This window comes from Streptomyces sp. NPDC052101 (genome assembly GCF_040680235.1).
In the GTDB taxonomy this organism is placed as follows: domain Bacteria; phylum Actinomycetota; class Actinomycetes; order Streptomycetales; family Streptomycetaceae; genus Streptomyces.
Window position 1 is genome coordinate 1 of the sequence record NZ_JBFAWH010000003.1, and the last position, 109,836, is coordinate 109,836.

A 109,836-nucleotide genomic window follows, 5' to 3' on the forward strand; every position below is an offset into this window, starting at 1 on the left:
ACCAGGAGGTTGGCTTAGAAGCAGCCACCCTTGAAAGAGTGCGTAATAGCTCACTGGTCTAGTGATTCCGCGCCGACAATGTAGCGGGGCTCAAGCGTACCGCCGAAGTCGTGTCATTGCAGCATATAGCCCCAACGGGTGCTGTGATGGGTAGGGGAGCGTCGTCTGCCGGGTGAAGCGGCACTGGAAGGTAGTCGTGGACGGTTGACGAGTGAGAATGCAGGCATGAGTAGCGATTCACACGTGAGAAACGTGTGCGCCGATTGACTAAGGGTTCCTGGGTCAAGCTGATCTGCCCAGGGTAAGTCGGGACCTAAGGCGAGGCCGACAGGCGTAGTCGATGGATAACCGGTTGATATTCCGGTACCCGCTGTGAAGCGTCAAACATTGAATCCAGTGATGCTAAGCCCGTGAAGCCGTTCCGGACCCTTCGGGGAATGGAAAGTGGTGGAGCCGGTGACCCGAGCTGGTAGTAGGTGAGTGATGGGGTGACGCAGGAAGGTAGTCCATCCCGGGCGGTGGTTGTCCCGGGGTAAGGGTGTAGGACGAGTGGTAGGCAAATCCGCCGCTCATGTGTCTGAGACCTGATGCCGAGCCGATTGTGGTGAAGTGGATGATCCTATGCTGTCGAGAAAAGCCTCTAGCGAGTTTCATGGCGGCCCGTACCCTAAACCGACTCAGGTGGTCAGGTAGAGAATACCGAGGCGTTCGGGTGAACTATGGTTAAGGAACTCGGCAAAATGCCCCCGTAACTTCGGGAGAAGGGGGGCCATTCCTGGTGAGGGGTTTTACATCCTGAGCTGGGGGTGGCCGCAGAGACCAGCGAGAAGCGACTGTTTACTAAAAACACAGGTCCGTGCGAAGCCGTAAGGCGATGTATACGGACTGACGCCTGCCCGGTGCTGGAACGTTAAGGGGACCGGTTAGCTCCATTTCGGTGGGGCGAAGCTGAGAACTTAAGCGCCAGTAAACGGCGGTGGTAACTATAACCATCCTAAGGTAGCGAAATTCCTTGTCGGGTAAGTTCCGACCTGCACGAATGGCGTAACGACTTCTCGACTGTCTCAACCATAGGCCCGGTGAAATTGCACTACGAGTAAAGATGCTCGTTTCGCGCAGCAGGACGGAAAGACCCCGGGACCTTTACTACAGTTTGATATTGGTGTTCGGTTCGGCTTGTGTAGGATAGCTGGGAGACTTTGAAGCAGGCACGCCAGTGTTTGTGGAGTCGTCGTTGAAATACCAGTCTGGTCGTGCTGGATGTCTAACCTGGGTCCGTGATCCGGATCAGGGACAGTGTCTGATGGGTAGTTTAACTGGGGCGGTTGCCTCCTAAAGAGTAACGGAGGCGCCCAAAGGTTCCCTCAGCCTGGTTGGCAATCAGGTGTTGAGTGTAAGTGCACAAGGGAGCTTGACTGTGAGACCGACGGGTCGAGCAGGGACGAAAGTCGGGACTAGTGATCCGGCGGTGGCTTGTGGAAGCGCCGTCGCTCAACGGATAAAAGGTACCCCGGGGATAACAGGCTGATCTTCCCCAAGAGTCCATATCGACGGGATGGTTTGGCACCTCGATGTCGGCTCGTCGCATCCTGGGGCTGGAGTCGGTCCCAAGGGTTGGGCTGTTCGCCCATTAAAGCGGTACGCGAGCTGGGTTTAGAACGTCGTGAGACAGTTCGGTCCCTATCCGCTGTGCGCGTAGGAGTCTTGAGAAGGGCTGTCCCTAGTACGAGAGGACCGGGACGGACGAACCTCTGGTGTGCCAGTTGTTCTGCCAAGGGCATGGCTGGTTGGCTACGTTCGGGAGGGATAACCGCTGAAAGCATCTAAGCGGGAAGCCTGCTTCGAGATGAGGACTCCCACCCACTTGATGGGGTAAGGCTCCCAGTAGACGACTGGGTTGATAGGCCGGATCTGGAAGCCAGGTAACTGGTGGAGGTGACCGGTACTAATAGGCCGAGGGCTTGTCCTCAGTTGCTCGCGTCCACTGTGTTGGTTCTGAAACCACGAACAGCCCCACGTTTCACAGAGCGTGGTGCGGCAAAGGTTCGACAGTTTCATAGTGTTTCGGTGGTCATAGCGTGAGGGAAACGCCCGGTTACATTCCGAACCCGGAAGCTAAGCCTCACAGCGCCGATGGTACTGCAGGGGGGACCCTGTGGGAGAGTAGGACGCCGCCGAACAAATTTTAAGAAAACCCCCGCACAGGGAACGGTGCGGGGGTTTTCTGCGTTCAGAAGAGTTTCAGGGTTTTAGCAGTCTTAGAAAGTGACGTCCGCCGTGTTCATCGTGCCGCCCCGCCTGCCGGGTGCGCGCTGGCCGCTCCAGTAGAGGTTGGTGTGGGCGACGACCTGCTCGGGGGCCGGTGCGCCGTGCTCGGTGAGATCCTCCGTCGTGTGGGCGTCGGCCACCAGCGTCGCGTCGTAGCCGCGTACCAGGGCGCCGTGCAGGGTCGAGCGGATGCAGAAGTCGGTCTGGGAGCCCGTGACGACGAGCCGGCCCACGCCAAGCTCGGCCAGGACGGATTCCAGGTCGGTGTCCTCGAAGGAGTCCCCGTAGCTCTTGGCGACGAGGGGCTCGGAGTCGAGTCGCTTCAGCTCAGGGACGTACTCCCATGCCTCGGTGCCGGCCACCAGCTCCTCGTCCTGGTGCTGTACCCAGACCACCGGCACGTCCGCCGCACGGGCCTTGTCGATCAGGGTGTTGATATTGGCGATGACGCCGTCGCGGTTCGCGGAACTCGGCACCACCACGCCCTTCTGTACGTCGATGACGAGGACAGCGGTGTTCGGCCGTTCTGGCAGATTTGTCATGGCGTCCACAATATGGGATGCCGCTGACCACAGTGAGCACTACGGTGACCCCATGAGTGAGCCCGTGAGCGCCCCGACCAGCGGTGACTACGTCATCCGCGCCATACGACCCGAGGACTGGCCCCGCGTGAAGCAGCTGCGGCTGGACGCGCTGCGGGATCCGGTCGCGCACCTCGCCTTCCTGGAGACGTACGAGGAGGCCGCGGCCCGGGTGGACGCCTTCTGGCAGGACCGGGCCGTCGGATCCGGTGAGGGGTCCATGGCGGCCCGGCAGTTCATCGCCGAGGCGCCCGACGGCAGCTGGGCCGGCTCGGTCACCGTACTCATCGAGGAGGCCGGGACGAAGGACTGGGCGGGGTATCCCGTCGAGGGCAGGCAGGGGCATGTGGTGGGGGTGTTCGTCCGGCCTGAGCACCGCGGGAACGGGCTGCTGAAGTCGCTGTTCGACGCCGGTGTGGCGTGGGCGCGGGAACGGGGCGCGCAGCGGGTGCGGCTGCTGGTGCACGAGGACAACGCGCGGGCCCGGGGGGCGTACATCAAGGCGGGGTTCGTGCCGAGCGGAGTGGTCGTGCCGTTCATCAAGGACGAGGCGGAGAACGAGCTGGAGTTCGTGCTGGAGTGGCTCTCCTAGACCGGCAGTTCCTGGTGGGGCCAGCGGGAGCGGGCCTGTTCGCGGGAGCGGAGCAGGGCGAGGGTGTGCAGGCCCTGGTCGTAGCCGGTGGTGAGGAGGTCCGGGAGCTGGGGGAACGGGGCCACGGCCGCGATGTCGTCCAGGATCAGGGTCAGTGGTGGGTCGAGCCGACCGGAGGATGACCGTTCGGCCATGCGCCGGCCGCGCTCGACCACGCTTGAGACGAGGGCCGTCAGCAGGGGCATCGCGCCGGGATTGCTCTTGGGGTCCTCGTTGGATTCACCGACCACATAAAGCGTGCCCCCTTCATGGACGAAGGAATCCAGGCTGAGCGCATCAGTTCGGTTTGGGGTGCAGGCCTCGCGGATGTTGACCGTGGACAGGGCGGACAGCGCACGGCCGGTCAGTTCCTGGGCGATGTCCCGGCGTTCGGGGTGTGCGGTGAGCGCGGCCTCTAGTTCGCCGGCGGCGCCGGGGGCCGCCTTGGGGTGGGTGCGGAGGGTGCGTACGGCGTCCTGGACCTGGGTGCCCTGGGACCAGCGGTGGACGTGGCGGATGGTGCGGTTGTCCAGGGCGGCGGCGTGCAGGTAGCTGCGCAGGAGCGTCAATGCGGTGTCCGCCACGGCTTGGTCGAGCTTGGCCGTGGGCCGAACGGGGGCGAGGAGAGCGGTGGCCCTGCTCAGTGCGGTCTGTTTGTCCTCGCAGTCGATCGTGGGGGACCAGTGGAGGCGGGCCGGGGTGTCGCAGAGGTGGGTGGGGTCGTAGAGGTGGGTGGGGCCGAGTTTGGCTCTGGCGTCCTTGGTTTCCGCCCAGAGGGCGGGGTTCGAGGTGACGACGAGGGTGGGGCCCTCCGCGTCGCGGATCGCCTGGGTCGCGCTTGTCCGGCGGCCTTCCCTGGGCGCGATGAGGATTCTCTCCCGGCTGCCCACCCGCTCACCGTCGGCGGGAAGGCTGGGCAACGGCACCTGCGGGACCGCCTCCTGGAAGGTTTCCGTGGGCTCCGGCTCCGACTCTGGCTGGGGTTCCGGCTCCCGTCGCGGCAGCGGCACCTCGTACCGCTGTTCGGCCGGCGACGTCGGTGAAGTCGGCTGTGCCGGTGAAGTCGGCTGCATCGCACCCTGGGCGTACGGTGCCCGCTTGGCCCTCTCCGCCCGCCAGCGCGCCGCCGCTCCCATCACGAACACGGTGAGGACGAACAGGACCATCAGCTGGCCGATGAACAGGCCCCAGACCAGGCCCCAGCCGGACAGTTGGGACGCGGGGGTGTCCGGCCAGGCGCCGGTGATGTCATGTGGCTTGCCGATCAGATGACGTATGGCCAGCGGGGCGTGGGGGAGGGTGACGGCGTCGGGCCAGGCGCCCTTGGCGAACAGGGCCGCGAGGCCCGTGGCCGTCCACACCAGCACGGTCACGCTGATGAGGAGCGCGACGATGCCGATCAGGAGGCCGTCGGGGATGCCGCCCTGGCCGTCCCGGCGGTCCCTGTGGCGCTCGCGAGCGTCCGGTCTCACCCGTTCCTCCCCTGACCCCTACGCCACCGTCGACTCGGAGTCGCCCAGATGCTGTTCCACGAAGGCCGCCGCCCGCTGCTCGGCCTCCAGCTCGGCGGCGCGCAGGGCGTCGTCGGCCGTCAGGTCGCTGGAGGACTCGGTCATCGCGCGGTCGGTGAAGACCAGTGGGCGTTCCGTCTCCGTGACCAGGTGTTTGACCACCTGGACATTGCCGTTGACGTCCCAGACGGCGATGCCGGGCGTCAGCGTCGGGATGATTTCCACCGCCCACCTCGGCAAACCCAGCACCCGGCCGGTGGCCCGTGCCTCGTCCGCCTTCTGGGCGTAGATCGTCCGTGTGGACGCCATCTTGAGGATCGCGGCCGCTTCCTTCGCCGCGGCGCCGTCGACCACGTCGGAGAGGTGGTGGACGACCGCGACGAAGGACAGGCCGAGCCGGCGGCCGAACTTGAGCAGGCGCTGGAACAGCTGGGCCACGAAGGGGCTGTTGATGATGTGCCAGGCCTCCTCGACCAGGAAGATGCGCTTCTTCCGGTCGGGGCGGATCCAGGTGTGCTCCAGCCACACGCCGACGATCGCCATGAGGATGGGCATGGCGATGGAGTTGCGGTCGATGTGGGACAGGTCGAAGACGATGAGGGGGGCGTCGAGGTCGATGCCGACCGTGGTCGGGCCGTCGAACATGCCGCGCAGGTCACCGTCGACCAGCCGGTCCAGTACGAGCGCGACATCGAGTCCCCAGGCGCGTACGTCGTCTATGGCGACGTTCATCGCCTCGGCCGACTCCGGCTCGGGGTGCCGTAGCTGCTCGACGATGTCGGAGAGGACCGGCTGGCGGTCCAGGATCGACTCGTTGACGTAGGAGTGGGCGACCTTCAGGGCGAAGCCGGAGCGTTCGTCGAGGCCGTGGCCCATCGCGACCTCGATGATCGTGCGCAGCAGCGCGAGCTGGCCCGTGGTCGTGATGGCCGGGTCCAGCGGGTTCAGGCGGATCCCGTGGTCCAGGGCGGCCGTCGGGTCCAGCCGGATGGGTGTTATCCCCAGCTCCTGCGCGATGAGGTTCCATTCGCCGACGCCGTCCTCGCCCTGGGCGTCCAGGACGACGACCTGGCGGTCCTTGAAGCGCAGCTGGCGCAGGACGTACGTCTTCTCCAGCGCCGACTTGCCGTTGCCGGACTCGCCGAGGACGAGCCAGTGCGGGGCCGGGAGCTGCTGGCCGTACAGCTGGAAGGGGTCGTAGATGTAGCCCTTTCCGGAGTACACCTCGCGGCCGATGATGACGCCGGAGTCGCCGAGGCCGGGCGCGGCCGTGGGTAGGTAGACCGCCTGGGCCTGGCCCGTGGAGGTGCGGACCGGCAGCCTGGTCGTCTCGACCTTCCCGAACAGGAAGGAGGTGAAGGCGTCGGTGAGGACGGACAGCGGATCCCGCATCGGTGAATCAGCCCCTACCGTCGGATGCCGGTGGCGAAGGGAAGTGTGTTCACGAAGGCGCGGTGGTGCTCTCGGTCGCACCATTCCAGCTTGAGGTACGACTTGCCGGCGGAGGCCCTTATCGTGCGCTTGTCGCGGGCGAGGGCCTCCGGGGTGCGGGAGGAGACGGTGATGTAGCCGACGAGGTTGACGCCGGCGGCGCCGCTGGCGAGGTCCTCGCCGCGCTGGTCGAGGCGGTGGTGCGCGGCGACGTCGCGGGGGTCGACGGTCCGGTTCATCTTGGCGGCGCGGGAGGCCTCGGCCTCGTCGTTGGTCTTCTCGGTCAACATGCGTTCGATGGCTACCTCGGTGGGTTCGAGATCCATCGTCACGGCGACCGTTCGGATGACGTCGGGGGTGTGGACGAGGAGGGGCGCCAGGAAGTTCACGCCCACCGGGGTCATCGGCCACTCCTTCACCCAGGCCGTGGCGTGGCACCAGGGGGCGCGGGTGTAGGACTCGCGGGTCTTGGCCTGGAGGTAGGTGGGCTCCATGGCGTCCAGCTCGGCCGGCCAGGCGTTGCGCTGGGTCATCGCCTGGATGTGGTCGATGGGGTGGTCGGGGTCGTACATGGAGTGGATGAGGGAGGCGAGCCGGCCCTGGCCGAGCGGCTGCCGTACCCGGATGTCGGCTTCCTGGAGCCGCGAGCAGATGTCGGTCAGCTCGCGGGCCATGACGACGGCGAGCCCGGCGTCCCGGTCGACCTTGCTGCCCTGGGCGCGGACGGCACGGGCCATGGCATTGGCCTCGGCGGCCAGCTCGCGCGTGTAGGGCATACAGGCGACGAGGTAGGCGCGGTGCTGCTCGCTGCTGGTGGACACCATGGACTGGAGCTGGTCGTAGGACCGCTGGAGCCACTCGAGGGAGCGGCCGTCGCCGCGCAGGGCGACGTCCTTGGCGTGTGCGTCGGGGTCGGCGGGCAGGGTGCGGGCGAGCATCTGCAGCCGGGTGACGAAGCCGTCGCCGTTGGCGACATGCTTGAGCAGGGTGCCGAACCGGTCGACCAGGGCCTCCTGGTCCTCGGAGTCGCGCAGGCCGACGCCGGGGCCCTCGATCTCGATGGCGGCGGTGACGGTCTTGCGGTCGGCGTGCAGCAGTACGGCGATCTCGTCCGGGCCGAACGGTGCGGCGAGCCAGGTGATGCGCCCGATCCCGGGCGGCGGCCCGATTTCGACCTCCCGTCCGTCGAGCCTCGTCCCGGCCTCCATGACGTCGGACCGGTAGACGGCGCTGCCGCCCTTGACGGTCCGTTTGTAGCTGCGGTTGATCTCGAACCACTTGTAGAACGTCCGGTGCTTGTACGGCACGTAGACCGCGCCGAGCGCGAGCAGCGGGAAGCCCATCAGCAGAACGATCCGTGCGGAGAGGACCGGGACGAGGAGGCCGCACATCATGCCGAGGAACGCGCCGGCGATGATCAGCGCGATCTCGCCGGACTCGCGGTTCCGGCCGACGATCGCGTTCGGCCGGGCGCGGCCGATGAGATATGTACGGCGGGGCGTGACCGGATGGGACAGGTGGGACTCGGTCGTCAACGCCCTTCACCTCCCGTGCGGTTGATGTTGCGGGTGTTGCTGGCGTGCGGGGTGTTGGCGGGGCTGGGCGCGCGGGGTGCGGGCGTCGCGGAGGGGACGGCTCCGCCGCCCCCGGCGGGGGTGCGGCTGCTGTGGGCGGCGACGCCGCCGGTGGCGGGGTTGGCCGGGCGGGGCGTGCTGCTGCTCTGTCCCCCTGCTCCTCCGCCTCCGTTGCTGCCGGCGCGGGAGCTGTGGGTCTTGATGCCCTGGGCGACGAGGGTGGCGGGGGAGCTGATGACGGCGGCGGCCTTGCGTTCGGCGCCCTGCATGATGCGGTTGTTGCGGCCGTTCGCGATCTCGTCGCCGAAGCCGGGGACGAAGCGGTAGATCATCGCGCTGGCGAAGATGGCGAGCAGGATGATGGCGAGGCCGGAGACGACGGCGGAGAAGGAGTCGGGGCCCTTGCCGGAGGACAGGGCGCCGGCGAGCCCGAGCACGATCACGATCACGGGTTTCACGAGGATGACCGCGATCATGATGCCGGCCCAGCGCCGGACGTGTCCCCACAGGTTCTTGTCGACTAGTCCCGCGTAGACGACGGTGCCGAGGAGGGCACCGACGTAGAGGAGCGCGGCGCGGATGACCAGCTCCAGCCAGAGGACGCCGGCGGCGAGGATGCTGACCAGGGAGACGACGATCAGCATGATCGGGCCGCCGCCGACGTCGGTGCCCTTGGCGAGGGCGCCGGAGAAGGTGCCGAAGAACGTGTCGGCCTGGTCGCCGGTGGCCTTGGCGAGGACGTCGGTGATGCTGTCCGTCGCGGAGACGACGGTGTACAGGATCAGGGGGGTGAAGGCGGAGGCGAGCACGGTGAGCCACAGGAAGGCGACGGCTTCCGAGATGGCGGTCGTGAGCGGCACGCCGCGTACGGCTCGCTTGGCCACGGCCAGCAGCCACAGCAGCAGCGTGAGGACCGTGGACGCCGCGAACACGACGGCGTACTGCTGCAGGAACCTGGGGTTGGTGAAGTCGACGTTGGCAGTCTCCTTCACGGCTTTGCTGAGCTTGTCGATGGTCCAGGAGGCGGCTTCGGCGCAGCCTTTGGCCAGGGAGGAGAGCGGATCCTGGGTGGAGGTGTCCGGGGTGTTGGCACCGCCCGGTCCGCTGGAGGTGTTGCCGCGTTCGCAGTACTTCTTGGCTTCGCCGGAGATGACGTCGCAGTTGTACCTGCTCTTCGACGGTGAGGGCGACGGGCTGCCGGTGGGGGTGGGTGAGGGCGCGGCGAAGGCGCGCGTGGCCAGCAGCACGGCCGTGGTCTGGACGGCCGTCACGACTCCGGCGAGCTTGAGTGCACGTTGCGGGTTACCGGGCATACGTGAACCCTCCGTACTCTTCGGTGGCCTTGCTGATCTCGTCGGAGGTGGCGGCCTTGTCGTCACCGGGTACCGGTGCGGGGCCGTTCTGCTGTGTGTCGGAGACGATCTTCCAGTCGCTGCCGGACCACTGCAGATCGAACGTCCACGTCTTCCAGGACGAGGTGACCGGGTCGGTCGAGGTGCTGCCTGCCATGCCGATGAGCCCGACGTACCAGACGGCTACCTTGGCGTCGGTGTCCGTGTAGCTCTGCACCGTCGTGCCGGCCGGGACCACGCGGGAGACGAACGTACTGCCCTTCGGCGGGTTTCCCGCGGTGTCGAGGCCCATCTTCGCGAGGAAGCCGGCCGAGTAGGCCTGGTCCATCGGGCCCTGGAGACGGTCTGCCGCCTCGGAGGTGTAGAGGAGGTGCAGGAGGCTGTCGCGGCTGTCCTTCTGGAACATGCCGGTGGACCCCAGCGCCACCGCGTAGTTCGAGGCCGCCGACTGCGCCCCCTGCTCCGTATGGGCGAAGCCGGAGGGGATGGTGCCGTTTTTGGTTTGCACCGGGCGGGTGCCTGTGGGGGCTGTTGCGGAGGTCTGGGGGGCGGAGTCCTTGGCGGTGGACCCGTTGTCGGTGGTGTGGTCTGTTCTGTTGGCGAATGCGATGGCTGCGATGAGGAGGACCACTACGCCGACCACTGTGACCAGGCTGCGGGAGGAGGAGCGGCGGGGCGTGCGGCGGGGGGCGCCGCCGTAGGGGTCGCTCTCGGGGAGGCGGGTGCGGGTGTGGCCCGTGTCGCCGTAGTCGGTGTAGGGCTGTTCGTCTCCGGGATTCATGCCGTGTGCGCTCCCTCACCCTCGTAGGCATACGACGGTAGCCGCGCTGGTTCCCGCGCGGGCGCGGTGTGGTGACTCGACATCAGCATCAGGGAGACGCAACCTCAGCCGGGGGTGGGCGGGGGGAGGGGGAGCTAGACCGCCATGCCGTACACGATCGTGAACAGGGTGCCGAGGGAGCCGATGATGAAGACGCCCGTCAGGCCGGCGATGATGAGGCCCTTGCCCTGTTCCGCGCTGAAGGTGTCGCGCAGGGCCGTGGCGCCGATGCGTTGCTTCGCCGCGCCCCAGACCGCGATGCCGAGGCAGAGGAGGATGGCTACGGCCATGACCACCTCGATCATCACCTTGGCCTCGTTGCCCAGGCTGCCGAAGGGGCCCCAGTCCGGAGCGATCCCGCCGATGATGGTGTTGATGTTTCCCTTGTCGGCCGCAAAGAGCATGTAAGTCACCGCCCCTGGTGGGTAGTTCTGTTTGGGCCCCCTGCGGTGTGCAGAGGTCAGGCCTCATTGTCGCCGACAACGTGGCCAACGCATGTCGACTTGACGTCATTGACTGGCGGGTTTCGTACGAATAGCTCGTACGGTCACTCTGTGTATCACGGCAGGTCACCCCGGGCAACGAGGTCCGACCGGAACCTTTCGTGTGGTTCCGTCGTTGTCCTCCTTTACGACCTGGCACGGTTTCTGACGGCCGGTCGGGTGAGGTGTCGTCACGATGTTCTCATGGTAGGGGCGCGGAAAATGGCCAAGGACCCCGGCGGCGGGTGCCGTCGAGGCCCTGGGCGTGCTATGTGAGGGGCGGTCAGCCGGTGAAGGCCGCGGTGCCCTCGGGGGTCCCCCAGTCGGTCGGCCCGTCGTAGCCCGACCGGGCGGTGCACAGGTAGCTGGTGGTGCAGGAGCCGTTGTTGCCGCTGGTGACGTCGTTGAGGGCGGAGGTGCCGGCCGCGGTGTAGGGGAACTGGGCAGGGTGGCTGCCGTTCGACGGGGTGCCGGCGAGGGCGTAGACGCCGGCGATGATGGGCGAGCTGGCGCTGGTGCCGCCGAAGGTGTACCAGCCGGCCGTCACTCCGTAGGAGTCGTAGACGGAGACGCCGGTGGCGGGGTCGCCGACGGCGGACACGTCGGCGATCGTGCGCTTGGCGCAGCCGGTGTCCGTCTGCCAGCTGGGCTTGGTGGGCGCAACTCACAGACTCTCAAGGGAGTTGAACAGGGAAAACGGGCCGCGGCCGGCTGCCGTGGCCCGTCTTCCTCTCCATGCCGCCGAGGGAACCCCACGTCCCCCTCATTCGGCGGCTCCCCGTGACCCGACGGGGTGGATCCTCAAGGGGCGGTAAGGGTCAGTAAGGGGTCAGCTCGCGCTGAAGGCGCTGGTGCCCTCGGGGGTGCCCCAGCCGGTCGGGCCGTCGTAGCCGGACGTGGCGGTGCAGAAGTACGAGGTGGAGCAGGTGCCGTTGCTGCCGCTGGTCACGTCGTTGAGCGCGGAGGTGCCGGCCGCGTTGTACGGGTACTGGGCCGGGTAGTCGCTGCTGCCCGGGGTGCCGGCGAGGGCGTAGACCGAGGCGATGATCGGGGAGGAGGCGCTGGTGCCGCCGTAGGTGTTCCAGCCGGTGCCGTCGGAGCCGTAGGTGTCGTAGACGGAGACGCCGGTGGCGGGGTCGGCGACGGCGGACACGTCGGCGATCATGCGCTTGGCGCAGCCGCTGTCGGTCTGCCAGCTGGGCTTGGCGTCGTAGGCGGAGCAGCCGGAGCCGGTGCCCTCGGTGCTGGAGGTGTTCCAGACGGTCTCGGTCCAGCCGCGGCTGTTGGAGGAGGTCTTCAGGGCGGTGCCGCCGACGGCGGTCACGTACTTGGAGGCGGCCGGGTACTCGGCGCCGTAGCCCTCGTCGCCCGCGCTGGCGGTGATGGCGACGCCCGGGTGCTTGTAGTACGAGGAGTCGTACGTGGTGTCGGAGGAGGACTCGGACCCGCCGTAGGAGTTGGAGACGAACTTGGCGCCCAGCTTGACCGCCTCGTTCACCGCGGTGCCCAGGTTGGCGTCGCTCGCCGACTTCGCCTCGACCAGCAGGATGTTGCAGTTCGGGCAGGTCGCGCTGACCATGTCGAGGTCGAGGGAGATCTCACCGGCCCAGCCGCTGTCGGCGGAGGGCAGCGAGGTGGTGGAGCCGGTCTGGCCGACCTTGGTGAAGCAGCCGTTGTCGGTGGTGCAGTCCGACAGGCCGTAGTACGACCGGTAGGCCGCGAGGTCGGCCTCGGCGTTCGGGTCGTCGTAGGCGTCGACGATGGCGACGGTCTCGCCCGAGCCGTTCGAGGACGCGGCGCCGGTCAGGCCGTACGCCGACTGGATGTCGCTCGGGCCGTAGCCGGTCGGGGAGTCGGAGGAGGCCTTCGGCGAGACGGTCTTCGGCGCGATGCCCTTCAGGGCGGCCTGCTTCTCCATGAAGGCGGTGGTGCCGCCGGTGACGCGCAGGGCGTCGCAGGCGGTGTAGCCCTTCTTCGGGGTGGCGCCGCATGCCTTCTCGTACCGCACATGGGCCTTGGCGACCTGGGCGGCGACGGCCTTGGCGCTCACCTGGTGGCTCGCGCCGGCGGTGTCCGCGCTGGCGTGGGCGGCGGTGCCGAGTCCGGCGGCGACGAGCGCGGCGGTTCCGATGGCGGCCGAGCCGATCCGGGCCCATCTACCGCGTATATGGGGGGAGTTGGGGGTGGTCGTACGCAAGGTACAGCCTCCTGGAAGTGGTGGACAGAGGCCTGCGGGTGTGGGGGTTCCACCGATGGGTGACCGGTGGGGGCGGCGGCCCGCGACGACCATCGCTTGTTGAGTACGCGACAACAAGGGGCTTTCGGAATTCTGACTTCCGCGTTACTCAAGGGGGTCGGCGGCTTACTGATCAATGGCACTGTGCTGGCGCTGTGCTGGGGGCCGCTTGACCGGCTGCACAGGTTTCTCGCGGCGGGCCGGAGGGTCCGTGGGCCCGGCGGGGCTCAGCGGCGGGGCTTGAGGCCGTGCAGCAGGAGATGCACGTGTTCGTCCAGGCCGCTCATGGCGTCCTCGGCGTCCAGGGCGCAGCCGGCGATGAGGGCGGCGAGGCCGTGCAGGCTCGCGGCGGCGACCATCGTGATCCGCTCGGGATCGCCCTGGATGATCTCGCCCCGCTCCTGGGCGTCCGCGATCATCCGCGTGATGGAGCCGAGGGACTCGTCGACGGCCGCGGCGAGCTGGGCGGAGCTGTCCGAGTCCTCGGGGGCGTGCTTGCGCGCGAACATCAGCTCCAGCAGCTCCGGATTCTCGACGGCGAAGCCGAGATAGGCCCGCGCGAGCGCCGCCATCCGCCCCTCGAAGCTGAGGCCGGGGTCGAGGGCGGCGGCGCCCAGGGCGCGGTTCAGACGCTCGTATCCGTCCAGCGCGAGGGCGTCGAGCAGGGCCTGCTTGTCCTTGAAGTGCCGGCCGGGGGCGGCGTGGCTCACGCCGGTGTCACGGGCCAGCTCGCGCAGCGAGAGGGCGCCGGCCCCCTTCTCGCGCAGGGTGCGCTCGGCGCTCTTGAGCAGGGCGGCGCGCAGGTCTCCGTGGTGGTAGGGGCGATTCGCGGGGGCGGAGGACAGGCGCGGCATGCGCACCATCGTATCGGCATGTTGTCGTTGACAGCTTTGTTGTCGATGCCTACATTCGAGGTATGGCTGATACGAAATGGAACGCGACCCACCTCCCCGACCTGACCGGCCGTACGGCCGTGGTCACCGGCGCCAACAGCGGCCTCGGCCTCGTCACGGCCGGGGCGCTCGCCCGGGCCGGAGCGCATGTGGTGCTCGCCGTACGGGACCTCGCGCGCGGCGGCGCCGCCGCGGCGAAGGTGGCCGGCAGCACCGAGGTGCGCCGTCTGGACCTGGCCGACCTGGACTCGGTGCGGGAGTTCGCGGCCGCCTGGGACCGCCCGCTGGACCTGCTGATCAACAACGCGGGCGTGATGATGCTGCCGGAGCAGCGCACCAAGCAGGGCTTCGAGATGCAGTTCGGCACGAACCACCTCGGGCACTTCGCGCTGACCAACCTGCTGCTGCCGCACGTCACCGACCGGGTGGTGACGGTCGCCTCCGGCCTCCACCGCGGTGGCGACGGAGTGATCCACTTCGAGGACGTGAACCTGCGCGGCCGCTACACCCCGACCCGCGCCTACGCCCAGTCCAAGCTGGCGAACCTCCTGTTCACCCTGGAACTCCAGCGCCGCCTCACCGAGGCCGGATCCCCCGTCCGCGCTCTCGCCGCTCACCCCGGCTACGCGGCCACCAACCTCCAGAGCCACCACGGGAGCGCCCTGATGAGGGGCCTCATGTCGGTCGCCAACAAGCTGGTCGCGCAGAGCGACACGGCCGGCGCCCAGCCCACCCTCTACGCCGCGAGCCAGGACCTCCCCGGCGCGTCCTACGTCGGCCCCGCCGGCCTCGGCGAGATGCGCGGTGCCCCGACCCTGGTCGGCCGCAGCGCGGCGGCCAGCGACCCGGCCTCGGCCCGCCGGCTGTGGACGCTGTCGGAGGAGATGACGGGCGTGACATGGGGGCTGAAGCCGGTCAGCCGACCGTGATGTGCTGGTCCATGCCGAGCTGCTTGTGGTTGTCGACCGGGCAGTACAGGTCGTAGGAGCCCTTCTTGAGGGTCACCGTCAGCGTGGCCTCCTGGCCGCCCTGGATGTTCTTGGTCCTGGCGTCCTCCACGCCGGGGCCGTCGACCGACAGGGCGTGGGTGGTCTTGCCGTGATTGCCGGTGACGAAGGTGTAGGTGCCCGGTGTGAAGGACGACCGGGACAGCTTCAGTGCGTACTCGGTCTCGGTGACGGTCACGCGGGTGCCTGTCGCTCCGCCCTTCGGCGCGCTGCTCGCGTGACTACCGCCGGCTCCGCCTGAACAGGCGGCCAGGACGAGGGTGGCGGTGAGGGCGAGTGCCGCCGGGCGGAGGGCCGTACGGATGGTGTGGGCCAGGGGTGCCATGCGGCTCATCCCCTTTCACATGGTTCGGCTTGCTCAGCCGCTGCAACGGATTCAGCCCGAAGAATCCATCTATGAGGGATACGCGGGAACGCGCTTTGGAGTTCATCGCGGGCTCTCGCTCTTCTCCCAGAAGCGGGCCAGTGCGCCTTGCTTGTACGGCTGCGGGCTCACGCTCACGTCCCCGGAGAACGGGCGGTCGAGCACGATGACCAGAAGCAGGCAGAGCGCGATCAGAGCGGCCACCGATGTGACGAAGAACGACTGGATGACCCGTTGCCGGATGCCGTACAGATAGGTCAACGGGATGATGACCAGTGCGCCGCCGTAGGCCAGGATCTGCAGCAGCAACGGCAGCTGCTCCGCAGCCTTGTCCAGCCGGTCCCGGCGTTGTGCGGCCACGTCGTTCAGCCTGGTGACCACCTCCCCGTAGAACGTCTGCTGGGACTGGGTGGTGGGCTCGTACCCCTGCACCGCCGTGAAGAAATTGTCGATCCGGGCCTGGGTGACGCCATACCCCGCGTGCCCCTCGCGCATCAGCGGCCACTGCCTGTCCACCACGCCGTGCAGGTAGTCGTGGACGACCGCGTCCAGCCGCGCCCGTGCGGGGGCCGGGAAGGCGTTCGCGTCGCGCACGATCAACGCCATGTCGGTGGCCTCCGCGGCAACCGTCGTCTCGGCCGCCTCCAGCTGGTCCCACAGCGTCACGATGACGAAGGCGAGGATGATCCCGTAGATCGCGCCGAACACGCCGAGCACCACGCCCACCATGTCGTTGTGCTCACCGCTGGTCGCCGCCGGGAACCTCCGGCGGACCAGCGTGTTTCCCGCCAGGGACACCAGGACGACGCCTCCGACCACCACCAGCGTGAGAACCGGCGTGCTGAGATGATTGAGCAACCACAGAGCCACGCTCTCTCCCCCGCGCGAGGTGCAGGCCGGACCGGTCGGCCGACAACCTAGGCAGCCAGGGGCGCACACGATCACGGTGGTCGTCGACACGCGGAAATGATCACTCGCACAGGGGCGGACGCTCCCCCGGTCAGGCGTGCGCGAGGCGGGGGGCGGGAGACTTCACGGACACCCACCTGATCTTTACCCGGGCTTGATGTAGCTCGCAGTCGTGAAGGGTGCATGGACGGCTAATGTCGAACATCCGGGCGGTCGACGGAAGGGCAGGACTCAAGTCATGGGTAACAGTGGCGAGATACTCGACATCAAGATCGCAGACCTCAAGGCGACAGCGCCCCACTTCCATCATGAGAGCGTTGCTCTCGCACACGCTCTCACCAAACTGAAACGCGGGCTCGCCGCGGCCGGGTCGTCGTGGGGTGACGACGAGCAGGGCGAGAAGTTCCACAGGGCGTACGGCCCGCACGTCAAGCAGATCGAGAGCGCCACCCAGATCCTGGTCGACGGCCTGGCCAGCATCCGTGAGGCCATGGTCGACATGGCGGACGGTCACATCGACAACGAAGAGCTGGTCCGCAGCATGTTCAGCCGTATCCACGTCGACCAGGGCACCAAGGGCGACGGCCGGTGAGTGTCGCCGACAAGGCCCGCAAGATCGTCCAGGACATGACCGGCATGTGGTGGCCGGATGCGGACGAGGGCGGGTTGCGGCATGCCGCGAAGGCGTGGCGGGACTTCGCAGACGACGTCGACGATGTCACCTCTGGTGCCAACAAGGCGGCCCGCTCCATCATCGAGCACAACAAGGGCGAGGCCATCTCCGCCTTCGACGACCCTTTCTGGCGTCGCTACTACTACGACAAGCGCGGCTGGCTGAAGGACATGGCGGACGCCGCCCGGGACATGGCCAAGGCGCTGGACGCGTACGCGGACGCCGTGCACGGGGCGAAGAAGAAGCTGGAACACGAACTGGAGATCGTCGGCGCCACGCTCGTCGTCGGCGGGGCACTTTCCATCGTCACCTTCAGTCTTTCCGCGGACGCCGCCGCGGCCGCAGCGGCCACGGTCGCGGACATCGCCGCCGGTCTGGGCGTCGCGGTGTCGGAGGAGATCGCCGCCATTGCGGGCACGACCCTGGCGACCGCGGCGTTCGCCGGCGTCGAATCCATCGCCGTGAACCTCGCCCTCACCTAGCCCCTCTCCATCGCGCTCGGCGAGCAGAAGGGCGGTCTCAGCATCGATGAGGCGCGCGAGGCGGGTGTGGATGGCGCCATCACTGGCGGACTCCTCGGAGGGGCCGGTTCAGCGATCCGCGCTGTGGGCAACGCGGGTGGGTGGACAGAGCTGTTGGGTGGAGTACGGGTGCCGGGTATGGCGCCGCAGGTAGCGCTGCCCGGTGGGTTGGCCGCCAGTACCGATGACCTGGGCATGGCGCTCCGTACGGGGCAGGGAGGCTACGGAGCGGTACGTCAGCCGCCGCCGTACTGTAAGCCGCTCGATTCCCTCGGCCGGGCCCAGGGCGTCGAGACGACGATCACCAAAACGATGCTCAACACGGGGAGTAAGGCCAGCAGGCGAGTCAAGCCGCCGGGTTGGCTGGGAGACGGCGCCGACCACACGCGAGGCCACCTGCTTGCCAGGTCCTTGGGCGGTGATGGGGCTGCCCCGGAAAACATCGTGATCATGTACGACAAGGCAAACAACGAGGTCATGAAGGACTTGGAGCAGGAGATCTATAGGGTGGTCGACGCCGGTCACGACGTGCAGTACTCGGCGACGCCTGTCTACAGGAACCCCACAGACCTGATCCCCTCCGGCGTTCACGTGACTGCCAAGGGCGGTGGCCTCGACATTGACCAAACCATCATCAACAAGTAGGCAGCTCATGACGGATCTGGAACTGCTGGCGGCACTCCCGGCGACCGGCGAGGCGGGCATGGTCGTCAACGATTGGGAACGGACCGAGGCTGCACTGGGAGTCACTTTCCCGTCTGCTTTCATGCGCTTCCTGGACGTGTTCGGCGGCGCGAAGTTCGACGACTTCCTGCGTGTATACCGGGCGGGCGCCGACAACGAGAACGTCGATCTTGTGTCCCGGACGAAAGAAATCGGGGAAAAGTTCTTTGAAATCCGTCCGCACATTCGCGAACTCCTCGAACAACGTGGCGCACATACGGCCCAGTTGGTCCGCTGGGGCGGAACGGACAATGCAGACGCCTGCTTCCTGATCCCCCACCCCGACCCCAGAAGGTGGGCCGTTCTCATCGTGGAAGGTCGCGGCAACGACTACGACCTCTTCGAGGGCCCGGTCGAGTCCTACCTCCTGCAGGTCCTCCGCGGCGACCTGGTCAGCGACGTCTTCCCGGACGACTTCCCCGATGAGCACCCTTCCTACGAGCGCAATCCCCGTATCTGAACCGCGCCTGCCTCAGTGGGTAGGCACAGGTGGTCGGTCGATTCCAGGGTCGCCTGGTCTCCCCGATGCCCTCACGCAATGGTCGAACTCGCCTGCCCGTACGCCGAGTACGAAGGCGTTCCACTTGCGGAGGGTCGTTGTGACGACGGTGTCCTTGGAGCGGAGGCGGAAGGGGGCGTCGTCGTTGTCGCCCCGGCCCGTGGGGGCCGGTTCCTTCTTGAGGGCGGTGAGCAGGGCGCCGAAGGTGGCGGGAGTGGTGGTGAGGATCGCGCCGGTGGGGTCGGAGGATTCGGTGAGGTGGATAGTGCCGGGGGTGGTGGCTATGTGGATGCAGGAGTCACCCTCGGAGCAGTAGGACGACTTCTGCCAGTTCTGCGGGTTCATGAGCGCTCCTTCACAGCTCGCGCATCACGTTGTGGACAAGGTCTCGGGTCTTCTCGGGGGCGAGCGCCACGGCATCGATTCGCTCGAAGAGGGTGCGGTATTTGTGCAATTGGGCCTCGGCATCGAGGAACGCGAGACCGTGGGCTTGGTCCAGATGGACGGTGTCCAGCTGCGGTACTGGGCCGTGCGCATAAAAGATCGACTGACCGGATCCCGGGTAGGCGCCGGCCGCGAAGGTGATGGCCCGCAGCGTGATGTGGTCACGGTCACTCGTGTCGAGCAGGTGTTGCAGCTGCTGCCGGGTAATCGCCCCGCCGCCGACCTGCATGCGGAGGGCTGCCTCGTGGACGATCGCCTCGTACGGGGTGGGGGCGTCCTCGTCGTAGAGGATCGCCTGTCGCTTGATGCGGAACGAGAGGCGGTGCTCAATATCGGGCGGCGAGAGTTCGGTGACCGCCTGGCGGAAGATTTCGAGGGCGTACTCGCGCGTCTGGAGCAATCCAGGGATACGGGCCGTGGTGCTGGCGCGTAGCGACTGGGCATGGTGCTCCAGTTCGGCCAGATCCAGGAGTGAGTTCGGGAGCAACTCGCGGTATTGCTCCCACCAGCCGCGTTTGCGTTCGGAGGTCATGGCCGCGAGTGCCTGGATGAGGGGCTTGTCGGAGCAGTCGTAGTGGCAGGCAATGGCGTGCACCCGCTCGGGACTTACGCCTACGCGGCCGGCCTCCATGTTGCTGACCTGCGTCTGCCTGATGCCGAGAAGTTGACCCGCCTCAGTGGCGCTCAGGCCCGCGCGCTCGCGCAGTTTGCGCAGCTCGGTCCCGAAGCGTAGTTGGCGACCAGTGGGGTTCCGCACCGGCGTGTCGCCTCCTTGCTGTCACTCACATGGGTGGTAGTGAACCTGATCCCGGAGAAATGGTGAACAGGTTTACCGAGTGTCGCTACTTTACAACTGGGCCCCTCGCTCAGAAGCGCACCGCCCGACGGGGTGGCAGGCCACTGGGCAATCGAACAACCGCACCTCAACCCCCCTTCCGCAACGGAGACTTCGATGCCCACCGTATCCAAGCCCTGGACCTACACCCTCCACCTTCCCCGTGATCCACGCGCACCGGGGATCGCCCGGGCGACCCTCCGCACCGTCCTCGCCGCACACGGCCTCTCCTCGCTCACCCCCACCGCCGAACTCGTGGCCGCAGAGCTGCTCGCCAACGCGCACCTGCACACCACCGGCCCCTACGCCCTGCGCCTCCTCGGGCGGGAATCGGGTCGGCTGACGGTGGGCGTCTGGGACGGGGACCCGCGCGTGCCGTCCGGCTTCACCGCCGACGCCGCGCCGATGGCCGTATCGGAGGAGGCGGAAAGCGGGCGAGGGCTTCACCTCGTGCGGGCCTGCGCCGACTCCTGGGGTGTGTCCGTACTGCGCGAGCTGGGCGCGTCGCGGGGCGGGAAGCTGCTGTGGGCGGATTGTCAGAGCGGTGACGTAATGTAATCCTACCTGTTCGAAAGGTGAGGGAGGGTGTCGTGGCGACGATGAGCGTGCACGAGGCGGGGGCAGGGCAGGAGGCTGCCCAGTACCGTGGGTGCGAAGCCGAGCGGGACGTCGGACCTCCCACCGAACCCGCTCGCCCGGCTGAGAACGCCACCGAGGCGGAAGGACGGAGGCAGCGAGCCATGTCCGTGTCGTCCGGCACCTGGAACGGCCCGCGTCCCCGGCGGGGGAATCTGCGCGAGGTCGCGGAGAAGATCGAGGAAGCGACGGGTCTGCGGGTGCAGATCGTGGGAGGGAAGCTCGTGATGTCCCCGACTCCGCGTGGCAAGCACGCGGGTGTGGTGAAGAGGTTGCGGCGGCAGCTGGAAGGTGCGTCCCTGCCTGATGGGCTGGGTGTGTACGAGGTGTCATCGATCGCCCTCCCCGACGACCCGGACGACTATGTGACGCCGGACCTGATCGTTCTCCCCGAGGAATGGGAAGAGGACGACAGCTGGCTTGCCGCCTCTGAGGACGCCGCGCTCGCCGTCGAGGTCATCTCTTCCTCCGAGAAGTCCCGGGACATCCGCGACAAGGCCGACTGGTACGCCGTGGCGCGTGTCCCGCTGCTGCTCGTCATCGACCCGCGCAACGCCACGTGGGCCTTGCACAGCGGGCCCGACAACGGCGCCTACCAGGACGTACTACCGGGGAAGTTCGGTGAGCCGGTGCCTCTGCCCGAGCCCTTGCGCGTCGACGTCGCGACCGGTGACTTTCCCGCGTACGGCGAAGCCCGGCGGCCGTAGGGAGGTTTCACAGGAAAATCTCAGCTAAGTCGCAGCGGGATTCTCACGTTCGTGGGGGACAGTGAGCACTGATGAAGCGCATCTCACGCATCACCGTCACCTCGCGTCCCGCGTTGCTCGGAGTGGTGGTGATGCTCGCCCTGACCTCGGCGTCCGTGGCGGCCGCCGACGACGGGCCGGGGCCGCTCGGGGTCACCGCCGACGTCGTCGTGAACCGGCAGACGGCGCGGGTCGGCGCGCTGTTCGACGCGGACCGGGCCGATCACCTGGCCGGCGGGCACTTCTGCACGGCCTCGGTCGTGCACAGCCGCCAGGGCGACCTCCTCGTCACCGCCGCGCACTGTGTGAGCAACCCCCAGAACAAGCTGGTGTTCGTGCCGGGCTACCGGGACGGGAAGGCGCCGTTCGGGGTGTGGCAGGTGGGGAAGCGGTACCTGCCCGACGGATGGTCCAAGGACGAGGACGAGGACAGCGACCTGGCCTTCGTCACCGTCGACGACCTGGATGACAGACCGATCGAGGACGTGGTCGGAGCCAACGGCTTCGCGACCGGCACGGCCACCGGCGCCACCGCGGTGACCCTCATCGGCTACCCCGACTCCCGCGAGACGCCCATCCGCTGCACCAACAAGCCGACCGCGCACAGCAGGACCCAGCAGCGCATCGACTGCCCGGCCTTCACCGCCGGCACCAGCGGCAGCCCCTGGATCAACGGCGACGACCAGGTCGTCGGCGTCCTCGGCGGCCACGAGGAGGGCGGCGACACCGACGACGTGTCGTACAGCGTGGCGCTGGGCGGCGCGGCGGCGGAGCTCTACCGGGACGCGAACAGCGAGCGGTGACCGGACCCGCCCAACTGATCTTTGTGGCAAGGTCTGTGCCGTGGACGCACTCAGACCTCAGGATCCTTCGCACATAGGCATGCACGCGCTGGTCGCCCGTCTCGGAGCCGGCGGAATGGGGCAGGTCTATCTCGGGCGGTCGCCGGGCGGACGGCTGGTCGCCATCAAGGTGATCCGGGACGAGATCACCGACCACCCCGACGCGCTGGCCCGTTTCCGGCGCGAGGTGGAGACCGCGCGGACGGTGCGGAGTGCCTACACCGCCAACCTGATTGACGCCTCGTTGGACGCGGCGCCCTATTGGCTGGCCACCGAGTACGTCGCCGGGCCCACCCTCGCCCAAGCCGTCGCGGAGCGCGGGGCGCCGCCCGCCGAGACCTGCCGGGCGCTGTTCGCCGCGCTCGCCGAGGGCCTCGCCGCCGTCCACGCCCACGGCGTCACCCACCGGGACCTGAAGCCGCAGAACGTCATCCTCGCGGCGCAGGGGCCCCAGCTCATCGACTTCGGCATCGCCCGCGGCGTGGGGCAGACCGCGCTGACCGAGGCGGGGTTCACGGCCGGCACGCCCGGCTTCACCGCCCCCGAAGTGCTGATGCGCAACGAGGTCGGACCGGCGGCCGATGTCTTCGCGCTGGGCGCCACCGTCGCGTACGCCGCCACCGGGCGGGCGCCCTTCGGGAACGGCGACCCCGCCGGGGTCAGCTACCGCGCTGTACACGAACCCATCGATCTCGCGGGTGTGGAACCGGGACTGGCGGCGCTCATCGGGGCGTGCGTGGACAAGGACCCGGCCGCCCGGCCCGGGCTCACCGACGTCATCGCGCGATGCGGGGTGCGTACAGCACTCGTCGAGGACACGTTCTACCGGGGGCTCGCGCCGCTGGGGGAGGCGGTGCCCCAGACACCGCCCTCGGCACCACCCCTCGGGCCGCACGATCTGCCTACGGCCTCTTCTCCGCACGGCGGTTACGGCTATACGCCCACCCAATGGGCCGCCCCGTCGACAGCTCAGCCCGCGCGGCGGCGCCCGGCGCCCTGGATGATCGCGGTCGCCGTGGGCCTCGTGGTGGGGGTCGGGACGGCCACGACTCTGCTGCTTCTTCCGGGCGGCGGAGGGGACGGGGGCGGCAGGAAGACGGGCGGGGCCGCGCGGCCGGGCGCCACCTCGGCGGCGCCCATCGCTTCGGGATCCTCCGCGGCGGGTGGCGGAGGTTCCGGTACCGGAACACCGGGATACGTGCAGCCCACGAACCCGTCCCATGACCACTGGGCGAACGGCGCCTGCAACCTGGCGCCCGATGAGCGCAATCAGTTCTTGCAGTACTCCGTCACGCCGATGGACGGCGGTGAGTCGTACTTGTCGGGCCGGTTGAAGCTGAACGTGCGTCTGAAGTTCGCGACCCCGAAGCCCGGTGAGGCCTACTACGTCTCGGTGGCCGTGAAGCCGCCGCACCCCATCGACCCGGACACCGGCGCGGCCTTGGAGAACTCCGCCGAGGGAAACGTGGATCTGGGGTTCACGAGCCGGCCGATCGACATGTACAAGCTCTACTCCGACGGCAAGAGCAACGGCGCCACGTCCCTGACGTATCCGGACGACTTCCACGCGTACGCGAACGGCACGAAGTACCAGGACGCGTTCCCGGTGGCCAAGGCCCTCGGCAACTGGACCGTCATCTTTCTCCACGTCACGAAGCCGAAGGAGTACGCGACCATAGGGTGCGACGGGTTCCTCGCCAAGTGAGCTACATCGCGCCAACATGACCGGAACAGACAGATGAACGGCGCCGTGGTGGGGGAAGGTTGAGCCATGCGGAAGGTGTGGGTTGCCGTCGGTGCCGCGGTCGCGGCGGGCCTGGGCTTTGTGATGCTGCTGGTCGTCGGCGTGTACATGGTCGCGGGGAACCTCGTGAACGGGGTCGGCCAGGGCAGCGTGGCCCTCGCCAAGGGCACCGTGCCGGTGGCGTACACGGCACTCGTGCAGAAGTGGGGCAATCTCTGTCCGGCGATCAACCCGGCCCTGCTGGCCGCTCAGCTCTACCAGGAGAGCAAGTGGCAGCCGGACGCCCTCAGTCACGCGAATGCCCAGGGGATCGCCCAGTTCATCCCCGGCACCTGGGCCGAGTACGGCGTCGACGGGGACGGCGACGGCCGCCGTGACGTCTGGAACCCGAAGGACGCGATCCCGTCGGCCGCGCACTACGACTGCGCCCTCGCGAAGTATGTGAAGGACGTTCCCGGAGACACCACGAACAACATGCTTGCCGCCTACAACGCGGGCGCGTACCGGGTCATAGACGCACAGGGGATCCCCCAACTGGCCGAGACGCAGGACTACGTGAAGAGCATCCGCGCCCTGGAACGGACCTTCGCCGCGCCCGTCAGCCGGATCAACCCCACCCAGCAGGCCGCCGGTGCCATCGGGTTCGCTCAGGGCAAGCTCGGGACGCCGTACCTGTGGGGCGGGGAGGGGACCGCCGCGCAGGGTGGGCGGTTCGACTGCTCGGGGTTGACGCAGGCCGCGTACGGGCAGGTCGGGATCACGCTGCCGCGGGTGGCGAACGACCAGTACAACGCCGGGCCGCATCCCTCGCGGGATCAACTGCTGCCGGGTGACCTGGTGTTCTTCTCCACCGACCTCAACGATTCGCGGGCCATCCATCACGTGGGTATCTATGTGGGTGGCGGGTACATGATCGACGCGCCGCGCACCGGGGCCGTCATCCGGTTCGACCCCATCGACACCCCTGAGTACTTCGGCGCCACCCGAGTCACCGCGGATGGCGCGAAAGCGCTCCCCACGACGGTTTGAGCGGGTGTGCACCGTGCGTGAACCACCCACCTGAGCTGCGATGATGAGTCTCTCTTCGATAACGTCTGAGTGATCATTCAGTAGAGAGTGGAACGCATGGATGGGGGTCGTGCGTTCCTGTTGACGTACGCACACGAGGTGCGTCCGGTAGACGACGAAGGGGCCGCAGCACCATGGCTGTACTCGCCGAATCCGGATCGAACCCCGACGTCGACCTGCTCTACGACATCAACGGCCTGGCCAAGGACGCCCCGCACTGGTTCGACCGGGTCATGGAGTTCGTGGGTGAGTACGGCCTGGTGCTCGCCATGGTCCTGCTGGTGCTGTGGTGCTGGTGGTCCGTGCGGCGCCGGGGCGGCGAGGACGCCGCGTCCTCCGTCGCCGCGCTGGTGTGGGCCCCGCTCGCGGCCGGCATCGCCGTGCTGGTCAACGTTCCCATCCGGGGCTTCGTGCAACGCCCCCGCCCCTTCGTCGATCACCAGGGGCTGGACGTCCTCGTCCCCGGCAAGACCGACTTCTCCTTCGTCAGCGACCACGCGACCATCACGATGGCGCTCGGGGTGGGACTCTTCATCGCCAACCGCCGCTTCGGCATCGCGGGGATCGGTCTCGCGCTGCTGGAGGGGTTCTGCCGGGTCTACATGGGTGTGCACTATCCGACGGACGTCGTCGGCGGCTTCGCGCTCGGCACGGCCGTCGCGCTGCTGCTGTCCCCGCTGGCCATGGCCCTGCTCACGCCGCTGACGAGAGCGGTGGAGCGGTCGCCGAGGGCGGGGTGGATCGTACGACGCCGATCCACGCCGGACGTCCCGATCGTCCCCGGCACCCGCCGCCCGGTGGAGTCCGAGGAACGGGACCTGGCGGCCTAGAGGCCCACCGCACCGCAGCTCCCCAAGGGGAGCAGGGCCCCCTACAGCCCCTGCGCGTAGGAGAAGAAGCGCTGCGGGTCGTACTGCTGCTTCACCTTGGTGAGGCGGTTCGCCGCGTCGCCGTAGTACGCCGCCCGCCAGTTCTTCAGCGTCGGGTCGGTGTAGTTCTGGTACGCCGCCCCGGAGGCGTACGGCTTCATCGCGTCGTGCGCCGACGTCAGCCAGGACTGGGCCGAACCGCCGGAGGCCCCCGCGCCCCAGGACGCGATGTACTGGGCCAGCATGCGGGAGCGGCGGTGCACGAAGGCCGTCGCCGTCGGGTTGACGCGGTTGACCGCGCCGCCGAGAGCCGTGAACGCGATGCTGCCGGCGCCGCCCCGCACCGAGGCGATCTGCCGCAGCACCGTCTGGATGCCGGCCGCCGACAGCGAGCGGTCGAAGAAGTCCGAGCGCGCCGCGTACGTCTCCCGGCCGAGCTTGCCCTGCGGGGAGCGGCCCGGGGTGGAGCCGGGCAGGTGGCACTGGGCGTCCGTCGAGAAGGAGGAACAGCCGGCGTAGATCTCCATCGCCTCCTCGTAGCCGCGGCGGCGCAGGGTGACGGAGGTGGCGCCCGCGCCGGCCGCGTGGGCGAGGCGGTCCACGGCGTTCTGCAGTTCGCCGTAGGTGCCGAGGGAGAAGCAGGCCACGGAGATCGAGGGGGTGCCGCCGGGGGAGCAGGACAGGTGGAGGGAGGACCAGATCTCGTCGGGCTGGGTCGGGCCCCACTCCTGCCAGGCCTTCAGCACCGCGGCCGCTTTCGCCCACGGCCATGTCATGTACGCCGTCACGGCCTGCGGCGCCGCGTGGGTCTTGAACTGCAGCTCGGTGACCACACCGAAGTTGCCGTTGCCGGCGCCGCGCAGCGCCCAGAAGAGGTCGGCGTGGGACGAGGCATTGGCGGTGACCTGGGTGCCGTCGGCCGTGATCAGGGTCGCCTGGGTGAGGCTGTCGCAGGTCAGGCCGTAGGCGCGGGAGGCGACGCCGTGGCCGCCGCCGAGCACCAGGCCGGAGACGCCGACGCTGGGGCAGGAGCCGGCGGGTATGGTCACGCCCTTCGCGGCCAGCGCCCGGTAGACGTCGATCAGCTTGGAGCCCGCGCCGACCACCGCCGCTCCGCCGCTGACCCGTATGCGGTTCAGCCGGCCGACGTCGAGTATGAGGCGGCTGTCGCCGGAGGAGTAGCCCGCGTAGGAGTGGCCGCCGTTGCGTATGGAGACCCGGATGCTGTGCGCGTGGGCGTAGGAGAGGGCCGTCCGGATGTCGTCGGCGTGCGCCACATAGGCCACGGCGGCGGGCTTCAGGCCGTCGAAGCGGGTGTTGTACAGCTGGTGGGCCGTCGTCCAGTCCGCGTCGCCGGGCCGGACCAGGGTGCCGTCCAGGTCATGGGCGAGGTCGGTCCAGTTCGCGGCGGCGTTCACGCTGGTGGTCTTGAGCGACGTGAGCGACGATGAGCCGGTGGCGGCCGACGTGGTGGACCTGCCGGAGCCCGAGCTGCACCCGGTCAGCGCGGTCGCGGCCAGTGCGGCCGTGCCGCCAGCGATGAACGTACGGCGTTCCATGCCCATCGTCGTCTGTCACCTCTCCCCAGGCCCCCTTGGCCTTTCCTGGGGTGAGATGGCACCGAAGGGCACATTGGTTCGCGCCCGGTTCGCAACAGTTCGCACACAGGAAAGCGAACGTCGAAGACGTGTGCGCTTAACCCTGCCGTCGGAACCTCCGTGTGCTCTCCCTGTAAGCATTCCGTGACCTAACCAGGCCGACGGCAGGGGTTCACCCGCCGTTCACTTCCGGCCATCGGCGGCTTCACCTGTTCTGCCTAATTTCGGCCGTGCACGGTGCGGAGCGCGGCCATTCATGCGCTCGGCTCGGCCGTATGAGCGCTCACAACCCTCGATACTTCGCACGCCGCCCCTCGCGGCGGCTCCTGGAAGGAACTCCCGAAAGTGAAGCTTCAGCGCAAGAACCGGCTGCGCGCCATCTCCCTCGGTGCGATCGCCGTCTCCGGCGCCCTGGCCCTGACGGCGTGCGGCTCCGACGACAACGGTGGCGGTTCCAAGGCGTCGGGCAACCCGTCCGGTGCCACCAACGCCTCCTCGATCAAGTGCGACGGCGCCAAGGGGCAGCTGCTGTCGGACGGCTCTTCCGCGCAGAAGAACGCGATCGACGCCTGGGTGAAGAACTTCTCCCAGGCCTGCAGCGTGCAGATCAACTACAAGGCCGGTGGTTCCGGCGCCGGCGTGACCTCCTTCACGCAGGGCCAGATCCCGTGGGCCGGTTCCGACTCCGCGCTGAAGCCCGACGCGGTCGCCGCCTCCAAGAAGGTCTGCTCCGGCGGCCAGGGCATCGACCTCCCGATGGTCGGCGGCCCGATCGCCCTCGGTTACAACCTGAACGGCGTGGACAACCTGGTCCTGGACGCCCCCACCGTTGCCAAGATCTTCGACGGCAAGATCAAGAACTGGAACGACCCGGCGATCGCGAAGCTGAACCCGAAGGCGAAGCTTCCCGACCTGAAGATCCAGGCCTTCCACCGCTCGGACGACTCCGGCACCACGGACAACTTCACCAAGTACCTGAAGGCCGCCACCCCGGAGAACTGGAAGTACACGGGCGGCAAGACCTGGCAGGCGCAGGGTGGCCAGTCCGCCGCCCAGTCCTCCGGTGTGGCCCAGCAGGTCAAGCAGACCAACGGCGCCATCGGCTACTTCGAGCTGTCCTACGTCGGTGACGGCGTCAAGGCCGCGAGCATCAGCACCGGTGCCGCCCAGCCGGTCGCCCCCAGCACCGACAGCGCCACCAAGGCCATCGCGGACGCCAAGGTCGTCGGCGTCGGCAAGGACCTGTCCCTCCAGCTGAACTACAACACCAAGGCTGACGGCGCCTACCCGATCACCCTGGTGACCTACGAGATCGTCTGCGACAAGGGCAACAAGGCCGACACCCTGCCCACCGTCAAGTCCTTCCTCAACTACATCGCCTCCGAGGACGGCCAGAAGATCCTGAGCGGCATCAGCTACGCGCCGATGCCCGACGAGATCATCAGCAAGGTCCGCACCACCATCGCGGGCCTCAGCTGACCTGATCCGAGAGTGCGGCCCGGTTCCCACGGCCTTTCCGCGGGCCGGGCCGCACCGTCCGGTGCACCGCCGCCAAGAGCTGCCCGCCCCACCGGGTGAGCGGCTCAGCAGACCGGAGAATCCCTGATGGACATATCGACTAAAACAACTGACGCATCTCCCCCCACCCCCCAGCCGGCCGCCGCCGGGAAGCAGGGTGCCGCGCGCACCAAGACCCGCCCCGGCGACCGCATATTCCTGGGCCTCTCCCGAGGCTCGGGCATCCTGCTGCTGGTGATCATGGCCGCGATCGCGGTCTTCCTCACCTACCGCGCGTCCATCGCGATCGGCAAGGACCACGGGAACTTCCTGACCACCTTCGAGTGGAACACCAACGTCATCCCGCCGTCCTTCGGCATCGCCGTCCTGGCCTTCGGCACGGTGGTCTCCTCGGTCATCGCCATGGCCCTGGCCGTGCCGATCGCGGTCGCCATCGCGCTGTTCCTCACCCACTACGCCCCGCGCAGGCTGAGCGGTCCCGTCGCGTATGTGATCGACCTGCTCGCCGCCGTGCCGTCCATCGTCTACGGCCTCTGGGGCGCGCTGATCCTCGTACCGCACATGAACGGCCTGTTCGGCTGGCTGAACGACTACTTCGGCTGGACCGGCATCTTCTCCTGGGACGGCGGCGCCCCCCGCTCGATGCTGACCGTCGGCATCCTGCTCGCGATCATGATCCTGCCGATCATCACCAACGTGAGCCGTGAGGTCTTCCGCCAGGTCCCGCAGATGCACGAGGAGGCCGCTCTCGCCCTCGGCGCCACGCGCTGGGAGGTGATCCGCATGGCCGTACTGCCCTTCGGCCGCTCCGGCGTGATCTCCGCCTCCATGCTCGGCCTCGGCCGCGCCCTCGGCGAGACGATGGCCGTCGCCACCGTGCTCTCCCCGGACTTCGTCATCCACGCCAGCCTGCTCAACCCGGGTGGCGGCACCTTCGCCCAGAACATCGCCAGCAAGTTCGGCGAGGCGACGCAGGACGGCCGTGACGCGCTCATCGCCTCCGGTCTGATCCTGTTCGTCATCACCCTGCTGGTCAACGGCGCGGCCCGCGCGATCATCGCCCGCCGCAAGGAGTACTCGGGGGCCAACGCATGAGCACCGCAGCCGTCACCGAAAAGCGTCCCAGCACGCTGCGCAGCGCCAGCCTGCCGAAGTGGTCGCCGTGGGCGATCGCCGCCGGCTCCGTCGTGGTCGCCGTGGGTATCGGCCTGGGCGCCGGCCTCAGCAGCAAGGTCGAGTGGGGCCTGATCGCCGCACTGCTCTTCATCTTCGGCACCTTCGCCGTCGCGGCGCGGGTGGAGGGCAAGCGGCAGGCCAAGGACCGCGTCGCCACCGCCCTGGTCTGGGTGGCCTTCCTGATCGCGCTCATCCCGCTGGTCTCCCTGATCTGGACCACCGTCAAGCGCGGTGTGAAGGTCCTCGACCCCTACTTCCTCACCCACTCCATGGGCATCGTCGCCGACTCCGAGCCGGGCGGCGGCATCTACCACGCCATCATCGGCAGCCTGGAGCAGGTCGGCCTCGCCACCCTGATCGGCGCGCCGATCGGCGTGCTCACGGCGGTCTACCTGGTGGAGTACGGGCGCGGCAAGCTCGCCCGCGCGGTCACCTTCTTCGTCGACGTGATGACCGGTATCCCCTCCATCGTCGCGGGTCTGTTCATCCTCAGCCTCATGCTGATGTCCGACATGCAGCCCTTCGGCTTCGCCGGCTCGCTGGCCCTGGCCATCCTGATGATGCCGGTCGTGGTCCGCTCCACGGAGGAGATGCTCAAGCTCGTCCCGAACGAGCTGCGTGAGGCGTCCCTGGCGCTCGGCGTGCCCAAGTGGCGCACCATCCTGAAGGTGGTCCTGCCGACCTCCATCGGCGGCATCACCACGGGCATCATGCTGGCGATCGCCCGCATCGCGGGCGAGACGGCGCCGATCCTGCTGCTGGTGTGGGGCAACAGCTTCATCAACAACAACCCGTTCTCGGGTGCCCAGCAGGCGCTGCCGCTGTACATCTACCAGCAGTACGCGAACAGCTCGGGCTCCACGGCGGCCTACGACCGTGCCTGGGCGGCGTCCCTCACGCTGATCGCCTTCGTGATGATCCTCAACCTGGTGGCTCGCGGCATCGCCCGCTGGAAGGCCCCGAAGACCGGTCGCTGACGCGGCCTACAGCGACCGACTGTTTGGAAGTGAAGTAGTAATGGCCAAGCGAATCGACGTAAGCGGTCTGACCGCCTACTACGGCTCCCACAAGGCGATCGAGGACATCTCGATGACCGTCGAGCCGCGTTCGGTGACGGCGTTCATCGGCCCCTCCGGCTGCGGCAAGTCGACGTTCCTGCGCACGCTGAACCGTATGCACGAGGTCACCCCCGGTGGCCGCGTCGAGGGCAAGGTGCTGCTGGACGACGAGGACCTGTACGGCACGGGCGTCGACCCGGTGTCCGTCCGCCGCGAGGTGGGCATGGTGTTCCAGCGCCCGAACCCGTTCCCCACGATGTCGATCTTCGACAACGTGGCGGCGGGTCTGCGCCTGAACGGCAAGTTCAAGAAGAGCGAGCTGAACGACATCGTCGAGAAGTCGCTCAAGGGCGCGAACCTCTGGAACGAGGTCAAGGACCGCCTGAACAAGCCGGGCTCCGGCCTCTCCGGCGGCCAGCAGCAGCGCCTCTGCATCGCACGGGCGATAGCGGTGGAGCCCAAGGTCCTCCTGATGGACGAGCCCTGCTCCGCCCTGGACCCGATCTCCACGCTCGCCATCGAGGACCTGATCGGCGAGCTGAAGGAGCGCTTCACGATCGTCATCGTGACGCACAACATGCAGCAGGCCGCGCGTGTCTCGGACCGTACGGCGTTCTTCAACCTGGCGGCGGTCGGCCAGCCGGGGCGCCTGATCGAGATCGACGACACCGAGCGCATCTTCTCCAACCCGTCCGTCCAGGCGACGGAGGACTACATCTCCGGCCGCTTCGGCTAAGCCGACGCCGGTCGGTGTCATAGACCCCTCGCGGTGCTGCATGGCGGTGCCACCGCGAGGACGCAAGAGGGCCCGCCCCTGGCTCCCGGGGGCGGGCCCATTGCATTCGGCTTCAGCAGCGGTTCCGGGGGCTCGGTCGGCAGTGAGCCGCTGTCAGGCAATGGCCGTCCGCGCTCCTCCGACCCGCTGCCCGCCCACCTCGAACCACAGCAGCTTCCCGGCTCCTCGGTCCAGCGGGTTGTCCCCGAGGGCCAGGCCGCCCCACGAGTCGGCGTATTCCTGTACGAGGTGCAGCCCGCGCCCCTCCTCGACGTCAACCGGGGCAGGCGGAACCCGGTTGGAGCACCACGCCTCCGCGCTGCGTGTGGCACTTCTGATCCACATCCCGGCGCTGTTGCAGACAACCGACCACGCCCGTGCTCTCTTCCGGTCGGTTGTGCCGCCGATGCGCCAGTACGAGATCGAGTACTGCCTCACGCACCGCATCAAGCGCCAAGGCGTCCTGCACCGGGCTGATCCGCCTCCGTACACGGCGATCATTCACGAGACGGCACTCCGCATGGGCTTCGGCGGTCCTGCCGTCGCCCATGGCCAGCTCAAGCACCTTCTCGACATGAGCGAGCTGCCCCATGTCACGGTCCGGGTGGTCCCGTTCGGGACGGATCACTTCCCGACGACGGGCCAGTCCTTCGACTACGTAGAGGGGCTTGTTCCCCAGCTCGACACCGTTCAGTTGGACTCACATCACGGTGCCTGTGAGTTCCTCGACGCCGAAGCCCAGTTGGGCAAGTACCGGGCGGTGGTGGACCGTATGGAGTCCTGCGCGCTCACGCCAGCCAAAACACGCGATTTCATTCACCAACGTATCCAGGACTTGTGAGGGCCCACCATGCACATACTCCACTGGCAGAAGTCCACCTACAGCGGCGACGGCTCGAACTGCGTCGAAATAGCCCCCACCCCCACCACGATCCACATCCGAGACTCCAAGACCCCCAATGCCCCCCACCTCACCATCACACCCTCCACCTGGACGGATTTCCTCCGGTACGGGTGCAGTTCTTCCTGGAGGTGAACAGCGTTGGCGATGCCGACGCTTGAGGAGCGGCTCAGGGGCTGCACCCGTGCCGCCGTGCACCTGGAGATGCGCGACGGGTACATGCGATCCGATCCACGGTTCGCAGCTTGGCGGCAGGGCGTCAGGAACGACCCGGCCGAGAGCGACCCGGAGAGCCGTCCGTGGTTGCGGCTGATCGCCGACCTGGTCGGCCAGGGGGTCGAGGTGCGCCGTGCGCGGATCGTGTCGGAGCCGGTGTCGGACTAAATCAGGTTTGAGCATCACCTGACGGGCGCCTCCGCACTCGCCCTGCCGGGCAACGACCTCTGGCTGTTCGACGACAGCTCGGTGGTCTTCCACCACTTCGCCGGTGATGGTGAACTTGCGCCGGATGACGAAGAGTTCACTGACGACCCGACGGTTGTGAAACTGTGCGCGAGTGCGTTCGACACCGTCTGGTCCTTGGCAGTGCCGCACGCGGACTACCAGCCCACCTGATCCACAATCCCCGGCGTGCCTCATCCAGTGTCAAGCAAGCATGGCAGGCCCTCGGCCGGCGTCTGCGCGAGATCCGCAGGGACATCGGCCTCATGGTGCGGCAGCAGCGCGGAAGCCGCCAACTGCGCCGAAACAGCCGCTACCCCCACCGCGATCCACATCCTGCAGAAGCCGGAGGCTCGTCCGCCGTGTGTTGACGGTTTCCAGAAACGGAAACCAGGGACTCTTGCCGAACGCGCGGCACGGTCGGGACGATCAGTGGTGACGACCAGTCCACATGTGGGAGGAGCCTGCGATGGTAAAGCTGGCGCGACTGGTAGGTGAGTGCGACGAGGGAGAGTGCCCGACGCTGTACGCCACCGACCGGGGGACCTTAGCAGAGTGGTTCACGGCGTTCGAGCGCGAAGCGTTCCGGCTGGAGACTTTGGACGACTACAGCCAGTCGGGGGGAGTCGACGCCTATCAGGAGTTTCTGGCAGGGCGGGAGCAGCCGGAGTCGTACAAGGCAGCCGCATGGCTGACGACAGTGGGGGACGCCACCAAGGCCGGGAAGCGTGTGTATCGCGTGCACGTTCTGTCCCGCCCGCTCACGGACTATCTCCGATTCGAGCTGTCCTGGGGATATCGGCGCAACATGACCGCCGGTGAGGAGTTTTTCATCCTCGACACCACCGAGCAGGCGAACCCGATCCCTGACGCGCCTGACTTCTGGATGTTCGACGGCACGGATACTGCGGTGATGGCGTACGACCCTGCCGGGAAGTACCTCGGGAGCCACTTCGCGGAGGAAGGCCGGCTGGCCGAGTTCCGGACCTACCGGGACACCGCGCTCTCGCAGGCCGTACCGTTCACGGAATGGTGGGCACGGCACGGGGAGTGAACAAGGCTGAGCTGAGGTCCGCGCTTCGGGCGCTACGGCAGGCATCCGGAAAGGAAGCCAAGACCGTCGCCCGGGGCGCGGCCATGTCCAGTTCGAAGCTGTCCAAAATCGAGAACGGCAGCGTCATGCCGAGCGTCGTGGATGTGGAACAGATTCTGACTGCCGTAGGGGTCTCCGAAGACGTAAAGGCTGAGTACATGTCGGTCGCTCGGGCTGCGGCGACCGAGGCAACGGCCTGGCGCCTGTACCGACGGCTCGGATACCACCGAAAGCAGCAGCAGATCCAGGCGATCGAGTCCCGTACGACTCTGCTGCGGCTCTTTCAACCCGCGCTTGTACCCGTCTCGCAAGCCGGGCACCTACTGCTCGGGCAAGTTGGTCCGCGGTGAGGTTCTTGCGCCCGAGGACAGCCTGGACGTATTCCGGCGTCTGTAGCAGCATCCTGTACGAGCCGGGGAGGCAGCTTCGCTTCATTGTCACAGAGTCCGTACTGCGTTGGAGAATCGTCCCACCACTTGTGATGGCCGGGCAACTCGACAAGCTCATTTCCGTATCCCGGATTCCCGGAGTCGACTTCCGTGTTGTGCCGTTGTCAGTGCGGCAGACCGATTTCCCCAGTCACTCATTCTCGATCAAGGATGACCGCATGGTGACGGTGGAAACTGTTCACGCGGAGCTGGCAGTGACGGATCCGCAGGACGTCGCCCTTTACGTCGATAAATTCGAAGATTTTGCGGGTGTCGCTGTTTCCGGAGATGCCATGCGAGGCATGGTCGAGAAGATCCGAGATGAATTCTTGCTGGAACAGGAAACCGACTAGATCGGCATCCGTGGTCTGCCGAAGATAGGGCCATGGAGAGCGAAGAGAGTGACACCCTCCTCTCCTGCACGAGCTTCTCCCACCCCATGGGGCGGGCGGGTCAGCGCGTGCACATCAGATCAGGTGGAAGAGAGGACTTTCCATGACTGTGGCACCTGAAATGCCGATCGCCGTCGCCCTGCGGCACGGCCGGGACCTTGTGTCACCCGAACTGTTCGAGCGGCTGGCGGACTTCTGCGCCGAGGAGTACGGGCACGAGCGGTCCACGGCCGAGCGAATCATGAGCGAGGCCCTGGCCTTCCTGGACGGCATGGGTCAGACCGGCGAGGGCATGTCGCCGTCCACGGTGGTGGACCCCGGGTGGCACACCTTCATGCTCCACACGGAGGAGTACGCCGAGTTCTGCAGGAAACGGTACGGCCGGTTCATCCACCACGCCCCCAAGTCCCCGATACCGGGACAAGGCCACGATGGCGGACGTCGTGGCCAAGATTCGCGCCCACGGCTTCGAGGTCGACGAGTCCCTGTGGGGCACCAAGGCTGAGTGCAATGAATCGGCTTGCTGCGGCGACGGCCCCTGTTGCTGATACGGGCCACTGTCAGTGCCAGCCAATAGAGTCCGGCCCTCACGGTCCGGACTCTAGGTGCAAACAGGGAGTTTTCGTGGCAACTGCCGAAGGAACCAAGGGCCGGGGACGGGTCACGGTCTTCTCCTTGTTCGGGCCCGTCTTCGGCTACGCGACCACTCTCGTGGATGACCAGCAGCTTGCCTACGTGGGGCCGCTGACGCCCGGTATCGGGTGGCGCCTGCTCTGGGAGATGGCGGAGAGGTGCCATAACGACGGGGTGACGGAAACCAGAAAGGCCGAGTGGATCGTCTCGCAGGCATCCCGGGCGTACATCTGCGGCAGCGGCGTGGTCGTGAAGCTCTCCGACGCCGATTGGGTGATGGAGCCTGGCGGCTGGCTCGTGGAGCTTGACGGCTCCTGGTGCAACCAGGACGTGTTGGTCACCGGCAACCTCACGGTGCCGGGGCTCGCAACCGAGCAGATCGCGCCGAAGAGCACGTACTACCCGCAGTACGCGGACTGACGCCCCGCCCGATCCGCCGGGCTCACCCCGGCTCGGCCGGTAAACAACCCACCCGCCCCTGCCTCGCTTTTCAGCGGGCCGAGACGGGTGGGTGGGTGGGAGAAGAAGGACGGTCAGAGCACCGTCAGCTTGACCACGCCGAAGGCCAGCGCAGCGACCAGCGCTGCCGCCGGCATCGTGATGAACCAGCCCAGGACGATGTTCTTGGCCACGCCCCAGCGGACGGCGTTGACGCGCTTGGTCGCGCCCACGCCCATGATCGCCGAGGTGATGACATGGGTCGTGGAGATCGGCGCCTTGAAGAGGTACGCCGTGCCGAACATGATCGAGGCGCCGGTGGCCTCGGCCGCGAAGCCCTGCGGCGGATCCAGTTCGATGATCTTGCGGCCGAGTGTGCGCATGATGCGCCAGCCGCCCGCGTAGGTGCCGAGGGAGAGCATCAGAGCGGAGACGATCTTCACCCACACCGGGATCGGGTCGCCGAACGTCTCATGGCCGGAAATCACCAGTGCCATCACCACGACGCCCATGGTCTTCTGGGCGTCCTGGAGACCGTGGCCCAGGGCCATGCCGGCCGCCGAGACCGTCTGTGCGATACGGAAGCCCCGCTTGGCCTTGTGCGGGTTGGCGCGGCGGAACATCCACATGATCGCCAGCATGACCAGGTAGCCGACCACCAGGCCGACCAGCGGCGACAGGAACATCGGGATGATGATCTTGTCGATGACGCCGTTCCAGTGAACCGCCGTACTGCCCGCCAGCGCCGCGCCCACCAGGCCGCCGAACAGGGCGTGGGAGGAGGAGGACGGCAGGCCGAAGTACCAGGTGATCAGGTTCCAGGTGATGGCGCCGACCAGGGCGGCGAAGAGGATGCCCATCCCGTGCGAGCCCGCGGGCGTCTCGATCAGACCCTCGCTGACCGTCTTGGCGACGCCCGAGCCGAGGAAGGCACCGGCGAGGTTCATCACCGCCGCCATGGCGAGAGCCGCCCGCGGGGTCAGCGCCCGCGTCGACACCGACGTCGCGATCGCGTTCGCCGAGTCGTGGAAGCCGTTCGTGTAGGTGAAGAAGAGCGCGACCGCGATGGTCGCGACCAGGGCGAAGGTGTCCATCGACGCCTCAGGACTCCTTGACGGCGATGGTCTCCACCGTGTTCGCCACGTGCTCGAACGCGTCCGCCGCCTCTTCCAGGACGTCCACGATCTGCTTCAGCTTGAGCACCTCGATGGCGTCGTACTTGCCGTTGAAGAGGTGGGCCAGCAGCTTGCGGTGGATCTGGTCCGCCTGGTTCTCCAGGCGGTTCACCTCGATCCAGTACTCGGTCAGGTTGTCCATGGTGCGGAGGTTCGGCATCGCCTCCGCCGTCAGCTCGGCGGCCCGGGCCAGGACCTCGATCTGCTGCTCGACGCCCTTCGGCAGTTCCTCGACGTTGTAGAGGACGACCAGGTCGACGGCCTCCTCCATGAAGTCCATGATGTCGTCGAGGGATCCGGCGAGGGCGTAGATGTCCTCGCGGTCGAACGGCGTGATGAACGAGGAGTTCAGCTGGTGGAAGATCGCGTGTGTGGCGTCGTCACCCGCGTGCTCCGCGGCCCGCATACGCTCTGCGATCTCGGCTCGGGCAGGTGCGTCCGCCCCGAGCAGTTCCATCAGGAGTTTCGAGCCGGTGACGATGTTGTCCGCGGATGCGGCGAACATGTCGTAGAAGCTCGTCTCCCTGGGGGTCAGACGAAAGCGCACGTGGGGTCCTCGGGGTGCTTCGGTTTCGGTCAGGCTGATGCTAGGCGCATCATCCGGCCACGGCTAATGGGCCGCATCCCAGTGTCGCCCATCGGGCAGATTGATCAGCACGGGGGCGCACCAAGGGCTCCTTACCCCGCAAAGTTCGTTACCATATACCCAGTAGGGGTATGTATCCGCAGCTCGTCCCGAGATGGAGGCCCGCGATGACGACGACCGAGGCCGGCGCCACGGCGTCCTCCGAGACCGTGAGTGAGTCCGTGAGCGAGTCCGCGCAGACCGCGCATGCCACGCACGGCTATCACAAGCAGAAGGACGAGCACCTCAAGCGGCTGCGCCGGATCGAGGGGCAGATCCGCGGGCTGCAGCGGATGGTCGACGAGGACACGTACTGCATCGACATACTCACCCAGGTCTCGGCGTCCACCAAGGCGCTGCAGTCCTTCGCGCTGCAGCTGCTGGAGGAGCATCTGCGGCACTGCGTGGCCGACGCGGCGCTCAAGGGCGGCGACGAGATCGACACGAAGGTGGACGAGGCGACGAAGGCGATCGGCCGTCTCCTGAGGTCCTAGGCTCCCGCGCTCCTGCGGTCTAGGCTCCCGCGCTCCTGCGGCCTACGCTTCCGCGCTCCCAGTCGTCGCGTTCCTCGGACACCCGCAGCACCTCGTCGATGCTCTCCAGGCTGAGCCGGTCCTCCGCCGCGGAGGCCGCGATGATCAGCTCTCCGCACAGCTCGATCTCGGCGAGGGCCACGTGGTCCTGCACCGCCGTACCGCCGACCGGAGCCACTCGCCTCACCTCTTCTCCACTGTCACCGACTTCCTAGAGTAGGCAGCCCTCTACACACCGCGCATGGCACGGACGGGCTACTTACGGGGTGACGCCCCGGACTAGTGCTCGCCCTAGTCCCCGTCCGGGTGATCCTCCGGATGATCACCCTCGGCGATACGGCCCGCGTAGATGTCCGCCGGGCGCGGCAGCCGTACGTCGACGGGGGCGCCGAAGGCGTACAGCAGTGTCGTCGAGGCGACCGCCACGGGCGTCTTCTGGAGGCCGTTGACGAAGCTGAAGCGCTGTCTGAGCTTGACGATGCGGCCCTGGTCGTCGAGGTAGGCGTCGAACGGCACTTCGGACGTGGCGAACCCTTTCGCCGCCGCGGCCAGCGCCTGCCTGTTCTCGGCGGAGGCATGGCGCGCCGCGCTGCTCAGGTCCGCCGTGCCCCGGTAGTGCCGCACCGCGGTCCCGCCGACCTCGGTCCTGCCCAGGTACGTGGCCGTCCGCGTCCCGCGCAGCACCTCGGCCGCCGCGTACGGATCGGTCGCGCCGCCGGTGACCAGGTTGCCGTCGGACAGCGTGGCCGTGTCCACCCGCACCCACTTGTCGGCGGGCACGCCCGCGCCCCGGTTCTTCATGAACAGGGCGCCGGGAGCGAGGAGTTCGGTGATCGGCTGGTGCTCGGCGGTGCCCGCCGGGTCCTCGGGCAGGACGACCGTGAGCCGGCCGAGCCGGTGCCCGAAGTCGTACACGCCCTGGCCGCGGATGGTGACCCGGGTGCCGCCCGTGGCCATCTCCATGGAGGTGGTCGCCTTGGAAGTGCCCGCGCCGCCCAGCGTGTCGGCGGCCCGGTGCAGGATGGCGACCGGATCGCCGCCGCCCTTGACGTCCTCGGCGGCGGCCCCGGTGTCGTAACAGCCCGTGGTCCCCGCCCCGAGGCCGAGCATGATGCCGATCGCGACGACCGTCCTGCCCACGTTCCTGTGCTGCCGCCGATCCATCGCCTGCCTACCCCCAGCCGGTACGTCCGTCACGGGCCCCCTGTCGTCCGGTTAACGACGGGTAGGGGGCGCCGTCACGCGCCGCCGGGGCCGGGGAAAGCCGTACGAGACCTTTGAGCGCGGCGTGGGTGCGGTGTGGGTAACGTTGTCGGCGTGGCGCAGCAGGACGGACCGGAGCGAGTCCGGCAGGGGCAGGACCACCTCACCTCGACGACCGAACAGGGCCGCTTCTGCGTGGCCCGCTGCACCTGTGGCTGGCGTGGCCCCGCCCGCCGCGCCCGCAGCCAGGCCCGCGCGGACGCGGAGGGTCACGCGGCGGAGCTGTGAAGCGCGTCCACGAGGTCCCGGTCACGGGGCTGGGTGAGGCGGCTGCGGGCGGCGGCGGGGGAGAGCCAGAGGATCCGGTCCACCTCGTCGTTCGGCGTGAAGTGGCCGGAAATCGCCTCCGCCGCCCAGTAGCGCACCTGCTTCGGGCGGCCGCCCGCGAGATAGTGCATGGTCGGCAGTTCCGCGCCGGGCTCGGCCGTGTACCCGGTCTCCTCCGTGACCTCCCGAAGGGCGCCGGCGAGCGCGTCCTCGCCGCGCTTGAGCTTGCCCTTCGGATGCGACCAGTCGTCGTACTTCGGCCGATGGACCAGGCATATCTCCAGGTCGCCGGCGATGGGCGAGCGGCGCCACAGGACACAGCCGGCCGCTCGCACCAGGATGTCGCTCACATCGCCTCCTCGGGGGAACTCAGGACGCGCTGACGGTCTGCTTCTGCCAGGCCTGCTGGAAGACGAACCTGGACGCCTCCACCTCGTGCCGCTGGTCCGCGTGGAGCACACCGAGCGCGTACGCCGTCGCCGGGGCGATCCGGGGCGTACGGGCGGCCTGGGCCGCCGCCGCTGCCGCCTCCGAGGCGTCCCGGTGCCGGTTCAGCGCCTGGCCCGCCGCCAACAGGCGTACGTCCACCGGGGAGTTGCCCGCGTGCAGCACCTCCCGGGCGTACCGGTGCAGGCGCAGCAGCAGCCGGACCTGGTGCCAGGGGCCGTCCTGGGGGTGCGGGGACGGGTCCGGGGACAGGCCGTGGACCAGGGCCTCCGCGTTGTACGGGAGGCCCGCGGTGACCAGGGGAAGGCCGGTGATCGCGGCTGTCAGCCGTTCCTCCGCAGCGGCTGCCAGGGGGCGCAGATCGGTGGTGGGGGCGGTGAGGGTGAGGGGGACTTCGCTGGCCAGTACGGCGACCTTGTCGGCGACGGCGTGGAAGCGGGACGAGCCGAGGGCCTGGAGCGCCGTGGAGTGGGCTCGGGTGCGGGCCAGCGTCAACTGGCGTTCCAGCAGGGCGCCTGCCTTCGCCGCGCCCACCGTGAGGTTGCCGCGTTCCGGGGTGGGGCTCGCGACCACGGCCGTGATCGAGGCGCCCGCGGCCACGTCGAGGGAAGTCGCCTGGCCCGGGAACGCGGTGGCCCCCGACAGCCGGTGCAGGGCGAGCAACAGCCGTTCCAGCCGGGCCTCGTAGGCGTGCTCCAGGCCCAATGTGCCGGAGAGCCACGCCAGTTCGGGGCGCATCTCCTCGGACCAGTCGGGGTCGAGGAGGGGGCGGAAGGTGTGCAGGCTGCCGCTGACGCGGCGGGCCGAGCGGCGCAGGGCCTGCGCCGCGTCGACGGACTCCTGCGCGCCGTTCTCCCTCGCGCTCGACCGGTCGCGCGCGGCCGCGCCCCCGCCCGCACCGCCGGTCTCACGGTGCAGGCGCAGGGCGCGGAGGAACTCCGTGGCCTGGGTGCGCAGATACGCCGCGAGGGCGTCCCCGGTCACCACCTCGGCCGTGGGGTCCGTCGGGTCAAGGTGTTGCTGTGCCACGCCGGCGCCTCCGGGCGTCTATGAGCATCTCCTGGACGTTGCGCAGGGGCTGTCCGTCCCCGTCGGTCGCGTGCCGGATCCACTCGCCGTCGGGGCCGAGGTGCCAGGAGGAGGTGGAGTCGGACATGCCGGTGTCGAGCAGCCGGTTCAGGGCCGCCCGGTGGGCCGGGTCGACGACGCGGACCAGGGCCTCGATCCGGCGGTCGAGGTTGCGGTGCATCATGTCGGCGCTGCCGATCCACACCTCGGGTTCGCCGCCGTTGCCGAAGGCGAACACGCGGGAGTGTTCCAGGAAGCGGCCGAGGATCGAGCGGACCCGGATGTTCTCGGACAGGCCGGTGACACCGGGGCGCACCGCGCAGATGCCGCGCACCCACACGTCCACCGGCACGCCCGCCTGGGAGGCGCGGTAGAGGGCGTCGATGACCGCCTCGTCGACCATCGAGTTGACCTTGATGCGGACGAAGGCCGGACGGCCCGAGCGGTGGTGCTCGACTTCCTTGTTGATCCGCGCGACCAGGCCGTCGCGCAGGGACTTGGGGGCCACCAGCAGGCGGCGGTAGGTCTCGCGGCGCGAGTAGCCGGACAGGCGGTTGAACAGGTCGGAGAGGTCGGCGCCGACCTGCGGGTCGGCCGTGAGCAGGCCGAGGTCCTCGTACAGGCGCGCCGTCTTCGGGTGGTAGTTGCCCGTGCCGACATGGCTGTAGCGGCGCAGGGTCTCGCCCTCCTGGCGGACCACCAGGGACAGCTTGCAGTGCGTCTTCAGGCCGACCAGGCCGTAGACGACGTGGCAGCCGGCCTCCTCCAGCTTCTTCGCCCACTTGATGTTGGCGTGCTCGTCGAAGCGGGCCTTGATCTCGACCAGGACCAGGACCTGCTTGCCGGCCTCGGCCGCGTCTATGAGCGCGTTGACTATCGGGGAGTCGCCGGAGGTGCGGTACAGGGTCTGCTTGATCGCGAGGACGTCCGGGTCCTCGGCGGCCTGCTCGATGAAGGCCTGCACGGAGGTGGAGAAGGAGTCGTACGGGTGGTGCAGGAGCACATCGCGCTGGCGCAGGGCGGCGAAGATGTCCGGCGCCGACGCCGACTCGACCTCGGCCAGGTCGCGGTGGGTGCCCGCGATGTACTTCGGGTACTTCAGCTCCGGCCGGTCCAGGCCGTGGACGCGGAACAGCCCGGTGAGGTCCAGCGGGCCGGGCAGCGGGTACACCTCGGCCTCAGAGATCTTCAGCTCGCGGACCAGCAGGTCGAGGACCTCGCGGTCGATGGACTCCTCCACCTCCAGGCGCACCGGCGGGCCGAAGCGGCGCCGCATGAGTTCCTTCTCCAGGGCCTGGAGCAGGTTCTCGGCGTCGTCCTCCTCGACCTCCAGGTCCTCGTTGCGGGTGAGGCGGAAGGTGTGGTGCTCCAGCACCTCCATGCCCGGGAACAGCTCTTCCAGGTGCGCGGCGATGATGTCCTCGATGGGGACGTAGCGGCCGGGGCTGCTCTCCAGGAAGCGGGACAGCAGCGGCGGCACCTTCACGCGCGCGAAGTGCTTGTGGTGGCTGACCGGGTTGCGTACGACGACGGCCAGGTTCAGGGAGAGGCCGGAGATGTACGGGAAGGGGTGCGCGGGGTCGACGGCCAGCGGGGTGAGGACCGGGAAGATCTGGTGCCGGAACAGGGTGAACAGGCGGGCCTGCTCCTTGTCGGTCAGCTCGTTCCAGCGGACCAGGTGGATGCCCTCCTCCGCGAGTGCGGGGGCGACGTCCTCGTGGTAGCAGGCGGCATGCCGGGCCATCAGCTCGCGCGAGCGGGCCCAGATCATCTCCAGCACCTCGCGCGGCTGCAGCCCGGAGGCGGAGCGCGTCGCCACACCGGTGGCGATACGGCGCTTCAGGCCGGCGACGCGGACCATGAAGTACTCGTCCAGGTTGCTGGCGAAGATCGCGAGGAAGTTCGCGCGCTCCAGCAGGGGCGTGTTCGGGTCCTCGGCCAGCTCAAGGACGCGCTCGTTGAAGGCGAGCCAGCTGCGCTCACGGTCGAGGAAACGACCCTGGGGCAGGGGCGTACCGTCACCCTGCGCGTCCTCGTAGGCGTCGAGGTCCGCGTCGATGTCGGGTTCCAGGTCGGAGACGGTGGCGGCCACCGTGTGCGGGCGGTGTGCGGCGATGGAGCCCACAGGAGGCTGCGCGTGCTGGACAGGTGCCGGGGCGTCTTGCTGACTCATGACCCCATTCTTCCGCGCCACGGGTGTCACGGGCGCGTCGGAACGTGCGGGCGGGAGCGTCACGGCCCCCTTCAGCGCGGGCCCCTCGGGGGGCGGCGAAGGCTCTGGCACGGCGGGCTTCATTGGCCGAGCGTCGCAAGCTTGGCTGAATCAATGGTTACGGAGACATGACGTGCGGGATAGCGCGGGGCGGCTCCCGGGCATCGGCGTCGCGAAAGACCACGATCCCGCACCCGCCCCGCGGCCGTACATCCGGTGGCGCTCGGGCGTCCCTCAGGCGGCGGCGCCGACAAGGCTCCCCTCGACCCGCCCGGCCGGCGCGGCGGAGCGCAGCGTACCGGTTTGGCGGCGCAGCAACAGTACGCAACCGAGGACCAGCAGGCCGGTGACGGCCAGGATCAGGGTGGTCGTGGTGAGCTGGAGCGGCCAGTAGTGGGAGTAGGGGTGGTAGACGCCGTAGTAGCCGGAGGCCTTCGCGAGGGCCGCGTCGCACGCCGCCTCGGTGGAGCACTGCGGGAGCGGCAGATGGCCGCCGGACTTGGCCACCAGACCCTGTTCGAGCACGATGCCCTGGCCGACGCCGCCCTGCTGGAGCGAGGTGACCTGGGTGACCGCCGGCCACAGGTACGGCATCAGCCGCTGGGCCAGCACCGCGACAGCGCCGGTGATCGCTACGCCGAGGACCAGCGCGGGCAGCGTACGGCGCAGCAGCAGGCCCGCCAGGGCGCCGGCGGTGAGCCCGGCGAGGGTGAGGGCGACGCTGGTGGGGCCGTTGGCCTGGAAGGTGACCAGCTCGCTCCAGCTCTTGGCGGTGTCGATGCGCCCTTGGCCCGCTGACCAGGCCCGGTGGTGCAGCCAGAACAGCAGGCAGCCGCCTGTGGTCGCGAGGAGGGCGGGGAGAGCCAGCCGGACCGTGAGCCAGCGGGCCGGGGAGATGCCCTGGACCCAGTTCAGACCGGCGGTGCCGTTCTCCAGCTCCCGGCCGGTCAGGGCGGCGCCGGCCCAGGCGGCCAGCAGGAAGGGCAGCGCGTCCACGGCGTAGGTCGCGTAGTCGTAGAAGTCCTTGTAGCGCAGGATCGCCGCCTGGTCGTAGCTGCACCTCGCCGAGAAGCCGCAGGCGTGGAACTGCCGCCAGCCCTCGGCGGCCGCGTCTGCGAGCGGGCCGGCCAGGGCGATCTGCACGCCGGCCACGACGACGATCAGACCGGCCCAGCCGTACAGCGCGGGCCGGTGCAGCCGCAGCAGCCAGCGGGCCGTGCGGGGGCGCAGGGTGGTCGAAGCGGTGGTCACGCGGCACTCTCCTCGGTGACGGCGGGAGCGGTGGTGAGGCTGGGGGCCTCGGGATTGCGCAGGTGGGCGAGGACCAGCTCCTCCAGCGAGGGCGCGGCGGTGCGCCAGTCGGCGGGGAGCGGTCCGGCCGGGCGGATCAGGGCGGTGAGCTGGCGGCCGGTGACCCGGGACTCGACCACGGCGTGCGCGTCGAGAGGGGCGGAGTCGGCGACGCCGGAGACCCTGCGGTGGGCGGCGAGCAGCTCGTCGATCTCGCCGGCCAGCCGGATGTGGCCGCCGCCGACCAGCAGCAGATGGTCGCAGGAGTCCTCCAGCTCGGCGACCACGTGCGAGGACATCACGATCGTGGTGCCGTACTGGGCGGCCTCGGCCATCAGCGCGCCCATCAGCTCGTGCTGGGCCAGCGGGTCGAGGTCGGCCATCGGCTCGTCCAGGAGCAGCAGTTCGGGCCGCTTGCCGAGGGCGAGGGCGAGCGCGACCCGGGTGCGCTGACCGCCGGAGAGGGTGCGGATGCGGGCCTTCGGGTCCAGGTCGCCGCCCGCGACGACCCGCTCGGCGACGGCCGTGTCCCAGTGGCCCGGGTTGAGGTCGCCGCCCATGCGCACCATCTCGGCGACCGTGAGCTGCGGGTAGAGCGGCTTGCCCTGGGCGACGAAGCCGACCCTCGGGCGGGCCGCGGCCGGGCTGGTGCCGAGCACCCTGATCGACCCCTCGGTGTGCGGGAGCAGCCCGGCGGCGAGGGCCAGCAGCGTCGACTTGCCGGCGCCGTTGGGCCCGACGACGGCGCACACCCGCCCCGCGGGCAGCCGGAAGGCGCACTCGCGCAGCGCCCAGCCGCCCCGGCGCCCGAAGCGCTTGCCGAGGCCGGTCGCCTCGATCGCCGTGTCGCTCATGACGGTTCTCCCTGGAAGTGCGTGTCGAGTACGGCGGTGAAGAGTGCGGCCACGTCGTCCCGTTCCAGCCCGGATCCGCGGGCCTTGTCGGCCCAGGCCTCCAGCTCGGCGCGGAGGGAGGAGTCGACCGGGGCGGTGCCGAGCGCCCGCCGCACGAAGGTGCCAAGACCCCGGCGCGCCTCCACCAGTCCCTCGCGCTCCAGTTCCCGGTACGCCTTCAGGACGGTGTTGGGGTTGATCGCGGTGGCCTCCACGACCTCGCGTGCGGTGGGCAGCCGGTCGCCCGGTTCGAGCAGGCCCATGCGCAGGGCCTGCTTGGTCTGCTGGACGATCTGGACGTAGGTGGCAACCCCGCTGTGCCGGTCGATGCGGTACTCGACCACCCGCTCCACCACCCTTTCACTAATTGAGTAGTGAAAGGGTGGTGCAAGAGAGGGGCGGCCGTCAAGCCGGCCGCCCCTCGGGTGGGCGCTTGTCAGGTCTCCGTGCGGTACATCAGGTCCGTCTCGTACGTGCTGAACCCCAGCCGCTCGTACACCGACACGGCCGCCTGGTTGTCGGCGTCGACGTAGAGCATCGCGGTCGGCAGCTGCTGGCCGGCCAGGTGGCGCAGGCCGATCGTGGTGAGGGCCTTGCCGAGCCCGCCGCCCTGCTCACCGGGGCGCACGCCGAGGACGTACACCTCGCCGAGGCCCTCCTCGGCGTGCGCCTTGGTCCAGTGGAAGCCGATCAGCTCCCCGCGCCGCTCGGCGAGGAAGAACCCGGCCGGATCGAACCACGGCTCGGCCTTGCGGTCGTCGAGGTCCCGCTGGGTCAGCGAGCCCTGCTCCGGATGGTGGGCGAAGGCGGCCGCGTTGACCGCGAGCCAGGCCGCGTCGTCCTTGCCGGGCACGAAGGCGCGCACGGTCACGCCCTCGGGCAGCACCGGGTCGGGCAGCTGCAGATCGGTCAACGGCCGCCGCATCTGGCGCAGTTCGCGGAACAGGGTCAGGCCGAGCACCTGGGCGAGATGGCGGGCGGCGGGATGCCCGCCGTGCGCCCACACCCTGAGCCGCTTGCCGGAGGCGCCGAGCAGCGCCGCGCCGAGCGCCCGGCCGTGCCCGTGCCCGCGGTGCGCGGGGTCGACGACGAGTTCGGCGGCCGGGGCCTCCACCGGGTCGGTGTCCTCCAGCTGGGCGTAGCCGACGAGTTCGTCGCCGATGGTCAGCAGCAGATGCGAGACGCCCTCGCGGGCACCCCCGCGCAGTTGCAGCCGGCCCTGCTCGGACACCGGCTGCTGCCCGTCGACCCGGGCGGCCTCGGCGAGCAGGGCCAGCACGGCCTCGGCCCGGTCGGGGGTGAGCGCGGAGTAGGTCTCGATGGAGCGGGCGGGGAAGGCTCGTACGGTGTCGTCGCTGCTCATGCGTAGAGGGTACGGCAGGCACCCCCTAAAACCTATGTGAATGGCGCCGCGGTTCCCGAAATTCCCTGTGAATTACTCACGGGGCTCTTTAATTGAGGTCTCACCGGAATTGGCTTTTCCCGGCCCCCGGGTGCGCAATGTTTTCCGTGTCGGAATTCGCCGGCATAAATCACGGGAAACGGAGTACCGCTATGTCTTTCCACAAGCTGTCGTGAGGCGGGGTCACCGGTGGTCGCGTGGTCGTACCGGTGGCCCCGCCCCGGCCGTGTCCACGGCGAGCCCGGCCCTGTCCACAGCTGTGGAAAGGATTCGCCGATGCTGAGGGAAGCCCGAGCGGCCTTTTGCCGGTTCTGGCCGCTGACCCGCGGGGACCGCACATGGCTCGCAGAGATCGTCGCGTGCGTGGTCGTGGCCGCGCTCGCCGAGACCGCTGCGATCCTGCTGTTCGCCCAGCTGACCGACCACGCCCTGAAGGCCGGCCGGCTCGCCGCTTTCTGGGGGCCGGCCGGCGCCTGGCTCGGGGTGGCCGCGCTCGCCGCGCTCGTCGGTTATCTCGGCAATTCCCTGGCCGCCTGGAGTGCCGAGAGATTCGTCCTGCGCCCGCGCGCGAACGTCTTCCGTCATGTCCAGGACCTGCCCCCGCATTTCTTCCAGAGGCACCGCCGGGGCGACCTGGTCGAACGGCTCACCGGAGACGTCGAGTCCATCGAGCGGCTGGTGGTGTCGGGTGTCGTGGGAGCCGTATCGGCGGCCTTCTCGGCCGTCTTCTACGCCACCGCCGCCCTCTGGCTGCGCTGGGACCTGGCGCTCGCCACCTTCGCCCTCGCGCCCCTGTTCCTGTGCGCCGCGCGCCGTTTCTCCGGCCGTATCGAGCAGGCCTCCCGCGCCGAGCGGGTCGCCGACGGCGCGATCACCTCCGCGGTGGAGGAGCCGCTCGGCAACATCGTCCTCACCCAGGCCTGCAACCGGCGCGCCGACGAGGAGAACCGGCTCGACCGCGAGGCCCGCGCCTGGATGCGGGCCAGTGTGCGCGGGGCGCGGCTGAGCCAGATGTACGAGCAGTCCGTCGAGGTCGTCGAGACGCTGTGCGTGGTGGTCCAGCCCCTGCGCCGCCTGACGGCGGGCCGTACGACGATCATGATCACCCACGATCTGTCCCTCGCCCCCGACGCCGACCGCATCCTGGTCGTCGACGGCGGCCGCCTGGTGGAGACGGGCACGCACGACGAACTCCTCGCCCGCGGCGGCGCGTACGCGCGACTGCCGTCGCCGCTGCCCCAGGCGGCGACGGCACCGGGGCCGACCGGCGACGAGACGCTGATCCTCAGGTGGTGAGGCCGCTCAGGTGGTCTTCTTCCGGTCGAACCAGATGGTCGCCACCGTGGGCACCAGCCCCACCCAGAACACGATCCGCGGCACCGCCCTCTCCTCCCACGGCACCTGACTGATCACCAGGGCGCACAGCACGGCCCAGGAGGCCTGGCCGAGGACGATCCGGGGCCAGCGGCGGCGGTGCATCAGGGAGCGGAGGTTGTAGCGGACGCCCATCCGCAGCCGGCGGTAGCGCAGCAGCGCGCCGACGGCCCACAGGACGCCGACGGGGACGAAGTACCAGAGCCGCTGCCCGAGGGGGACGGGCAGGTCGCGCGGTGCGACCCCGTCCTTGGTCCACAGGTCGAGCATGGTGCCGGCGAGGCAGAGGGAGAGCAGGGCGATCCAGCGCACCCCGCGCAGCAGCCGGTAGGAGGCGTCGTCCAGGCCCTGCTGGAGGGGAGCGGAGTCCGGGGCGGCGGCGAGGGCGTCGGCGTAGAGGGCGGCGGCCTCGGCGGCCTTGACGCCGGGTGCGGCGGCGGCCTGCTGGGTCCTCCGGGCGAGGGCCTGCGGGTGCTGTGGATCGAGCCGCAGGATGATCTGGTCCATCTCGGCCGCGAGGGCGTGATCGTCGCTCATGCGGGCTATGGCCCAGCGCACCTCGTACGGGAAGACCTCCTCGGGTGCCAACCGGACGGCCGTCAGGGCCAGTTCGTCGGACTCCCTGAGGAAGGAGGCCAGCGCCTCCTCGGTGACCACGCCGCCGTTGGCCTGCCCGAACCGCAGGATCCGGATGCGGTACAGCCAGTGGGCGAGCAGCGCGTACCCGTACCAGTAGTCGGGGACGAGCCGGATGACCTCGCGCAGCGGGTGCTCGGCGTCCACCAGGCGGGAGGAGGCCTGGAGGGCCTTCGCGTGCTGGATCAGCGCCCCGGTGTGCTGGGGATTGATGGCCAGCGCCCGCTCGGCCGTCTCCAGTGCCTGAGCGGTCTCGCCCTCCACGAGCAGATGGCAGCGGGAGAGCCGGACCCAGGCACTGGCCTCCTCGGGATCCTCGGCGAGCAGCTGCCCGAGCACGGCCTTCGCCTCGTCGTAGCGCCGCAGGTCGTACAGTGCGTCGGCCCGCTCCAGGGCCGGATGCAGACCGGTGCCGCTCACAGCTTCCGCCGCTTCTTCAGATAGGTGATGAGGTCGTCGTACATGCCGCCTTCGTTGGCGAACATCGCCACGTTCCGGGCGGCGGCGAACCACGGATCGCTGGACGGTACGACCTCCTTGGCGGACGCCAGCAGATCCTTCATCCCGATCATCCGTACGGTCCCGGTGCGGGCGGAGTCGAGCAGCGCACGCTCGGCGGCGGCCTCGCAGACATGGGCCAGGTCGGCCCCGGAGAGCCCGTCGGTGACCTTGGCGAGCTTGGCCGGGTCGATGTTCTCGATGGGCCGCTCCCGCAGGTGGTACCGGAGGATCGCCTCACGGGCGGGCGCGTCCGGGGGCAGCACGAGCAGAGTCCGGTCCAGCCGCCCAGGCCGCCGCAGCGCGTTGTCCACGTCCCAGGGCACATTGGTGGCGGCGAGCACGAACACGCCTTCGTTCGCGGCGGAGTCGATGCCGTCCAGCTCCGTCAGCAGCTGGTTGACCGTGTTCCGCATCCCGCCGTGCGAGGTACGGCTGCGCTTGGCGCCGAGGGCGTCCAGTTCGTCGAGGAAGACGACACAGGGCGCCTGCCGGCGGGCGGTCTGGAAGATCTCGTGCATGTTGCGCTCGGAGTTGCCGGTCCACATGTCGAGCACGTCGTTGACGGACACGGAGAGGAAGGAAGCCCCCAGCTCTCCTGCGACGGCCCGCGCGATGAAGGTCTTCCCGCACCCGGGCGGCCCGTACAGCAGCAGCCCGCCGCGCAGGCTCTTCCCGTACAGCTTGCGCAGCTCGGGATTGCGCAGGGGCGCGAGGAACGCGGCCTCCAGCCGCTCCTTCACCTCCTGCATCCCGCCGACGTCGGCGAGCCGCAGGCCTCCGGGCCTCTCCACGTCCCAGGCCTCGGCGTCCCCGGGGTCGTCCTCCCCGTCCGCCCGCATCGGCGCCTCCACGTCGACGAACCGCGGCGGCACGACATCGCCGACCTGCTCTTCAGCGGACTTCCAGTCGAATCGGGGGGTCTGCGCGGGCGCGGTCGGCCGGGCGGCGGCTGGCTGAGAGAGTTGCTCCGAGGGTCGCGCCGAGGGCGGCTCGGAGGACTGCTGGGGCACTCCCATGGCCCGTGCCATGAGCTGCCGCGCCTGTGCGTCTCCGGGCGCGTGCTGCAGGGCGACGGCGGCCTCGGCGATCGCGGCGTCGGACTGTCCCTCGCTCAGGAGGAGTTCGGCCAGATGCAGTCGGAGCGGCACATCGGCGGGCGCGGCGGCAACGGCCGTACGCAGGCTCTGGATCAGAGGAGAGTCTTCCGGCATGGGCTCCACCCTACGGAGCCGCTGTGCGCTCACTTCCGCTTGGGCCCGGTGATCTTCGACCCTGGCACCTGTAGGCGTCGAGTTGTCTCTCAATCCCCCAGCAATACGGGCCAGTTCTGGGCCGAGGCCCAGTCGGTGAACGTCGTCCAGCCGATCTCCGGGTAGGCGCGGCGGAGGGCGGGGGCGTCGACGTCGAGGCCGGTGGTGGTGAAGTAGGTGAACATGGCCGCCAGGTCGGCCGAGTGGGTGCGGACGATGTCGAGGGCGACCTCGTGGTGGGTGACGGGGTGGCCCGTGGCGGTGGTGAGGGCGGCCGCGATCTCGGCCGCGGTGCGGGTGTCGGAGGCGATGTCGATGCGGCGGTCCGCGAACTCCGTCCGGCGGCTGAAGGCCAGCGCGGCGAAGGCGCCGATGTCGGCGGCGGGGATCAGGGCGAGGGGCCGGTCGGCGGGCATGGGCCAGCCGAAGACGCCCTCGCGCAGTCCGGCCAGGGTCCAGCCGTCGGCGTAGTTGTCCATGAACGCGGCCGGGGCGATCACCGTCCAGGGCACGCCGGATGCGCGCAGGTGCTGCTCGATCGCGTACTTGCTGTCGTAGTGCGGGATGCCGGTGTCGCGGTCGGCGTGGGCGGCGGAGGTGAGGACGACGTGCGCGAGGCGGGCGGCCGTCGCGGCGTCGACGAGGGTTCTGCCCTGCCGTACCTCGGTGGCCGTGTCGGTGCCGAACGGGGTGGTGACCGCGAAGAGCGCGTCCGCGCCTGTGAGGGCCGCGTCGAGCGATGTGCGGTCGTCGAAGTCGGCTCGGCGGATCTCGGCGCCGAGGGCGCGCAGGGCGTCGGCGGCCGCCGAGTCCGGGTGGCGGGTCAGGGCGCGGACGTGGTGGCCGGCGGCCCGGAGGGCATGGGCGGTGGCTCCGCCCTGGGCGCCGGTGGCGCCGGTGACGGCGATGGTGAGCATGGGTCTCTCCTGGATGACTGGATGACTGGATGGCTAGGATTGCTGTGTGGCGCATTAACTGCGCTATGCAGGAGAGAGTAGCGAGAGTTTCGCTGCGTCGCGCAGTATTTTTTGGAGGCGAGTCACGTGACGGACGGGACAGACCCGAGCCGGACCCGGCTGTACGAGGAGCTGGCGACGGAATCGCGCCGCTACCACGCGGCGTTCGTGCTGTTCAACCAGGCCGTCGCCGACCACCTCGGCCTGCATCCGACCGACGTGCAGGCCCTCAGCCTGCTGACGATCGAGCCCGAGCCGCTCACGGTCCGGCAGATCGCCGACCTGACCGGCCTCACCACGGGCTCGGCCACCCGACTGGTGGACCGGCTCGAACGCGGCGGCTATGTGGTCCGTACGCCGGATGCGCGGGACCGCCGCCGGGTGCTGGTCACCCCGGTGCCGGAGCGCCTCGCCCGGGTCACCGCCGTGTGGGACGAGCTGGGCCGCAGCTGGCAGACGCTGCTGGACGACCACACCGAGGACGAGCTGAGGGTGGTCACCCGCCATATGCGCCGCGCGAACGACATGAGCCGCACCCAGATCGAGCGCCTTCGCACCCTGCCGAAGCCGGACTGAGCCGCGCGGCTCCGCTCAGTCGACCCACGTCTCGGACGGCTCCGGCGGCTCCGGCGGCGGCGTGGGCGCGCCCGGCAGTCGTACCGTCGCCACCGTGCCGCCGCCCTGGGCGGGGGACAGGGTGACCTCGCCGCCCGCCTGATGGACCGTACGGGCCACGATGGACAGGCCGAGGCCGGAGCCCGGCAGGGCGCGGGCGCTGGGGGAGCGCCAGAAGCGGTCGAAGACGTGCGGGAGTTCGTCCTCGGGGACGCCGGGGCCGTGGTCGCGGACCGTCAGGACGCCCTTGCTCAGCAGCACCTCGACCGTGCCGCTGCCGGGGCTGAACTTCACCGCGTTGTCGAGGACGTTGACGACCGCACGCTCCAGCGCGGAGGGCTCCGCCCGGACGTACCAGGGCTCCAGGTCCGCCGTGATCGTCAGCTCGGGGCCGCGCAGGCGGGCGCGGCGCAGGGCCGCCTCGACCGTGTCCTGGAACGAGATCACCTGCACGCGTTCGCCCCGCTGGCCCTCCGAGCGCGACAGCTCCTGCAGGTCGCCGATCAGCGCGGCCAGCTCGGTCATCTGGGCCTTCACCGAGGCGAGCAGGGCCTTGCGGTCCTCCGGCGGGAGCGGGCGGCCCGTCTCCTCGCTGCGGGTGAGGAGTTCGATGTTCGTGCGCAGGGATGTCAGGGGGGTGCGCAGTTCGTGGCCGGCGTCGGCGATCAGCTGCTGCTGGAGGTCGCGGGAGCTGGCCAGGGACGCCGTCATCGAGTTGAAGGAACGGGAGAGGCGGGCCACCTCGTCCTCGCTGTCGTCCTCCACGGGGATGCGGATGGTCAGGTCTTCGGTCCTGGCCACGTGCTCGACGGCCTCGGTCAGCTTGTCGACGGGGCGCAGGCCCGCCCGGGCTACGGCGAGACCGGCGGCGCCGGCTCCTATGACGCCGATACCGGAGACGAGGAGCAGGATGAGGGCCAGTTCGTTGAGGGTTTCGTGGGTGCCTCTGAGGTTCACGGCGACGACCAGACCGACGTTGGGGCCGGGCTGGCCCGTGGTCCTGTCCGTGGTGGAGCCGAGCGGCCGGGTGACCACACGGAGGTCGTTGCCCTTGCTGTCGGTGCCGTCGCGGAAGTAGAGGCGCCTCACGTCCCCCGCCCTGATCTCCTCCTTGTCGGAGTGGGCGACCTTGATCTTGTCCGGGGAGTTGCCCACCAGACAGGTCGTGCCGTTGTCCGTGACGACCTGTGAGTACCTGTCCTGGAACTGGTATCCGCCGGCCGTGCCCTGCGGAGTGCCGACGCAGTTGTTGAGGGCGATGTAGGCCTGCTGGATCTGTCCAGGCCCGCTCATCGCTTTTTCCAGCTCGTCGTCGATCTGCTGGTACAACCGGCCCTGCACGATGAACCACGCCGTCACCGAAACCGCCGCCACCGCGAACGCCACCGCCGCCGCGACCAGCATCGCCAGCCGGGCCCGGATGGGCAGCGCGCGGTAGCGCCGTACCAGCCTGTTCACTCGGCGCCGCCCTGGCGCAGGACGTACCCCACGCCCCGCACCGTGTGCACGAGGCGCGGCTCGCCGCCGGCCTCGGTCTTGCGGCGCAGGTACATGACGTAGACGTCGAGGGAGTTGGAGGAGGGCTCGAAGTCGAAGCCCCAGACCGCCTTCAGGATCTGCTCGCGGGTGAGGACCTGGCGCGGGTGCGCCATGAACATCTCCAGCAGGGTGAACTCCGTGCGGGTCAGTTCGACCTGGCGCCCGCCCCGGGTGACCTCGCGGGTCGCGAGGTCCATCCGCAGGTCGCCGAAGGTCAGCGCCTCGTCCTCCTGGGCCTCGGCCGACACCGCCGCCGCGTAGGAGCTGCGGCGCAGGAGTGCTCGGATGCGGGCGAAGAGTTCGTCGAGCTCGAAGGGCTTGACCAGGTAGTCGTCCGCGCCCGCGTCCAGCCCGGTCACCCGGTCGCCGACCGTGTCGCGGGCCGTGAGCATGAGGATCGGGATGGTCTCGCCGGCGCCGCGGATGCGGCGGGCCGCCGTCAGGCCGTCCATGCGGGGCATCTGGATGTCCAGGACGACCAGGTCGGGCTGGTAGGCGGTGGCCTTCTCCAGCGCGTCCGCGCCGTCGACGGCCACCTCCGTGTCGTACCCCTCGAACGCCAGGCTGCGCTGGAGCGCCTCGCGTACGGCCGGCTCGTCGTCGACGATCAGGATGCGCTGGGGGTCACGGTCGCCTTCGGCGGGGCTCATCGCTCGCGATTCCTCGGGGTGCGGTGGGGGTGGGACGGACGGGTGTCTCTCAGCCTGCCACGGCCGGCAGGGCCTACGCCCGGACCGCGGTCAGGCGGTTCAGCGGCACCTTGCGGCGGTGGGTGCGGACCGGGGGGGTGCGCAGGCCCATCAGCTCGGGGAACGGGGTCGCGACCACCTCGGGGGCGCGGGGCTGGGGCGTACGGGAGGCCGGTTCGGGCCGGCGGGGTGCCGGGATGGGCGCGTGCAGATCCCGGAAGACCGTGAGGGCCAGGACGATGTCGGTGGGACCGCGGTCGGTGTTCTGGTGCGCAACCTTCGTGATCATGACGTACTCCCTGCTGGACGTGCCCCCTGCTGACTGAGGTGGAGCGTTAGCCCTTGCTGCCCGCCCGGAGCTTGGCCAGGTCGGACTTGACGGTGTTGACCGGGATCGCGAAGCCGAGGCCGATGCTCCCCGCGTCCGAGGACGACGAGGACTGCTGGCTCGACGAGTACATCGCGGAGTTGATGCCGATGACGTTGCCGCTCGCGTCGATCAGCGCACCGCCGGAGTTGCCGGGGTTGAGGGACGCGTCGGTCTGGATCGCCTTGTACGTCGTCGTCGACGAACCCGTGTCGCCGTTGAACTGACGGCCGCCGAACTGGAACGGCCAGTTGCCGTCGCCGCCCTGGCCCTGACCCTGGTTCTCGTCGGTGGAGACGGTCACGTCCCGGCTGAGCGCGGAGACGATTCCGCTGGTGACGGTGCCGGTCAGGCCCTCGGGGGAGCCGATCGCGACGACCGTGTCACCGACCTGGACGCCGCTGGAGTTGCCGAGGGCCGCGGGCTTCAGACCGGAGGCGCCCTGCAGCCTGATCAGCGCGAGGTCCTTGGAGCTGTCGGTGCCGACGACCTCGGCGGTGTAGCTCTTGCCGTCGCTGGTGCGCACCTTGATGGACTGCGCGCCGGAGATGACGTGGTTGTTGGTGACGATCTCGCCGTTGCCGGTGATGATCACGCCGGAGCCGGTGGACGAGCCGCTGCTGAGGGTCGCCTGGATCTCGACCACGCTCGGGCTGACCGCGGCCGCGATCGCGGCGACGTTGCCCCGCTTGCTGGAGGGCACCACGTTGGTGCTCGTACCGGAGGTGGCGACCGTGTCCTTGCCGGTCAGCTGCTGGAAGGCGTAGGCCGTGCCGCCGCCGACCGCCGCCGCGACGATAGCCACGGCCGCGAGGAGGGCGACCGGACCCCGGTTGCGCTTCCGCTTGTGGGCAGCCGGGTCCGTGGCCGGCTGGTACGTCGGCGGGGGCGGCCACTCGGGGTGCACGGGAGCGGAGTAGCTCTGCTGCTGGGGGTAGGCCCCCTGGCTCTCGGTCATGACAAGTAGCCTCCCCTGTGACCATGAGAGCTTCCTGAGTGCTCGCTGAGAAGCCCGGCAGAACCTCGTTTGCCCGATATAAAGACGGGCCCCCGACAGAAGGCAAGACAGAAGGCAAGACAGAAGGCAGGACAGAAGACAGGACAGAAGGAAGGGCGGGTCCCGACAGGAAGACGGGTCGGGGGCCGCTCAGCTCCCGCAGCCGCAGGACGTCCGTACGACCAGCCGGGACGGGAACGTCTTCAGCCGCTCCCGCCGCGACCCCGCCACCCGCAGCCCGTCGTCCAGCACCAGGTCGACCGCCGCGCGGGCCATCGCCGAGCGGTCCGAGGCGACCGTGGTCAGCGGCGGGTCGGCGAGCGCCGCCTCCTTGATGTCGTCGAACCCGGCCACCGCCAGCTCCCCGGGCACGTCGATGCGCAGCTCGCGCGCGGCCCGCAGCAGGCCGATCGCCTGGTCGTCGGTGGAGCAGAAGACGGCCGGGGGGCGGTTCGGGCCGGAGAGGACGTCCAGGGCGACGCGATAGGCGTCGTAGCGGTTGTACGGCGCCTCGAAGAGCCGGCCCTCGGTGGGCAGGCCCGCCTCGTCCATGGCCCGCTTCCAGCCCTCGACGTGGTCGGAGACCGGGTCGCCCACGGCCGGCGTCTCCGCCGTACCGCCCATACAGGCGACGTACTCGTAGCCGTGCTCCAGCAGATGGCGGACGGCGAGCTGGGCGCCGCCCAGGTCGTCCGTGACCACGGCGACGTCGTCGATGGCCTCGGGCCGCTCGTGCAGCAGCACCACGCGGGCTTCCCAGGCGTCGATCTCGGCGGCGGCCAGGTCGTTCAGGGCGTGCGAGACGAGGATCAGTCCGGAGACGCGCATGCCCAGGAAGGCGCGCAGATAGTGGACCTCGCGTTCGCTGATGTAGTCGGTGTTGCCGACCAGCACCATCTTTCCGCGCTCGGAGGCGGCCTGCTCGACCGCGTGCGCCATCTCGCCGAAGAAGGGCTGGCGGGCGTCCGGGATGATCAGGCCTATGAGGTCGGTGCGGCGCGAGGCCATCGCCTGGGCGACCCGGTCGGGCCGGTACCCCAGTTCCTTGATCGCCGCGAGGACACGCTCGCGCGTGGCCGGGGCGACCGGCCGGGGTCCGTTGTTGATGACATAACTGACGACGGCGGTGGAGGTCCCAGCCAGCCGTGCCACATCATCCCGAGTCACCTTGGCCACGCGCGGAGTCTACGCGGATGGACCCGCTCTGGGCAGGGCGTATCACTGCTTGGATGTGCGGAAGCAATGCCCCGCCCGAGCGCGTTCCATGCACGGCCCCGGCGTTTTTCCCGCGCAGGCTAGGCGTCCGCGTGGAGTTCCGTGCCGTCCAGGACGGCGGACGCGTCCGCATCTTCCGCCTTTGCCCGGTCCGCCCGGGCCTTGGCCTCCCCGGACCGGTCGGACTTCTCCCCTGACCGGTCGGCCTTCTCGGGTGTAACGAATCGATAACCGACGTTCCTGACGGTGCCGATCAGCGACTCGTGCTCCGGGCCGAGCTTGGCGCGCAGCCGCCGTACGTGCACGTCCACCGTCCGGGTGCCGCCGAAGTAGTCGTAGCCCCAGACCTCCTGCAGCAGCTGGGCGCGGGTGAAGACCCGGCCCGGGTGCTGGGCGAGGTACTTCAGCAGCTCGAACTCCTTGAAGGTCAGGTCCAGGACCCGGCCCTTGAGCTTGGCGGAGTAGGTCGCCTCGTCCACCGAGAGGTCGCCGTTGCGGATCTCCATGGGGGAGTCGTCGTTGACGATCTGCTGGCGGCCCATGGCCAGCCGCAGCCGTGCCTCCACCTCCGCGGGACCGGCGGTGTCGAGGAGCACGTCGTCGATGCCCCAGTCGGCGGTGACGGCGGCGAGACCGCCCTCGGTGACGACGAGGACCAGCGGACAACCGGGGCCGGTGGAGCGCAGCAGCTGGCACAGGCTGCGCACCTGCGGCAGATCACGGCGGCCGTCGACGAGGATCACGTCGGCGCCCGGGGTGTCGACCAGGGCGGGGCCCTCCGCGGGGGCCACCCGCACGTTGTGCAGCAGCAGGCCGAGGGCGGGGAGCACCTCCGTCGACGGCTGGAGGGCGTTGGTCAGGAGCAGCAGAGAACTCATACGTCTGGTTCCTCCTCGGTCCCTGCGAGGCTGTGCGGACGGGCACTGCTCTGCGATCCCGAAGGCCCCGTACATCCGCGGTCACCGGAGGTTTCCCGCTTCGTATACAACGCTTCCGAAAGCACAAAAGGACCCGGGGGCTGCGCTGCCCGAGTCCTCTGCCCAGCAGAATAGCCCACATGAGCAACGGTCCGGCAGGTCATGTGGCACGTTCCACCGTTCGTCCGAATCCCGAGACAGGCAGAGCGGCCGCTATCCGGACGTTTCTGTGCACTGCCGACGGGATTCCGGTCGATTCCGTATACGACCCGGGCGCGGTTGTATACGAAACCTCGCCGGACACCCCCCGTTCGACCTCGCGTGACCTGGTGTTCGTCGTCGCCCACGGCTTCACCGGGGACGTGGACCGGCCGCATGTACGACGGGTGGCGGGCGTGCTGCGCGGTTACGGTGCCGTCGTCACCTTCTCCTTCCGCGGCCACGGGCGCTCCGGGGGCCGCTCCACGGTCGGCGACAAGGAGGTCCTGGACCTCGCCGCCGCCGTCGAGTGGGCCCGCGGTCTCGGGCACACGCGCGTGGTGACCGTCGGCTTCTCCATGGGCGGCTCGGTGGTCCTGCGCCACGCGGCCCTGCACCCGGGCACGACGGACGCGGTGGTCTCGGTCAGCGCCCCCGCCCGCTGGTACTACCGGGGCACGGCCCCCATGCGCCGCCTGCACTGGCTGGTCACCCGCCCCGAGGGCCGCCTGGTCGGCCGCTACGGCCTGCGCACCCGCATCCACCACCGCGACTGGGACCCGGTGCCGCTGTCGCCGGTGGAGGCGGTTCCCCGGATCGCTCCGGCCCCGCTCCTCATGGTCCACGGCGACCGCGACGGGTATTTCCCCCTCGACCACCCCCGGATGCTCGCCGAGGCGGCCGCTGACCACGGCGAACTCTGGATCGAGCCGGGCATGGGCCACGCCGAGCACGCGGCGGACGAGGCGCTGCTCGTCCGGATGGGGGAATGGGCGGCGGCGAAGGCGGGCTAGCCTGACAGCACTCTTATTTCTTTCTTGCCGTCGATTGAGGAACTCAGATGCCCAAGGTCACGGTGCGCTTCTGGGCCGCCGCCAAGGCCGCGGCCGGCGTCGCCGAGGAGCCGTACGACGCGGACACGCTGGCCGACGCGCTGGCCGCCGTGCGCGCGCGACACCCCGGTGAACTCACCCGCGTGCTGCAGCGATGCTCCTTCCTCGTCGACGGTGACCCCGTCGGGACCCGCGCGCATGAGACGGTACGGCTGGCCGAGGGCGGCACGGTCGAGGTGCTCCCGCCGTTCGCAGGAGGATGAGGCGATGAGCGAGCAGCCGTACCAGGGCGGACAGCCGTATCAGGGCGGGCCGTACGAGGGCGGGCCGTACGAGGGCTACGACCCCTACCAGCAGCAGTGGTCCCAGCAGGACCCGTACGCCGGACACGGGCAGCAGCCCGGCTACGACCCCCAGATGACCCAGCAGTGGCAGGGGCAGACCTGGGAGACGCACACGCACGCGTCGATGCAGATGCCCGCGCAGGCGGCGCAGACGCCGGAGACGGCGGGGCATCTGCCGCCGCAGGCGTTCGAGGAGCCGTACCAGCAGGCGTACCAGCAGGCCTACGCCGGGCCGTACGCGTCCGCTCCGCAGCCCCAGCCCCAGCCCCAGCCCCAGGCGCAGCCGCAGCCCGCACCGGCGGCCGCACCGGCGCCGGCACCCGCACCGCAGGCCGCGCCCGATGCCGTGACGGAGGAGGAAGAGGAGCCGGCCTACGGCCCCGCCACGCTCGCCGGAAACTCCCGGATCACGGACGCCCAGCGGGCGCGCCTGGAGGGCCGGTCGCCGATCATAGAGCCCGGCATGCAGCCGGCACTGCTGACCGCGGTGCTGGGCCTGCTGCTGGCCGGGACGGCGTCGGTCGGCTCGTACGCGCTGGCCGTCCCGCTGGTGCTGCTCCAGGCGGTGACGGCGGCGGGCTGGTTCCGGCTGAACGGCATGTGGCCGGCCCGGCAGGGCATCGCGCTGGCGTTCCTCGGCGGGCTGGCCGCCGACGTGGCCGTGCTGGCCGCGGGCCGTGACAACGCGCCCGCCGCGATCCTCGGCCCGCTCGGCGTCTGGGTCCTGCTCTCCCTGGTCCTGCAGCTGCGCTCGCACGCCTCGCCGGACGAGCGGATGTACGGCCTGATGGCGACGGTCGTCTCGGCGGCGCTGTCGGTCCTGGCCACCGGCTATCTCGGCGCCACCCCGCACGCGGTGTCCGTGGGCGCGGCGGCGGTGGCGGTGACCGTCGTGGCGCGGGCCCTGCCGCTGCCGACGTCCGCCTCGGTGGTGGTGGCCCTGATGGCCGCCGCCGGCGCGGGGATCGCGGTGGGCGGCGGGACGGGCCTCGGCGCGAAGGGCGCCGCCCTGGGCGCGGCGGCCGGCGTCTGCGCGCTGATCGGACACCGGGTCGCGAGCTACGACTACCCGTCGCGGTTCGTGCACTTCACCGCAGGCGTGGCCCTCCCGCTGTCGGCGGCCGCACCGGTGGTGTGGGTACTGGGGCGCGCCCTGGGCTAGTCGGGCTGCGGCGCCTTGGGGGCCGCCGGGGCTGTGGCTTGCCAGGGGCGCGGGGCTGCATCGATCTGCGGCTCCGCCCCCGTGGGCGCGAACGGCCCCCGCGCGCCCGCACGGGGCGACGGTGATGCACTCGAACGGCGGGTGCCCGAAGCGCGGGCGTGGCCCTGCCGTTGTCGGTGGCCGCGCCGGCACGCCCTGGGCCAGGCACCGTCGTGGCACGAGCCGTCTGCCGGATGCAGCCCCGCGCCCCTTGGGTAGGGCGGCTGCGGCTTGGTCGAGGGGCGCGGGGAATTGCGCGAACGGCCCCCGCGCGCCCGCACCCGGCGATGGCGGAGCAGGAGTACTCCCACGGCGGGTAGCCGAAAGGGCCGTACCCCCGCTGGCGTCCAACCCCAGGGGTACGGCCCTTCGGCCCGTCACTGCTGAACCCGCTCAGACCGCGATGGCGACCTCGGCCAGCGCGCCCTTCTCCGCCACGACGACCGTGCGATCGGCGGAGCCGCCCGGCACCAGCGCGCGCACCGTCCACGTGCCCTCGGCCGCGTAGAACCGGAACTGACCGGTCGCCGAGGTGGGCACCTCGGCGGTGAACTCGCCGGTCGAGTCCAGCAGACGGACGTAGCCCGTCACCGGCTCGCCGTCACGGGTCACCTGACCCTGGATCGTCGTCTCACCGGGCTTGATCGTAGAGGCGTCGGGACCGCCGGCCTTCGCTCCGCACATGCTGTGTCTCCTGAGGGGTCTTAAGGGGTCTTACTTGTTCGCGCCGAGCTCGATCGGCACGCCGACGAGGGAGCCGTACTCGGTCCAGGAACCGTCGTAGTTCTTGACGTTCTGCACGCCGAGCAGCTCGTGCAGAACGAACCAGGTCAGGGCCGAGCGCTCACCGATGCGGCAGTAGGCGATCGTGTCCTTGGCGAGGTCCACGCTCTCCTCGGCGTAGAGGGCCTTCAGGTCCTCGTCCGACTTGAAGGTGCCGTCGTCGTTGGCGTTCTTCGACCACGGGATGTTGCGGGCGCTCGGGACGTGACCCGGACGCTGCGACTGCTCCTGCGGCAGGTGCGCGGGGGCGAGCAGCTTGCCGGAGAACTCGTCGGGGGAGCGCACGTCGACCAGGTTGTGCGAGCCGATCGCGGCGACGACGTCGTCACGGAAGGCGCGGATCGAGGTGTCCTGCGGCTTGGCCTGGTAGTCCGTCTTGGCGCGCTCGGGGACCTCGTCGCCGGCGACCAGCTCGCGGGCGTCCAGCTCCCACTTCTTGCGGCCGCCGTCGAGAAGCTTGACGTTGTCGTGGCCGTACAGCTTGAAGTACCAGTAGGCGTACGACGCGAACCAGTTGTTGTTGCCGCCGTAGAGGATCACCGTGTGGTTGTTGGCGATGCCCTTGTCGGACAGCAGCTTCTCGAAGCCGGCCTGGTCGACGAAGTCGCGGCGGACCGGGTCCTGCAGGTCCTTGGTCCAGTCGATGCGGATCGCGTTCTTGATGTGGTTCTTCTCGTAGGCGGACGTGTCCTCGTCCACCTCGACGATGGCGATGGCCGGGTCGTCCAGGTGCTCCTGCAGCCAGTCGGCGTCGACCAGGACGTCGGTGCGGCTCATGCTCTTTCTCCTCCGGGGCAGTTGCGGCGGGGCGTGCGAGTGTGAGGGGGCGCGCCCGGAGTGCGGGCGGCGCACGGGTGCCCTTCCAGCAGGGCAGGGGGGAAATGCGGAAGTCGGGGACTTTCGCTCAGAAGGGGCGACAGAGCATGGCGGCAACGCGGCACAGGTCCACTGCCCGCCGCTTCGTGAGATCCGCCTGTCGCTTCATGGGCTCGATCGTAGGGACGTCCGGGTGGGCGTGTCACCGGTGTGTCATATGGCGAGACACGATCGTCCGTATGGCGGGATGCGAAAACGCCCGGTGGCCGCCGTACGGCCTTCCGGGCGCTCGTGTCGGGCTCCGCATCTACGGTACGGACGCCGCTGTCTCGCCAGTCGGACGATCGCCGTCCGCTGGCCGTTTTCCTACCCCGCCAGCCTGACGTTCGAACCCTTCACGGTGATCTCCACTCCGCCGGGCGCGGCCTGCACCTTGTCCAGCTTGACGCCGCCGGGCAGCTGGTCGATGGCCTGCTGGAAGTCGGTGATCTCGCGGATGCGGCTCTCGGCGATCGCGGCGGCGCCGAGCCTGGGCAGCGAGTCGGCGTGCACCTGCACCTTGTCGTTCTCGACGGTCACCGAGCTGAGTACCGGCACCGTCTGCTTGATCCCGAAGCGCGTGATGGTGCCCTCGACCATGACCTTGATCTTGCCGTTGCCGCCGTCGGAGAGGCCGACGATCCGGGCCGTCACCCCGGGGGCGACCACGGTCGGCTGGGAGTTGGCGGTCTTCAGCAGCTCGGAGTAGGAGATCGTCGCCGTGCCGCTGGCGGAGTCCGCGGTGGCGGAGCTGTAGTCCCCGGTGAACGCGACACCCTTCATGTCGGCCTTCAGATCGTCGATCCGGATCGTCTTGCCGGCGGTCCCGGTGGCGGCGTCGTAGCCCTTGATCCCGACCTCGACGTCGTCGAGCGAACCGCCCGCGACCTGTGTGAGGAACGGGAACCCGTTGATGCTCACATCCGGCGTCGAGGCCAGGTTCTCCGTCGACTTCAGCTTGTCGGCGGCCTCGCTCTCGGCGAAGTGCACGGCGATCCGGTCCGCGATCACGAACAGCCCGCCCAGGATCACGACGACGATCAGCAGTATTCGCAGGGCGCGCATGTGGTGTTTCCCCCCGGGGTGATGACTGGTGTGGCTACGCCACGGTAACCCTGCGGGCGACGGCCGAGCGGCGATTGTGGATCAGTTGTGACAGGGGCCGCCGGACCTACCCTGGACTCATGTACGCACGTCGGCGTCACATCTACTTCGCCATGATGGGGACCTGCATCGGGCTCTTCGTCCTGGCGTGGGGGGTCGTGCGGATGTGGTCGGTCCCGGCGGCCGTCGCCATGTGCGTCGTGGCCATGCTCATCCCGCCGGTCGCCGCGATGGTCGCCAACCGGCGGGGCCCGGAGGACCGCTGGTGGGACGACCCGTCCGGCGATCCCCAGTCCGACGAGTGGTGGGACGAACTGGACGGCAAGAAGCCTCCGCGCTCGTAGGAGGGCAGCTCAGTAGACGAGCGCCTGGGCCCCTTCCGCGAGCGCCTCCTGCACGAAGACCTGCGCGCCCGCGATCCGTACGCCCTCGACGACGTCCTTCTCGGTGATCTCCCGCCGGGCCGCGCACTGCGTGCACAGCGTGATGCGCCCGGCGGCGAGGATGGACTCGATCAGATCCGGCAGCGGAGCCGCGTGCGGCAGCTCGAACTCGGCGGCCCGTCCCGGCAGCGCGAACCAGGACGACTCCCCGGTCAGCCACAGCGACACCTCGACCCCGCTGGCCACTGCCACCGCCGCCACGGTGAACGCCTGCGAGCAGCGCTCCGGGGCGTCCGCCCCCGCCGTCACCTTGATCACGAGCTTCTTGGTCATACGGGAAGCGTAGCCGCGGCGACGATCGTCGCGATCAGCGTGGCGACACAGAGGACGGTGAGCACGCCGCTGACGAGGGCCCCGTCGACCGACCGCCGCGGGCGCCGCCTGTGCCGGGCCCGCTCCGCGAAATACGGGTGGAAGGGCGGCAGCGCGTACGCGGGCCGGGCGAACTCCGCCTCCTGAGGCGTACGCCCCTCCGCCTGCCATCGCTTGCACTCCTCGTACGGCAGCCCCGTCATGCCCGGTGCTCCTTCCGCTGGTGCTGGCGCAGCAACACGTTGGCGTCGGTCTCCGCGCTGCGGTCGTACTCGGCGCGGGCGGCCTCCCTGCGCCCGGCCAGCCCCGCGCAGGCCGGACAGCCGGGGACCGGCCGGGGCGGGCGGCTGAGGCCGTCGAGGAGGCGTTCCCGGTCGGTGGCGGGGCGCAGGACCGCAGGATCGGCCTGCCACTCCCGGCCACCGCCGACGGGGCGCAGCATCGCGTAGGGGCCCGACCTGTCCCGGTACTCGCCGACCTGGCAGGTCGCCGGGTCGTAGAGGAGGGATCCGGGTTCGAGGGGCTCCGATTTCGTCGTCATCGGGTTCCGCACCTTTCCGTGAACGCCTGTGCGCAGCGCGAGCGCTGAACTACGCTGCGTGTTCGGGTACTTCGAGCATGGCGCATGGAAACGGCGTCTGGGCTGTTGAGAGGCCCAACTTCAACGCTGGGCCTGCCAAATTCAACAAATTCAACAGGAGCGCGATGCCACAGCGTCTGGTCATCACGGGGCGCAGTCAGGAGCCAAGAGGACGGTTCACTGAGGAATTACGGCGCCTGAGGAGCGAACGAGGCCTGAGCCTGCGGGACCTTGCGAAGGGCGTGGGCTGGGACGCGTCCCTGTTCAGCAAGATGGAGAGCGGACGGACACTGGGCGGCCCGGAGGTCGTGCAGGCGCTGGATCAGTACTACGGGACGCCGGGGTTGCTGGTGGCGTTGTGGGAGCTGGCGGTGGCGGATCCGAAGCAGTTCAAGGAGCAGTACCGGGGCTACATGGAGCTTGAGGCCGAGGCCATCAGCCTCTGGCATTACGGCGTGAGCATCCTGCCGGGTCTGCTCCAGACGGACGGGTACGCGCGCGAGGTCCTCGCGCTGGGCGGCTACAAGGGCAGGGAGCTGGACCAACAGGTCGAGGCGCGCACCGGTCGGCGGAACGTCCTGGAAGGTGAGGATGCACCGCCGTTCCGTGCCCTTATCGCGGAGGCGGTGCTGCGTACGCCGCTGCGCGAGGTGGGGGAGTGGCGGGAGCAACTGGAGTACCTGCTGGAGGGGGCGGAACGCCCGAACATCACGATCCAGGTCCTGCCGCAGAGCTCCGGCCTGCATGGACTGGTGAGCACTGCCGTGATGTTCCTACGCCTGCTGGACGGCCAGACAGCGGCCTACACGGAGAACGCCTACCGTGGTGAACTGATCGAGGAAAACGGCTCAGTTGAGCAGCTGCAACGTGCATACGATGCGATGCGTGACCTGGCCCTGAACCCGGCCGAGTCGCGGAAGTTCATCCTGCGGATGTTGGAGGAAGTGCCGTGCGAGCCATCGATCTGAGCCATGCGACATGGCGTAAGAGCAGCTACAGCAACACGGACGGCGGCAACTGCATCGAAGTCTCGGACGACTTCCTGACCGGCGTCGACTGGCGCAAGAGCAGCTACAGCAACCCGGACGGCGGCGAGTGCCTCGAAGTCGCCGACAACATCCCCTCCCTCGTCCCCGTCCGAGACAGCAAGGACACCACCCGCACCCCCCTGCTGATCGGCGCGGGCGCCTGGGCGGAGTTCGTCGACGGAGTCAAACGCTGAGCCGGGTAAAGAACGAGCGGACCGCGTGCCGCACCGTGGGTATCGAGGCGGTCGGGGTGAGTGTGCCGACCAGGGCGCGGCGGGTGTCGGCCCGCATCAGCCCGGCGGTCTGCAACTGCGGAGCGATCGCGGCGTAGTCGGTGAACACCCAGTGCGCGGCCTGGTCGATCCGCCGTCGGCGGGGACACCCCCGCATGGCCGACCACGAGCGCTTCAGCTCCTTCTTCGCCTCCGGGTCGCCGATGAACCCGTCGGTTCGCAGCAGGAGCAGCGGCCGGTCCACCCCGTAGCGGGCGACCGGGTACAGCTCCCCCACCCGGCCGGGCGTGTGCGGCGGATGGTCGAGGTAGCCCTCCAGGTCGACCGCGGCGGCGATGCGGTGGTCCTCGTACATCGCCTCGGCCACGGCCGTCCCCCCGGCCGAGTGGCCGTAGCAGCCGACCCGTCGCAGGTCCAGGGCGCGCCCGAGGTGTTCCGGCAGGGCGCGGCCCAGCGCGTCCGGGTTGCGTCCGGCCGCCAGTTCCGCCAGCTGGTCGAGGACGAAACGCAGGTCGGCGACCCTGGCGTCGATCATGATGCGGGCGCACCGGGGGTCCTTGCGCGGGTCGTCCCGGAACACCGTGGTGCGGAAGGGCTTGCGCCGGTACGTCGTGGTGTTCGGGAACTCGACCACGCTCGCGTCGCCCGGGTGGTCGACGGTCACCACCACATGGCCGTGGCTCGCCAGCTCCTCGGCGAGCCCCGTGCCCAGGGTGCGCGGATCGCCGCCGCCCGGGCTGTAGACGAGCACCGGCCGTCGTACGGCCTGCGCGGGCGCCCCCGTGTGCGCATGGGACAGGGTGGCCGCCCAGTCCACACCGGAGGCCGGCAGGTGATGGATACGGACGTCGATGTCGCGGAACGCCGCCGCGGCGGTCCTGGTCATCTGGGGTGCGCGGGGATATCCGCGGACGGTGCGGGCCGGATAGACCACCGTGACCACGACCTCCCGTACGGGGATCGAGTGATCCCAGGGGTCGCGCCGGCGATGGTCGACCAGCCAGAGGGTCGTGACCCCGATGCGGTGCGGGCCGGTGGGCGCGGGCAGTCGTACGGTGACGTCGCCCGCGGGCCGCGCCTGGGCCCGGCCGATGCCCGCGCCGCCCGTGAACAGCAGTCCGGCCGCCGCGGCAGCCGAGGTGACGACGGCACGCCGTCCCGGTCGAGCCGCAGTGAGGGACCGAGAAGAAGAGGATGAGGAAGAGGACATGGGGGGATGCTGGCCCCGGGCACGGCACGCGGGCGATCGTTGAGGTCCAGGCCGAAACCATGGCGGGGTGCCGCCGAGGAGGGTAGTCATCCGGATCCACTTCACGGTCACCGACTTCGCCAGGGTCCGGTTCGCGCCCCGGCCGGCCCCGCTGCAGGAGCTGAACGTGGCCCTCATGAAGATGTGCCGCCCCGACGACGCACTGCTCTTCGGCCGCTGGCGGCAGCGCCTGCTCCGGTCCTTGCCGGCCGCGGCCGAGCCCCTGGCGGACCTGGTTCCCGGCATGCGGGCCCCCCGGTTCATCGATGTGTTCAGCGACGACCTGACCGAGGGGCTGGACACCGTACGGGCCACTCCTGCGGCCCTGGTCCGCTCCGAGATGGAGCGGGTCTACGCCCGGCACCCCGGCCCGCCCCCGCTGTGGATCCGCGGTCTGCACCGGGGCGACACCGATGCCTGGCGACTCCTGCGCCGCGCACAGCAGGCGGCCTTCGAGACGGCGCTGCGCCCCGTCTGGCCCCTGATACAGGATCTGCACCGGGCGGAGTTCAGCCGCTATGCCCTGACCGCGGCCGAACACGGCACCGCCGCCGCGCTCACCGCACTGGTCCCCGGAAGCAGGCTGCGCGAGGGCGTCTGGGAGTTCGAGGCGCCCGGGGAGGCGGACCGCAGGCTGGGCGGCCGCGGCCTGGTGCTCCAGCCGACCTTCCACTGGACCGGCCACCCCCTCGTCGCCGATCCGCCGGACGGCCCCCTGTTCGTGACCTACCCGAGCGGTCCGGGGCTGCCGCTCGCGCCGGATCCGGCGGGCGGGACGGCGGACGCGCTGGCCCGGCTGCTCGGCCGGACCCGCCTCGACATCCTGTTGCTGCTGGCCGAGGAGCACACCACCAGCGGGCTCGCCCGCCGGCTGGGCGTCAGCAATGCCACCGTCTCCGCCCACACCGCCGCGCTGCGCGGCGCGGGCTGGATCACCACGGTCCGCGCGGGCCGGGCGGTGCTGCACCGGCGTACCGCCCTGGGGAGCCTGTTGGCCGGACGGCGCCTGGTTCCGTGAGCCCCCCGTAGGGCCCACCTCGCCAGGAGGGCCCGTATCCGGACGCGTAAGCTGGGCCCCGGCTCTGTCGTATGCCCACCCTCGCTCAAGGAGCACCCGTGGAGATCTTCTTCGAAACCCTGCTGGTCCTGGTCTGCGTCGGCGTGCTCGCCTTCGCCGGTCTGACCGTGAAGAAGCTGTACCAGGGCCAGCGCTGACGCATATCTAGGAAAGCTTCCCCTCATGATCGAGATCCCGTCCGACCTGCACAAGGACCTGGTTCCGCTCGCCTTCCTGCTCGGCAATTGGGCCGGTGCGGGCGTGCATGACTTCCCCGGCTCGCAGAAGTGCAACTTCGGCCAGGAGGTCAGCTTCACCCACGACGGCCGGGACTTCCTGGAGTACCACTCGCACACCTGGGTGCTGGACAACGACGGCAACAAGGTCCGCCCGCTGGAGTCGGAGTCCGGCTTCTGGCGGATCCACGCCGACCGCAAGGTCGAGGTGACGATGACCCGCGACGACGGGGTCATCGAGATCTGGTACGGCGAGATGGCCGACAAGAAGCCGCAGATCGACCTGGTCACGGACGCCGTCGCCCGGACCGCCGACTCGCAGCCGTACAGCGGCGGCAAGCGGCTCTACGGCTACGTCAAGAGCGACCTCATGTGGGTCGGCGAGAAGCAGACCCCCGAGGTCGAGCTGCGCCCCTACATGTCGGCCCACCTGAAGAAGGTCGTCACCCCGGAGGACGTCGAGCGCTGGGCCAAGGCCCTGCCCGACGACATGCCGGACGACGGCATCGCCTTCTTCAAGTAGGCCCCTCTTCGAGTAGCCCCCTTCAAGTAGGCCCCTCTTCTTCAAGTAGGCCCACCCAAGTGGTCCTAGACTCTTTGGTGTGGTGAGCACCGACTGGAAGAGTGACCTCAGGCAGCGCGGCTACCGGCTGACGCCGCAGCGGCAGCTTGTCCTCGAAGCCGTGGACACCCTTGAGCACGCGACCCCCGACGACATCCTCGTGGAAGTGAGGAAGACGGCGTCGGGGGTCAACATTTCCACGGTCTACCGCACGCTGGAGCTGCTGGAGGAGCTGGGCCTGGTCAGCCACGCCCACCTCGGGCACGGCGCGCCGACCTACCACCTCGCCGACCGCCACCACCATCTGCACCTGGTGTGCCGTGACTGCGAGAACGTGATCGAGGCGGACGTGGACGTCGCCGCCGAGTTCACCGCCAAGCTGCGGCAGCAGTTCGGCTTCGACACGGACATGAAGCACTTCGCGATCTTCGGCCGGTGCAAGGACTGCTCGCTGAAGAGTTCAACTACCACGTCGTAGGCTGGCCGTATGAAGAGCCCCCTGCTGTCCCTGCCCGGCGCCGTCCCCGCCGAGGGTGTGGACGAAGGTGTCGCCGCCCACTACGGCGACCTGTTCCGCGAGCAGCGCGCCCTCGCGGACGGGACCGGTTTCGTCGACCTGTCCCATCGCGGTGTCATCACCGTCTCCGGGGACGACCGGCTGAGCTGGCTGCATCTGCTGCTCACCCAGCACGTCAGCGACCTGCCCGCGGGCGAGGCGACCGAGGCGCTGATCCTGTCCGCGCACGGGCACATCGAGCACGCGCTGTACCTGGTGGACGACGGCATGACCGTCTGGGCGCACGTGGAGCCCGGTACGCAGGACGCGCTGATCGCGTACCTGGAGTCGATGAAGTTCTTCTACCGGGTGGAGGTCGCCGACCGGACGGCCGACTTCGCGGTGGTCCATCTGCCCGCCGGGTCCATCGGCGAGGTCCCGGAGGGCGTCGTCGTACGCGAGACGGCGTACGGCCGTGACCTGTTCCTGCCGCGCGAGGACCTGGAGTCCTTCGCGGCCGCGCACGGGCCCGCCGCGGGCCTGCTCGCCTACGAGGCGTTCCGCGTCGAGCACCACCGTCCCCGCCTGGGCTTCGAGACCGACCACCGTACGATTCCGCACGAGCTGGGCTGGATCGGTACGGCGGTGCATCTGCAGAAGGGCTGCTACCGGGGCCAGGAGACGGTCGCCCGCGTCCAGAACCTGGGCAAGCCGCCGCGTCGGCTGGTCTTCCTGCACCTGGACGGCAGCGACGTCCATCTGCCGGTGCCGGGCACGGAGATCCGCGTCGCGGACGAGGGCCCCGAGGGCCGCAAGATCGGCTTCGTGACGACGTCGGTACGCCACCACGAGCTGGGGCCGGTGGCGCTGGCGCTGGTCAAGCGGAATGTGCCGGTGGACGCGCGGCTCCTGGCCGGAGAGACGGCGGCGGCGCAGGAAGTGGTCGTGGAACCGTAGTCGCGCGAACCGTGGTCGCGCCCCTGGGCGAGCCGCAGCGGACGTACGCCCAGTGCCCCGGCACTAGATCTCCAGCAACACCGTGAACGGGCCGTCGTTCGTCAAGGACACCCGCATCTGCGCGCCGAAGCGGCCCGTGGCGACCGTCGCGCCCAGTCCCCGCAGCTGGGCCACCACCTCGTCGACCAGGGGCTCGGCGACGTCACCCGGAGCCGCCGCGTTCCACGTCGGCCGGCGGCCCTTGCGGGCGTCGCCGTACAGGGTGAACTGGCTGATGACCAGCAGGGGGGCGTCGATGTCGCTGCACGACCTCTCGTCCTGCAGCATGCGGATCGACCAGAGCTTGCGGGCCAGCTGCGCCGCCTTCTCCTTGGTGTCCTCGTGGGTCACCCCGACGAGGACGCACAGCCCCTCGCCCTCGATCGCGCCGACCGTCTCGCCGTCCACGACGACGCTCGCGCCGTCCACTCTCTGCACCACCGCACGCATGCGGACCATCATGCCGGGTCCCCGGTGCGCGGTCACAGGGGGTCCAATATAGATCCCTTACCCCCCATCTGGGGTCCTTCGGGGACACTCGGTCACATAGCGGCCAGTTGGGGTGGCACGATGCTTCCACACGCCGGTCGAGGGGACGGTCAGAAGCACATGAGCACACCGAGCACCAGTGGGTGGCTGGGGGCGCAGGGGACGTACCGGGCGCCGGTCCAGCGCGCCGACACTCCGGCGGGCGCGACGCTGCCCGAGCCGGATCCGGTCCTGCTGAGCCTGCCGGCGCCGCCGCCCGGGCCGGACCCGGTCCTGCTGAGCCTGTCCGCGCCGCCGCCCGAGCCCGATCTCGCCCTGCTGAGCCTGCCCGAGCTGCGCACCCTGCGCCGTGACGCCCAGCGCGACGAGGCGGACCTCAGCTATGTGCGGCGGTTGCTGCAGGGCCGGATCGACATTCTGCGGGCGGAGCTGTGCCGGCGCGGCCGGGCCTCGGTGCCGGCGCCCGCGGACGGCTCCGTGGTCGACCGGCTCCCGGAGATCCTCAAGGACGCCCCGGCCCGGTACCGCTCCTCGGCCCGCCATGTCACGCTCGGCACCCCGCACAACGAGGAGTACCGGCAGCTGGCCGCGGAGATGCTCGCCGAGGTCGAGCTGTCCGACCTCCAGGCGCGCACGGATCTCGAACTGACCAGCGCGATGGGGCGACTGGTCGGGTACGAGCAGGAGGTCTCCCGGCGCCGCCAGCATCTGCAGCGCACCGCCGACGACTCCAGCGCGGAGATCGCCCGCCGCTACCGGGTGGGCGAGGCGCAGGTGGACGACCTGCTGATCTGAGCCGCGGAAATCCAGGGGACAGGCGGTCGGCCGTCCGCCTAGCGTGGGGGGATGAGCGACGTCCGGATCGTCACCGAGGCCGAATTCGAGGACTGGCAGCGCGCGCTGGATACGGGGTTTCTGAATCCTCCGGTGTGCACACCGGAGGAACTCGAAGCCCGGCGCAGGCAGTTCGTGCCGGGGCGGCTGCTCGGCGCGTTCGACGGCGGCCGGTGCGTGGCCACGTTCCGCTCCTTCGCCCAGGAGCTGACCGCGGTCGGCGGCGGCCTGGTCCCCGCGGACGCGATCTCGAACGTCACGGTCAGCCCGACTCACCGCCGTCGCGGCCTGCTCACCCGCATGATGAACCAGGACCTCGCGGCGGCGAAGGAGCGCGGTGACGTCGTCGCCACGCTGATCGCCGCCGAGTACCCGATCTACGGCCGCTATGGCTTCGGCCCGGCCACCTGGACGACACAGTGGACCGTCGAGGTGCCCCGGGCGGGCCTCGATCCGCGCTGGTCCGGCCCCGAGGACGGCGGCCGGATCGATCTGGTGGACGGCGAGGACGTCCGCAAGCTCGGCCCGGAGCTGTTCGAGCGGTTCCGCCGCGCCCAGCCCGGCGCGGTCAGCCGGAGCGACCTGTGGTGGCAGATGAGCACCGGGCTCGTCCGTTTCCGCACCGACTGGACCGAGCCGTTCTACGCCGTCCACCGCGCGGCCGACGGCGAGGTCCAGGGCCTGGTGGTGTACACGTCCGACGAGACCTGGAACGGCAAGCAGCCGGACCAGAAGGCCACCGTGCGCAAGCTGATCGCCACCACCCCCGCGGCCGAGCGCGCCCTGTGGCACTACCTGTGCTCGATCGACTGGATCACGAAGGTCGACAGCGGCTTCCGCGGCCCCGATGACCTGCTTCCGTACTGTCTGCCCGACCCGCGCGCGGCCCGGATCACCGAGCACGGGGACTGGCTGTGGGTGCGGATCCTGGATGTCGTACGGGCTCTGGAGGCGCGGACGTACGACGGGACGGGGACGCTGGTCCTGGATGTCGTGGACGAGGGGGGTCTGGCCGGGGGGCGGTTCCGGCTCACGCTGGGTGTGGGGGAGTTGGCCTCGATCTGGCTCGGCGGGGAGTCGCCGGTGCGGCTCGCGGCGCTGGGCCGGATCCGGGAAGAACGAGAGGGCGCCGCCCGGCAGGCCGACGCCCTGTTCCGCTCGCCCGGGCGGCCGTGGTGCCCGGACGTCTTCTGAGTCCCCTTCCGCCGACGTCGCGCTGACTGTTCATCCGTAGCGAGCTGTTCAGTTGTGGCTGTGCTGTGCCGTGCGGTGTTCAGTTGTGGCTGTGCGATGTCGTGTTCAGTTGTGACTGTGCGCTTCGGTGGTCGTCCCCTGCCCGGACTCCCGGCTCCCCTCCGGAAGGGAGCCCGGCCGACCAACCACTGGGAAGCTTGACCATGTCATACGAGTTGGCAGCCAACTTCACTGTACTTATCTCCGTTGGGAAGCGGCTCATAACCAGCTGCCGATGAACTGCCGCAACTTGGCGGGAAGTTGTAGTGTTTTTCCGTGGACCCGGAGCACGCCTCCGTCAATGGGCGGACGAGGCCACAGCGGCCTCACGCGTCCCATCGCGACATCGCCGACGAACTGCGCGGCCGGATCAGGTCCGGTGTGCTGCGGCCGGGCCAGCGCATGCCCACACAGGCCGAGCTGGCCGGCGAGTTCGGCGTGGAACGCGGGGTCGTACGGCAGGCCTTGCGCATCCTTCAGTCGGAGCACCTGCTCACCAACGTTTCCAAGGGCAGCCCGGCCACCGTGGCGCCGGTGGCCGGACCGGTGCGGCTGCCGGCCGGGCCGGGGGCGCCGCCGCAGCCCACGATGGCCGGCCTGGCGCCCCGTATCGCGCAGGCCTTCGCCGCCCCCCACGTGCGGATCGACGCGCTCTGCCTGACCGCGGTCTCGCTCACGCTGGCGATCGGCGAACCGCTCCGGCAGATCCATGCGGGACGGCTGAAACCGGCCAAGATCGACGTCCGGGTGCTGCTGCCCAGCCGTGACATCGACCTCGCCTTCCCGGCCCCGGTGGCCGCCGACGACGGCGGTCTGCTGCACCGCCGCTGGCTGGCCCAGCGCAACGCCCAGGGCATGGTGCTGCGGCAGAACCTGCTCGCCCTGTGCACCACCCACGGCATCGACGTCCAGGTCACCTTCCGCGCCCTGCCGTTCACCCCGCCGGTCAAGCTGTATCTGGTCAACGGTGCGGAGGCGCTGTTCGCGTACTACACCCTGCTGCGCCGTGAGCGGGAGATCGAGCACGAGCATCTGGAGCTGTACGACGCCGACGGCACGCGCTCGATGCTGTTCGCCTTCGAGCGGCGGGCCGGGCAGCGGGACGCCGCGTTCGTGGAGCAGTCGCGGCTGTGGTTCGACGCGCTGTGGGCGACGATCAGCTCGGAGCTGCTGCTCAGTTCCTAGAGCCGCTGTCGGCCGACTTGTAAAAGTTGGCAACCAACTCCCCATAGATGGATCAGAGTTGTAGCGTTTGGTCGTGACCCAGGACCGTGTGGCAGTGAACGGCAGCGGACGGCGCGCGCCCCAGGAGATCGCCGAGACCCTGCGCGGACGCATCCGCAGCGGCGTGCTGCGGCCCGGCGAGCGGCTGCCCACCCAGGCCGAGCTGGCCGAGGAGTTCGGGGTCGAGCGGGGCGCCGTACGCCAGGCGCTGCGCGCGCTCCAGGAGGACGGGCTGCTCAGCGATGTCAGCAAGGGCAGTCCGCCCAGGGTCGCCGAGCCGCGGCCCGCCCGGGACGAACCGCAGCCGACCATGGTGGCCCTCGCCCCCCGGCTGACCGAGGCCTTCTCCGCCCGGCATGTGCGGATCGACGCCGTCTGCCTGACCGCGCAGAGCCTGATCCCCGCGCTCGGCGAACCGCTGCGCCTGGTGCACGAGGGCCGGGTGCGCCCCGAGCGGATCGATGCCCGTGTCCTGCTGCCGTCCCGCGACATCAACCTCGCCTTCCCGGTCTCGGTCGACGCCGGGAGCGCGGAGGACGACGCGGTCCACCAGCGCTGGCTGGCCATGCGCAACGCCCAGGGCCAGGTGCTCCAGTACAACCTGCAGGCACTGCGCGGCACCCATGACATCGACGTCCATGTCACCTTCCGGGCGCTGCCGTTCACCCCGCCGGTGAAGCTGTACCTGCTCAACGGGGTCGAGGCGCTGTTCGCGCACTACATGGTCACGCGCCGCGCGGAGCCCACCGACCGCGGGACGCTGGAGATGTACGACACCCTCGGCTCCGAGTCGCTGCTCTTCTCCTTCGAGCAGCGGGCCGGGCAGCGTGACGCGGCGTTCGTGGAGCAATCGCAGAAGTGGTTCGACGCCCTCTGGGAAACCATTACGACGGACCTGACACTCTCCTAGTGACTTCTGATGCGACGACGCAGACCGAACAGAACGCGAACGAGATCGAGAAGCTACGGGATCTGATCGGACGTGCCCGGGTGGTGCTGTGGGACTTCGACGGACCGATCTGCCGTCTGTTCGCGCGGCACAAGGCGGAACGGGTCGCCGCCGGGCTGGTGGACTGGCTGGCCGGGCACGGACTGCACAACCTGCTCAGCGGCTCCGAGCATGATCTGCTGGACCCGCATGTGGTGCTGCGTGCCGTGGACCTCCGGCACCCCGGCAGCGACCTCGTCACCGAGCTGGAGGAACGTCTCACCCAGGAGGAACTGCGCGCCGCCGGCTCCGCGTTGCCCACCCCCTACGCCGACCCCCTGATACACACCTGGACCGCGGTCGGCGCCCGGCTGGCCATCACCACCAACAACTCCCCAAAGGTGGTCCGCGCCTATCTGGACGGCCGCGGCCTCACCTCCTGCTTCGCCTCCCACATCTACGGCCGCACGGCCGACCTGCACCTCCTCAAGCCCAACCCGCACTGCCTCAACCGGGCCCTCACCGCGATGGGCTGCGCCCCCTCGGCGGCCCTGATGATCGGCGACTCCCGCTCCGACCTCGCCGCCGCGAAGAACGCCGGCGTCCCGTTCCTCGGCTACGCGCGTAACGAGCAGAAGGGCAAGCTCCTGCGGGACGCCGGAGCGGGTCACGTCATCGCGTCGCTGGAGCCGCTGCTGCGGACGCTGCGCGGCTGACTCGGGATCCGAGCCCGGGCGGCGCCGGCATGGGATAGCATCCGGCCCAACCGTCTGAGCGACCGCTCGGGTTCTCCGCGTAAGGGATGGCGAACGCGTCAGCCTCTGCCGGCCTTGGCGTGGACGAGTGGCAGACCACCTGCCCGGCTGCTCGTCCAGCCCGAACGTCGTGTCGTCCGGCATGCGGGGAGATAGCGTTTCCCCGACCTGACCCGTCCTGACCCGACCCGTCTCGTCCCCCTCCAGCGCAGCGCGATCGAACCCCGGAGCGGCCCGTGGGCGCACCACCCGTCCCCCGCGACCCGGCCGGGTCGCGTGCCGGTCGGGCGCTGCCCGACCCCGTCTGCCGGGCGTTCCTGGCACAGGCCGCGGCGCGGGGACGCACCAGTGGCGGTTTCCACCACCTGAACCATGTGCTGCCGCTCACCGAGCCCCTGGCCGGCCTGCTCGGCCGGGCGCCGGGCACCCTCGTGACCGTACGGGTGGCGCGCGCGGACGTCCTGCCGGTGGTGATCCGGACCTGGCCGAGCGAGCCGGAGATCCTGAGGGCCGTCGGGGGCGTGCTGCCCGATGTGCCCGAGTGCCTGGCCGAGGGAGCCGGCTTCGCCGTCCACAGCCATGTGGACGGCGTACCGCTCTCCAGCGCCTGCCGGGCCGGCCGACCGGTCGACGGCGTGCTGATCGGGGCGCTGGCGGACCTGCTCGCCCAGACGGCCCAGGTGCGTGGCTCCGCGCTGCCGCCCCTGCCGTCCCTGTGGCCCCGCAACCACACCGACAGCCAGGGTTTCCTGCGGACCCTCGCCCACCTGGCCGACCTGCAGATCCGCACGCCCAACTGGCCCCGCTTCGGAGGCCTGTTCGCCGCTCTGGGCATTCCCGAGGACGCCCTGACCCGGCTGGCCGAGCGGGTCCCCGCCATGTCGCGCCGCCCCTACGGCCTGCTCCACGCCGACCTGCACCGCGACAACGTGATCATGTCGTGCGGCGGTGCCGCGCCCCTGGTCCGGGTCGACTGGGAGCTGGCCACCTACGGCGATCCGCTGCACGACCTCGCCGTCCACCTGGTCCGGATGGGCTATCCGGACCACCAGTGGGACGAGGTGGTCGCGGCGTGGGCGCGCGCCATGGGCGAGGTGCGGCCCGCCGCCGTGAACGGCGTGGGCCGGGATCTGCGCCACTATGTCGCCTTCGAACGGGCGCAGTCGGTGTTTCCCGACGTGATGCGCGCCGCGGAGTCGCTCCAGGAGGCCTTCGACCAGAAGAGCCTGGAGGAGGCGACGGCACGGGTGCACCGGGCCGTGCTGGCGGCGGCGGAGCCGCTGCGGCTCGGCCTGGTGCCGGGCCGGGAGGAGATCGAGCGGATCCTGTTCCGCTGGCGGGCGTCGGTGGGGCCCGGTGCCGGGACGGGCGGCGGGCCGCGGCGGGGACGGGCGGCCCGGGCGATCGGCTGGAAGCCGGACCGGCGGGTGCCCGAACACCCGGACTTCCCCCATTCCGCGGTGGCCGACGCGCTGCTTCTGGAGGGTGCGGCCCCGGCCCACCGGGTGTTCAAGGGCACCGCGCACCTCAACTCGGTGCTGCGGGTGCCCGGCACCCCGTTCCCGGTCGTCGTCCGCCGCAGGGTCACGCACGTCACCCGGCGCGAACGCAGCTTCCTCAGCGAGCACGGCGTGCTCCGGGCCATCGAGCGGTCCGGGGCGGCGGTGGCCGCGCCGCGCGTGCTGGCGCTGGGGGAGAGCCATTCCACGGACCTCTCCGGCATCCGTACCTACTCCGGGGACCTCTTCGCCGTCCACACCTACGAGGGCCCGCCCGATGTCCGCAGGCGGCCCGAGCACCCGGTGAACGGGCTGCTCCCGCACGAGGCGGACGGACTGGTCGACCAGCTGGCCGCGCTGACGGCGGTCGACTACACCCTGGTCGACCCGCTGGCCGGCCGGCCCGGCTTCCACGCCTGGCTCTGCGACCAGCTGGTGGCCCTGGTGGCCGGACTGCCCAGGGAGTCCCAGCAGGTGGCCCGCTTCCTCGGCCTGCCCGACGCGCCCCGGCTGCGTGAGATCCTCGCCCGGCACCAGGTCACCGACCGCGCCGCGGCCCTGCTGCACGGCGACCTCAACCCCTGGAACCTGGTGCGCCGCGAGGACCGGCTCGCGCTGACCCTCATCGACTGGGAGCTGGCCGTGGTCGGCGACCCGCTGTACGAGCTGGTCCGGCACATGCATCTGACCCCGACCCGGCCGGAGATCCGCGACCGTATGTTCCGCCGCTGGGCGAGCCGGCTGCCGGCCCGGTTCACCGAGGACTGGCAGCGGGACTGGCGGGTGTACCGGTGGATCGAGATCGTCCGCTCCGCCTACGTCGACCTCGACCGCCTGGTCACCGGCGCGAGCCTGGACGCCCCCAACGTCCGCCGCGCGGTGGAGTCGTACGCGATGACCCTGGCGGCGGCCACCGCCTCCCTGGGCCTGTCGTCCCGGCACCGTACCGACCCGTACCTCAGAGCCGGTGTCCTGGCCTGGCCCACCCGTCCGGGCGGCGCTGCGTAGGCTCGCCCCATGGGTGAGATGGGCCTGCGTGAGCGCAAGAAGCAGCGGATGTACCAGGACGTGTCGGACATCGCCGTGCGGCTGTTCCTGGAGCGCGGCTTCGATGCCGTGTCCGTCGCCGAGGTGGCCGCCGCCGCCGGGATCTCCAAGCCGACCCTCTTCCGATACTTCCCGGCCAAGGAGGACCTGGTCCTGCACCGGATCGCGGACCACGAGGCGGAGGCCGCGCGGGTCGTCGAGGGCGCGGCCGACCCGGTGGACGCGCTGCGCCGGCACTTCCTCGCCGGGCTGGACCGGCGCGACCCGGTCACCGGCCTGAACGACCATCCCCAGGTGCTCGCCTTCCACACCCTGCTCTACGGCACCCCCTCCCTGGTGGCGCGGGCGTACGGCCATCTGGAGCGGTCGGAGGCGGCGCTCGCCGAGGCGCTCGGGGGCGGGCTGGACGCGCGGCTGGCCGCCGGGCAGATCATCGCCGTGCAGCGCATCCTCGCCCAGGAGAACTGGCGGCGGATCGCGGCGGGGGAGCCGGTCGCCGAGGTGGCGCCGGATGCCGTACGGGCGGCCGAGCGGGCCTTCAGGCGGCTGGCGGAGGGGCTGCCGGAGCTGAAGCGCCGGAAGCGCGGCGTCTGAGACCTGGTTAAAAATGTAACTCGGTAACGTTATGGCGTTAGGCTGGTGCCATGACGTCACTCGACCCCGCCCTCACCGCCACCCTGCACGCCGAGCGCGGCTACCACGACACCTGCCGTGCCGCCCTCGCCGCGATGATCGAGGGCGCCGCCGAACAGGTCGTCATCGGCGAGGACGTCTCCGCCTCCGGAGCCGACGCCGAGGTCCTCGGTTACCGGCTCCGCAGCCAGGCCAAGACGATGCGCGAACTCCCGCCCGGCCCGCTGTTCTTCGGCCGCCTGGACTTCGCCGACGGCGACCCCGGGCACGGCGGGCAGAACTACCACGTCGGCCGGCTCCGGATCACCGAGGACCCGGCCGCCCCGCCCCTGGTGGTCGACTGGCGGGCCCCCGTCTCCCGCGCCTTCTACCAGGCGAGCGCCCGCGATCCACAGGGTGTGCGGACACGGCGCCGGTTCGGCTGGGCGCCCGGCGGCAGCGGAGCCTCCGCCGACCTCACCGGCCTGGAGGACGAGCACCTGGGCCGGGGCGAGTCCCGGACCAGCGACATCGTGGCCCGCGAGATCGAACGGCCCCGCGTCGGACCCATGCGGGACATCGCCGCCACCATCCAGCCCGAACAGGACGACCTGGTCCGCGCCGCCCTCACCGAGTCGGTGTGCGTCCAGGGCGCCCCCGGCACCGGCAAGACGGCGGTGGGGCTGCATCGCGCCGCGTATCTGCTGTACACCCATCCCAAGCGGTTCCAGCGCGCCGGACTGCTGATCCTCGGCCCCAACCGCACGTTCCTGCGCTACATCGCCGAGGTGCTGCCCTCGCTCGGCGAAACTGGCGTACGCCAGTCCACCCTGCTGGAGGAGATCGCCCGGCACCCGGTCACCGGCACCGACCCGGCGTACACGGCGGCGCTCAAGCACGACGCCCGGATGGCCGAGGTGCTGCGCCGGGCGCTGTACGGCAGGGTCAGCACCGACGGCGTGACCGACCTCGCCGTGCGGGACGGCTCCCACTGGTGGCGGGTGCCGGCCGGTGAACTGGCCGCCGTCGTCGAGGCGGTGCGCACCGAGGAGCCGCCGTACGCCATCGGCCGCGAGCGGGTGCGCACCCGGGTGGTACGGCGGCTGCGCGAGAAGGCCGAACGGCGCTCAGGCGTCCTGCCGGCCGCCTGGGTGCGCCGCATCGAACGGGCCCGGCCGCTCACCGCACACCTCGACACGGTCTGGCCCAAGGTCCGCCCGCAGGAGGTACTGGCCCAACTCCTCACCGACGCCGAGGTGTTGGCCCGTGCGGCGGACGGTCTGCTGGAGCCGGACGAGCAGGCCGCGCTGCTGTGGCCCCGCCCGCCGCGCTCGTACAAGTCGGCCCGCTGGTCGGCCGCCGACCTGGTCCTGCTGGACGAACTCTCCGGCCTGGTCGAGCACCCGCAGGGCCACGGCCACATCGTCGTCGACGAGGCACAGGATCTCTCCCCCATGGAGTGCCGGGCGATCGCCCGCCGGGCCGCCTTCGGCTCGCTGACCGTGCTCGGCGACCTCGCCCAGGGCACGACCCCGTGGGCCGCCCGCGACTGGCCGGCCCAGCTGCGCCACCTCGGCCGGCCGGACGCGGCGGTGATCCCGCTGACCACCGGTTTCCGGGTACCCGCGGCCGTCATGGAGTTGTCCAACCGCCTGCTGCCCCGCCTGGACGTGTCCGTGCCCCCGGCCACCTCCCTGCGCACGGACGGCGCGTTGCGGATGCGCCCCACCGACGACGTGCCCGGCACGACGGTGACCGCCGTACGCGAGGCGCTCGCCCACGAGGGCTCTGTGGGCGTCGTGGCGGCCGACGCGGAGGTGGACGGCGTACGCCAGGCGCTGACGGCGGCCGGCCTCGACCCGGCCGGCCCCGACGAACTGGGCGCCCGCGTGACCCTCGTCCCCGCGACGCTGGCCAAGGGCCTGGAGTACGACCATGTCGTCGCCGTGGAACCGGCCGCCGTCGCGGAGGCGGAGGAACGGGGAGCGCACCGGCTGTACGTGGTCCTGACCCGGGCGGTGTCCCGGCTGGACGTCGTCCATGCCCGCCCGCTGCCGTTCTGACGGCGGTAGCGTGCGGCACATGACCGACACCGCGATCTCCGCCGCCCTCCAGGGTGTCCCCACCACCACCCTCGCCGACCTGCTCGGCCGCGAGCAGGTCATGGACATCGGGATACGGCCCCTGTGGGAGCCCGTACCGCGCGTCGCCGGAGAGGCGTTCACCGTCAGCTGCCCGCCCGGCGACAACCTCATGCTGCACGCGGCCGTCCACCGCGCCGCGCCCGGCTCGGTCGTCGTCGTGGAGTCCGGCGACCTCGACTACGCGCTGGCCGGGGGCAACGTCTGCGCGGTCGCCCGGCGCCGGGGCATCGCGGCCTTCGTCGCCGACGGCCTGATCCGCGACCTGGGCGAGGTCCGGGAGCTGGGCTTCCCCGTCTTCGCCCGCGGCATCATCCCGATCCCCGGCACCAAGAAGGCCGTACGCCCCCTGAACGAGCCCGTGCGCTGCGGGGGCGTCCGGGTGGAGTCCGGGGACCTGATCGTGGCGGACGAGGAGGGCGTGGTCGCCGTACCGGCGGCGCGGGCGGCGGAGGTTCTGCGAAAGGCCCTGGCCAAGCTGGCCAAGGAGGCCGAGGAAACCCTGGACGACTGGGAGAGGGCCCACCGGGCGCGGATCGACGAGATCCTGGCGACGGGCGGCTTCGAGGACTGACCGACGCGCGCTCCGAAGCCGCCCGATGCGCCTCAGGCGCCGACATACCCCGCCAGATGCTCGCCCGTGAGGGTGGCACGGGCGGCGATCAGCTCGGCCGGGGTGCCCTCGAAGACGATGCGGCCGCCGTCGTGGCCGGCCCCCGGACCGAGGTCGATGATCCAGTCCGCGTGGGCCATGACCGCCTGATGGTGCTCGACCACGATGACCGACTTCCCGGAGTCGACCAGGCGGTCCAGGAGGGCGAGGAGGTGTTCCACGTCGGCCAGGTGCAGGCCGGTCGTCGGCTCGTCCAGGACGTAGACGCCGCCCTTGTCGGCCATGTGCGTGGCCAGCTTCAGCCGCTGGCGCTCACCGCCCGACAGGGTCGTCAGCGGCTGGCCGAGGGTGAGGTAGCCGAGGCCCACGTCGGCCATCCGCCGCAGGATCCTGTGGGCGGCCGGGATGTGGGCCTCACCGGCGGCGAAGAACTCCTCCGCCTCGGCCACCGGCATCTCCAGCACCTCCGCGATGTCCCGCCCGCCGAGGGTGTACTCCAGCACCGACGCCTCGAACCGCTTGCCCTCGCACTCCTCGCAGGTCGTGGCGACACCGGCCATCATCGCCAGGTCGGTGTAGACGACACCGGCGCCGTTGCAGGTGGGGCAGGCGCCCTCGGAGTTGGCGCTGAACAGCGCCGGCTTCACGCCGTTGGCCTTGGCGAAGGCCTTGCGGATCGGCTCCAGCAGCCCGGTGTACGTCGCCGGGTTGCTGCGCCGCGAGCCACGGATCGGGGTCTGGTCGATGGACACGACGTCCGCGCCGGCCGGGATCGACCCGTGCACCAGCGAACTCTTGCCGGAGCCGGCGACACCGGTGACGACGGTCAGCACGCCGAGCGGGATGTCGACGTCGACGTTCCGCAGGTTGTGCGTGCTCGCGCCGCGGATCTCCAGCGCCCCCGTCGGCTTGCGCACCGCGTCCTTGTCCTTCACGGTGGCCCGGTCGTCCAGATGGCGGCCGGTGAGGGTGCCGCTGGCCCGCAGGCCGTCCACGGTGCCCTCGAAGCAGACCGTGCCGCCCTCCGTGCCGGCGCCCGGGCCGAGGTCGACGACATGGTCGGCGATCGCGATCGCCTCCGGCTTGTGCTCCACGACCAGCACGGTGTTTCCCTTGTCGCGCAGCCGCAGCAGCAGCTCGTTCATCCGCCGGATGTCATGCGGGTGCAGCCCGATGGTGGGCTCGTCGAAGACGTACGTCACATCGGTCAGCGAGGAGCCGAGGTGACGGATCATCTTCACCCGCTGCGCCTCGCCGCCCGACAGGGTGCCCGCCGGCCGGTCCAGCGCGAGATAGCCGAGGCCGATCTCCACGAACGAGTCGAGGGTGTGCCGCAGGGAGGCCAGCAGCGGTGCCACCGTCGGCTCGGACAGCGACCGCACCCACTGCGCCAGATCGCTGATCTGCATCGCGCACGCGTCGGCGATGCCGACCCCCGCGATCTTCGAGGACCGGGCCGCCTCGGTGAGCCGGGTGCCCGCGCACTCGGGGCAGACGGTGAAGGTGACCGCACGGTCCACGAACGCCCGGATGTGCGGCTGCATGCCCTCCTTGTCCTTGGCGAGCATCGACTTCTGGATCCGCGGGACCAGACCCTCGTAGGTCATGTTGATGCCCGCGATCTTCATCCGGGTCGGCTCGCGGTACAGGAAGTCCTGTAGTTCCCGCTTGGTGAAGGCGCGGATCGGCTTGTCCGGGTCGTACAGGCCGGACTCGGTGTAGAGGCGGTAGTTCCAGCCGCCCGTCTTGTAGCCGGGGATGTCGAGCGCGCCCTCGTTGAGGGACAGGGAGTCGTCGAAGAGCTGGGTGAGGTCGAGGTCGGTGACCGTGCCCCGGCCCTCGCAGCGCGGGCACATGCCGCCGGTGATGCTGAAGCTGCGCCGCTCCTTCACCTGCTGCCCGCCGCGCTCGACGGTGACCGCACCGGCACCGCTGATCGAGGCGACGTTGAAGGAGAACGCCTTGGGCGAGCCGATGTGCGGCTCGCCGAGCCGGCTGAAGAGGATCCGCAGCATCGCGTTGGCGTCGGTGGCCGTGCCGACGGTGGAGCGGGGGTCGGCGCCCATCCGCTGCTGGTCCACGATGATCGCGGTGGTGAGCCCGTCGAGGACGTCGACCTCGGGCCGCGCCAGAGTCGGCATGAAGCCCTGCACGAACGCGCTGTACGTCTCGTTGATCAGCCGCTGCGACTCCGCGGCGATCGTGTCGAACACCAGTGAACTCTTGCCGGAGCCGGACACACCGGTGAACACGGTCAGCCGGCGCTTGGGGATCTCGACGCTGACGTCCTTGAGGTTGTTCTCCCTGGCGCCGTGCACACGGATCAGGTCGTGACTGTCGGCTGCGTGCGGTGCGGTGAGGTCCATGGCGGCCACGCTAGCGGGGGCGTGCCGCCCGGCGCTTCTCGAATCCTGACGGACGTCACCGCCGGCTCGGTGCGCTGGACCTGGACGGCGGCCGGCCCCGGACGGACCAGGTGAAGACCTCGCCGTGGCGCCGCTGGTCGCCGAGGCGTGCGACCTGACCGATGGCCGGATCTGACAGAACCTGGTCATTGCGGACACGGCTCGGGCGGCGGAAGGATCGCTGTATGCCCGAACCGCGCACCGTCGTCATCGCCGCCTTCCCCGGGGTCGAGTTGCTGGAGGTGACCGGCCCGGCGGAGGTCTTCTCCGTCGCCTCCCGCCTGGTGGCGGGCGACGCACCCGCCTACCGGGTCGAGATCGCCGCCGCGCAGGCCGGCCCGCTGCCCACCGCCGCCGGGATCAGCCTGGTCGCCGCGCGGTCGCTGGCCGAGGTGGGCCCGGGCATCGACACCCTCCTCGTGGCCGGCGCCATGGACAGCGCCGGCGGCCGCTACCGGGCCGTCGTCGACCGGGACGTCGTCGCATGGCTGGCCACGGCGGCTCCGGCCGCACGGCGGGTCGGCGGCGTGTGCGCCGGCGTCCACCTCCTGGCCGAGGCCGGGCTCCTCACCGGCCTGCCCGCCACCACCCACTGGCTCACCGCCGGCCAACTGGCCGCGCACCACCCGGACATCGCGGTCGACCCGGAGCCGATCTTCATCCGTGCCGGGCGGATCTGGACCTGCGCGGGCGTGACCGCCGCCATGGACCTCGCCCTCGCGATGGTGGCCGAGGACCACGGACCGGCCATCGCCCTCGACGCCGCCCGCGCCATGGTGATGTACGTCAAACGCCCCGGTGGTCAGACGCAGTTCAGCGTGCCGCTCTCCCTCCAGGCGAGCGCCGACGACCGCATCGACGAACTCCGCCGCTGGATCGACGACAACCTCGCCGAGCGGATCCCGGTCGAGGCCATGGCCGCCCGCCTGAACCTGAGCGTGCGCCACTTCGCCCGGGTCTTCCGCGACTGCACCGGCCGCACCCCGGCCGACTACCTGGAAGCGGTCCGGGTGGAGGCGGCCCGCCGTCTCCTGGAGGAGTCCGCACGCAGCCTGCCCGACATCGCGGCCGCCAGCGGACTCGGCTCGGTGGAGACCCTGCACCGGGCCTTCCGCCGCCGCCTGGGCGCCACCCCGGCCGAGTACCGCCGCCGGTTCCGCCCCCACGCCACCGCCCGCTGAACCACACCCCTCCCCCAAGGAGCACCCAGTTGTCCCGCACCAAGGTCGTCCCGATCCCCGTCCTGGGCCGGCACGCCGTCAACGCCTACCTGCTGCTCGGCCGCCACCCGGTCATCGTCGACGCCGGAACCCCCGGCAGCGGCCGGCGCATCACCGAACAGGTCGCCGCCCACGGCGTCGACCCGCAGGACGTCCGCCTCGTCGTCGTCACCCACGGTCACATCGACCACTTCGGCTCCGCCGCCGAACTGCGCCGCCTCACGGGCGCGCCGATCGCCGCGCACGCCGCCGACCTCGGCCCCTACCGCACCGGCCGGGTCCGCGAACCGTACCTGCCCACCGGACCGATGGGACGGCTCATGGCCCGCAACCCGAAGCTCCACGAACAGGCCGAACCCTTCGAACCCGACATCCTCGTCCACGGCGAGAGGGGCCTCGCGGACTACGGCGTCGACGGCCGCATCATCCCCACCCCCGGCCACACCGCCGGCTCCGTCGCCGTCCTCACCGACGACGGCGACCTGGTGGCCGGCGACCTCATCGCCAACTCCTTCATGGGCCTGATCAAGGGCCGCCCCGCCAACCCGCCCTTCCACGACGACCCGCTCGCCAACCTCGCCAGCCTCCGCGCGATGCTCGACCTCAGGCCCACCCGGCTGCACGTCGGCCACGGCACATCCCTCGACCCGGCCCGCGCCGGCCGCTGGGCGACGGCGGAACAACGCCGGCTCGAACGCCGAGCGGCCCGGGGCCGCCTGCGGATCAGACCGCAGGAGCCGCCGCAATGACACTTTTGCAAGCGGGTGCTTGCAATTGTTAGCGAGGGTGGGGCATGGTGGAGGCATGGCATCGCTGAACGTCGGCAATCTCGGTGAGTACTTGCGCGAGCAGCGGCGGAACGCCCAGCTCTCGCTGCGGCAGCTCGCCGAGGCCGCCGGGGTGTCCAATCCCTACCTGAGCCAGATCGAGCGGGGGCTGCGCAAGCCCAGCGCGGAGGTGCTCCAGCAGGTCGCCAAGGCCCTGCGCATCTCCGCCGAGACGCTGTACGTCCGCGCCGGGATCCTCGACGCCGAGCGGGACCGGGACGACGTGGAGACGCGCGCCGTCATCCTCGCCGATCCCTCGCTGAACGAGCGGCAGAAGCAGGTGCTGCTCCAGATCTACGAGTCCTTCCGCAAGGAGAACGGATTCGGGGTCGGCGAGCCCGCCGCGGACGAGGCGGCAAAGGACACGGCACAGGACGGGGACGCGGACACCGACGGCACCGCCGTACGCGGCACCGGTACGGCCGGCGGACACGATGCCGATGCCGGTCCGCGGCGGACGGCCGGATAACCGGACCAGGGCGCCGGCCGCCCCACCGCGGACCACACCAACCTCAGCCGAACGCGAAATCCGGGAGGACCTGATCACGATGGCCATCACCGACGACCTGCGCAAGACCCTCAGCGACCCGACTCCGCTCTACTTCGCCGCCGGTACCGCCGACCTCGCCTACCAGCAGGCCAAGAAGGTGCCCGCCCTGGTCGAGCAGCTGCGCGCCGAGGCCCCGGCCCGTATCGAGGCCGTGCGCAACACCGACCCGAAGGCCGTGCAGGAGAAGGCCGCCGCCCGCGCCAAGGAGGCGCAGGAGACCCTCCAGGCCAAGGTCAACGAGTTCCTCGGCACCCTCGACGTCGACCTGAAGAAGCTCGGCGAGCAGGCCCAGGACCTCGCGCTGCGCGGCGTCGGCGTCGCCGCCGAGTACGCCGTCAGGGCCCGCGAGACCTACGAGAAGGTCGCCGAGCACGGCGAGCAGACCGTGAAGACCTGGCGCGGCGAGGCCGCCGACGAGATCGAGGAATTCGCGATCACCGTCCAGGGCACGCCCGAGTCGGCCGAGGTCGAGGACGAGCCGAAGCCGGCCGAGGCCGAGGCCGAGCCCGTCGCGGAGAAGAAGCCGGTGGCGAAGAAGGCTCCGGCCGCCCGCAAGGCCACCACCGCGAAGAAGACGACCCCGCCGGCGAAGTGACCCCGACCGACGAGGTGACAAAGGGCCGGGCACCTTCGGGGTGTCCGGCCCGTTGTACGGGTACGGTGGCTGTACGGACGACTCGACTCGGGTGGTGGGCATAGTGCTGATGACGGCGGTCGGCGGAGTGATGTGGTTGATCTTCACCGCCATGCTGGCGCTCGCCATCGTGGCGTTCGTGATGGCCGCGATCTTCCGCGAGGACGCGTACCGCGCCGCGGACAAGCAGAACAAGGGCTTCTGGCTGATCATCCTGGGCGTCGCGGTCGCCGTGAACCTCTTCGTCCCGATGCTGTTCCTGCAGCTCGCGGGCCTGGTCGCCTCGATCGTCTTCTTCGTGGACGTACGGCCCGCGCTCCAGCAGGTCTCCGGCGGCAAGGGCTTCCGCCGCCGCGGCCGCGGAAGCAGCAGCGACGGCCCCTACGGCCCGTACAACGGCGGCCGCTGACCGACCCGGAGCCGACGGGTCCCGGAGCTACGGCGTACGGTCCAGCAGAACGACCGCCACGTCGTCCGTCAGCTCGCCCCCATTGAGATCCCGCACCTCGCTCACCGCGGTCCGCAGCAGATGCTCCCCGCGCAGCCCCTCGGAGAGCTGGCGGCGGATCATCGAGACCATCCCGTCCTGGCCGAGGCGCTCACCGCCCTGCCCGACCCGGCCCTCGATCAGACCGTCGGTGTAGAGCATCAGGCTCCACTCGGCACCCAGCTCCACCTGCATCCGCGGCCAGCGGGCGCCGGGCAGCAGGCCGAGGGCGGGGCCGTTGTTGTCGTAGGGCAGCAGCCGGGCCGGGCGGCCGGGGCGGGCGAGCAGCGGGGCCGGGTGGCCGGCCAGGCACAGGCCCGCGCTACGGCCGTCCGGCGCGATGTCCACCGTGCACAGCGTCGCGAAGATCTCCTCGTCGGCCCGCTCATGCTCCAGCACCTGCTGCAGCGTGCCCAGCAGCTCGTCCCCGCACAGCCCGGCGAGCGTCAGCGCGCGCCAGGCGATGCGCAGCTCCACGCCGAGCGCGGCCTCGTCCGGGCCGTGCCCGCAGACGTCGCCGATCATGGCGTGCACGGTGCCGTCGGGCGTGCGGACGGCGTCGTAGAAGTCGCCGCCGAGCAGCGCCCGGGAGCGGCCGGGGCGGTAGCGGGCGGCGAAGCGCAGCGAGGAGCCGTCCAGCAGGGGCGTGGGCAGCAGCCCGCGCTCCAGCCGGCGGTTCTCCTGCGCGCGCAGCCGGCCCTCGGCCAGCCGCCGCTCGGCCGTGTCGGAACGTTTCCGTTCCACGGCGTACCGGATGGCGCGGCTGAGCAGCCGGCCGTCCAGCTCGTCGCGGAAGAGATAGTCCTGGGCGCCCACGCGCACGGCCTCGGGACCGCGCTCGGCGTCGCCGGAGCCGGTCAGCGCGAGTACGGCATGCCGGGGCGCGAGCTGGAGGACGTGCTTGAGCACGGCCAGCTCGTCGTCGGTGTCCCTGCCGCTCGGCGCCGGGAGCGCCAGGTCCAGCAGGATGCAGTGGACGTCGTCGGTGAGCAGCCGCTCGGCCTCGGTGAGGTTGCGGGCGGTGCGCACGCGGATCGGGTTGCCGGCCGAGTCCAGCAGGTCGGGCACGATCGGCGAACCGGCCGGATCGTCCTCGATCAGCAGCAGGGTGAGAGTGGTGCCGGCGGTGCCGGTGTGCGTGGCGTCGCGGTGGGCCTCTTCCTTGAGGGGGCCGCCGACTGCGGAGGCGGCCTGCGCCTGACCACTCTCCACGGCCGGGATCGCTCTCTGCCGCGGTACGGGTACGGGCATCTCTTGGTTTCCTTCCCTCCCCCCGAGGGCATGGTGGCGCCGAGGGTCTCGAGGCCACCGACGGGGACCATAGCGGCATTGCCCGCCCCGATGGAATGGTGTGAGCCGCGTCGCTCGCGCGCAGGCCGCTGTCATATGCCGCGTTCCGTGCGACAGTTGGACAGGGTGCCCCCGCCCAGGGGATGACGAAGCTCACGTCCGGCCGGGTTTGGGGCGGCGGGTTGGTGGAGTGGGTCACATGGCGTGGGTCACGGGGATTCCCCAGGGTGCGGGGAACTGCGCGGGCAGCCACGGCGAAAGCCGCACCCGGAAGACGGCCGCACCCCAACGGCGCTGTACCGCCCCGCGCCCCGGCCAAAGGCTTACGCGTCCGGTCGTACGACGCCCAGGATCTGCATCGAGCCGGCGCCCGCGATCGTCACCGTCCGCCCGGGGCGCGGGGCCTGGATGATCGCGCCGTCGCCGATGTAGATGGCGACATGGCTGGCGTCGTCGAAGTAGATGATGAGGTCGCCGGGGCGCATGTCCTGGACGTCGACGTGCTTGAGCTGTTGCCACTGCTCCTGCGAGGTGCGCGGGATGGGGTGGCCGGCCGCCGCCCAGGCCTGGGAGGTCAGGCCGGAGCAGTCGTAGGACTTGGGGCCCTCGGCGCCCCACACATACGGCTTGCCGAGCTGCTCGGTGGCGAACGCGACGGCCTTCTCGCCCTGCGCGGACGCCTTGCCGTGGATCCTCTTGAGGATGCCGGTGTCCAGCCAGTCCGTCTGCGCCTTCAGGGCGGCCTGCTGCTCCAGCTGGTCGAGCCGTTCCTTCTCCTTCTTCTCCAGCTGGGACTCCAGCTTCTCCGCCGCGTCGATCTGCTGCTGGACCTTCTTCTTGGCGACGGCCTTGGCCTGGCGCTCGGCGTCCAGCTTCTTCCACTGCTCGGTGGCGTCGTGGGCGTATGCCTGCAACTGCTGCTGGGTGCTGGTCAGTTCGCTCATCAGCGACTTCGTCGCCCGCTGGCCCTGGAGCACCAGTCCGGCGCCGTCCAGGACCTGTCCGGGGTCGTCGCTGAGCAGGAACTGGGCGGTGGGCGGGACGCCGCCGGTGCGGTACTGCTCGCGGGCGGCCGCGCCCGCCTGGTCCTTGAGCCTCGCGAGGTTCTGCTGCCCCTCATCGATCTTCTGCGCCAGCGCGACGATCTCGGCGGACTGCTGCTTGGTCTTCTCCTCGGCCGCGTTGTAGGCGTCGGTGGCGACGGCCGCGTCGTGGTAGAGCTTGTCGAGCTGCGCGCGGACCTTCTCAAGATCCTTGCTCGGCGGGGGAGTCGGGGATGCGCTCGGGCTCGGTTTCGGGGCGGCGAAGGCCGTGCCGGGTGCGCTGAGCACGGTCACCGCGCAGACCACGGTCACGGCGGCCGAGAGGATACTGCGCTTGCCCCAGCCCATCACAGATGCCCCCAAGCTGATTTACCGTCAGTAACTTACGGTGCCCCGGGGATGGTGTCACGTTGCGGCACAAAGCGACAGAGGGAGGCGTTCCCCCCGTACTCGCCCCGTACTCACCCCGATATGACGGTCTCCCCGCCGGTGGGACGAACGACCCGCGAGTTTCGTTCCACCCCGCCGCCCCCCCCCGGACGGGAGAGGTCAGGCGCGCGGCGCCAACGCCGCCCACTCCACCGTCACTTCGCCCTGCCGCCAGCGGGCCGGGGAGTCCGTCACCGGCCAGTCGGCCGTCAGGTCCCGCACCGCGCGTATCCAGCGCTGCCGGGCGCCGTAGGAGGCGTAGGGCGCGGCGGCGGCCCAGGCGCGGTCGAAGTCACGCAGGAAGGCGTGCACCGGCTCGCCGGGGACGTTGCGGTGGATCAGCGCCTTCGGCAGCCGTTCGGCGAGGTCGGAGGGGTGCTCCAGGGAGCCGAGCCGCGTCGCGAAGGTCACCGTCCGCGGCCCCTCCGGACCGAGCGCCACCCATACGTGCCGCCGCCCGATCTCGTCGCACGTCCCCTCGACCAGCAGCCCGCCGCGCGAGCCGGCGCCGGCCGGGGCGAGCCGTGCGCACAGCCGCTGCCAGGCGGCGGCGACCTCGGCCTCGTCGTACTGGCGCAGCACATTGGCGGCCCGGATGAGCAACGGCCGTCCGGGCACCGCGATCTCGAAGCCGCCGTGCCGGAAGGTGAGCCCCTCCCGCTCGTACGGCCGCGCGGCCGCGACCCGCTCCGGTTCGATCTCGACGCCGGTCACGCGCGCGTGCGGCGCGACGGTGCGCAGCCGGCCGAGCAGCTCGACGGCGGTCCAGGCCGCGGCGCCGTAGCCGAGGTCGATCGCCAGTGGGTCCGTGGCGCGCCGCAGTTCGGGGCCGTGGGTCGCCGCGATCCAGCGGTCCATGCGGCGCAGCCGGTTGGGGTTGGTGGTCCCGCGCGTCACGTTTCCCACGACGGGGGTCCGCCCGCTCGAACGAAGCCGAGAGTGGGGGAGGGTCGCTGCGCGGGCTGTCATGTGTACGAGGGTAAGCGGGAGCGCGATGATCGAACTCCCGCTCGAATCTAAGGTAATGATTGGGCAAAGCAGCTTGATCGGGAAATGGCACGCCCCCCAGCCGCTGTTGGACCTCCTTGGAGGACCGGGCCGGTCCTCCGCCCGGCATGCCCGCAGCAAGGAGGAACGCCACGTGAGCCAGTACGTCAGCAGGCTCGGGCGACGCTCCCCGTCGGCCGCGTCCCTACTGAGGCTCCACCGCCGACCCCGCAGGGTCGCCATGCTCTCCGTGCACACCTCCCCGCTCCACCAGCCCGGCACCGGCGACGCCGGCGGGATGAACGTCTACATCGTGGAGCTGGCCCAGCGGCTCGCCGCCCTCGGCATCGACGTCGAGATCTTCACCCGGGCCACGGCGGGCGGCCTGCCCCCCTCCGTCGAGCTGGCCCCCGGTGTCCTCGTCCGGCACGTCGACGCGGGCCCGTACGAGGGCCTCGCCAAGGAGGACCTCCCGGCCCAGCTGTGCGCCTTCACCCACGGCGTGATGCAGGCCTGGGCCGGCCACCGCCCCGGCCACTACGACCTCGTCCACTCCCACTACTGGCTCTCCGGCCACGTCGGCTGGCTCGCCGCCCAGCGCTGGGGCGTGCCGCTGGTGCACGCCATGCACACCATGGCCAAGGTCAAGAACGCCAACCTCGCCGACGGCGACACCCCCGAGCCCGCCGCCCGGGTCATCGGCGAGACCCAGATCGTCGCCGCCTCCGACCGGCTCATCGCCAACACGGAGGAGGAGGCCGACGAGCTGGTACGGCACTACGCCGCCGATCCGGCGAAGGTCGCCGTCGTCCACCCGGGCGTGAACCTGGACCGCTTCCGCCCGGCCGACGGCCGCGCGGCGGCCCGCGCCCGCCTGGGACTGCCCCCGGATGCCCTGATCCCGCTCTTCGCGGGCCGGATCCAGCCGCTGAAGGCCCCGGACATCCTGCTGCGCGCGGTGGCGGTGCTGCTGGACGAGCGCCCCGAGCTGCGCTCGCGCATCCACGTCCCGATCGTCGGCGGCCCGAGCGGCAGCGGGCTCGCCAAGCCGGAGGGGCTGCAGAAGCTCGCCGCCCGGCTCGGCATCGCGGACGTCGTACGGTTTAGGCCGCCGGTCGGCCAGGAGCAGCTCGCGGACTGGTTCCGCGCCGCGTCGCTGCTGGTCATGCCGTCGTACAACGAGTCCTTCGGGCTGGTCGCCATCGAGGCGCAGGCGGCCGGGACGCCGGTGCTCGCGGCCTCGGTCGGCGGGCTGCCGGTGGCCGTGCGCGACGGCGAGACCGGCTTCCTGGTCCACGGCCACGATCCCGCCGACTACGCGCGCGTGCTCGGCCGTTTCGTCGACGAGCCGGCCCTGGTGGCGACCATGGGCCGGGCCGCCGCCCGGCACGCGCGGTCCTTCGGCTGGGACCGGGCGGCCGCCGCGACCGCCGACGTCTACACGGCGGCGACCCAGTCGCACCGCCGTCACGTACGCTCCCACCATGGGTGATGTCGAGAAGGCCGCGCAGGTCATCGAGGGGGTCCTGAAGGACACCGAAGTGGAGTGGGAGAGCCCCGAGCCCGGGAACTACGTGGTCAGGCTCCCCGGTGCGCGCAAGCTCTCCACGACGGTCTCCTTCCTCGTGGGCCGCCACTCCCTTTCCCTGAACGCCTTCGTCATCCGCCACCCCGACGAGAACGAGGCCGGCGTCCACCGCTGGCTCCTGGAGCGCAACCTCAAGCTGTACGGCGTGAGTTACGCCGTAGACCGCCTCGGCGACATCTATGTCACCGCCCGGCTGCCCCTCGCCTCGGTCACCCCCGACGAGATCGACCGCCTCCTCGGCCAGGTCCTGGAGGCCGCCGACGGCGCCTTCAACACCCTGCTGGAACTGGGCTTCGCCTCCTCCATCCGCAAGGAGTACGCCTGGCGGGTGTCCCGCGGCGAGTCCACGCGCAACCTGGACGCGTTCAGACACCTGATCGAACGCCCTGCCGACTGACCCGGCGTGCTGCCGGCCGGGTCAGCCGAACATGCCGGGCTGGTAGTCGCCGGCGGGCTGCTGGACCAGGACGTTGACGCGGTTGTACGCGTTGATCAGGGCGATCAGCGAGACGAGCGCGGCGAGCTGCTGCTCGTCGTAGTGTTTGGCGGCGTTCGCCCAGACCTCGTCCGGGACGCCGCCGGCCGCATCGGCGATGCGGGTGCCCTGCTCCGTCAGCTCCAGCGCGGCCCGCTCGGCCTCGCTGAACACCTTGGCCTCCCGCCAGGCCGCGACCATGTTCAGCCGCTGCGAGGTCTCTCCGGCGGCGGCCGCGTCCTTGGTGTGCATATCGGTGCAGAACGAGCACCCGTTGATCTGGCTGGCCCGGATCTTCACCAGTTCCTGCGTCGCGGCCGGCAGGGGTGAGTCGGAGACCGCCTTCCCCGCCGAGTTGATGTACTTGAAGAACTTCTCCGTGACCGGGTTGGCGAAGATGTTCAGACGAGCGTCCATGGTGTGCTCCCGTGTGATTGCTGCTGTCCTTACACCTCACTGACGGAACGGCCGCGGACGATGTGACACGCCTGCTTGCTCCGCATATCGCACCCCAAGGGGTGATCGCGAGCCGGACCGCGACCGGCGCCCCGGACCCGGCAGCGGCCCCCGGAACGGAATCTGCACAGTGCGTACGCAACTGCACGGGGGGTGGGTTCCGTTGGTGCCGAGTTGTCCGGAGCCGCGCGGCGGTGGCAAGAGCTGTGGCCTGCCTGTGTGGCGCGGGCTGTGGAGAAACTGCCCCCGAAGCGTGACCGCGCCCACACGGATGAGTCACCGGGCGGTACCAACTGACCTGGACCGGGCAGTGGTTGGCTGGATGGCCGGCGCGCTCCGTGGTTTGATCGCTCGCACCGCCGGGATCGCGCCAAGGTGTCCTGAAAGGGATGGCGCATGCCCGCGGTGCGGCCCGTCGTCTGTCCCCAGCGGGGCCGCTTCCCCGTGTGGACCATCATACGAAGGGCAGTTTCCCCATGAACTCCGCTCACCAGGTTGAGACCCTCGCGCTCTCCGACGCCGACCTCGACACCGTCTCCGGTGGTCTGAGCCCCGAGGCCAGCCTCACCCTCGACTCGACGACCCTCAGCACCGCCGGCCTGCTGTCCCAGCTCGGCGCCGTCCAGGGCGAGGCGATGGGCGCCCTCGGCCAGACCCACCAGATCGGCTTCAACGCCTCCCTCTGATCGCCCTGATCACCGCGTCCGGCCCCCTACCGACGGAGACTCCGAGGTGGGGGGCTCGGTCATGTCTCCCGCGGTTCCACCGCGTGTGCGGGGCCCCGCGTGCCGCCTATTCGGGTGCTTGTGTGCACGCCACCGCTTCTGGCCTGTGGGCCGGCGGCATACCTGTGGCAAGCACACACCGACCGAAGGAGACAGTTATGCGTGCACGTACCGTGGTGGCCACCATCGCCCTCGCCGGAACCGTTCTGCTGGGCGGCGCGGCCCAGGCCCTCGCCGACGACAACGACGACATGAGCTTGGGCAACGTCATGGGCAACAGTGGAGGAGCCTTCGGGAAGCACTCCCAAGGAAAAGGCGAATTCGGCTCGGATGCATCCGGTTTCGGCAAGCCCGGGGGCATCTTCGACCGGTCCACCGGTAGCTGACGGACAGTCAGTAACGTCCTCCACCCATTCCCGCCCCGCACCGTGATGTTCCAGGTGCGGGGCGGGGGTCTTCCGGCGCGCCACTCTGCGCCCCAGCACCCCGCGAACCCTGGTCACTCCTCCAGTAATCCGGCCAGTGGGTCGCGTTTTTCTGTGTTCGACACCAGTGGTGGGCGTCCTCGGGCCGCTGCTTCAATCGGCTCCGCCCTCAGCCACCCTCGAACACCGTTCCCCCTCCCGGCCGAGGGCCGTGCATCGAACAACGCGCCCCGACCGTGTGCACCGCACGGGAAACCCCGAGAGGGAGAACTCGATGAAGAAGACGTCTCTGCGGCGCCTCGCCGCCGGGAAAGCGCTGGTTGCAGGCGCCCTGCTGGTCCTGGTGGCGCCAGGGGCCGCGTACGCCAACACCGTGAGCGCCACGGTGCGAACCCCCGGGGCCACCCTCGGACCGGCAACCATCGACTCTTCGATCTCAACCAGCGCCCACTGCACCAGCGGTCTCATATCGGGCGGCGGGATCGACCAGGCCATCGGCACCGGCGCCGGGGTGAACGGCAACCATGTGCTGGGCACCGAGCCCAGCTCGGACGGCGCCGGCGAATTCACCGGGTCGACCGGGGTCGTCGGTACCGATGTGGCCTTCTGGGTCGCGAAGGGGGGAAGTGGAGGACAGGTCAACTCCGCCTTCTCCACCAGCCCTTACGCGGTGTGCCTCACCAGCAACCTGATCAATCACACCCAGGTTGTCATGAATAAAGTGAACGCACCCACAACGGCGACGACGGTGGGTCTGACAACGGCGACCTGCCCGGCAGGCACGGTCCTGCTCGGTGGCGGCGCCCTGGTCACACCGGGCAACACCGGCAACCTCAAGGCGATCGCCGGCTTCCCCACCTTCAACAACTCCGCACACGACTTCGGAAAGAAGGCCGCCGCGGACGGAGAGACCAACCCGGACTCCTGGAGCGCCGTCGGGTGGGACAACAGCACCAACGCCGCCAACGAGACCTACGCCTACGCGATCTGCAGCGGTAGCGGCATCAACGTCAGCGGCGTCACCGTGAAGGTCCGCTACAGCGAGGCGAGCGGCCCGAACACCGGGAGTACGGGCCAGAACACAACGGTCGGCTGCGGTGTCGGGGACGGGAAGCTGGTGAGCGGGGGCGCCGCCATCAGCGGAGGCAACGTGACCACCACCGACTTCATCGGACCGGCCTCGGGCGGCGACCACCTCAACGGCAGCTTCCCCAGCGACTCCAGCGGCAACCCCGTCGGCGACGGCACCACGACGACGGCGTCCTGGACGGCGTTCACCCACACCGGCGGGATGGCGTCGACGACCAACCACTCCGACGTCTGGGCGCTGTGCGCCAACGACGGCATCTGAAGCACCGGCACCACTGATCAGATAGGCGGCATGCGATGAAGAACCCGACGACAAAAAGGTCTTCCCGGAAGTCAGCCCTGGCGAAGGCGCTGATCCCCGGCGCCCTGCTCGCCGTGGCGGTGCCGCAGCTCGCGTACGCCGACACCGCGAGCGTCACCGTGACGACCTCCGGACCCACCATGGGCCCCGCAACCCCCTTCACGGGTGTCTCGTCCCGCGCGGACTGCGGTGGAGGCCTTGTTTCCGGCGGCGGGATCGACCAGGCCACCGGCAGCGACAGGGCAGGGAACGGCAACCATGTGATGGGCATAGCGCCCAGCCCCGACGGCGTCACCGAATACACCGGCTCGACCGGGGTCGTGGGCACCGACGTGAAGCACTGGCTCGCGTTCGGCGGAAGCGGGAGCAACTCCAGCCCCGAGTTCTCCACCACCCCCTACGCGGTGTGCCTTTCGAGCAACCGGATCAGGCACACCCAGGTCGTCATGAACAAGATCGCCGGACCCTCCGTCGGACAGACGGCGAAGACCGTCGTGGCGACCTGCCCGACCGGCACGGTCCTGCTGGGCGGCGGCGCCCGGACCACCCCCGCGAGCGTCGGCAGCCTCAAGCCGATAGCCGGCTTCCCCACTTTCGACGACGCCGCACACGACTTCGGCCAGAAAGCCGCCGCGGACGGGGAGACCAACCCCGACTCCTGGACCGCCGTCGGAGGAATCGGCGGCGGACGCGACAGCGACAACACGACCTATGCCTACGCGATCTGCAGCGGAGACGGCGTCAACGTCCGAGGCATCACCACGACCGTCCACTTCCGCGAGCTGAGCGGCCCGACGACGGCAGGCACCAGCCGGACGGCGACAGTCGGCTGCGACGACCAGACCGGGGAACGCGACCACGGGAGGGAGAACCACGTGCTGGTCAGCGGGGGCGCCGCCGCCAGCGGCGGCAATGTGACGACGACCGACTTCACCAAGGCGGGATCGGGCGGAACCCACCTCATCGGAAGCTTCCCCAGCGACTCCGACGGCGGGCCGGTCAGCGACGGGACCGGCACGGCCGCGTACTGGACAGCCGACATCCACGTCGGGGGATCCCCCTCACCGGACACCTACTCCGATGTCTGGGCGCTCTGCCTGAACCTTGATCACGGTCACGAGGAATGATCCCGGCGGCCGTGCGGCAAGGACGCAGGACAGAACCTGAAGCGTGCTGCCGTCGGCCGCCGCGCCGGTCAGGCCGCCTGTTCCGACGCGCGCGGCCGCAGTTCCGGAGCGGGTGCCGTGGGGCTCTCCTTCGGCAGCCCCCGCATGAGCAGCCCGTACCCCAGTCCGGCGGCCGTCCCGATGGCCGCGCACATCGCCCACAGCCACTCGGCGCCCCACCGGTCGATGACTGCGCCGGACATCAGGGGTGCGACCAGGGCGGCAACGGACCAGGACAGCGTGTACATGCCCTGGTAGCGCCCGCGCCCGTGCACCGGCGACAGCCGGACCACCAGCCCGGTCTGGGTCGGGGCGTTGACGATCTCGGCGAGGGTCCAGACGCAGACGGTGAGCGCGAAGACGCCGACCGAGCCGGCGAAGGCGGTGAGTCCGAAGCCGTAGCCGGCGAGGAGTGAGGAGACGACGAGCAGGGTGCGCGGGTCGCGGTGCTCGATGAAGCGGGTGACCGGGATCTGCAGGGCGACGATCAGGATGCCGTTGACGGCGATGGCGAGGCCGTAGTCGGCGGGCGAGAACCCGGCGCGTCCCATGGCCACCGGCAGCCCGACCGAGCCCTGCTGGAAGATCAGCGCGACGAGGAAGGACAGCCCGACGACGGCCATGTACCGCCCGTCCCGCAGCACGGTGCCGAGGCTGACGGGGCTGTCCTCCTCCTTCACCTGTGCGGTGGGCCGGGACTCGGGCACCTTCAGGAAGACGACGAGCGCACAGGCCAGCGTCATCCCGGCCTCGATCAGGAACCCGGCGAGATAGCTGACCTCGGCGATGAAGCCGGCGGCCATGGAGGAGACGGCGAAGCCGAGGTTGATGGCCCAGTAGTTCAGCGAGAACGCCCGGACCCGGTCCTCGGGCCGCACGATGTCGGCCATCATCGCCTGCACGGCCGGCCGGGAGGCGTTGGAGGCCATGCCGACGAGGAAGGCGACGGCCGCGATGGCGACGGGGCTCGTCATGAAGCCGAGCAACGCGACGGAGGCGGCCGTGGCCGACTGGGCGATGAGCAGGGTGGGCCGCCGTCCCAGCCGGTCGGCCATCACCCCACCCCCCAGCGAGGAGACGACCCCGCCGAGCCCGTGCAGCGAGGCGACGAGACCGGCGTACGAGGCCGAGTAGCCGCGGTCGAGGGTGAGGTAGAGGGCCATGAACGTGGCCACGAAGGCGCCGAGCCGGTTGACGAGGGTGCTGGTCCACAGCCACCAGAACTCACGGGGTAGCCCGGAGACGCTTTCCCGGGCGGCACGTCGGAGACGAGCGGCGGACATGACAAGACCCCCCACGGATCGAAGCGCGCCCGATAGGGGCGCTGTAAGCAGCTCAAGCGGTAAGCACAACTTACATACCGGGTCTGTCGGTGGCCACCCGTTTAACAGATGCCGTCAACGGTCCACCCTTCGGCCGGGCCGGGCAGCGGCGCGAACCCGTGGATTACGCTCTTTCCCATGGCCGACGCACCGTACAAGCTGATCCTCCTCCGCCACGGCGAGAGCGAGTGGAACGCGAAGAACCTGTTCACCGGCTGGGTGGACGTCAACCTCAACGAGAAGGGTGAGAAGGAGGCAGTCCGCGGTGGCGAGCTTCTGAAGGACGCCGATCTCCTCCCCGACGTGGTCCACACGTCCCTCCAGAAGCGCGCGATCCGCACGGCCCAGCTGGCCCTCGAGGCCGCGGACCGCCACTGGATCCCGGTCCACCGCAGCTGGCGCCTGAACGAGCGCCACTACGGCGCCCTCCAGGGCAAGGACAAGGCGGCCACGCTGGCCGAGTTCGGCGAGGAGCAGTTCATGCTCTGGCGCCGCTCCTACGACACCCCGCCCCCGCCGCTGTCGGACGACTCGGAGTTCTCCCAGGCGAACGACGCCCGCTACGCGACCATCCCGCCGGAGCTGCGCCCCCGCACGGAGTGCCTGAAGGACGTCGTCGTCCGGATGCTCCCCTACTGGTACGACGGCATCGTCCCCGACCTCCTGGCCGGCCGCACGGTCCTCGTCGCCGCCCACGGCAACTCGCTGCGCGCCCTGGTCAAGCACCTGGACGGCATCTCCGACGCCGACATCGCGGGCCTGAACATCCCGACCGGCATCCCGCTCGCCTACGAACTCGACGCCGACTTCAAGCCGATCACCCCGGGCGGCACGTACCTCGACCCCGAGGCGGCCGCGGCGGCGATCGAGGCGGTCAAGAACCAGGGCAAGAAGAAGTAAGCCCCGACTGCCCCAAGCGGGACGGGTTCTTCCGTTCGCATGGACAAGGGCCGGTGTGAATCGAGTTCACACCGGCCCTTGTGACGTCGTACCGCCCTCAGCCGCACTGGCAGGGGCCACCCGACTGGCATCCGCAGCCGCAGCCCGAGCCGCAGCCGCACGCACCGATCAGCGGAAGGTTCCTCAGGTCGGCGGGCTGGTCGGTCTCGCGCTCCTGCGTGGGGTCCGGCGTGGTGCTGGGGGATTCGGCCATGGGTCCCTCCTAGACGCTGGGGCAGGGGTGCCCTCGCCTATTTCATGCCCGTTTCCCTGGGCGCATCAACGGCGCACGGAGGCGCCCACGCGCCCCCGCCACCACTCCGGAAGCCCCCGCGGTCGGCGTGGCGGTCGCCGGGTCAGGGGCCTTCGACGCCCGTGACCGGCTGGATGTCCGTCTGCAGCTCGTCCGCGTGCTCGCCCGTGACCAGGTACACGACCCGCTTGGCGACGGCCACGGCGTGGTCTGCGTACCGCTCGTAGTAGCGGCCGAGCAGCGTGACGTCCACCGCCGTCTCGATGCCGTGCTTCCAGCGCTCGTCGATCAGGTGCTGGAACAGCGTGCGGTGGAGCAGGTCCATCTCGTCGTCGTCCTGCTCCAGCTGGAGCGCGAGGTCGACGTCCTTCGTGATGATCACCTCGGCCGCCTTCGCCATCAGGCGCTGCGCGAGCTGGCCCATCTCCAGGATCGTCGCGTGCAGGTCGTTCGGAACCGCCCGCGAGGGGAAGCGCAGCCGCGCCAGCTTCGCCACGTGCTGGGCGAGGTCGCCGGAGCGCTCCAGGTCGGCGGACATGCGCAGCGACGTGACGACGATACGGAGGTCCGTCGCCACCGGCTGCTGCCGGGCCAGCAGGGCTATGGCCCGCGCCTCCAGGTCGTGCTGCAGCTCGTCGACCTTCTGATCCGCCTCGATCACGCTCTCGGCCAGCTTCAGGTCGGCGTCCAGGATCGCGGTCGTGGCGCGCCCGATCGCCGACCCGACCAGCCGGGCCATCTCCACCAGACCGTCGCCGATCGAGTCAAGTTCCTCGTGGTACGCGTCCCGCATCAGGGTTCCCTCTCATAGGTGTGCTTGGTCCCCACGCTCCCACGTTCTGCCCTGCACGCGTCCGTTTCCGCCACCCCAAATGAACCAATACTGGCTCCCAGGTGAACTCTGGGCGACGAGTCTTCGAGCTGCCACCTGGATGGCTGTGGGTATGTCGTACCCCCTGCTTAACCTGGATGCATGGACGTGAACGCGGCGGTCGCCGCAGCGGCAGCGATCGCCGGGGTGCTCACCGGCGTCATCGCCATGCTGGCGTTCCGCTGGAGTGAACGCGACCAGAAGCGACCGACCAGGACTTCCTTGCACACCGATCCCGTACTCCCGCCCGGCGTGGACACCGTGCTGTCCGTGCTCCGCTCCTCGGCCGTCGTCCTCGACGAGGCCGACGCCGTCGTCAAGGCCAGCTCCGCCGCCTACGCCCTCGGGCTGGTGCGGGGCGGCAAGCTCGCCATCGAGCCCATGCTCCAGATGGCCAGGGACACGAGACGCGACGGCGAGATACGCCAGGTCGAGCTGGACCTGCCCCGGCGCGGCACCGGACGCGGCGAGGCCCTCGCCGTCTCCGCGCGCGTGGCCCCGCTCGGCTCCCGTCTGGTCCTGCTGCTGGTCGAGGACCTGACGGAGGCCAGGAGGATCGAGGCCGTACGGCGCGACTTCGTGGCCAATGTGAGCCATGAGCTGAAGACGCCGGTCGGCGCGCTCTCCCTGCTGTCCGAGGCGGTCATGGACGCCTCCGACGACCCCGAGGCCGTGCAGCGCTTCGCGGGCCGTATGCAGATCGAGGCGACCCGCCTGACCAACCTGGTCCAGGAGCTGATCGACCTCTCCCGGGTGCAGAACGACGACCCGCTGGAGGACGCCGAGCCCATCCGCGTCGACGAGCTGGTCGCCGAGGCCGTCGACCGCTGCCGTCACCAGGCCGGTACGAAGCAGATCACCATGGCCTGGAATGTAGTGGTGCCCGAAGGGCTCGATCAGGGTGGTGGCGGGCGACGGGCGGGCGGCACGGCCGATCTGCATGTCTGGGGCAACCGGGGCCAGCTGGCCGCCGCCCTGGGCAACCTGGTCGAGAACGCCGTGAACTACTCCCCGGCCCGCACCCGGGTCGGCATAGCCGCCCGCCGGGTCAACGCCCCCGGCGGCGACATGATCGAGCTGGCCGTGACGGACCAGGGCATCGGCATCTCCGACAAGGACAAGGAGCGCATCTTCGAGCGCTTCTACCGCGTCGACCCGGCCCGCTCGCGGGCCACCGGAGGCACCGGTCTGGGTCTCGCGATCGTCAAGCACGTGGTCGCCTCGCACGGCGGGGAGGTCACGGTCTGGAGCGCCGAAGGCCAGGGCTCCACCTTCACCCTCAGGCTGCCGGAGGCGGGTGCGGCCCGCGACCGCGCTTCCCAGCACCCCGACCCCGACCTCGATGACGAGGCCGGCGCCCCCACCGAGTCATCCCCGTACGAACCGCTTCCCGCCCCGGAGGTCCTTCCGTGACCCGAGTGCTCGTCGTCGAGGACGAGGAGTCCTTCTCCGACGCCCTGTCGTACATGCTCCGCAAGGAGGGCTTCGAGGTCGCAGTCGCGGCCACCGGCCCCGACGGACTCGACGAGTTCGAGCGCAACGGCGCCGACCTCGTCCTCCTCGACCTGATGCTGCCGGGGCTGCCCGGTACGGAGGTGTGCCGCCAGCTGCGCGGCCGCTCCAACGTCCCCGTGATCATGGTGACGGCCAAGGACAGCGAGATCGACAAGGTCGTCGGGCTCGAAATAGGAGCCGACGACTACGTCACCAAGCCGTTCTCCTCGCGCGAGCTGGTCGCCCGTATCCGGGCCGTCCTGCGCCGCCGCGGCGAGCCGGAGGAGGTCACCCCGGCCGCGCTGGAGGCGGGCCCGGTCCGCATGGACGTCGACCGCCATGTGGTGACGGTCGCCGGTTCCAAGGTCGACCTCCCGCTGAAGGAGTTCGACCTGCTGGAGATGCTGCTGCGCAACGCCGGCCGCGTCCTGACCCGCATGCAGCTCATCGACCGCGTCTGGGGCGCCGACTACGTGGGCGACACCAAGACCCTCGACGTCCACGTCAAGCGCCTGCGCGCCAAGATCGAGCCGGACCCGGGAGCGCCGCGGTACCTGGTGACGGTCCGCGGCCTGGGCTACAAGTTCGAGCCGTAGACCGCGCGTACACGCGGGCACGCGTAGTCGCGTACGACGAAGGGCGGCACCCCGAGCCGGGGTGCCGCCCTCGTGCGTACGGCTGCTCAGTGGCCGGCGACCGACTGCGACGCCGAGTCGCTCGGGGTGGCGCCGGCGTTCGCGCCGTTGCTCGCGGAGGACGACGGGGAGGCCTTGCCGCCCTTGCCCTTGCCCTTGGCCGGCTTGCCGCTGCCGGACGGGGAAGCGCTGGAGCCCGGGGCGCCGGTGGGCGACGCCGAGACGGACGGGATCGTGCTCGGGCCCCACTTGTCGAAGTAGCTGGTGGCCGGCACCACGAAGGCACGCAGGCTCACGTCGCCGGTCTTGCTGAAGGTGAAGGTGATCTTCTGTGCGTTGCCGTCCTGGACCGCCTCGCGGCCGCTCGGGATCTCGGCGGAGGCGTTGCCCTGGCCGCCGAAGACCAGCGAGCCGTGTGCCGGGACCGTCAGGTTCCCGCCCTTGGCCGGGGTCAGCTTCACGGTCCCGGTGCTGCCCGGGATGGTGATCGACTGCAGGGTCTGGTCCGCGATGCCCTGGTTGAACAGGGTCACGGAGACCACCGCCGGACCCGTCGCCTTCAGGTCGGGCTGGGTGATGATCACGGCGTTCTGGACCTTGATGTCGCCGACACTGGTCGCCGCGTTGTCCGGCTTGACCTGCAGGGTCTGCGAGTCGCTGCCGGCGCCGCAGGCGGCGAGCGAGGCGATCGAGAAGACGATGGCGGAGGCGGCGAGGGCGCCGCGTCGAAGGCTGCTGCTCACGGCGGCGGCAACTCCTTGAACGCGCGGGCAGCTCCCCTTATAAAGCCACCCTAAGTGTCTATCAGCGGGCTTAGGTTACCGAGCCGTTCCCAGGCCGCCGCACCCGACCCTCCCCAAGCACGCGGCTTGCCTCCGGCTGGGGGTACCACCGGACCGCTCGCCACTCCGGCCACAGGTGACTCTCCAGTCACTTTGCTGGGCGCTCGTCCGCCATTCACATAACCGCTCGCAAAATTTCCGTGAAGGAATACCGGGCGGCCTCGATGAGCGGCTCGATATTGATCACGCGGCATCCGTCCGGCCGTCGTTGATCAATTCCGGAAACGGTCCGGATCGACCTCGGGTCACCGAACGGAGTAGCGGAAGTCGTACGCTTGGAAGCGGACAAAACGGGACGTTCGTCCGCTTGGAGGTGGCTCCGGGGGTGTGTGACGTACGCGTTTCACCCCGCCCGAAGAGCCCCTCCGACCTGCGAATTCCCGCCTCCGCAGGTCCCTCGCAGCACGTTCGTGTCGCAGTTGTCAAGCCCCGAGATATGCCCTGACCTGCGAAAACGCCATTCAGAAGACGCCGTATCCGTGTTACCCTGGATAGCCACGGAAGGGGTACCTGTCACATGACGTTCAAGGTTGGCGACACCGTGGTCTATCCCCATCACGGGGCCGCGCTGATCGAGGCCATCGAAACTCGCCAGATCAAAGGCGTGGACAAGACCTACTTGGTGCTGAAGGTCGCCCAGGGTGACCTGACGGTGCGTGTGCCAGCGGACAATGCTGAGTTCGTGGGCGTGCGTGATGTGGTCGGTCAGGACGGGCTGGACCGGGTCTTCGAGGTGCTGCGCGCGCCGTACGCCGAGGAGCCCACGAACTGGTCCCGTCGTTACAAGGCAAACCTGGAGAAGCTCGCCTCCGGCGATGTCATCAAGGTCGCCGAAGTCGTGCGTGACCTGTGGCGTCGTGAGCGCGAGCGCGGACTGTCCGCCGGTGAGAAGCGCATGCTCGCCAAGGCCCGCCAGATCCTGGTGAGCGAGCTGGCTCTCGCGGAGAACACGAACGAGGACAAGGCCGAGGCCCTGCTCGACGAGGTGCTCGCCTCCTGACGCGCCACGGCAGCGAACCTTCGCTTCCGCCACGCTCAGCACAGTAAATGCCGCGGTGCCCGATGACACTGAACCTGTCGCCGGGCGCTGCGGCATGTTCATCCCCGGAAAACCCGGAAATCCGGGGAAATCCCGCAAAGCCTCAGTGCCTCAGCACACCTTCGGCAGCGCTTCGGCGCAGCTTCGGCAACCGGAAAACGGGGCGCCGAAACGCCTGCCGTACACCTCGGGGAAAACGGGCCCCCTGCTAGATGTGCCGGGCCCGGGCAGATGGCTCGACCAGGGTCACGGAAAGGGTCCGGTCAAGGCGTCGCGCCCGGCACTCCTCAGGCCATACCCACCTAGGTCGAGCACACAAACCTGACAGGAACCGATGTCTGACGAATCGCGCCCTTCACCCGCGCAGACCCCCGTCGCCGCCGTGATTCCCGCCGCCGGCCGGGGCGTACGCCTCGGCCCGGGCGCCCCCAAGGCGCTCCGCGCGCTGAACGGCACGCCCATGCTCATCCACGCGGTCCGCGCGCTCGCCGCGTCCCGCCATGTCTCCCTGGTGATCGTCGTCGCCCCGGCCGACGGCGCCGCCGAGGTCAAGTCCCTGCTCGACGCGCACGCCCTGCCTGGGGGTACCCCCAGCGGTAGCTGGGGGAGCACCGACTTCCTGGTCGTGCCCGGCGGGGACACCCGGCAGGAATCGGTCAGGCTCGGCCTGGACGCCCTGCCGCCCGAGTACGGCGTCGTCCTCGTCCATGACGCGGCCCGCCCGCTCGTCCCGGTCGACACGGTCGACGCGGTCATCGAGGCCGTACGCGCGGGCGCGCCCGCCGTGGTCCCCGCGCTTCCGCTCGCCGACACCGTCAAGGAGGTCGAGCCCGCCGCCGGGGCCGGCGACCCCGAGCCGGTTCTCGCCACCCCGGACCGCGCCCGGCTGCGCGCCGTCCAGACGCCGCAGGGCTTCGACCGCGCGATGCTGGTCCGCGCGCACGAGACCGTCACGGACGACGTCACGGACGACGCGAGCATGGTCGAGCAGCTGGGCCTGACGGTCGTGGCCGTCCCCGGTCACGAGGAGGCCTTCAAGGTCACCCGCCCCCTCGACCTGGTCCTCGCCGAGGCGGTCCTGGCCCGCAGGAGGCTGAACGATGGCTTCTGAGCAGCCCCTGATGCTGCCGCAGGTCGGCATCGGCACCGACATCCACGCCTTCGAGGAGGGCCGCGAGCTGTGGTGCGCCGGACTGAAGTGGGAGGGCGAGGGGCCGGGCCTGGCCGGGCACTCCGACGCGGACGTCGTCGCCCACGCGGCCTGCAACGCCCTCTTCTCCGCCGCCGGGCTCGGTGACCTGGGACAGCACTTCGGCACCGGGCGCCCCGAGTGGTCCGGCGCCTCCGGGGTGACCCTCCTCACCGAGGCCGCCCGGATCGTCCGCGAGGCGGGCTTCACCATCGGCAACATCGCCGTCCAGGTCGTCGGCCCCCGCCCGAAGATCGGCAAGCGCCGGGACGAGGCGCAGAAGATCCTCTCCGAAGCGGCCGGCTCCCCCGTCTCCGTCTCCGGCGCCACCACGGACGGTCTCGGCTTCCCGGGCCGCGAGGAGGGGCTGATGGCGATCGCGACGGCACTGGTGGTCCGTACGGGCTGAGGCGGCTGCCGTCCGGCTCGTGGTGCGGGTGAGCGGAGAGCGTGCGAGGGTACCCGGAGAGTCACTGATGACTTAAGGAGGCACCCATGCCCGCCACCCTGCCCGACCGGCTCAAGTCCCTGCTCGACGGTCCCGTCTTCATCGTGGTCGGCACGGTCCAGCCCGACGGGCGCCCGCAGCTGTCCCCGGTATGGGTGAAGCGGGACGGGGACCAGATCCTGTTCTCCACGACCGTCGACCGCCGGAAGAAGAAGAACCTCGACCGCGACCCCCGGGTGAGCGTCATCGTCCAGGACCCCGAGATGCCCTACGTCTACGGCGAGATCCGGGGCACCGCGGAGTGCGCCACCCAGGGCGCCGAGGAACTGATCGACGAACTGTCGCTGAAGTACACCGGCAAGAAGTACGCGGAGTTCAACCCCGCCTCCGCCGACGACGCCGACCGCGTGATCGTCAGGATCACGCCGGAGAAGGTCGTGGGCATGTTCTGAGCCATGCGGCACTAGGCACCACTCGGCGCCCACTACCCTGGAGTGGTGACCATTCGCCTGTACGACACCAGCGCCCGGCAGATCCGTGACTTCACCCCGCTCAAGCCGGGTTGTGTCTCGATCTACCTGTGTGGCGCCACCGTGCAGGCGGCACCGCACATCGGGCACGTCCGCTCGTACCTCAACTTCGACATCATGCGCCGCTGGTTCGCGTACCGCGGCTACGAGGTGACGTTCATCAGGAACGTCACGGACATCGACGACAAGATCATCGCCAAGGCCCATGAGCAGGGCCGGCCCTGGTGGTCGATCGGGTACGAGAACGAGCGCGCCTTCAACGAGGGCTACCACGCCCTCGGCTGCCTCCCGCCGACCTACGAGCCGCGCGCCACCGGCCACATCACCGAGATGGTCGAGATGATGCAGCGCCTGATCGAGCGTGGACACGCCTACGCGGCCGACGGCAACGTCTACTTCGACGTGCGGTCCTTCCCGGAGTACCTCCAGCTGTCCCGGCAGGAGCTGGACAACCTGCTGCAGCCGTCCGGCGAGGGCGAGACCGGCAAGCGCGACCCGCGGGACTTCGCGATGTGGAAGTCCACCAAGCCCGGCGAGCCGACCTGGCCGACGCCGTGGGGCCCCGGCCGCCCCGGCTGGCACCTGGAGTGCTCGGCGATGGCGCACAAGTACCTGGGCTCCGCCTTCGACATCCACGGCGGCGGCCTGGACCTGATCTTCCCGCACCACGAGAACGAGATCGCCCAGGCCAAGGCCTACGGCGACGACTTCGCGCGGTACTGGGTGCACAACGCGTGGGTGACCATGGCCGGCGACAAGATGTCCAAGTCGCTCGGCAACAGCGTCCTGGTCTCCGAGATGGTCAGGCAGTGGCGGCCCGTCGTCCTGCGCTACTACCTCGGCACCCCGCACTACCGCTCGATGATCGAGTACAGCGAGGAGGCGCTGCGCGAGGCCGAGTCGGCGTTCGCGCGGATCGAGGGCTTCGTGCAGCGGGTCACCGAGCTGGCCGGGAAGACGGTCGACCCGGCCGCCGAGGTCCCGCCGGCCTTCGCCGAGGCGATGGACGACGACCTGGGCGTTCCGCAGGCCCTCGCCGTCGTGCACACCACGGTCCGGCAGGGCAACAGCGCGCTGGCCGCCGACGACAAGGAAGCCGCCGTGGCCCGGCTCGCCGAGGTGCGGGCCATGCTCGGCGTCCTCGGCCTCGACCCGCTGGACGAGCAGTGGGCGGGGGAGGCCGACCAGGGCGAGGACCTGCACCAGGTGGTGGACAGCCTCGTCCGCCTCGTCCTCGACCAGCGCGAGTCCGCCCGCGCCCGCAAGGACTGGGCGACCGCCGACGCCATCCGCGACCAGCTCGCCCAGTCCGGCCTCGCCATCGAGGACAGTCCGCAGGGCCCGCGCTGGAGCCTCAAGGCCTAGCCCCGGACCTGAAGATCGACTGTGCCGCCCGGCCCCCCGGGCGGCACACTGCATAAGACGTACGTACGAAGCTCACGGAGACAGGTAACTCATGGCCGCGAACAACCGCCGCATGTCCGGCAAGAAGGGTGCGCAGGTCGGCAGCGGCGGCCAGCGGCGCCGAGGCCTGGAGGGCAAGGGTCCGACCCCGCCCGCCGAGATGCGCAAGGGCCACGCCAAGCAGCGCGCCGCCGCGGCCAAGTCCCGCCGCGCGCAGGGCCGCCCGCAGCAGCGCCGGGGCGCCGGCCGGTCGGCGTCCGAGATGGTCGTGGGCCGCAACCCCGTGGTCGAGGCGCTCCGCGAGGGCGTGCCCGCCTCCACCCTCTACGTCCAGCAGTTCATCGACAACGACGAGCGCGTCCGCGAGGCCCTGCAGCTCGCCGCCGAACGCGGTGGCATCAACCTGATGGAGGCCCCGCGCCCCGAGCTGGACCGCATGACGAACGGCCTCAACCACCAGGGCCTCGTCCTCCAGGTCCCGCCGTACGAGTACGCGCACCCCGAGGACCTCACCAGCGCGGCCTACGACGAGGGCGCCGACCCGCTG

Annotated in this window: 115 protein-coding genes, 2 rRNA genes and 4 pseudogenes (1 of these 121 only partly in view); 68 read left to right on the forward strand and 53 right to left on the reverse strand. The window is 70.1% G+C overall.

The features are described 5' to 3' along the window. Nucleotides 1-1,969: ribosomal RNA gene (locus AB0L75_RS07120) — 23S ribosomal RNA — on the forward strand; the annotation flags it as partial. Between the two features lie 94 nt (nt 1,970-2,063). Continuing rightward, a 5S ribosomal RNA gene (gene rrf / locus AB0L75_RS07125) occupies nt 2,064-2,180 on the forward strand. 78 nt (nt 2,181-2,258) lie between these two features. Here the strand turns inward: rrf and AB0L75_RS07130 are convergent. Continuing rightward, entirely contained in the window at nt 2,259-2,810 is a 552-nt protein-coding gene (locus tag AB0L75_RS07130) for a cysteine hydrolase family protein (protein WP_365176497.1), read from the reverse strand. A gap of 52 nt (nt 2,811-2,862) precedes the next feature. Here AB0L75_RS07130 and AB0L75_RS07135 point away from each other — a divergent pair, with 52 nt between their 5' ends. Further along, the gene (locus tag AB0L75_RS07135) at nt 2,863-3,441 is read left to right on the forward strand and encodes a GNAT family N-acetyltransferase (RefSeq protein ID WP_365176499.1); all 579 of its coding nucleotides are present in this window, start codon (nt 2,863-2,865) and stop codon (nt 3,439-3,441) included. Here AB0L75_RS07135 and AB0L75_RS07140 read toward each other — a convergent pair. From AB0L75_RS07140 to AB0L75_RS07180, 9 genes and pseudogenes are all read right to left on the reverse strand, one after another. Further along, complete coding sequence (locus AB0L75_RS07140) at nt 3,438-4,952, reverse strand: type IV secretory system conjugative DNA transfer family protein (RefSeq protein ID WP_365176501.1); 1,515 nt, start codon at nt 4,950-4,952, stop codon at nt 3,438-3,440. The genes AB0L75_RS07135 and AB0L75_RS07140 overlap by 4 nt on opposite strands. Nucleotides 4,953-4,970: 18 nt before the next feature. Next, nucleotides 4,971-6,383: an ATP-binding protein gene (locus AB0L75_RS07145; RefSeq protein ID WP_365176503.1), complete on the reverse strand. Its 1,413-nt coding sequence runs from the start codon at nt 6,381-6,383 to the stop codon at nt 4,971-4,973. A 14-nt stretch (nt 6,384-6,397) separates the two neighbouring features. After that, complete coding sequence (locus AB0L75_RS07150; RefSeq protein ID WP_365176505.1) at nt 6,398-7,957, reverse strand: SCO6880 family protein; 1,560 nt, start codon at nt 7,955-7,957, stop codon at nt 6,398-6,400. Further along, nucleotides 7,954-9,309: a hypothetical protein gene (locus AB0L75_RS07155; protein WP_365176507.1), complete on the reverse strand. Its 1,356-nt coding sequence runs from the start codon at nt 9,307-9,309 to the stop codon at nt 7,954-7,956. Before AB0L75_RS07155 ends, AB0L75_RS07150 begins: the two co-directional genes overlap by 4 nt. Continuing rightward, on the reverse strand, nt 9,299-10,129 hold the full coding sequence (locus AB0L75_RS07160; RefSeq protein WP_365176509.1) for a hypothetical protein: 831 nt from the start codon (nt 10,127-10,129) through the stop codon (nt 9,299-9,301). Before AB0L75_RS07160 ends, AB0L75_RS07155 begins: the two co-directional genes overlap by 11 nt. Nucleotides 10,130-10,263: 134 nt before the next feature. Beyond that, on the reverse strand, nt 10,264-10,572 hold the full coding sequence (locus tag AB0L75_RS07165) for a hypothetical protein (protein WP_351213614.1): 309 nt from the start codon (nt 10,570-10,572) through the stop codon (nt 10,264-10,266). A 361-nt stretch (nt 10,573-10,933) separates the two neighbouring features. After that, nucleotides 10,934-11,302 (reverse strand): annotated as a pseudogene (locus AB0L75_RS07170) (peptidase S8); the annotation flags it as partial. Nucleotides 11,303-11,479: 177 nt separating this feature from the next. Then, complete coding sequence (locus AB0L75_RS07175) at nt 11,480-12,847, reverse strand: S53 family peptidase (RefSeq protein ID WP_365176511.1); 1,368 nt, start codon at nt 12,845-12,847, stop codon at nt 11,480-11,482. A gap of 266 nt (nt 12,848-13,113) precedes the next feature. Continuing rightward, a complete protein-coding gene (locus tag AB0L75_RS07180) occupies nt 13,114-13,740 on the reverse strand; it encodes a TetR/AcrR family transcriptional regulator (RefSeq protein ID WP_365176513.1) in 627 nt (208 codons plus the stop codon). A 62-nt stretch (nt 13,741-13,802) separates the two neighbouring features. On the opposite strand from AB0L75_RS07180, the gene AB0L75_RS07185 reads away from it, so the two are divergent. Then, nucleotides 13,803-14,708 (forward strand): oxidoreductase, encoded by a 906-nt coding sequence (locus AB0L75_RS07185; RefSeq protein ID WP_365176515.1) that lies wholly within the window; start codon nt 13,803-13,805, stop codon nt 14,706-14,708. Here the strand turns inward: AB0L75_RS07185 and AB0L75_RS07190 are convergent. Together AB0L75_RS07190 and AB0L75_RS07195 are read right to left on the reverse strand one after the other, a co-directional pair. Then, nucleotides 14,695-15,111, reverse strand: a complete 417-nt coding sequence (locus tag AB0L75_RS07190) for a copper-binding protein (RefSeq protein ID WP_365176517.1) — start codon at nt 15,109-15,111, stop codon at nt 14,695-14,697. The two genes, AB0L75_RS07185 and AB0L75_RS07190, sit on opposite strands and share 14 nt — an antisense overlap. A 102-nt stretch (nt 15,112-15,213) precedes the next feature. Further along, a complete protein-coding gene (locus AB0L75_RS07195; protein ID WP_365176519.1) occupies nt 15,214-16,020 on the reverse strand; it encodes a DUF4239 domain-containing protein in 807 nt (268 codons plus the stop codon). 277 nt (nt 16,021-16,297) lie between these two features. Here AB0L75_RS07195 and AB0L75_RS07200 point away from each other — a divergent pair, with 277 nt between their 5' ends. The 4 genes from AB0L75_RS07200 (at nt 16,298) to AB0L75_RS07215 (ending at nt 18,436) form a co-directional block, all read left to right on the forward strand. Next, complete coding sequence (locus tag AB0L75_RS07200) at nt 16,298-16,651, forward strand: hypothetical protein (protein ID WP_365176521.1); 354 nt, start codon at nt 16,298-16,300, stop codon at nt 16,649-16,651. Then, on the forward strand, nt 16,648-17,214 hold the full coding sequence (locus AB0L75_RS07205) for a hypothetical protein (protein WP_365176523.1): 567 nt from the start codon (nt 16,648-16,650) through the stop codon (nt 17,212-17,214). Before AB0L75_RS07200 ends, AB0L75_RS07205 begins: the two co-directional genes overlap by 4 nt. A 234-nt stretch (nt 17,215-17,448) precedes the next feature. Continuing rightward, nucleotides 17,449-17,898, forward strand: coding sequence for a DNA/RNA non-specific endonuclease (locus tag AB0L75_RS07210; RefSeq protein ID WP_365176525.1), 450 nt, complete (start codon nt 17,449-17,451; stop codon nt 17,896-17,898). Nucleotides 17,899-17,905: 7 nt separating this feature from the next. Then, nucleotides 17,906-18,436, forward strand: coding sequence for a hypothetical protein (locus AB0L75_RS07215; protein ID WP_365176527.1), 531 nt, complete (start codon nt 17,906-17,908; stop codon nt 18,434-18,436). Nucleotides 18,437-18,448: 12 nt separating this feature from the next. On the opposite strand, the gene AB0L75_RS07220 is transcribed toward AB0L75_RS07215, so the two are convergent. Next, nucleotides 18,449-18,820, reverse strand: a complete 372-nt coding sequence (locus AB0L75_RS07220; protein ID WP_365176529.1) for a DUF397 domain-containing protein — start codon at nt 18,818-18,820, stop codon at nt 18,449-18,451. 10 nt (nt 18,821-18,830) lie between these two features. Continuing rightward, nucleotides 18,831-19,676 (reverse strand): helix-turn-helix transcriptional regulator, encoded by an 846-nt coding sequence (locus AB0L75_RS07225; RefSeq protein WP_365176531.1) that lies wholly within the window; start codon nt 19,674-19,676, stop codon nt 18,831-18,833. 195 nt (nt 19,677-19,871) lie between these two features. Here AB0L75_RS07225 and AB0L75_RS07230 point away from each other — a divergent pair, with 195 nt between their 5' ends. The 6 genes from AB0L75_RS07230 to AB0L75_RS07255 all read left to right on the forward strand — a co-directional run bounded on the left by AB0L75_RS07230 (nt 19,872) and on the right by AB0L75_RS07255 (nt 25,620). Then, the gene (locus tag AB0L75_RS07230) at nt 19,872-20,312 is read left to right on the forward strand and encodes an ATP-binding protein (RefSeq protein WP_365176533.1); all 441 of its coding nucleotides are present in this window, start codon (nt 19,872-19,874) and stop codon (nt 20,310-20,312) included. A gap of 182 nt (nt 20,313-20,494) precedes the next feature. Further along, a complete protein-coding gene (locus AB0L75_RS07235; protein WP_365176535.1) occupies nt 20,495-21,097 on the forward strand; it encodes a Uma2 family endonuclease in 603 nt (200 codons plus the stop codon). 71 nt (nt 21,098-21,168) lie between these two features. Continuing rightward, complete coding sequence (locus AB0L75_RS07240; protein WP_365176537.1) at nt 21,169-21,939, forward strand: serine protease; 771 nt, start codon at nt 21,169-21,171, stop codon at nt 21,937-21,939. A 40-nt stretch (nt 21,940-21,979) separates the two neighbouring features. Next, nucleotides 21,980-23,683: a serine/threonine-protein kinase gene (locus AB0L75_RS07245; RefSeq protein WP_365176539.1), complete on the forward strand. Its 1,704-nt coding sequence runs from the start codon at nt 21,980-21,982 to the stop codon at nt 23,681-23,683. A 66-nt stretch (nt 23,684-23,749) separates the two neighbouring features. Beyond that, a complete protein-coding gene (locus AB0L75_RS07250) occupies nt 23,750-24,751 on the forward strand; it encodes a bifunctional lytic transglycosylase/C40 family peptidase (RefSeq protein ID WP_365176541.1) in 1,002 nt (333 codons plus the stop codon). A 173-nt stretch (nt 24,752-24,924) separates the two neighbouring features. Continuing rightward, complete coding sequence (locus AB0L75_RS07255) at nt 24,925-25,620, forward strand: phosphatase PAP2 family protein (protein WP_365176543.1); 696 nt, start codon at nt 24,925-24,927, stop codon at nt 25,618-25,620. A 41-nt stretch (nt 25,621-25,661) separates the two neighbouring features. Here AB0L75_RS07255 and AB0L75_RS07260 read toward each other — a convergent pair whose 3' ends face one another. After that, nucleotides 25,662-27,218 (reverse strand): FAD-binding oxidoreductase, encoded by a 1,557-nt coding sequence (locus tag AB0L75_RS07260; RefSeq protein WP_365176545.1) that lies wholly within the window; start codon nt 27,216-27,218, stop codon nt 25,662-25,664. A gap of 384 nt (nt 27,219-27,602) precedes the next feature. On the opposite strand from AB0L75_RS07260, the gene pstS reads away from it, so the two are divergent. The 11 genes and pseudogenes from pstS to AB0L75_RS07315 all read left to right on the forward strand — a co-directional run bounded on the left by pstS (nt 27,603) and on the right by AB0L75_RS07315 (nt 36,092). Then, the gene (pstS, locus tag AB0L75_RS07265) at nt 27,603-28,736 is read left to right on the forward strand and encodes a phosphate ABC transporter substrate-binding protein PstS (RefSeq protein ID WP_365176547.1); all 1,134 of its coding nucleotides are present in this window, start codon (nt 27,603-27,605) and stop codon (nt 28,734-28,736) included. A 126-nt stretch (nt 28,737-28,862) separates the two neighbouring features. After that, complete coding sequence (gene pstC / locus AB0L75_RS07270) at nt 28,863-29,870, forward strand: phosphate ABC transporter permease subunit PstC (RefSeq protein WP_365176549.1); 1,008 nt, start codon at nt 28,863-28,865, stop codon at nt 29,868-29,870. Next, nucleotides 29,867-30,928 (forward strand): phosphate ABC transporter permease PstA, encoded by a 1,062-nt coding sequence (pstA, locus tag AB0L75_RS07275; RefSeq protein WP_365176551.1) that lies wholly within the window; start codon nt 29,867-29,869, stop codon nt 30,926-30,928. Before pstC ends, pstA begins: the two co-directional genes overlap by 4 nt. Nucleotides 30,929-30,968: 40 nt before the next feature. Continuing rightward, entirely contained in the window at nt 30,969-31,745 is a 777-nt protein-coding gene (pstB, locus tag AB0L75_RS07280) for a phosphate ABC transporter ATP-binding protein PstB (protein WP_365176553.1), read from the forward strand. 337 nt (nt 31,746-32,082) lie between these two features. Next, nucleotides 32,083-32,625, forward strand: a pseudogene (locus AB0L75_RS07285) (DUF5753 domain-containing protein); the annotation flags it as partial. Between the two features lie 9 nt (nt 32,626-32,634). Then, a complete protein-coding gene (locus tag AB0L75_RS07290; protein ID WP_365176555.1) occupies nt 32,635-32,820 on the forward strand; it encodes a DUF397 domain-containing protein in 186 nt (61 codons plus the stop codon). Between the two features lie 12 nt (nt 32,821-32,832). Continuing rightward, nucleotides 32,833-33,300 (forward strand): annotated as a pseudogene (locus tag AB0L75_RS07295) (DUF6879 family protein). Nucleotides 33,301-33,595: 295 nt separating this feature from the next. Continuing rightward, entirely contained in the window at nt 33,596-34,180 is a 585-nt protein-coding gene (locus AB0L75_RS07300) for a DUF6879 family protein (protein ID WP_365176557.1), read from the forward strand. Then, nucleotides 34,177-35,000: pseudogene (locus tag AB0L75_RS07305) on the forward strand (helix-turn-helix transcriptional regulator). Before AB0L75_RS07300 ends, AB0L75_RS07305 begins: the two are co-directional and overlap by 4 nt. A 142-nt stretch (nt 35,001-35,142) precedes the next feature. Beyond that, nucleotides 35,143-35,544 (forward strand): hypothetical protein, encoded by a 402-nt coding sequence (locus tag AB0L75_RS07310; RefSeq protein WP_365176559.1) that lies wholly within the window; start codon nt 35,143-35,145, stop codon nt 35,542-35,544. A gap of 119 nt (nt 35,545-35,663) precedes the next feature. After that, on the forward strand, nt 35,664-36,092 hold the full coding sequence (locus AB0L75_RS07315) for a hypothetical protein (RefSeq protein ID WP_365176561.1): 429 nt from the start codon (nt 35,664-35,666) through the stop codon (nt 36,090-36,092). Nucleotides 36,093-36,205: 113 nt separating this feature from the next. Here the strand turns inward: AB0L75_RS07315 and AB0L75_RS07320 are convergent, their stop codons facing one another. Next, nucleotides 36,206-37,204 (reverse strand): inorganic phosphate transporter, encoded by a 999-nt coding sequence (locus tag AB0L75_RS07320; RefSeq protein WP_365176563.1) that lies wholly within the window; start codon nt 37,202-37,204, stop codon nt 36,206-36,208. A 7-nt stretch (nt 37,205-37,211) separates the two neighbouring features. Next, nucleotides 37,212-37,832, reverse strand: coding sequence for a DUF47 family protein (locus tag AB0L75_RS07325; RefSeq protein ID WP_031173265.1), 621 nt, complete (start codon nt 37,830-37,832; stop codon nt 37,212-37,214). A gap of 206 nt (nt 37,833-38,038) precedes the next feature. On the opposite strand from AB0L75_RS07325, the gene AB0L75_RS07330 reads away from it, so the two are divergent. Further along, nucleotides 38,039-38,404 (forward strand): metal-sensitive transcriptional regulator, encoded by a 366-nt coding sequence (locus AB0L75_RS07330; protein ID WP_365176565.1) that lies wholly within the window; start codon nt 38,039-38,041, stop codon nt 38,402-38,404. Between the two features lie 19 nt (nt 38,405-38,423). Here AB0L75_RS07330 and AB0L75_RS07335 read toward each other — a convergent pair whose 3' ends face one another. Then, the gene (locus AB0L75_RS07335) at nt 38,424-38,630 is read right to left on the reverse strand and encodes a hypothetical protein (protein WP_365176567.1); all 207 of its coding nucleotides are present in this window, start codon (nt 38,628-38,630) and stop codon (nt 38,424-38,426) included. 104 nt (nt 38,631-38,734) lie between these two features. Beyond that, nucleotides 38,735-39,607, reverse strand: coding sequence for a hypothetical protein (locus tag AB0L75_RS07340; RefSeq protein WP_365176569.1), 873 nt, complete (start codon nt 39,605-39,607; stop codon nt 38,735-38,737). Between the two features lie 153 nt (nt 39,608-39,760). Here AB0L75_RS07340 and AB0L75_RS07345 point away from each other — a divergent pair, with 153 nt between their 5' ends. Further along, nucleotides 39,761-39,934, forward strand: coding sequence for a hypothetical protein (locus tag AB0L75_RS07345; RefSeq protein WP_365176571.1), 174 nt, complete (start codon nt 39,761-39,763; stop codon nt 39,932-39,934). Here AB0L75_RS07345 and AB0L75_RS07350 read toward each other — a convergent pair. From AB0L75_RS07350 to mshD, 7 genes are all read right to left on the reverse strand, one after another. Further along, nucleotides 39,916-40,323, reverse strand: a complete 408-nt coding sequence (locus AB0L75_RS07350; RefSeq protein ID WP_365176572.1) for an NUDIX hydrolase — start codon at nt 40,321-40,323, stop codon at nt 39,916-39,918. The genes AB0L75_RS07345 and AB0L75_RS07350 overlap by 19 nt on opposite strands. Before the next feature lie 19 nt (nt 40,324-40,342). Then, nucleotides 40,343-41,449 carry a CHAD domain-containing protein gene (locus tag AB0L75_RS07355; RefSeq protein WP_365176574.1) on the reverse strand — a complete coding sequence of 369 codons (1,107 nt, stop codon included), beginning with the start codon at nt 41,447-41,449 and terminating at the stop codon, nt 40,343-40,345. Further along, nucleotides 41,430-43,661 (reverse strand): RNA degradosome polyphosphate kinase, encoded by a 2,232-nt coding sequence (locus AB0L75_RS07360; protein ID WP_365176576.1) that lies wholly within the window; start codon nt 43,659-43,661, stop codon nt 41,430-41,432. Before AB0L75_RS07360 ends, AB0L75_RS07355 begins: the two co-directional genes overlap by 20 nt. 273 nt (nt 43,662-43,934) lie before the next feature. Then, nucleotides 43,935-44,951, reverse strand: coding sequence for an ABC transporter permease (locus tag AB0L75_RS07365; RefSeq protein WP_365176578.1), 1,017 nt, complete (start codon nt 44,949-44,951; stop codon nt 43,935-43,937). Further along, nucleotides 44,948-45,844 carry an ABC transporter ATP-binding protein gene (locus AB0L75_RS07370; protein WP_365176580.1) on the reverse strand — a complete coding sequence of 299 codons (897 nt, stop codon included), beginning with the start codon at nt 45,842-45,844 and terminating at the stop codon, nt 44,948-44,950. The genes AB0L75_RS07365 and AB0L75_RS07370 overlap by 4 nt, the downstream gene beginning before the upstream one ends. Next, nucleotides 45,841-46,227 (reverse strand): GntR family transcriptional regulator, encoded by a 387-nt coding sequence (locus AB0L75_RS07375; protein WP_365178025.1) that lies wholly within the window; start codon nt 46,225-46,227, stop codon nt 45,841-45,843. Before AB0L75_RS07375 ends, AB0L75_RS07370 begins: the two co-directional genes overlap by 4 nt. A 92-nt stretch (nt 46,228-46,319) precedes the next feature. Beyond that, complete coding sequence (gene mshD / locus AB0L75_RS07380; protein WP_365176582.1) at nt 46,320-47,246, reverse strand: mycothiol synthase; 927 nt, start codon at nt 47,244-47,246, stop codon at nt 46,320-46,322. Nucleotides 47,247-47,561: 315 nt separating this feature from the next. Between mshD and AB0L75_RS07385 the strand changes: the two genes are divergently transcribed. Then, nucleotides 47,562-48,581, forward strand: a complete 1,020-nt coding sequence (locus tag AB0L75_RS07385) for an ABC transporter transmembrane domain-containing protein (RefSeq protein WP_365176584.1) — start codon at nt 47,562-47,564, stop codon at nt 48,579-48,581. A 6-nt stretch (nt 48,582-48,587) separates the two neighbouring features. Here AB0L75_RS07385 and AB0L75_RS07390 read toward each other — a convergent pair whose 3' ends face one another. The 3 genes from AB0L75_RS07390 to AB0L75_RS07400 form a co-directional block, all read right to left on the reverse strand. Further along, complete coding sequence (locus tag AB0L75_RS07390; RefSeq protein WP_365176586.1) at nt 48,588-49,715, reverse strand: tetratricopeptide repeat protein; 1,128 nt, start codon at nt 49,713-49,715, stop codon at nt 48,588-48,590. Continuing rightward, nucleotides 49,712-51,007 (reverse strand): ATP-binding protein, encoded by a 1,296-nt coding sequence (locus tag AB0L75_RS07395; protein ID WP_365176588.1) that lies wholly within the window; start codon nt 51,005-51,007, stop codon nt 49,712-49,714. Before AB0L75_RS07395 ends, AB0L75_RS07390 begins: the two co-directional genes overlap by 4 nt. Before the next feature lie 89 nt (nt 51,008-51,096). Beyond that, on the reverse strand, nt 51,097-51,963 hold the full coding sequence (locus tag AB0L75_RS07400; protein ID WP_365176590.1) for an NmrA/HSCARG family protein: 867 nt from the start codon (nt 51,961-51,963) through the stop codon (nt 51,097-51,099). Between the two features lie 126 nt (nt 51,964-52,089). Here AB0L75_RS07400 and AB0L75_RS07405 point away from each other — a divergent pair, with 126 nt between their 5' ends. After that, on the forward strand, nt 52,090-52,578 hold the full coding sequence (locus AB0L75_RS07405) for a MarR family transcriptional regulator (RefSeq protein ID WP_365176592.1): 489 nt from the start codon (nt 52,090-52,092) through the stop codon (nt 52,576-52,578). A 15-nt stretch (nt 52,579-52,593) separates the two neighbouring features. On the opposite strand, the gene AB0L75_RS07410 is transcribed toward AB0L75_RS07405, so the two are convergent. From AB0L75_RS07410 to AB0L75_RS07435, 6 genes are all read right to left on the reverse strand, one after another. Beyond that, nucleotides 52,594-54,075 carry a HAMP domain-containing sensor histidine kinase gene (locus tag AB0L75_RS07410; RefSeq protein ID WP_365176594.1) on the reverse strand — a complete coding sequence of 494 codons (1,482 nt, stop codon included), beginning with the start codon at nt 54,073-54,075 and terminating at the stop codon, nt 52,594-52,596. Beyond that, a complete protein-coding gene (locus tag AB0L75_RS07415) occupies nt 54,072-54,806 on the reverse strand; it encodes a response regulator transcription factor (protein WP_365176596.1) in 735 nt (244 codons plus the stop codon). The genes AB0L75_RS07410 and AB0L75_RS07415 overlap by 4 nt, the downstream gene beginning before the upstream one ends. A gap of 73 nt (nt 54,807-54,879) precedes the next feature. Next, nucleotides 54,880-55,134 carry a hypothetical protein gene (locus AB0L75_RS07420; protein WP_365176598.1) on the reverse strand — a complete coding sequence of 85 codons (255 nt, stop codon included), beginning with the start codon at nt 55,132-55,134 and terminating at the stop codon, nt 54,880-54,882. A 46-nt stretch (nt 55,135-55,180) separates the two neighbouring features. After that, entirely contained in the window at nt 55,181-56,170 is a 990-nt protein-coding gene (locus AB0L75_RS07425) for a trypsin-like peptidase domain-containing protein (protein ID WP_365176600.1), read from the reverse strand. Nucleotides 56,171-56,359: 189 nt separating this feature from the next. Continuing rightward, nucleotides 56,360-57,385 carry a LacI family DNA-binding transcriptional regulator gene (locus AB0L75_RS07430; RefSeq protein WP_365176602.1) on the reverse strand — a complete coding sequence of 342 codons (1,026 nt, stop codon included), beginning with the start codon at nt 57,383-57,385 and terminating at the stop codon, nt 56,360-56,362. Between the two features lie 119 nt (nt 57,386-57,504). Further along, nucleotides 57,505-58,302 (reverse strand): response regulator transcription factor, encoded by a 798-nt coding sequence (locus AB0L75_RS07435; RefSeq protein WP_365176604.1) that lies wholly within the window; start codon nt 58,300-58,302, stop codon nt 57,505-57,507. A 179-nt stretch (nt 58,303-58,481) separates the two neighbouring features. Here AB0L75_RS07435 and AB0L75_RS07440 point away from each other — a divergent pair, with 179 nt between their 5' ends. Genes AB0L75_RS07440 through AB0L75_RS07450 form a run of 3 tightly spaced genes read left to right on the forward strand, consistent with a single transcriptional unit; the run spans nt 58,482 to nt 60,878 of the window. Further along, nucleotides 58,482-59,333 carry an alpha/beta fold hydrolase gene (locus tag AB0L75_RS07440; protein WP_365176606.1) on the forward strand — a complete coding sequence of 284 codons (852 nt, stop codon included), beginning with the start codon at nt 58,482-58,484 and terminating at the stop codon, nt 59,331-59,333. Between the two features lie 47 nt (nt 59,334-59,380). Continuing rightward, nucleotides 59,381-59,635, forward strand: a complete 255-nt coding sequence (locus tag AB0L75_RS07445; protein ID WP_365176608.1) for a MoaD/ThiS family protein — start codon at nt 59,381-59,383, stop codon at nt 59,633-59,635. A 4-nt stretch (nt 59,636-59,639) separates the two neighbouring features. Beyond that, nucleotides 59,640-60,878: a hypothetical protein gene (locus AB0L75_RS07450; RefSeq protein WP_365176610.1), complete on the forward strand. Its 1,239-nt coding sequence runs from the start codon at nt 59,640-59,642 to the stop codon at nt 60,876-60,878. Nucleotides 60,879-61,310: 432 nt separating this feature from the next. On the opposite strand, the gene AB0L75_RS07455 is transcribed toward AB0L75_RS07450, so the two are convergent. The 4 genes from AB0L75_RS07455 to AB0L75_RS07470 form a co-directional block, all read right to left on the reverse strand. Next, a complete protein-coding gene (locus AB0L75_RS07455; RefSeq protein WP_069780090.1) occupies nt 61,311-61,601 on the reverse strand; it encodes a DUF1416 domain-containing protein in 291 nt (96 codons plus the stop codon). Between the two features lie 30 nt (nt 61,602-61,631). Then, nucleotides 61,632-62,477: a sulfurtransferase gene (locus AB0L75_RS07460; RefSeq protein WP_365176613.1), complete on the reverse strand. Its 846-nt coding sequence runs from the start codon at nt 62,475-62,477 to the stop codon at nt 61,632-61,634. Between the two features lie 127 nt (nt 62,478-62,604). Further along, entirely contained in the window at nt 62,605-62,685 is an 81-nt protein-coding gene (locus AB0L75_RS07465; RefSeq protein WP_350751515.1) for an Ms5788A family Cys-rich leader peptide, read from the reverse strand. A 197-nt stretch (nt 62,686-62,882) separates the two neighbouring features. Beyond that, nucleotides 62,883-63,620 (reverse strand): DUF2993 domain-containing protein, encoded by a 738-nt coding sequence (locus AB0L75_RS07470; protein WP_365176615.1) that lies wholly within the window; start codon nt 63,618-63,620, stop codon nt 62,883-62,885. A gap of 119 nt (nt 63,621-63,739) precedes the next feature. On the opposite strand from AB0L75_RS07470, the gene AB0L75_RS07475 reads away from it, so the two are divergent. Then, nucleotides 63,740-64,003 carry a DUF3099 domain-containing protein gene (locus tag AB0L75_RS07475; RefSeq protein WP_365176617.1) on the forward strand — a complete coding sequence of 88 codons (264 nt, stop codon included), beginning with the start codon at nt 63,740-63,742 and terminating at the stop codon, nt 64,001-64,003. Between the two features lie 9 nt (nt 64,004-64,012). On the opposite strand, the gene AB0L75_RS07480 is transcribed toward AB0L75_RS07475, so the two are convergent. From AB0L75_RS07480 to AB0L75_RS07490, 3 genes are read right to left on the reverse strand one after another with little or no spacing between them, the layout of a single operon-like run. Beyond that, nucleotides 64,013-64,375 carry a DsrE family protein gene (locus AB0L75_RS07480; RefSeq protein WP_365176619.1) on the reverse strand — a complete coding sequence of 121 codons (363 nt, stop codon included), beginning with the start codon at nt 64,373-64,375 and terminating at the stop codon, nt 64,013-64,015. Continuing rightward, on the reverse strand, nt 64,372-64,617 hold the full coding sequence (locus AB0L75_RS07485; RefSeq protein ID WP_365176621.1) for a hypothetical protein: 246 nt from the start codon (nt 64,615-64,617) through the stop codon (nt 64,372-64,374). Before AB0L75_RS07485 ends, AB0L75_RS07480 begins: the two co-directional genes overlap by 4 nt. Further along, a complete protein-coding gene (locus AB0L75_RS07490; protein WP_365176623.1) occupies nt 64,614-64,955 on the reverse strand; it encodes a hypothetical protein in 342 nt (113 codons plus the stop codon). Before AB0L75_RS07490 ends, AB0L75_RS07485 begins: the two co-directional genes overlap by 4 nt. A gap of 164 nt (nt 64,956-65,119) precedes the next feature. Here AB0L75_RS07490 and AB0L75_RS07495 point away from each other — a divergent pair, with 164 nt between their 5' ends. After that, a complete protein-coding gene (locus AB0L75_RS07495; protein WP_365176625.1) occupies nt 65,120-65,962 on the forward strand; it encodes a helix-turn-helix transcriptional regulator in 843 nt (280 codons plus the stop codon). Beyond that, nucleotides 65,944-66,216 (forward strand): DUF397 domain-containing protein, encoded by a 273-nt coding sequence (locus tag AB0L75_RS07500; RefSeq protein WP_365176627.1) that lies wholly within the window; start codon nt 65,944-65,946, stop codon nt 66,214-66,216. The genes AB0L75_RS07495 and AB0L75_RS07500 overlap by 19 nt, the downstream gene beginning before the upstream one ends. Here the strand turns inward: AB0L75_RS07500 and AB0L75_RS07505 are convergent. Continuing rightward, complete coding sequence (locus AB0L75_RS07505; RefSeq protein ID WP_365176631.1) at nt 66,206-67,465, reverse strand: alpha/beta hydrolase; 1,260 nt, start codon at nt 67,463-67,465, stop codon at nt 66,206-66,208. The genes AB0L75_RS07500 and AB0L75_RS07505 overlap by 11 nt on opposite strands. A gap of 67 nt (nt 67,466-67,532) precedes the next feature. Here AB0L75_RS07505 and AB0L75_RS07510 point away from each other — a divergent pair, with 67 nt between their 5' ends. The 4 genes from AB0L75_RS07510 (at nt 67,533) to AB0L75_RS07525 (ending at nt 70,812) form a co-directional block, all read left to right on the forward strand. Next, nucleotides 67,533-68,522, forward strand: coding sequence for a winged helix-turn-helix domain-containing protein (locus AB0L75_RS07510; RefSeq protein ID WP_365176633.1), 990 nt, complete (start codon nt 67,533-67,535; stop codon nt 68,520-68,522). 222 nt (nt 68,523-68,744) lie between these two features. Then, nucleotides 68,745-69,320: an FABP family protein gene (locus AB0L75_RS07515; protein ID WP_365176636.1), complete on the forward strand. Its 576-nt coding sequence runs from the start codon at nt 68,745-68,747 to the stop codon at nt 69,318-69,320. 79 nt (nt 69,321-69,399) lie between these two features. Further along, on the forward strand, nt 69,400-69,837 hold the full coding sequence (locus tag AB0L75_RS07520) for a Fur family transcriptional regulator (protein WP_365176639.1): 438 nt from the start codon (nt 69,400-69,402) through the stop codon (nt 69,835-69,837). A gap of 9 nt (nt 69,838-69,846) precedes the next feature. After that, the gene (locus AB0L75_RS07525; protein ID WP_365176641.1) at nt 69,847-70,812 is read left to right on the forward strand and encodes a folate-binding protein; all 966 of its coding nucleotides are present in this window, start codon (nt 69,847-69,849) and stop codon (nt 70,810-70,812) included. 63 nt (nt 70,813-70,875) lie between these two features. Here the strand turns inward: AB0L75_RS07525 and dtd are convergent, their stop codons facing one another. Then, nucleotides 70,876-71,301: a D-aminoacyl-tRNA deacylase gene (gene dtd / locus AB0L75_RS07530; RefSeq protein ID WP_363216986.1), complete on the reverse strand. Its 426-nt coding sequence runs from the start codon at nt 71,299-71,301 to the stop codon at nt 70,876-70,878. A 159-nt stretch (nt 71,302-71,460) separates the two neighbouring features. Here dtd and AB0L75_RS07535 point away from each other — a divergent pair, with 159 nt between their 5' ends. From AB0L75_RS07535 to AB0L75_RS07575, 9 genes are all read left to right on the forward strand, one after another. Then, nucleotides 71,461-72,135, forward strand: a complete 675-nt coding sequence (locus AB0L75_RS07535) for an aerial mycelium formation protein (protein WP_365176644.1) — start codon at nt 71,461-71,463, stop codon at nt 72,133-72,135. A gap of 51 nt (nt 72,136-72,186) precedes the next feature. Beyond that, nucleotides 72,187-73,368, forward strand: a complete 1,182-nt coding sequence (locus AB0L75_RS07540) for a GNAT family N-acetyltransferase (RefSeq protein WP_365176647.1) — start codon at nt 72,187-72,189, stop codon at nt 73,366-73,368. 315 nt (nt 73,369-73,683) lie between these two features. Beyond that, entirely contained in the window at nt 73,684-74,592 is a 909-nt protein-coding gene (locus AB0L75_RS07545) for a GntR family transcriptional regulator (protein ID WP_365176650.1), read from the forward strand. A gap of 67 nt (nt 74,593-74,659) precedes the next feature. Then, nucleotides 74,660-75,541: a GntR family transcriptional regulator gene (locus tag AB0L75_RS07550; protein WP_365176653.1), complete on the forward strand. Its 882-nt coding sequence runs from the start codon at nt 74,660-74,662 to the stop codon at nt 75,539-75,541. After that, on the forward strand, nt 75,541-76,275 hold the full coding sequence (locus AB0L75_RS07555) for an HAD family hydrolase (RefSeq protein ID WP_365176656.1): 735 nt from the start codon (nt 75,541-75,543) through the stop codon (nt 76,273-76,275). Before AB0L75_RS07550 ends, AB0L75_RS07555 begins: the two co-directional genes overlap by 1 nt. Nucleotides 76,276-76,550: 275 nt before the next feature. Next, nucleotides 76,551-78,821, forward strand: a complete 2,271-nt coding sequence (locus AB0L75_RS07560; RefSeq protein ID WP_365176659.1) for an aminoglycoside phosphotransferase family protein — start codon at nt 76,551-76,553, stop codon at nt 78,819-78,821. 9 nt (nt 78,822-78,830) lie between these two features. Next, the gene (locus AB0L75_RS07565) at nt 78,831-79,454 is read left to right on the forward strand and encodes a TetR family transcriptional regulator (RefSeq protein ID WP_365176662.1); all 624 of its coding nucleotides are present in this window, start codon (nt 78,831-78,833) and stop codon (nt 79,452-79,454) included. 50 nt (nt 79,455-79,504) lie between these two features. After that, nucleotides 79,505-81,535 carry an AAA family ATPase gene (locus AB0L75_RS07570; RefSeq protein WP_365176665.1) on the forward strand — a complete coding sequence of 677 codons (2,031 nt, stop codon included), beginning with the start codon at nt 79,505-79,507 and terminating at the stop codon, nt 81,533-81,535. 19 nt (nt 81,536-81,554) lie between these two features. After that, nucleotides 81,555-82,187: an RraA family protein gene (locus AB0L75_RS07575; protein ID WP_365176668.1), complete on the forward strand. Its 633-nt coding sequence runs from the start codon at nt 81,555-81,557 to the stop codon at nt 82,185-82,187. Between the two features lie 32 nt (nt 82,188-82,219). Here the strand turns inward: AB0L75_RS07575 and AB0L75_RS07580 are convergent, their stop codons facing one another. Further along, entirely contained in the window at nt 82,220-84,592 is a 2,373-nt protein-coding gene (locus AB0L75_RS07580; RefSeq protein ID WP_365176671.1) for an excinuclease ABC subunit UvrA, read from the reverse strand. A 224-nt stretch (nt 84,593-84,816) separates the two neighbouring features. Between AB0L75_RS07580 and AB0L75_RS07585 the strand changes: the two genes are divergently transcribed. The 5 genes from AB0L75_RS07585 (at nt 84,817) to AB0L75_RS07605 (ending at nt 88,271) form a co-directional block, all read left to right on the forward strand. Beyond that, nucleotides 84,817-85,812, forward strand: a complete 996-nt coding sequence (locus AB0L75_RS07585) for a helix-turn-helix domain-containing protein (protein WP_365176674.1) — start codon at nt 84,817-84,819, stop codon at nt 85,810-85,812. A 29-nt stretch (nt 85,813-85,841) separates the two neighbouring features. After that, nucleotides 85,842-86,600, forward strand: coding sequence for an MBL fold metallo-hydrolase (locus tag AB0L75_RS07590; RefSeq protein ID WP_365176677.1), 759 nt, complete (start codon nt 85,842-85,844; stop codon nt 86,598-86,600). A 55-nt stretch (nt 86,601-86,655) separates the two neighbouring features. Next, on the forward strand, nt 86,656-87,147 hold the full coding sequence (locus AB0L75_RS07595) for a helix-turn-helix transcriptional regulator (RefSeq protein WP_365176680.1): 492 nt from the start codon (nt 86,656-86,658) through the stop codon (nt 87,145-87,147). A gap of 79 nt (nt 87,148-87,226) precedes the next feature. Continuing rightward, the gene (locus tag AB0L75_RS07600; protein ID WP_365176683.1) at nt 87,227-87,823 is read left to right on the forward strand and encodes a hypothetical protein; all 597 of its coding nucleotides are present in this window, start codon (nt 87,227-87,229) and stop codon (nt 87,821-87,823) included. A 103-nt stretch (nt 87,824-87,926) separates the two neighbouring features. Next, the gene (locus AB0L75_RS07605) at nt 87,927-88,271 is read left to right on the forward strand and encodes a DUF2516 family protein (protein WP_365178030.1); all 345 of its coding nucleotides are present in this window, start codon (nt 87,927-87,929) and stop codon (nt 88,269-88,271) included. 27 nt (nt 88,272-88,298) lie between these two features. On the opposite strand, the gene AB0L75_RS07610 is transcribed toward AB0L75_RS07605, so the two are convergent. The 3 genes from AB0L75_RS07610 to AB0L75_RS07620 form a co-directional block, all read right to left on the reverse strand. Continuing rightward, the gene (locus AB0L75_RS07610; RefSeq protein ID WP_365176686.1) at nt 88,299-89,600 is read right to left on the reverse strand and encodes a fused response regulator/phosphatase; all 1,302 of its coding nucleotides are present in this window, start codon (nt 89,598-89,600) and stop codon (nt 88,299-88,301) included. A gap of 362 nt (nt 89,601-89,962) precedes the next feature. Next, complete coding sequence (locus AB0L75_RS07615; protein ID WP_365178033.1) at nt 89,963-91,030, reverse strand: NlpC/P60 family protein; 1,068 nt, start codon at nt 91,028-91,030, stop codon at nt 89,963-89,965. Nucleotides 91,031-91,231: 201 nt separating this feature from the next. Further along, on the reverse strand, nt 91,232-92,017 hold the full coding sequence (locus tag AB0L75_RS07620; protein WP_365176689.1) for a class I SAM-dependent methyltransferase: 786 nt from the start codon (nt 92,015-92,017) through the stop codon (nt 91,232-91,234). A 235-nt stretch (nt 92,018-92,252) separates the two neighbouring features. Between AB0L75_RS07620 and mshA the strand changes: the two genes are divergently transcribed. Together mshA and AB0L75_RS07630 are read left to right on the forward strand one after the other, a co-directional pair. Next, nucleotides 92,253-93,590: a D-inositol-3-phosphate glycosyltransferase gene (mshA, locus tag AB0L75_RS07625; protein WP_365176692.1), complete on the forward strand. Its 1,338-nt coding sequence runs from the start codon at nt 92,253-92,255 to the stop codon at nt 93,588-93,590. Further along, entirely contained in the window at nt 93,583-94,083 is a 501-nt protein-coding gene (locus AB0L75_RS07630; RefSeq protein ID WP_365176695.1) for a YbjN domain-containing protein, read from the forward strand. Before mshA ends, AB0L75_RS07630 begins: the two co-directional genes overlap by 8 nt. A 21-nt stretch (nt 94,084-94,104) precedes the next feature. On the opposite strand, the gene AB0L75_RS07635 is transcribed toward AB0L75_RS07630, so the two are convergent. Next, nucleotides 94,105-94,578, reverse strand: a complete 474-nt coding sequence (locus tag AB0L75_RS07635) for a carboxymuconolactone decarboxylase family protein (protein ID WP_365176698.1) — start codon at nt 94,576-94,578, stop codon at nt 94,105-94,107. A 515-nt stretch (nt 94,579-95,093) separates the two neighbouring features. Here AB0L75_RS07635 and AB0L75_RS07640 point away from each other — a divergent pair. The 4 genes from AB0L75_RS07640 to AB0L75_RS07655 all read left to right on the forward strand — a co-directional run bounded on the left by AB0L75_RS07640 (nt 95,094) and on the right by AB0L75_RS07655 (nt 98,284). Beyond that, a complete protein-coding gene (locus AB0L75_RS07640; RefSeq protein ID WP_365176701.1) occupies nt 95,094-95,303 on the forward strand; it encodes a hypothetical protein in 210 nt (69 codons plus the stop codon). A 197-nt stretch (nt 95,304-95,500) separates the two neighbouring features. Further along, entirely contained in the window at nt 95,501-95,728 is a 228-nt protein-coding gene (locus AB0L75_RS07645) for a hypothetical protein (protein ID WP_365176704.1), read from the forward strand. Nucleotides 95,729-96,041: 313 nt separating this feature from the next. After that, a complete protein-coding gene (locus tag AB0L75_RS07650; protein ID WP_365176706.1) occupies nt 96,042-97,118 on the forward strand; it encodes a hypothetical protein in 1,077 nt (358 codons plus the stop codon). 35 nt (nt 97,119-97,153) lie between these two features. Continuing rightward, entirely contained in the window at nt 97,154-98,284 is a 1,131-nt protein-coding gene (locus tag AB0L75_RS07655) for a hypothetical protein (RefSeq protein ID WP_365176709.1), read from the forward strand. Nucleotides 98,285-98,352: 68 nt separating this feature from the next. Here AB0L75_RS07655 and AB0L75_RS07660 read toward each other — a convergent pair whose 3' ends face one another. Further along, nucleotides 98,353-99,606, reverse strand: coding sequence for an MFS transporter (locus tag AB0L75_RS07660; RefSeq protein WP_365176712.1), 1,254 nt, complete (start codon nt 99,604-99,606; stop codon nt 98,353-98,355). Nucleotides 99,607-99,783: 177 nt separating this feature from the next. Between AB0L75_RS07660 and AB0L75_RS07665 the strand changes: the two genes are divergently transcribed. Then, a complete protein-coding gene (locus tag AB0L75_RS07665; RefSeq protein WP_365176715.1) occupies nt 99,784-100,545 on the forward strand; it encodes a phosphoglyceromutase in 762 nt (253 codons plus the stop codon). 97 nt (nt 100,546-100,642) lie between these two features. Here the strand turns inward: AB0L75_RS07665 and AB0L75_RS07670 are convergent, their stop codons facing one another. Continuing rightward, nucleotides 100,643-100,798 (reverse strand): hypothetical protein, encoded by a 156-nt coding sequence (locus AB0L75_RS07670; protein WP_365176718.1) that lies wholly within the window; start codon nt 100,796-100,798, stop codon nt 100,643-100,645. A gap of 142 nt (nt 100,799-100,940) precedes the next feature. Continuing rightward, on the reverse strand, nt 100,941-101,630 hold the full coding sequence (phoU, locus tag AB0L75_RS07675) for a phosphate signaling complex protein PhoU (RefSeq protein ID WP_365176721.1): 690 nt from the start codon (nt 101,628-101,630) through the stop codon (nt 100,941-100,943). 180 nt (nt 101,631-101,810) lie between these two features. Between phoU and AB0L75_RS07680 the strand changes: the two genes are divergently transcribed. Beyond that, nucleotides 101,811-103,121 carry an ATP-binding protein gene (locus AB0L75_RS07680; protein WP_365176724.1) on the forward strand — a complete coding sequence of 437 codons (1,311 nt, stop codon included), beginning with the start codon at nt 101,811-101,813 and terminating at the stop codon, nt 103,119-103,121. Continuing rightward, complete coding sequence (locus AB0L75_RS07685) at nt 103,118-103,798, forward strand: response regulator transcription factor (RefSeq protein ID WP_030342036.1); 681 nt, start codon at nt 103,118-103,120, stop codon at nt 103,796-103,798. The genes AB0L75_RS07680 and AB0L75_RS07685 overlap by 4 nt, the downstream gene beginning before the upstream one ends. Before the next feature lie 86 nt (nt 103,799-103,884). On the opposite strand, the gene AB0L75_RS07690 is transcribed toward AB0L75_RS07685, so the two are convergent. Further along, nucleotides 103,885-104,580, reverse strand: a complete 696-nt coding sequence (locus AB0L75_RS07690; RefSeq protein ID WP_365176728.1) for a DUF461 domain-containing protein — start codon at nt 104,578-104,580, stop codon at nt 103,885-103,887. A gap of 616 nt (nt 104,581-105,196) precedes the next feature. On the opposite strand from AB0L75_RS07690, the gene AB0L75_RS07695 reads away from it, so the two are divergent. From AB0L75_RS07695 to rlmB, 6 genes are all read left to right on the forward strand, one after another. Next, entirely contained in the window at nt 105,197-105,679 is a 483-nt protein-coding gene (locus tag AB0L75_RS07695) for a CarD family transcriptional regulator (protein ID WP_003953493.1), read from the forward strand. 373 nt (nt 105,680-106,052) lie between these two features. After that, nucleotides 106,053-106,829 (forward strand): 2-C-methyl-D-erythritol 4-phosphate cytidylyltransferase, encoded by a 777-nt coding sequence (gene ispD, locus AB0L75_RS07700; protein WP_365176731.1) that lies wholly within the window; start codon nt 106,053-106,055, stop codon nt 106,827-106,829. After that, on the forward strand, nt 106,819-107,316 hold the full coding sequence (gene ispF, locus AB0L75_RS07705; RefSeq protein WP_365176734.1) for a 2-C-methyl-D-erythritol 2,4-cyclodiphosphate synthase: 498 nt from the start codon (nt 106,819-106,821) through the stop codon (nt 107,314-107,316). Before ispD ends, ispF begins: the two co-directional genes overlap by 11 nt. Before the next feature lie 86 nt (nt 107,317-107,402). Beyond that, nucleotides 107,403-107,807: a PPOX class F420-dependent oxidoreductase gene (locus AB0L75_RS07710; protein ID WP_365176737.1), complete on the forward strand. Its 405-nt coding sequence runs from the start codon at nt 107,403-107,405 to the stop codon at nt 107,805-107,807. Between the two features lie 45 nt (nt 107,808-107,852). Further along, nucleotides 107,853-109,250 carry a cysteine--tRNA ligase gene (gene cysS / locus AB0L75_RS07715; RefSeq protein ID WP_365176740.1) on the forward strand — a complete coding sequence of 466 codons (1,398 nt, stop codon included), beginning with the start codon at nt 107,853-107,855 and terminating at the stop codon, nt 109,248-109,250. A 91-nt stretch (nt 109,251-109,341) separates the two neighbouring features. Continuing rightward, nucleotides 109,342-109,836, forward strand: partial view of a 23S rRNA (guanosine(2251)-2'-O)-methyltransferase RlmB gene (rlmB, locus tag AB0L75_RS07720; protein ID WP_365176743.1) — the 5' portion only. 447 nt of this gene lie beyond the right edge of the window; only the first 495 of its 942 coding nucleotides appear in the window; its start codon is at nt 109,342-109,344; its stop codon lies off the right edge, out of view.

Coding starts and splice junctions, on each gene's coding strand:
- AB0L75_RS07130 (WP_365176497.1), bottom strand. CDS start 2,810: ATGACAAATCTGCCAGAACGGCCGAACACCGCTGTCCTCGTCATCGAC.
- AB0L75_RS07135 (WP_365176499.1), top strand. CDS start 2,863: ATGAGTGAGCCCGTGAGCGCCCCGACCAGCGGTGACTACGTCATCCGC.
- AB0L75_RS07145 (WP_365176503.1), bottom strand. CDS start 6,383: ATGCGGGATCCGCTGTCCGTCCTCACCGACGCCTTCACCTCCTTCCTG.
- AB0L75_RS07155 (WP_365176507.1), bottom strand. CDS start 9,309: ATGCCCGGTAACCCGCAACGTGCACTCAAGCTCGCCGGAGTCGTGACG.
- AB0L75_RS07160 (WP_365176509.1), bottom strand. CDS start 10,129: ATGAATCCCGGAGACGAACAGCCCTACACCGACTACGGCGACACGGGC.
- AB0L75_RS07165 (WP_351213614.1), bottom strand. CDS start 10,572: ATGCTCTTTGCGGCCGACAAGGGAAACATCAACACCATCATCGGCGGG.
- AB0L75_RS07180 (WP_365176513.1), bottom strand. CDS start 13,740: ATGCCGCGCCTGTCCTCCGCCCCCGCGAATCGCCCCTACCACCACGGA.
- AB0L75_RS07185 (WP_365176515.1), top strand. CDS start 13,803: ATGGCTGATACGAAATGGAACGCGACCCACCTCCCCGACCTGACCGGC.
- AB0L75_RS07190 (WP_365176517.1), bottom strand. CDS start 15,111: ATGGCACCCCTGGCCCACACCATCCGTACGGCCCTCCGCCCGGCGGCA.
- AB0L75_RS07200 (WP_365176521.1), top strand. CDS start 16,298: ATGGGTAACAGTGGCGAGATACTCGACATCAAGATCGCAGACCTCAAG.
- AB0L75_RS07210 (WP_365176525.1), top strand. CDS start 17,449: ATGGCGCTCCGTACGGGGCAGGGAGGCTACGGAGCGGTACGTCAGCCG.
- AB0L75_RS07215 (WP_365176527.1), top strand. CDS start 17,906: ATGACGGATCTGGAACTGCTGGCGGCACTCCCGGCGACCGGCGAGGCG.
- AB0L75_RS07220 (WP_365176529.1), bottom strand. CDS start 18,820: ATGAACCCGCAGAACTGGCAGAAGTCGTCCTACTGCTCCGAGGGTGAC.
- AB0L75_RS07230 (WP_365176533.1), top strand. CDS start 19,872: ATGCCCACCGTATCCAAGCCCTGGACCTACACCCTCCACCTTCCCCGT.
- AB0L75_RS07235 (WP_365176535.1), top strand. CDS start 20,495: ATGTCCGTGTCGTCCGGCACCTGGAACGGCCCGCGTCCCCGGCGGGGG.
- AB0L75_RS07240 (WP_365176537.1), top strand. CDS start 21,169: ATGAAGCGCATCTCACGCATCACCGTCACCTCGCGTCCCGCGTTGCTC.
- AB0L75_RS07250 (WP_365176541.1), top strand. CDS start 23,750: ATGCGGAAGGTGTGGGTTGCCGTCGGTGCCGCGGTCGCGGCGGGCCTG.
- AB0L75_RS07255 (WP_365176543.1), top strand. CDS start 24,925: ATGGCTGTACTCGCCGAATCCGGATCGAACCCCGACGTCGACCTGCTC.
- AB0L75_RS07260 (WP_365176545.1), bottom strand. CDS start 27,218: ATGGAACGCCGTACGTTCATCGCTGGCGGCACGGCCGCACTGGCCGCG.
- pstC (WP_365176549.1), top strand. CDS start 28,863: ATGGACATATCGACTAAAACAACTGACGCATCTCCCCCCACCCCCCAG.
- pstA (WP_365176551.1), top strand. CDS start 29,867: ATGAGCACCGCAGCCGTCACCGAAAAGCGTCCCAGCACGCTGCGCAGC.
- pstB (WP_365176553.1), top strand. CDS start 30,969: ATGGCCAAGCGAATCGACGTAAGCGGTCTGACCGCCTACTACGGCTCC.
- AB0L75_RS07290 (WP_365176555.1), top strand. CDS start 32,635: ATGCACATACTCCACTGGCAGAAGTCCACCTACAGCGGCGACGGCTCG.
- AB0L75_RS07300 (WP_365176557.1), top strand. CDS start 33,596: ATGGTAAAGCTGGCGCGACTGGTAGGTGAGTGCGACGAGGGAGAGTGC.
- AB0L75_RS07310 (WP_365176559.1), top strand. CDS start 35,143: ATGACTGTGGCACCTGAAATGCCGATCGCCGTCGCCCTGCGGCACGGC.
- AB0L75_RS07320 (WP_365176563.1), bottom strand. CDS start 37,204: ATGGACACCTTCGCCCTGGTCGCGACCATCGCGGTCGCGCTCTTCTTC.
- AB0L75_RS07330 (WP_365176565.1), top strand. CDS start 38,039: ATGACGACGACCGAGGCCGGCGCCACGGCGTCCTCCGAGACCGTGAGT.
- AB0L75_RS07340 (WP_365176569.1), bottom strand. CDS start 39,607: ATGGATCGGCGGCAGCACAGGAACGTGGGCAGGACGGTCGTCGCGATC.
- AB0L75_RS07360 (WP_365176576.1), bottom strand. CDS start 43,661: ATGAGTCAGCAAGACGCCCCGGCACCTGTCCAGCACGCGCAGCCTCCT.
- AB0L75_RS07370 (WP_365176580.1), bottom strand. CDS start 45,844: ATGAGCGACACGGCGATCGAGGCGACCGGCCTCGGCAAGCGCTTCGGG.
- mshD (WP_365176582.1), bottom strand. CDS start 47,246: ATGAGCAGCGACGACACCGTACGAGCCTTCCCCGCCCGCTCCATCGAG.
- AB0L75_RS07385 (WP_365176584.1), top strand. CDS start 47,562: ATGCTGAGGGAAGCCCGAGCGGCCTTTTGCCGGTTCTGGCCGCTGACC.
- AB0L75_RS07395 (WP_365176588.1), bottom strand. CDS start 51,007: ATGCCGGAAGACTCTCCTCTGATCCAGAGCCTGCGTACGGCCGTTGCC.
- AB0L75_RS07400 (WP_365176590.1), bottom strand. CDS start 51,963: ATGCTCACCATCGCCGTCACCGGCGCCACCGGCGCCCAGGGCGGAGCC.
- AB0L75_RS07415 (WP_365176596.1), bottom strand. CDS start 54,806: ATGAGCCCCGCCGAAGGCGACCGTGACCCCCAGCGCATCCTGATCGTC.
- AB0L75_RS07420 (WP_365176598.1), bottom strand. CDS start 55,134: ATGATCACGAAGGTTGCGCACCAGAACACCGACCGCGGTCCCACCGAC.
- AB0L75_RS07425 (WP_365176600.1), bottom strand. CDS start 56,170: ATGACCGAGAGCCAGGGGGCCTACCCCCAGCAGCAGAGCTACTCCGCT.
- AB0L75_RS07435 (WP_365176604.1), bottom strand. CDS start 58,302: ATGAGTTCTCTGCTGCTCCTGACCAACGCCCTCCAGCCGTCGACGGAG.
- AB0L75_RS07440 (WP_365176606.1), top strand. CDS start 58,482: ATGAGCAACGGTCCGGCAGGTCATGTGGCACGTTCCACCGTTCGTCCG.
- AB0L75_RS07445 (WP_365176608.1), top strand. CDS start 59,381: ATGCCCAAGGTCACGGTGCGCTTCTGGGCCGCCGCCAAGGCCGCGGCC.
- AB0L75_RS07450 (WP_365176610.1), top strand. CDS start 59,640: ATGAGCGAGCAGCCGTACCAGGGCGGACAGCCGTATCAGGGCGGGCCG.
- AB0L75_RS07455 (WP_069780090.1), bottom strand. CDS start 61,601: ATGTGCGGAGCGAAGGCCGGCGGTCCCGACGCCTCTACGATCAAGCCC.
- AB0L75_RS07460 (WP_365176613.1), bottom strand. CDS start 62,477: ATGAGCCGCACCGACGTCCTGGTCGACGCCGACTGGCTGCAGGAGCAC.
- AB0L75_RS07465 (WP_350751515.1), bottom strand. CDS start 62,685: ATGAAGCGACAGGCGGATCTCACGAAGCGGCGGGCAGTGGACCTGTGC.
- AB0L75_RS07470 (WP_365176615.1), bottom strand. CDS start 63,620: ATGCGCGCCCTGCGAATACTGCTGATCGTCGTCGTGATCCTGGGCGGG.
- AB0L75_RS07475 (WP_365176617.1), top strand. CDS start 63,740: ATGTACGCACGTCGGCGTCACATCTACTTCGCCATGATGGGGACCTGC.
- AB0L75_RS07480 (WP_365176619.1), bottom strand. CDS start 64,375: ATGACCAAGAAGCTCGTGATCAAGGTGACGGCGGGGGCGGACGCCCCG.
- AB0L75_RS07485 (WP_365176621.1), bottom strand. CDS start 64,617: ATGACGGGGCTGCCGTACGAGGAGTGCAAGCGATGGCAGGCGGAGGGG.
- AB0L75_RS07490 (WP_365176623.1), bottom strand. CDS start 64,955: ATGACGACGAAATCGGAGCCCCTCGAACCCGGATCCCTCCTCTACGAC.
- AB0L75_RS07495 (WP_365176625.1), top strand. CDS start 65,120: ATGCCACAGCGTCTGGTCATCACGGGGCGCAGTCAGGAGCCAAGAGGA.
- AB0L75_RS07505 (WP_365176631.1), bottom strand. CDS start 67,465: ATGTCCTCTTCCTCATCCTCTTCTTCTCGGTCCCTCACTGCGGCTCGA.
- AB0L75_RS07515 (WP_365176636.1), top strand. CDS start 68,745: ATGATCGAGATCCCGTCCGACCTGCACAAGGACCTGGTTCCGCTCGCC.
- AB0L75_RS07525 (WP_365176641.1), top strand. CDS start 69,847: ATGAAGAGCCCCCTGCTGTCCCTGCCCGGCGCCGTCCCCGCCGAGGGT.
- dtd (WP_363216986.1), bottom strand. CDS start 71,301: ATGCGTGCGGTGGTGCAGAGAGTGGACGGCGCGAGCGTCGTCGTGGAC.
- AB0L75_RS07535 (WP_365176644.1), top strand. CDS start 71,461: ATGAGCACACCGAGCACCAGTGGGTGGCTGGGGGCGCAGGGGACGTAC.
- AB0L75_RS07540 (WP_365176647.1), top strand. CDS start 72,187: ATGAGCGACGTCCGGATCGTCACCGAGGCCGAATTCGAGGACTGGCAG.
- AB0L75_RS07565 (WP_365176662.1), top strand. CDS start 78,831: ATGGGTGAGATGGGCCTGCGTGAGCGCAAGAAGCAGCGGATGTACCAG.
- AB0L75_RS07570 (WP_365176665.1), top strand. CDS start 79,505: ATGACGTCACTCGACCCCGCCCTCACCGCCACCCTGCACGCCGAGCGC.
- AB0L75_RS07575 (WP_365176668.1), top strand. CDS start 81,555: ATGACCGACACCGCGATCTCCGCCGCCCTCCAGGGTGTCCCCACCACC.
- AB0L75_RS07580 (WP_365176671.1), bottom strand. CDS start 84,592: ATGGACCTCACCGCACCGCACGCAGCCGACAGTCACGACCTGATCCGT.
- AB0L75_RS07585 (WP_365176674.1), top strand. CDS start 84,817: ATGCCCGAACCGCGCACCGTCGTCATCGCCGCCTTCCCCGGGGTCGAG.
- AB0L75_RS07595 (WP_365176680.1), top strand. CDS start 86,656: ATGGCATCGCTGAACGTCGGCAATCTCGGTGAGTACTTGCGCGAGCAG.
- AB0L75_RS07600 (WP_365176683.1), top strand. CDS start 87,227: ATGGCCATCACCGACGACCTGCGCAAGACCCTCAGCGACCCGACTCCG.
- AB0L75_RS07610 (WP_365176686.1), bottom strand. CDS start 89,600: ATGCCCGTACCCGTACCGCGGCAGAGAGCGATCCCGGCCGTGGAGAGT.
- AB0L75_RS07615 (WP_365178033.1), bottom strand. CDS start 91,030: ATGGGCTGGGGCAAGCGCAGTATCCTCTCGGCCGCCGTGACCGTGGTC.
- AB0L75_RS07630 (WP_365176695.1), top strand. CDS start 93,583: ATGGGTGATGTCGAGAAGGCCGCGCAGGTCATCGAGGGGGTCCTGAAG.
- AB0L75_RS07635 (WP_365176698.1), bottom strand. CDS start 94,578: ATGGACGCTCGTCTGAACATCTTCGCCAACCCGGTCACGGAGAAGTTC.
- AB0L75_RS07640 (WP_365176701.1), top strand. CDS start 95,094: ATGAACTCCGCTCACCAGGTTGAGACCCTCGCGCTCTCCGACGCCGAC.
- AB0L75_RS07645 (WP_365176704.1), top strand. CDS start 95,501: ATGCGTGCACGTACCGTGGTGGCCACCATCGCCCTCGCCGGAACCGTT.
- AB0L75_RS07650 (WP_365176706.1), top strand. CDS start 96,042: ATGAAGAAGACGTCTCTGCGGCGCCTCGCCGCCGGGAAAGCGCTGGTT.
- AB0L75_RS07655 (WP_365176709.1), top strand. CDS start 97,154: ATGAAGAACCCGACGACAAAAAGGTCTTCCCGGAAGTCAGCCCTGGCG.
- AB0L75_RS07660 (WP_365176712.1), bottom strand. CDS start 99,606: ATGTCCGCCGCTCGTCTCCGACGTGCCGCCCGGGAAAGCGTCTCCGGG.
- AB0L75_RS07665 (WP_365176715.1), top strand. CDS start 99,784: ATGGCCGACGCACCGTACAAGCTGATCCTCCTCCGCCACGGCGAGAGC.
- AB0L75_RS07670 (WP_365176718.1), bottom strand. CDS start 100,798: ATGGCCGAATCCCCCAGCACCACGCCGGACCCCACGCAGGAGCGCGAG.
- phoU (WP_365176721.1), bottom strand. CDS start 101,630: ATGCGGGACGCGTACCACGAGGAACTTGACTCGATCGGCGACGGTCTG.
- AB0L75_RS07680 (WP_365176724.1), top strand. CDS start 101,811: ATGGACGTGAACGCGGCGGTCGCCGCAGCGGCAGCGATCGCCGGGGTG.
- AB0L75_RS07695 (WP_003953493.1), top strand. CDS start 105,197: ATGACGTTCAAGGTTGGCGACACCGTGGTCTATCCCCATCACGGGGCC.
- ispD (WP_365176731.1), top strand. CDS start 106,053: ATGTCTGACGAATCGCGCCCTTCACCCGCGCAGACCCCCGTCGCCGCC.
- ispF (WP_365176734.1), top strand. CDS start 106,819: ATGGCTTCTGAGCAGCCCCTGATGCTGCCGCAGGTCGGCATCGGCACC.
- AB0L75_RS07710 (WP_365176737.1), top strand. CDS start 107,403: ATGCCCGCCACCCTGCCCGACCGGCTCAAGTCCCTGCTCGACGGTCCC.